The sequence below is a fragment of the Bacillus sp. I-2 genome, assembly GCF_001974945.1.
Lineage (GTDB): Bacteria > Bacillota > Bacilli > Bacillales > Bacillaceae > Bacillus > Bacillus safensis.
On record NZ_LZRW01000001.1, the window covers coordinates 1 to 115343 of the forward strand.

Annotated in this window: 112 protein-coding genes, 1 rRNA gene, 4 pseudogenes and 2 other annotated features; of the genes and pseudogenes, 39 read left to right on the forward strand and 78 right to left on the reverse strand. The window is 41.8% G+C overall.

Annotation, left to right across the window (positions count from 1 at the left end; genetic code table 11):
* A 16S ribosomal RNA gene (locus tag BAE31_RS00005) occupies nucleotides 1–77 on the reverse strand; the annotation flags it as partial.
* A 315-nt stretch (nucleotides 78–392) separates the two neighbouring features.
* A complete protein-coding gene (locus BAE31_RS00010) occupies nucleotides 393–1271 on the reverse strand; it encodes a nucleotidyltransferase-like protein (protein ID WP_041106793.1) in 879 nt (292 codons plus the stop codon).
* A gap of 189 nt (nucleotides 1272–1460) precedes the next feature.
* On the opposite strand from BAE31_RS00010, the gene BAE31_RS00015 reads away from it, so the two are divergent.
* Nucleotides 1461–1808 carry a YgzB family protein gene (locus BAE31_RS00015; protein WP_024425201.1) on the forward strand — a complete coding sequence of 116 codons (348 nt, stop codon included), beginning with the start codon at nucleotides 1461–1463 and terminating at the stop codon, nucleotides 1806–1808.
* A gap of 35 nt (nucleotides 1809–1843) precedes the next feature.
* On the opposite strand, the gene perR is transcribed toward BAE31_RS00015, so the two are convergent.
* Nucleotides 1844–2281 (reverse strand): peroxide-responsive transcriptional repressor PerR, encoded by a 438-nt coding sequence (gene perR / locus BAE31_RS00020; protein WP_012009347.1) that lies wholly within the window; start codon nucleotides 2279–2281, stop codon nucleotides 1844–1846.
* Nucleotides 2282–2438: 157 nt separating this feature from the next.
* Nucleotides 2439–2906, reverse strand: a complete 468-nt coding sequence (gene bcp / locus BAE31_RS00025) for a thioredoxin-dependent thiol peroxidase (protein WP_024425791.1) — start codon at nucleotides 2904–2906, stop codon at nucleotides 2439–2441.
* 129 nt (nucleotides 2907–3035) lie between these two features.
* Between bcp and BAE31_RS00030 the strand changes: the two genes are divergently transcribed.
* Both BAE31_RS00030 and BAE31_RS00035 read left to right on the forward strand, forming a co-directional pair.
* Nucleotides 3036–4331 carry a glutamate-1-semialdehyde 2,1-aminomutase gene (locus BAE31_RS00030; protein WP_075622604.1) on the forward strand — a complete coding sequence of 432 codons (1296 nt, stop codon included), beginning with the start codon at nucleotides 3036–3038 and terminating at the stop codon, nucleotides 4329–4331.
* 247 nt (nucleotides 4332–4578) lie between these two features.
* The gene (locus BAE31_RS00035; RefSeq protein WP_024425203.1) at nucleotides 4579–5652 is read left to right on the forward strand and encodes an FUSC family protein; all 1074 of its coding nucleotides are present in this window, start codon (nucleotides 4579–4581) and stop codon (nucleotides 5650–5652) included.
* A gap of 228 nt (nucleotides 5653–5880) precedes the next feature.
* On the opposite strand, the gene BAE31_RS00040 is transcribed toward BAE31_RS00035, so the two are convergent.
* The 10 genes and pseudogenes from BAE31_RS00040 to fabL all read right to left on the reverse strand — a co-directional run bounded on the left by BAE31_RS00040 (nucleotide 5881) and on the right by fabL (nucleotide 15430).
* Complete coding sequence (locus tag BAE31_RS00040) at nucleotides 5881–6777, reverse strand: ABC transporter permease (RefSeq protein WP_025093464.1); 897 nt, start codon at nucleotides 6775–6777, stop codon at nucleotides 5881–5883.
* 17 nt (nucleotides 6778–6794) lie between these two features.
* A complete protein-coding gene (locus BAE31_RS00045; RefSeq protein WP_024425205.1) occupies nucleotides 6795–7796 on the reverse strand; it encodes an ABC transporter permease in 1002 nt (333 codons plus the stop codon).
* 60 nt (nucleotides 7797–7856) lie between these two features.
* Complete coding sequence (locus tag BAE31_RS00050; protein ID WP_041106789.1) at nucleotides 7857–9443, reverse strand: ABC transporter substrate-binding protein; 1587 nt, start codon at nucleotides 9441–9443, stop codon at nucleotides 7857–7859.
* Complete coding sequence (locus BAE31_RS00055; protein WP_083703950.1) at nucleotides 9418–10395, reverse strand: ABC transporter ATP-binding protein; 978 nt, start codon at nucleotides 10393–10395, stop codon at nucleotides 9418–9420. Before BAE31_RS00055 ends, BAE31_RS00050 begins: the two co-directional genes overlap by 26 nt.
* On the reverse strand, nucleotides 10364–11386 hold the full coding sequence (locus tag BAE31_RS00060; RefSeq protein ID WP_076839059.1) for an ABC transporter ATP-binding protein: 1023 nt from the start codon (nucleotides 11384–11386) through the stop codon (nucleotides 10364–10366). The genes BAE31_RS00055 and BAE31_RS00060 overlap by 32 nt, the downstream gene beginning before the upstream one ends.
* Nucleotides 11387–11498: 112 nt before the next feature.
* A complete protein-coding gene (locus BAE31_RS00065) occupies nucleotides 11499–13241 on the reverse strand; it encodes an ABC transporter ATP-binding protein (RefSeq protein WP_076839061.1) in 1743 nt (580 codons plus the stop codon).
* Between the two features lie 97 nt (nucleotides 13242–13338).
* Nucleotides 13339–13869 (reverse strand): nucleoside tri-diphosphate phosphatase, encoded by a 531-nt coding sequence (gene ntdP / locus BAE31_RS00070; RefSeq protein WP_024425209.1) that lies wholly within the window; start codon nucleotides 13867–13869, stop codon nucleotides 13339–13341.
* Between the two features lie 147 nt (nucleotides 13870–14016).
* Entirely contained in the window at nucleotides 14017–14277 is a 261-nt protein-coding gene (locus tag BAE31_RS00075) for a YgaB family protein (protein ID WP_039177303.1), read from the reverse strand.
* 174 nt (nucleotides 14278–14451) lie between these two features.
* Nucleotides 14452–14601: pseudogene (locus BAE31_RS00080) on the reverse strand (gamma-type small acid-soluble spore protein); the annotation flags it as partial.
* Between the two features lie 76 nt (nucleotides 14602–14677).
* The gene (gene fabL / locus BAE31_RS00085; protein ID WP_024425211.1) at nucleotides 14678–15430 is read right to left on the reverse strand and encodes an enoyl-[acyl-carrier-protein] reductase FabL; all 753 of its coding nucleotides are present in this window, start codon (nucleotides 15428–15430) and stop codon (nucleotides 14678–14680) included.
* Between the two features lie 81 nt (nucleotides 15431–15511).
* On the opposite strand from fabL, the gene BAE31_RS00090 reads away from it, so the two are divergent.
* On the forward strand, nucleotides 15512–15736 hold the full coding sequence (locus BAE31_RS00090; protein WP_003217808.1) for a hypothetical protein: 225 nt from the start codon (nucleotides 15512–15514) through the stop codon (nucleotides 15734–15736).
* Here the strand turns inward: BAE31_RS00090 and mutY are convergent.
* Nucleotides 15723–16823: an A/G-specific adenine glycosylase gene (gene mutY / locus BAE31_RS00095; RefSeq protein ID WP_076839062.1), complete on the reverse strand. Its 1101-nt coding sequence runs from the start codon at nucleotides 16821–16823 to the stop codon at nucleotides 15723–15725. The genes BAE31_RS00090 and mutY overlap by 14 nt on opposite strands.
* A 191-nt stretch (nucleotides 16824–17014) precedes the next feature.
* Here mutY and BAE31_RS00100 point away from each other — a divergent pair, with 191 nt between their 5' ends.
* The gene (locus BAE31_RS00100; RefSeq protein WP_073204407.1) at nucleotides 17015–17995 is read left to right on the forward strand and encodes a metal-dependent hydrolase; all 981 of its coding nucleotides are present in this window, start codon (nucleotides 17015–17017) and stop codon (nucleotides 17993–17995) included.
* Between the two features lie 24 nt (nucleotides 17996–18019).
* On the opposite strand, the gene rsoA is transcribed toward BAE31_RS00100, so the two are convergent.
* Nucleotides 18020–18241, reverse strand: coding sequence for a sigma-O factor regulator RsoA (gene rsoA, locus BAE31_RS00105; protein WP_076839064.1), 222 nt, complete (start codon nucleotides 18239–18241; stop codon nucleotides 18020–18022).
* Nucleotides 18189–18791: a sigma-70 family RNA polymerase sigma factor gene (locus BAE31_RS00110; protein ID WP_076839065.1), complete on the reverse strand. Its 603-nt coding sequence runs from the start codon at nucleotides 18789–18791 to the stop codon at nucleotides 18189–18191. The genes rsoA and BAE31_RS00110 overlap by 53 nt, the downstream gene beginning before the upstream one ends.
* A gap of 166 nt (nucleotides 18792–18957) precedes the next feature.
* Here BAE31_RS00110 and BAE31_RS00115 point away from each other — a divergent pair, with 166 nt between their 5' ends.
* From BAE31_RS00115 to BAE31_RS00125, 3 genes are all read left to right on the forward strand, one after another.
* Complete coding sequence (locus BAE31_RS00115) at nucleotides 18958–19122, forward strand: YvrJ family protein (RefSeq protein ID WP_073204399.1); 165 nt, start codon at nucleotides 18958–18960, stop codon at nucleotides 19120–19122.
* A gap of 94 nt (nucleotides 19123–19216) precedes the next feature.
* On the forward strand, nucleotides 19217–20380 hold the full coding sequence (locus tag BAE31_RS00120; protein ID WP_041106363.1) for an oxalate decarboxylase family bicupin: 1164 nt from the start codon (nucleotides 19217–19219) through the stop codon (nucleotides 20378–20380).
* Between the two features lie 69 nt (nucleotides 20381–20449).
* Nucleotides 20450–20869 (forward strand): regulatory YrvL family protein, encoded by a 420-nt coding sequence (locus BAE31_RS00125; protein ID WP_041106361.1) that lies wholly within the window; start codon nucleotides 20450–20452, stop codon nucleotides 20867–20869.
* A 61-nt stretch (nucleotides 20870–20930) separates the two neighbouring features.
* Here BAE31_RS00125 and BAE31_RS00130 read toward each other — a convergent pair whose 3' ends face one another.
* From BAE31_RS00130 to BAE31_RS00140, 3 genes are all read right to left on the reverse strand, one after another.
* Complete coding sequence (locus BAE31_RS00130) at nucleotides 20931–23525, reverse strand: YfhO family protein (protein ID WP_076839067.1); 2595 nt, start codon at nucleotides 23523–23525, stop codon at nucleotides 20931–20933.
* A gap of 87 nt (nucleotides 23526–23612) precedes the next feature.
* Entirely contained in the window at nucleotides 23613–24596 is a 984-nt protein-coding gene (locus tag BAE31_RS00135) for a glycosyltransferase family 2 protein (protein WP_024425218.1), read from the reverse strand.
* Between the two features lie 300 nt (nucleotides 24597–24896).
* A complete protein-coding gene (locus BAE31_RS00140; protein ID WP_024425219.1) occupies nucleotides 24897–25169 on the reverse strand; it encodes a YfhJ family protein in 273 nt (90 codons plus the stop codon).
* Between the two features lie 116 nt (nucleotides 25170–25285).
* Between BAE31_RS00140 and BAE31_RS00145 the strand changes: the two genes are divergently transcribed.
* Together BAE31_RS00145 and BAE31_RS00150 are read left to right on the forward strand one after the other, a co-directional pair.
* Nucleotides 25286–25435, forward strand: coding sequence for a small, acid-soluble spore protein K (locus BAE31_RS00145; protein WP_003217849.1), 150 nt, complete (start codon nucleotides 25286–25288; stop codon nucleotides 25433–25435).
* Nucleotides 25436–25460: 25 nt separating this feature from the next.
* On the forward strand, nucleotides 25461–25634 hold the full coding sequence (locus BAE31_RS00150) for a YpzG family protein (protein ID WP_008360604.1): 174 nt from the start codon (nucleotides 25461–25463) through the stop codon (nucleotides 25632–25634).
* 227 nt (nucleotides 25635–25861) lie between these two features.
* Here BAE31_RS00150 and BAE31_RS00155 read toward each other — a convergent pair whose 3' ends face one another.
* Nucleotides 25862–26176, reverse strand: coding sequence for a YfhH family protein (locus BAE31_RS00155; RefSeq protein ID WP_041106359.1), 315 nt, complete (start codon nucleotides 26174–26176; stop codon nucleotides 25862–25864).
* A 3-nt stretch (nucleotides 26177–26179) separates the two neighbouring features.
* Nucleotides 26180–26971, reverse strand: a complete 792-nt coding sequence (recX, locus tag BAE31_RS00160) for a recombination regulator RecX (RefSeq protein ID WP_024425808.1) — start codon at nucleotides 26969–26971, stop codon at nucleotides 26180–26182.
* 94 nt (nucleotides 26972–27065) lie between these two features.
* Here recX and BAE31_RS00165 point away from each other — a divergent pair, with 94 nt between their 5' ends.
* The 3 genes from BAE31_RS00165 to BAE31_RS00175 all read left to right on the forward strand — a co-directional run bounded on the left by BAE31_RS00165 (nucleotide 27066) and on the right by BAE31_RS00175 (nucleotide 28342).
* A complete protein-coding gene (locus BAE31_RS00165; protein ID WP_041106357.1) occupies nucleotides 27066–27962 on the forward strand; it encodes a TIGR01777 family oxidoreductase in 897 nt (298 codons plus the stop codon).
* A 52-nt stretch (nucleotides 27963–28014) separates the two neighbouring features.
* Complete coding sequence (locus BAE31_RS00170; protein ID WP_017358836.1) at nucleotides 28015–28125, forward strand: YfhE family protein; 111 nt, start codon at nucleotides 28015–28017, stop codon at nucleotides 28123–28125.
* Between the two features lie 61 nt (nucleotides 28126–28186).
* Nucleotides 28187–28342: a YfhD family protein gene (locus BAE31_RS00175; RefSeq protein ID WP_041087330.1), complete on the forward strand. Its 156-nt coding sequence runs from the start codon at nucleotides 28187–28189 to the stop codon at nucleotides 28340–28342.
* A gap of 38 nt (nucleotides 28343–28380) precedes the next feature.
* Here the strand turns inward: BAE31_RS00175 and BAE31_RS00180 are convergent, their stop codons facing one another.
* A complete protein-coding gene (locus BAE31_RS00180; RefSeq protein ID WP_024425224.1) occupies nucleotides 28381–28968 on the reverse strand; it encodes a nitroreductase family protein in 588 nt (195 codons plus the stop codon).
* Nucleotides 28969–29244: 276 nt separating this feature from the next.
* Between BAE31_RS00180 and BAE31_RS00185 the strand changes: the two genes are divergently transcribed.
* Complete coding sequence (locus tag BAE31_RS00185) at nucleotides 29245–30501, forward strand: transcriptional regulator (protein ID WP_041106355.1); 1257 nt, start codon at nucleotides 29245–29247, stop codon at nucleotides 30499–30501.
* Between the two features lie 37 nt (nucleotides 30502–30538).
* Here the strand turns inward: BAE31_RS00185 and BAE31_RS00190 are convergent, their stop codons facing one another.
* The 3 genes from BAE31_RS00190 to mprF form a co-directional block, all read right to left on the reverse strand.
* A complete protein-coding gene (locus BAE31_RS00190; RefSeq protein WP_041106353.1) occupies nucleotides 30539–31006 on the reverse strand; it encodes a thiol-disulfide oxidoreductase DCC family protein in 468 nt (155 codons plus the stop codon).
* Nucleotides 31007–31339: 333 nt separating this feature from the next.
* The gene (locus BAE31_RS00195; protein WP_076839069.1) at nucleotides 31340–31888 is read right to left on the reverse strand and encodes a thioredoxin family protein; all 549 of its coding nucleotides are present in this window, start codon (nucleotides 31886–31888) and stop codon (nucleotides 31340–31342) included.
* 92 nt (nucleotides 31889–31980) lie between these two features.
* Nucleotides 31981–34551, reverse strand: coding sequence for a bifunctional lysylphosphatidylglycerol flippase/synthetase MprF (gene mprF, locus BAE31_RS00200; protein WP_076839070.1), 2571 nt, complete (start codon nucleotides 34549–34551; stop codon nucleotides 31981–31983).
* 168 nt (nucleotides 34552–34719) lie between these two features.
* Here mprF and BAE31_RS00205 point away from each other — a divergent pair, with 168 nt between their 5' ends.
* Nucleotides 34720–35199: a MarR family transcriptional regulator gene (locus tag BAE31_RS00205; RefSeq protein WP_076839072.1), complete on the forward strand. Its 480-nt coding sequence runs from the start codon at nucleotides 34720–34722 to the stop codon at nucleotides 35197–35199.
* A 21-nt stretch (nucleotides 35200–35220) separates the two neighbouring features.
* Here the strand turns inward: BAE31_RS00205 and BAE31_RS00210 are convergent, their stop codons facing one another.
* The 5 genes from BAE31_RS00210 to BAE31_RS00230 all read right to left on the reverse strand — a co-directional run bounded on the left by BAE31_RS00210 (nucleotide 35221) and on the right by BAE31_RS00230 (nucleotide 38144).
* On the reverse strand, nucleotides 35221–35502 hold the full coding sequence (locus tag BAE31_RS00210) for a hypothetical protein (RefSeq protein ID WP_041106350.1): 282 nt from the start codon (nucleotides 35500–35502) through the stop codon (nucleotides 35221–35223).
* A 12-nt stretch (nucleotides 35503–35514) separates the two neighbouring features.
* Nucleotides 35515–36042 carry a YfiT family bacillithiol transferase gene (locus tag BAE31_RS00215; RefSeq protein WP_075622587.1) on the reverse strand — a complete coding sequence of 176 codons (528 nt, stop codon included), beginning with the start codon at nucleotides 36040–36042 and terminating at the stop codon, nucleotides 35515–35517.
* A complete protein-coding gene (locus BAE31_RS00220) occupies nucleotides 36039–37064 on the reverse strand; it encodes a zinc-binding alcohol dehydrogenase family protein (RefSeq protein WP_076839073.1) in 1026 nt (341 codons plus the stop codon). Before BAE31_RS00220 ends, BAE31_RS00215 begins: the two co-directional genes overlap by 4 nt.
* A gap of 90 nt (nucleotides 37065–37154) precedes the next feature.
* Complete coding sequence (locus BAE31_RS00225; protein WP_076839075.1) at nucleotides 37155–37658, reverse strand: hypothetical protein; 504 nt, start codon at nucleotides 37656–37658, stop codon at nucleotides 37155–37157.
* 99 nt (nucleotides 37659–37757) lie between these two features.
* Nucleotides 37758–38144 carry an anti-sigma factor gene (locus BAE31_RS00230; protein WP_052462929.1) on the reverse strand — a complete coding sequence of 129 codons (387 nt, stop codon included), beginning with the start codon at nucleotides 38142–38144 and terminating at the stop codon, nucleotides 37758–37760.
* 92 nt (nucleotides 38145–38236) lie between these two features.
* Here BAE31_RS00230 and BAE31_RS00235 point away from each other — a divergent pair, with 92 nt between their 5' ends.
* Complete coding sequence (locus tag BAE31_RS00235; protein ID WP_024425817.1) at nucleotides 38237–38563, forward strand: YnfA family protein; 327 nt, start codon at nucleotides 38237–38239, stop codon at nucleotides 38561–38563.
* Between the two features lie 61 nt (nucleotides 38564–38624).
* Here BAE31_RS00235 and BAE31_RS00240 read toward each other — a convergent pair whose 3' ends face one another.
* From BAE31_RS00240 to BAE31_RS00255, 4 genes are all read right to left on the reverse strand, one after another.
* On the reverse strand, nucleotides 38625–39665 hold the full coding sequence (locus BAE31_RS00240; protein WP_076839077.1) for an NAD(P)/FAD-dependent oxidoreductase: 1041 nt from the start codon (nucleotides 39663–39665) through the stop codon (nucleotides 38625–38627).
* 153 nt (nucleotides 39666–39818) lie between these two features.
* A complete protein-coding gene (locus tag BAE31_RS00245; protein WP_024425819.1) occupies nucleotides 39819–40448 on the reverse strand; it encodes a rhamnogalacturonan acetylesterase in 630 nt (209 codons plus the stop codon).
* A gap of 150 nt (nucleotides 40449–40598) precedes the next feature.
* The gene (locus BAE31_RS00250) at nucleotides 40599–41063 is read right to left on the reverse strand and encodes a DUF6884 domain-containing protein (protein ID WP_075622583.1); all 465 of its coding nucleotides are present in this window, start codon (nucleotides 41061–41063) and stop codon (nucleotides 40599–40601) included.
* The gene (locus tag BAE31_RS00255; protein WP_076839078.1) at nucleotides 41064–41609 is read right to left on the reverse strand and encodes a VanZ family protein; all 546 of its coding nucleotides are present in this window, start codon (nucleotides 41607–41609) and stop codon (nucleotides 41064–41066) included. It lies immediately after the preceding gene.
* Between the two features lie 176 nt (nucleotides 41610–41785).
* Between BAE31_RS00255 and BAE31_RS00260 the strand changes: the two genes are divergently transcribed.
* The 3 genes from BAE31_RS00260 to BAE31_RS00270 all read left to right on the forward strand — a co-directional run bounded on the left by BAE31_RS00260 (nucleotide 41786) and on the right by BAE31_RS00270 (nucleotide 43104).
* Nucleotides 41786–42364: a TetR/AcrR family transcriptional regulator gene (locus BAE31_RS00260; protein ID WP_025093485.1), complete on the forward strand. Its 579-nt coding sequence runs from the start codon at nucleotides 41786–41788 to the stop codon at nucleotides 42362–42364.
* 80 nt (nucleotides 42365–42444) lie between these two features.
* A complete protein-coding gene (locus tag BAE31_RS00265; RefSeq protein ID WP_076839080.1) occupies nucleotides 42445–42789 on the forward strand; it encodes a DMT family transporter in 345 nt (114 codons plus the stop codon).
* Nucleotides 42790–43104, forward strand: a complete 315-nt coding sequence (locus BAE31_RS00270) for a DMT family transporter (RefSeq protein ID WP_003217878.1) — start codon at nucleotides 42790–42792, stop codon at nucleotides 43102–43104.
* Nucleotides 43105–43196: 92 nt separating this feature from the next.
* Here BAE31_RS00270 and BAE31_RS19855 read toward each other — a convergent pair.
* From BAE31_RS19855 to BAE31_RS00290, 4 genes and pseudogenes are all read right to left on the reverse strand, one after another.
* Nucleotides 43197–43424: pseudogene (locus BAE31_RS19855) on the reverse strand (leucine-rich repeat domain-containing protein); the annotation flags it as partial.
* Nucleotides 43425–43772: 348 nt separating this feature from the next.
* Nucleotides 43773–44099, reverse strand: a complete 327-nt coding sequence (locus BAE31_RS00280; protein ID WP_076839081.1) for a hypothetical protein — start codon at nucleotides 44097–44099, stop codon at nucleotides 43773–43775.
* Nucleotides 44092–44694, reverse strand: coding sequence for a class D sortase (locus tag BAE31_RS00285; RefSeq protein ID WP_076839136.1), 603 nt, complete (start codon nucleotides 44692–44694; stop codon nucleotides 44092–44094). The genes BAE31_RS00280 and BAE31_RS00285 overlap by 8 nt, the downstream gene beginning before the upstream one ends.
* Nucleotides 44695–44715: 21 nt before the next feature.
* The gene (locus BAE31_RS00290; protein WP_076839083.1) at nucleotides 44716–50853 is read right to left on the reverse strand and encodes a SpaA isopeptide-forming pilin-related protein; all 6138 of its coding nucleotides are present in this window, start codon (nucleotides 50851–50853) and stop codon (nucleotides 44716–44718) included.
* Between the two features lie 691 nt (nucleotides 50854–51544).
* On the opposite strand from BAE31_RS00290, the gene BAE31_RS00295 reads away from it, so the two are divergent.
* A complete protein-coding gene (locus BAE31_RS00295; RefSeq protein WP_076839084.1) occupies nucleotides 51545–53053 on the forward strand; it encodes an AcpB/EbpR/MafR family transcriptional regulator in 1509 nt (502 codons plus the stop codon).
* 52 nt (nucleotides 53054–53105) lie between these two features.
* Here the strand turns inward: BAE31_RS00295 and BAE31_RS00300 are convergent, their stop codons facing one another.
* The 11 genes and pseudogenes from BAE31_RS00300 to BAE31_RS00340 form a co-directional block, all read right to left on the reverse strand.
* A complete protein-coding gene (locus tag BAE31_RS00300; protein WP_003217864.1) occupies nucleotides 53106–53387 on the reverse strand; it encodes a hypothetical protein in 282 nt (93 codons plus the stop codon).
* A gap of 341 nt (nucleotides 53388–53728) precedes the next feature.
* Nucleotides 53729–55012: a hypothetical protein gene (locus BAE31_RS00305; RefSeq protein ID WP_076839086.1), complete on the reverse strand. Its 1284-nt coding sequence runs from the start codon at nucleotides 55010–55012 to the stop codon at nucleotides 53729–53731.
* Nucleotides 55013–55035: 23 nt separating this feature from the next.
* Nucleotides 55036–55602 carry a hypothetical protein gene (locus tag BAE31_RS00310; RefSeq protein ID WP_076839087.1) on the reverse strand — a complete coding sequence of 189 codons (567 nt, stop codon included), beginning with the start codon at nucleotides 55600–55602 and terminating at the stop codon, nucleotides 55036–55038.
* Between the two features lie 158 nt (nucleotides 55603–55760).
* Nucleotides 55761–57689: a threonine--tRNA ligase gene (gene thrS, locus BAE31_RS00315; RefSeq protein WP_083703952.1), complete on the reverse strand. Its 1929-nt coding sequence runs from the start codon at nucleotides 57687–57689 to the stop codon at nucleotides 55761–55763.
* Between the two features lie 52 nt (nucleotides 57690–57741).
* Nucleotides 57742–57966 (reverse strand) — a binding site (T-box leader).
* 37 nt (nucleotides 57967–58003) lie between these two features.
* Nucleotides 58004–58227 (reverse strand) — a binding site (T-box leader).
* 74 nt (nucleotides 58228–58301) lie between these two features.
* Nucleotides 58302–59486, reverse strand: coding sequence for a DUF1835 domain-containing protein (locus BAE31_RS00320; RefSeq protein WP_076839089.1), 1185 nt, complete (start codon nucleotides 59484–59486; stop codon nucleotides 58302–58304).
* A 379-nt stretch (nucleotides 59487–59865) separates the two neighbouring features.
* Nucleotides 59866–59943 (reverse strand): annotated as a pseudogene (locus BAE31_RS19415) (MerR family DNA-binding transcriptional regulator); the annotation flags it as partial.
* A 239-nt stretch (nucleotides 59944–60182) separates the two neighbouring features.
* A complete protein-coding gene (locus BAE31_RS19985) occupies nucleotides 60183–60308 on the reverse strand; it encodes a hypothetical protein (protein WP_255222342.1) in 126 nt (41 codons plus the stop codon).
* Nucleotides 60309–60347: 39 nt separating this feature from the next.
* Nucleotides 60348–60758 carry a DUF6508 domain-containing protein gene (locus BAE31_RS00325; protein ID WP_076839091.1) on the reverse strand — a complete coding sequence of 137 codons (411 nt, stop codon included), beginning with the start codon at nucleotides 60756–60758 and terminating at the stop codon, nucleotides 60348–60350.
* 166 nt (nucleotides 60759–60924) lie between these two features.
* Nucleotides 60925–61686: a methyltransferase domain-containing protein gene (locus tag BAE31_RS00330; protein WP_369810490.1), complete on the reverse strand. Its 762-nt coding sequence runs from the start codon at nucleotides 61684–61686 to the stop codon at nucleotides 60925–60927.
* Nucleotides 61687–62071: 385 nt separating this feature from the next.
* Nucleotides 62072–63457 (reverse strand): 23S rRNA (uracil(1939)-C(5))-methyltransferase RlmD, encoded by a 1386-nt coding sequence (gene rlmD / locus BAE31_RS00335; RefSeq protein WP_076839094.1) that lies wholly within the window; start codon nucleotides 63455–63457, stop codon nucleotides 62072–62074.
* A 102-nt stretch (nucleotides 63458–63559) separates the two neighbouring features.
* Complete coding sequence (locus tag BAE31_RS00340; protein ID WP_076839096.1) at nucleotides 63560–64429, reverse strand: DNA-3-methyladenine glycosylase family protein; 870 nt, start codon at nucleotides 64427–64429, stop codon at nucleotides 63560–63562.
* Between the two features lie 434 nt (nucleotides 64430–64863).
* Here BAE31_RS00340 and BAE31_RS00345 point away from each other — a divergent pair, with 434 nt between their 5' ends.
* Both BAE31_RS00345 and corA read left to right on the forward strand, forming a co-directional pair.
* Nucleotides 64864–65373 (forward strand): hypothetical protein, encoded by a 510-nt coding sequence (locus tag BAE31_RS00345; protein ID WP_024425256.1) that lies wholly within the window; start codon nucleotides 64864–64866, stop codon nucleotides 65371–65373.
* A 133-nt stretch (nucleotides 65374–65506) separates the two neighbouring features.
* Nucleotides 65507–66466, forward strand: coding sequence for a magnesium/cobalt transporter CorA (corA, locus tag BAE31_RS00350; protein ID WP_076839097.1), 960 nt, complete (start codon nucleotides 65507–65509; stop codon nucleotides 66464–66466).
* Between the two features lie 262 nt (nucleotides 66467–66728).
* Here the strand turns inward: corA and pdaA are convergent, their stop codons facing one another.
* Complete coding sequence (gene pdaA / locus BAE31_RS00360) at nucleotides 66729–67520, reverse strand: delta-lactam-biosynthetic de-N-acetylase (RefSeq protein WP_025093504.1); 792 nt, start codon at nucleotides 67518–67520, stop codon at nucleotides 66729–66731.
* Between the two features lie 101 nt (nucleotides 67521–67621).
* The gene (locus BAE31_RS00365; RefSeq protein ID WP_012009274.1) at nucleotides 67622–67813 is read right to left on the reverse strand and encodes an SE1561 family protein; all 192 of its coding nucleotides are present in this window, start codon (nucleotides 67811–67813) and stop codon (nucleotides 67622–67624) included.
* Nucleotides 67814–67960: 147 nt separating this feature from the next.
* Here BAE31_RS00365 and yfkAB point away from each other — a divergent pair, with 147 nt between their 5' ends.
* The 4 genes from yfkAB to BAE31_RS00385 all read left to right on the forward strand — a co-directional run bounded on the left by yfkAB (nucleotide 67961) and on the right by BAE31_RS00385 (nucleotide 71279).
* The gene (gene yfkAB, locus BAE31_RS00370; protein WP_076839100.1) at nucleotides 67961–69082 is read left to right on the forward strand and encodes a radical SAM/CxCxxxxC motif protein YfkAB; all 1122 of its coding nucleotides are present in this window, start codon (nucleotides 67961–67963) and stop codon (nucleotides 69080–69082) included.
* 7 nt (nucleotides 69083–69089) lie between these two features.
* Nucleotides 69090–69926, forward strand: a complete 837-nt coding sequence (locus BAE31_RS00375) for a mechanosensitive ion channel family protein (RefSeq protein WP_048240110.1) — start codon at nucleotides 69090–69092, stop codon at nucleotides 69924–69926.
* A gap of 100 nt (nucleotides 69927–70026) precedes the next feature.
* Nucleotides 70027–70428 (forward strand): nuclear transport factor 2 family protein, encoded by a 402-nt coding sequence (locus tag BAE31_RS00380; RefSeq protein ID WP_076839102.1) that lies wholly within the window; start codon nucleotides 70027–70029, stop codon nucleotides 70426–70428.
* A gap of 131 nt (nucleotides 70429–70559) precedes the next feature.
* Complete coding sequence (locus BAE31_RS00385; RefSeq protein ID WP_075622562.1) at nucleotides 70560–71279, forward strand: YebC/PmpR family DNA-binding transcriptional regulator; 720 nt, start codon at nucleotides 70560–70562, stop codon at nucleotides 71277–71279.
* A 112-nt stretch (nucleotides 71280–71391) separates the two neighbouring features.
* Here the strand turns inward: BAE31_RS00385 and BAE31_RS00390 are convergent, their stop codons facing one another.
* The 3 genes from BAE31_RS00390 to BAE31_RS00400 form a co-directional block, all read right to left on the reverse strand.
* On the reverse strand, nucleotides 71392–72174 hold the full coding sequence (locus BAE31_RS00390) for a YfkD famly protein (protein WP_076839104.1): 783 nt from the start codon (nucleotides 72172–72174) through the stop codon (nucleotides 71392–71394).
* 67 nt (nucleotides 72175–72241) lie between these two features.
* Nucleotides 72242–73309, reverse strand: coding sequence for a calcium/proton exchanger (gene cax / locus BAE31_RS00395; protein ID WP_041106315.1), 1068 nt, complete (start codon nucleotides 73307–73309; stop codon nucleotides 72242–72244).
* Between the two features lie 65 nt (nucleotides 73310–73374).
* Entirely contained in the window at nucleotides 73375–73752 is a 378-nt protein-coding gene (locus BAE31_RS00400; protein WP_041106313.1) for an OsmC family protein, read from the reverse strand.
* Nucleotides 73753–73827: 75 nt separating this feature from the next.
* Here BAE31_RS00400 and BAE31_RS00405 point away from each other — a divergent pair, with 75 nt between their 5' ends.
* Both BAE31_RS00405 and BAE31_RS00410 read left to right on the forward strand, forming a co-directional pair.
* Nucleotides 73828–74991, forward strand: a complete 1164-nt coding sequence (locus BAE31_RS00405; RefSeq protein WP_076839106.1) for an MFS transporter — start codon at nucleotides 73828–73830, stop codon at nucleotides 74989–74991.
* 16 nt (nucleotides 74992–75007) lie between these two features.
* A complete protein-coding gene (locus BAE31_RS00410) occupies nucleotides 75008–75514 on the forward strand; it encodes a GNAT family N-acetyltransferase (RefSeq protein ID WP_076839139.1) in 507 nt (168 codons plus the stop codon).
* Between the two features lie 207 nt (nucleotides 75515–75721).
* On the opposite strand, the gene BAE31_RS00415 is transcribed toward BAE31_RS00410, so the two are convergent.
* From BAE31_RS00415 to BAE31_RS00425, 3 genes are read right to left on the reverse strand one after another with little or no spacing between them, the layout of a single operon-like run.
* A complete protein-coding gene (locus BAE31_RS00415) occupies nucleotides 75722–76540 on the reverse strand; it encodes a YihY/virulence factor BrkB family protein (RefSeq protein WP_056767701.1) in 819 nt (272 codons plus the stop codon).
* 27 nt (nucleotides 76541–76567) lie between these two features.
* Complete coding sequence (locus BAE31_RS00420; RefSeq protein ID WP_041106306.1) at nucleotides 76568–76891, reverse strand: YtxH domain-containing protein; 324 nt, start codon at nucleotides 76889–76891, stop codon at nucleotides 76568–76570.
* Between the two features lie 20 nt (nucleotides 76892–76911).
* Nucleotides 76912–77382, reverse strand: a complete 471-nt coding sequence (locus BAE31_RS00425) for a low molecular weight protein-tyrosine-phosphatase (protein ID WP_076839107.1) — start codon at nucleotides 77380–77382, stop codon at nucleotides 76912–76914.
* A 174-nt stretch (nucleotides 77383–77556) separates the two neighbouring features.
* On the opposite strand from BAE31_RS00425, the gene BAE31_RS00435 reads away from it, so the two are divergent.
* Nucleotides 77557–78912, forward strand: coding sequence for an alanine/glycine:cation symporter family protein (locus BAE31_RS00435; RefSeq protein WP_076839109.1), 1356 nt, complete (start codon nucleotides 77557–77559; stop codon nucleotides 78910–78912).
* 77 nt (nucleotides 78913–78989) lie between these two features.
* Entirely contained in the window at nucleotides 78990–79205 is a 216-nt protein-coding gene (locus tag BAE31_RS00440; protein WP_003214000.1) for a DUF1128 domain-containing protein, read from the forward strand.
* Nucleotides 79206–79312: 107 nt separating this feature from the next.
* Here the strand turns inward: BAE31_RS00440 and BAE31_RS00445 are convergent, their stop codons facing one another.
* The gene (locus BAE31_RS00445; RefSeq protein ID WP_034283692.1) at nucleotides 79313–79831 is read right to left on the reverse strand and encodes a type 1 glutamine amidotransferase domain-containing protein; all 519 of its coding nucleotides are present in this window, start codon (nucleotides 79829–79831) and stop codon (nucleotides 79313–79315) included.
* A gap of 254 nt (nucleotides 79832–80085) precedes the next feature.
* Here BAE31_RS00445 and BAE31_RS00450 point away from each other — a divergent pair, with 254 nt between their 5' ends.
* Nucleotides 80086–84372, forward strand: coding sequence for a multifunctional 2',3'-cyclic-nucleotide 2'-phosphodiesterase/3'-nucleotidase/5'-nucleotidase (locus BAE31_RS00450; RefSeq protein WP_076839111.1), 4287 nt, complete (start codon nucleotides 80086–80088; stop codon nucleotides 84370–84372).
* A 36-nt stretch (nucleotides 84373–84408) separates the two neighbouring features.
* On the opposite strand, the gene BAE31_RS00455 is transcribed toward BAE31_RS00450, so the two are convergent.
* The 7 genes and pseudogenes from BAE31_RS00455 to BAE31_RS00485 all read right to left on the reverse strand — a co-directional run bounded on the left by BAE31_RS00455 (nucleotide 84409) and on the right by BAE31_RS00485 (nucleotide 92962).
* Nucleotides 84409–84843 carry a hypothetical protein gene (locus tag BAE31_RS00455; protein ID WP_024425853.1) on the reverse strand — a complete coding sequence of 145 codons (435 nt, stop codon included), beginning with the start codon at nucleotides 84841–84843 and terminating at the stop codon, nucleotides 84409–84411.
* 70 nt (nucleotides 84844–84913) lie between these two features.
* Nucleotides 84914–85642 (reverse strand): trehalose operon repressor, encoded by a 729-nt coding sequence (gene treR, locus BAE31_RS00460; RefSeq protein WP_024425854.1) that lies wholly within the window; start codon nucleotides 85640–85642, stop codon nucleotides 84914–84916.
* A 19-nt stretch (nucleotides 85643–85661) separates the two neighbouring features.
* The gene (treC, locus tag BAE31_RS00465; protein WP_076839113.1) at nucleotides 85662–87362 is read right to left on the reverse strand and encodes an alpha,alpha-phosphotrehalase; all 1701 of its coding nucleotides are present in this window, start codon (nucleotides 87360–87362) and stop codon (nucleotides 85662–85664) included.
* A gap of 15 nt (nucleotides 87363–87377) precedes the next feature.
* A complete protein-coding gene (treP, locus tag BAE31_RS00470; RefSeq protein WP_024425856.1) occupies nucleotides 87378–88814 on the reverse strand; it encodes a PTS system trehalose-specific EIIBC component in 1437 nt (478 codons plus the stop codon).
* 169 nt (nucleotides 88815–88983) lie between these two features.
* A pseudogene (locus tag BAE31_RS00475) lies at nucleotides 88984–89369 on the reverse strand (DnaJ family domain-containing protein).
* A 178-nt stretch (nucleotides 89370–89547) separates the two neighbouring features.
* Nucleotides 89548–91272, reverse strand: coding sequence for a methyl-accepting chemotaxis protein (locus BAE31_RS00480; RefSeq protein ID WP_076839114.1), 1725 nt, complete (start codon nucleotides 91270–91272; stop codon nucleotides 89548–89550).
* 31 nt (nucleotides 91273–91303) lie between these two features.
* Nucleotides 91304–92962, reverse strand: a complete 1659-nt coding sequence (locus BAE31_RS00485; protein ID WP_076839116.1) for a pyridoxal phosphate-dependent decarboxylase family protein — start codon at nucleotides 92960–92962, stop codon at nucleotides 91304–91306.
* A 579-nt stretch (nucleotides 92963–93541) separates the two neighbouring features.
* Here BAE31_RS00485 and ltaS point away from each other — a divergent pair.
* Nucleotides 93542–95524 carry a lipoteichoic acid synthase gene (gene ltaS, locus BAE31_RS00490; protein ID WP_056767679.1) on the forward strand — a complete coding sequence of 661 codons (1983 nt, stop codon included), beginning with the start codon at nucleotides 93542–93544 and terminating at the stop codon, nucleotides 95522–95524.
* Nucleotides 95525–95622: 98 nt separating this feature from the next.
* Nucleotides 95623–96201, forward strand: a complete 579-nt coding sequence (locus tag BAE31_RS00495; protein WP_056767677.1) for a YjgB family protein — start codon at nucleotides 95623–95625, stop codon at nucleotides 96199–96201.
* Nucleotides 96202–96245: 44 nt separating this feature from the next.
* Here the strand turns inward: BAE31_RS00495 and BAE31_RS00500 are convergent, their stop codons facing one another.
* Nucleotides 96246–96749, reverse strand: a complete 504-nt coding sequence (locus BAE31_RS00500) for a DoxX family protein (RefSeq protein ID WP_034283676.1) — start codon at nucleotides 96747–96749, stop codon at nucleotides 96246–96248.
* A gap of 195 nt (nucleotides 96750–96944) precedes the next feature.
* Here BAE31_RS00500 and BAE31_RS00505 point away from each other — a divergent pair, with 195 nt between their 5' ends.
* Nucleotides 96945–97703 (forward strand): DUF817 domain-containing protein, encoded by a 759-nt coding sequence (locus tag BAE31_RS00505; RefSeq protein ID WP_041106285.1) that lies wholly within the window; start codon nucleotides 96945–96947, stop codon nucleotides 97701–97703.
* An 18-nt stretch (nucleotides 97704–97721) separates the two neighbouring features.
* On the opposite strand, the gene nagE is transcribed toward BAE31_RS00505, so the two are convergent.
* Nucleotides 97722–99089 carry an N-acetylglucosamine-specific PTS transporter subunit IIBC gene (gene nagE / locus BAE31_RS00510; RefSeq protein ID WP_076839118.1) on the reverse strand — a complete coding sequence of 456 codons (1368 nt, stop codon included), beginning with the start codon at nucleotides 99087–99089 and terminating at the stop codon, nucleotides 97722–97724.
* A 188-nt stretch (nucleotides 99090–99277) separates the two neighbouring features.
* On the opposite strand from nagE, the gene map reads away from it, so the two are divergent.
* From map to BAE31_RS00520, 3 genes are all read left to right on the forward strand, one after another.
* A complete protein-coding gene (gene map, locus BAE31_RS00515) occupies nucleotides 99278–100027 on the forward strand; it encodes a type I methionyl aminopeptidase (protein ID WP_024424611.1) in 750 nt (249 codons plus the stop codon).
* Nucleotides 100028–100149: 122 nt separating this feature from the next.
* Nucleotides 100150–100311 (forward strand): hypothetical protein, encoded by a 162-nt coding sequence (locus tag BAE31_RS19530; RefSeq protein WP_087976421.1) that lies wholly within the window; start codon nucleotides 100150–100152, stop codon nucleotides 100309–100311.
* A gap of 134 nt (nucleotides 100312–100445) precedes the next feature.
* Nucleotides 100446–100583 carry a YflJ family protein gene (locus tag BAE31_RS00520; RefSeq protein WP_064497716.1) on the forward strand — a complete coding sequence of 46 codons (138 nt, stop codon included), beginning with the start codon at nucleotides 100446–100448 and terminating at the stop codon, nucleotides 100581–100583.
* Nucleotides 100584–100625: 42 nt separating this feature from the next.
* On the opposite strand, the gene BAE31_RS00525 is transcribed toward BAE31_RS00520, so the two are convergent.
* Entirely contained in the window at nucleotides 100626–101276 is a 651-nt protein-coding gene (locus tag BAE31_RS00525) for an MOSC domain-containing protein (RefSeq protein WP_041106279.1), read from the reverse strand.
* A gap of 122 nt (nucleotides 101277–101398) precedes the next feature.
* On the opposite strand from BAE31_RS00525, the gene BAE31_RS00530 reads away from it, so the two are divergent.
* On the forward strand, nucleotides 101399–101671 hold the full coding sequence (locus tag BAE31_RS00530) for an acylphosphatase (RefSeq protein ID WP_024426625.1): 273 nt from the start codon (nucleotides 101399–101401) through the stop codon (nucleotides 101669–101671).
* Nucleotides 101672–101687: 16 nt separating this feature from the next.
* Here BAE31_RS00530 and BAE31_RS00535 read toward each other — a convergent pair whose 3' ends face one another.
* Together BAE31_RS00535 and BAE31_RS00540 are read right to left on the reverse strand one after the other, a co-directional pair.
* Nucleotides 101688–102794, reverse strand: coding sequence for a nitric oxide synthase oxygenase (locus tag BAE31_RS00535; protein ID WP_076839120.1), 1107 nt, complete (start codon nucleotides 102792–102794; stop codon nucleotides 101688–101690).
* Between the two features lie 104 nt (nucleotides 102795–102898).
* Entirely contained in the window at nucleotides 102899–103456 is a 558-nt protein-coding gene (locus BAE31_RS00540; protein ID WP_076839121.1) for a PadR family transcriptional regulator, read from the reverse strand.
* Nucleotides 103457–103568: 112 nt separating this feature from the next.
* On the opposite strand from BAE31_RS00540, the gene BAE31_RS00545 reads away from it, so the two are divergent.
* Entirely contained in the window at nucleotides 103569–104054 is a 486-nt protein-coding gene (locus tag BAE31_RS00545) for a phenolic acid decarboxylase (protein WP_008341777.1), read from the forward strand.
* A gap of 72 nt (nucleotides 104055–104126) precedes the next feature.
* On the opposite strand, the gene BAE31_RS00550 is transcribed toward BAE31_RS00545, so the two are convergent.
* The 7 genes from BAE31_RS00550 to ribD form a co-directional block, all read right to left on the reverse strand.
* Nucleotides 104127–105758, reverse strand: a complete 1632-nt coding sequence (locus tag BAE31_RS00550; protein WP_076839123.1) for a M14 family metallopeptidase — start codon at nucleotides 105756–105758, stop codon at nucleotides 104127–104129.
* Nucleotides 105759–105935: 177 nt separating this feature from the next.
* On the reverse strand, nucleotides 105936–107234 hold the full coding sequence (gene citM, locus BAE31_RS00555) for an Mg(2+)/citrate complex secondary transporter CitM (protein WP_076839125.1): 1299 nt from the start codon (nucleotides 107232–107234) through the stop codon (nucleotides 105936–105938).
* Between the two features lie 347 nt (nucleotides 107235–107581).
* Nucleotides 107582–108559 carry a tripartite tricarboxylate transporter substrate-binding protein gene (locus BAE31_RS00565; RefSeq protein ID WP_076839127.1) on the reverse strand — a complete coding sequence of 326 codons (978 nt, stop codon included), beginning with the start codon at nucleotides 108557–108559 and terminating at the stop codon, nucleotides 107582–107584.
* 3 nt (nucleotides 108560–108562) lie between these two features.
* Nucleotides 108563–109258: a response regulator gene (locus tag BAE31_RS00570; protein ID WP_025092679.1), complete on the reverse strand. Its 696-nt coding sequence runs from the start codon at nucleotides 109256–109258 to the stop codon at nucleotides 108563–108565.
* Between the two features lie 3 nt (nucleotides 109259–109261).
* Nucleotides 109262–110857 carry a sensor histidine kinase gene (locus BAE31_RS00575; protein WP_041106267.1) on the reverse strand — a complete coding sequence of 532 codons (1596 nt, stop codon included), beginning with the start codon at nucleotides 110855–110857 and terminating at the stop codon, nucleotides 109262–109264.
* A 142-nt stretch (nucleotides 110858–110999) separates the two neighbouring features.
* Complete coding sequence (locus BAE31_RS00580; protein ID WP_139336358.1) at nucleotides 111000–113891, reverse strand: exosporium glycoprotein BclB-related protein; 2892 nt, start codon at nucleotides 113889–113891, stop codon at nucleotides 111000–111002.
* A gap of 112 nt (nucleotides 113892–114003) precedes the next feature.
* Entirely contained in the window at nucleotides 114004–115086 is a 1083-nt protein-coding gene (gene ribD / locus BAE31_RS00585) for a bifunctional diaminohydroxyphosphoribosylaminopyrimidine deaminase/5-amino-6-(5-phosphoribosylamino)uracil reductase RibD (protein ID WP_076839129.1), read from the reverse strand.
* Nucleotides 115087–115343: the final 257 nt, after the last annotated feature.

The window sequence follows — 115343 nt, forward strand, 5'->3', positions numbered from 1 at the left end:
CCTTCTGTTCGCTCGACTTGCATGTATTAGGCACGCCGCCAGCGTTCGTCCTGAGCCAGGATCAAACTCTCCGAGGTATGCAGGATGCATATCACACATGCGTTGCTACACGATGTAGCGAACTTAGCATGTGATCATTTCCTGCCTCGCCAGTTTGACTGACTACCTATGAAGTATCATAGGATTTTTTATAAAAACTCGAATTAACAGGTACGTTTTGTCTTGTTTAGTTTTCAAAGATCATGTTCATTATCGCTCAGAGGCGACTTTCTTAATATAACATTTGAGCAACGTGTGCGTCAAGCGTTTTTTAGAATTTCTTTTTGTCAGCTTTTCTTTCAAAGCAACTCAGTTGCTCGTTAGCGACGTTTAATAATATACCATCATAATATTCATGCGTCAATATCTTTTTTCACAAAATATCCTCGATGAAAGATTTTTTGTCCCTTTGTCTCAATCGGCTCCACTTGAACAATTCCTTTTTCCACAAAGAAATCAATCATGACGCTAAGGTCAGGCGTGAAATATTTAAGATCAGGATGTGCAAGAAGCTCACCAAAAAGCCATATATCCTTCTGTTCCATGACATGACGCAAATGAGCGGCACCAATTTCTGCTTTTGAATGGATCAAAAAATCATTTGCTAAAAATAAAAGTTCCAAACGTTTATGCAGACTTTCATGGCTTTCAATCAGTTCTGAATAAAGTTTGTATACTTCCGGCTCCATATGACGCACTTGGTTCCAAACGGTCACTTCTGGATGGAAGCCTTTATCAATTACTTCAATACGTGCTAAGTGATGCAGGGCATGCACAATGGAATTATATGCATCAAGGAATTGATTTGACTCAAAAAATGCTTTTCCTTCTATATATCTGCGAATGAGCTTGCCATATTCTAAACCGATTTTGAGCTTGCGGTTTGAAAACGGGAATGTACTTAGTTCATCAATTAAGTTGAAGATATATTCATTTCGATCAAACAGGACTTTGCCATTCAAAATCCAATCGATGATTCGGCGGTTAGTGCCGAGGGTAATCCATTCCTTCAGTTGATCATCTGTGACAACATTTAAAGAAGCTGTTTGGTGATCGGATTCATAGTGCTTGATAAATAACGGCTCTTCCGCTTCTTTTACGATGACTAAAAGTGCTGCATCAAAGTTATCCGTCTCAGAAGATACTTTATGTCTTCTTTCTACTATAATCACAGCTAATGTGTCTGGATGGCTTGCTCTCTCTTGGTAAATAGGACGGAGAAGATTTTCCATAGTGATTCCTCCAATACTCGGGTGTAAAGTTCTTCTCTAATGCTATGTATTTCTCCTCATAGAATCAAAATTCCTTCAATACATGAAAAAAGATCATTGAATCATTATAAGCAATTTATTCACAAAACTCTATAACTAATTCAAATGGAAAGGTAAAATGTGCTATATTGGAGATAAGGGGGACTAGGGATGGCGAAATACTCCAGTAAGATTAATAAAATCAGAACATTTGCACTTAGTTTGGTTTTTGTTGGCTTTCTGATCATGTATATCGGGGTGTTCTTCAAGGAATCGATCTGGCTGTCGACTTTCTTTATGCTGCTTGGCGTCTTATCGATTGGATTAAGTACAGCCGTTTACTTTTGGATCGGTATGCTTTCTACAAAGGCTGTACGTGTCGTTTGTCCAGGCTGTGAGAAGGAAACAAAAGTGCTTGGGCGGGTGGACATGTGCATGCATTGCAGAGAGCCGCTTACACTTGATCCAGCATTAGAAGGTAAAGAGTTTGATGAATCCTACAATCGAAAAAAGTCATAAAAATAAGCTGACCATTTAAACGGTCAGCTTTTTCATTAATGATTTTCTTTTTTCGCACATTCTTGACAAGTTCCATAGATCTCCAAGCGATGATGACTGACTTTAAAGCCTGTCACATGGGATGCAAGCTGTTCAACTTCATCAAGGCCAGGATAGTGAAAGTCCACGATTTTTCCGCAGTTTTCACAAATCGCATGGTAGTGGTCAGATGTCGCAAAATCAAATCGGCTTGAGGAATCACCATACGTTAATTCCTTTACTAATCCAGATTCCCGGAAGACTCGTAAATTGTTGTAAACCGTTGCGACACTCATGTTTGGAAATTTTCCTTCAAGTGCTTTATATATATCGTCCGCGGTTGGGTGTGTCATAGAATTTACGAGAAACTCCAAGATGGCATGGCGCTGCGGAGTAATTCGAACACCGGTTTCTTTTAGAGCATCTAAAGCGTCTTTTAGTTCGTGAGCAGCCATTTCATCATGCACCTCTCTTCAAAAATATTCTTATATTATAATCTTTATAAATAGTGTACCCCCAGAGCCGAAACTTTGTCAATTACAATCCTCTTTTTTACCTATTCTTCTTTACAAAAAAGACCGGCATGTCTGCCGATCTCATCATATGAGGATATTAAGCGTGAGCTTTCAATTCCTCAAGCGCTTCCTCTACGTGGTCTTTTACCTTTACTTTCCGCCATTCTTTCACAAGCGTGCCTTCTTTATTAATAAGAAACGTTGAACGCTCGATTCCCATATATTCTTTGCCAAAGTTCTTTTTCAGCTTCCATACCCCAAAGGCTTCAGACAATTTCTGTTCATCGTCTACAAGAAGAAGAAACGGCAAATCATGTTTTTCTTTAAACTTTTGGTGCTTGTCCTGACTGTCTGGGCTTACGCCGATAATGACAGCATCTAATTCTGCAAAGCTTTGATGGCGGTCGCGGAAATCACATGCTTCTGTTGTACAGCCTGGTGTCATATCTTTTGGATAGAAATAAAGGACAATATGTTTTCCTTTAAAATCAGAAAGCTTTACTTTCTCCCCATTGTCACCGGTTAATTCAATGTCAGGTACTTGCTGCCCTACTTCGATTGTCATGACACAATCCCTCCAACCTATTTTTTCATTAGCCTATCCAATTTTGAGAGGATATTCAACTAAGGACGCTTGCATCGGCATGTTAAAATAATGATAGACGACGTGATACGTTGAGATAGGAGGCTATTTATGAAATTCACAGAATCAGAAAAATTACATCAAGAGGCGCTGGAGCACATTGTTGGGGGTGTCAACAGCCCGTCTCGTTCATATAAGGCAGTAGGCGGCGGTTCACCCGTTGCGATGGAAAGAGGAGAAGGCGCTTATTTTTGGGATGTTGACGGAAACCGCTATATCGATTATCTGGCAGCATACGGTCCAATTATTACAGGACATGCCCACCCGCATATTACAAAAGCCATCACGAAAGCGGCTGAAACAGGTGTCCTTTACGGAACACCAACGAAGCATGAAGTCACTTTTGCTAAAATGCTGAAGGAAGCCATGCCTGCTTTGGACAAAGTTCGTTTTGTCAATTCAGGTACAGAAGCGGTGATGACAACGATTCGAGTGGCTCGCGCATATACAGGCAGAACAAAGATCATTAAGTTTGCCGGATGCTATCACGGCCACTCTGATCTTGTGCTAGTGGCAGCCGGCTCTGGTCCTTCCACTTTAGGAACACCTGATTCAGCGGGCGTACCAAAGAGTATCGCTAATGAAGTCATTACCGTTCCATTTAATGATATTGACAGCTATAAAGAAGCATTAGATCGCTGGGGTGATGAAGTAGCAGCTGTCCTTGTCGAGCCAATTGTCGGGAACTTTGGCATCGTAGAGCCTAAGGACGGTTTCCTGCAGCAGGTCAATGACCTCACACATGAAAAAGGCGCACTGGTGATTTATGATGAAGTCATTACCGCTTTCCGCTTTATGTATGGCGGTGCACAGGACTTGCTTCAAGTAAAACCTGACCTCACTGCATTAGGAAAAATTATTGGCGGCGGACTTCCTATCGGCGCTTACGGCGGTAAAAAAGAAATTATGGAACAAGTTGCCCCGCTTGGACCAGCCTATCAAGCTGGCACAATGGCAGGAAACCCTGCATCCATTCTTTCAGGTATTGCCTGCTTGGAATTGTTAAAAGAAGACGGCGTTTACGAGCGTCTTGATCAGCTTGGCGCTATGTTAGAAGAAGGCATTTTAGCCCATGCCAAAAAGCATCAAGTAGATATTACAGTGAATCGCTTAAAAGGAGCGCTCACAATTTATTTCACAACAGAAACGATTGTGAACTACGAGCAGGCTGAAAATACGGATGGCGAAATGTTTGCCCGTTTCTTCAAATTAATGCTCGCGCAAGGCATTAACCTCGCTCCTTCTAAATATGAAGCTTGGTTCTTAACGATCGCTCATACTGAAAAAGATATTTCTGAGACGCTGCAAGCAGTAGATCATGCATTTGCACAGCTGAAACAATCATAATGAAGTCCAAAACAGGCGTAAAAACAGGCGCCTGTTTTTTTATTTACCAGCTCTTGTTTGTCAAAAGCGTGCGAATCTGTTACATTTCTTCTCAATACCTTCTTTTGATGTTTTCATGAACTTTCAAAAATCACTTGAATATTTCGGAAGACCGCTGTATATTACTTAGTTGTTTCATCAAAATATGAATGATAAATGACGAGTGATCATCTATTATCGAAAAGAAAGGAATGCAGGGACAAAACCAATGAAACTTGGAGCCCGTATTTTAAAAACTGGTATTGCCATTGTACTCGCGCTTTACCTGGCAACATGGCTTGGGTTGCCAACGCCCGTCTTCGCGGGAATTGCAGCTGTATTTGCTATCCAGCCATCAATTTATCGATCTTTTTTAACCATTGTAGATCAAGTGCAAGCCAATATTATTGGAGCAGCGCTTGCCATTACGTTCGGTCTGCTTTTTGGCACAGGACCAGTCATTATCGGTTTAACCGCCGTCATGGTCATCGCCATTAATTTAAAGCTGAAGATTGAACACACCATTCCGATTGCACTTGTAACCGTCATTGCGATTTTAGAAAGTGCAGGGGATCATTTCCTTTCCTTTGCCTTAATCCGAACAGCTACTGTGGTGTTAGGGGTTCTCTCTTCATTTTTAGTGAATTTAATCTTCCTGCCGCCAAAGTATGAAACAAAACTTGTTCATCACATTATGGAAAATACGGAGGAGATTTTAAAATGGATTCGTCTGACCTCCAGACAGTCTACTGATCATTCCACATTAAAGGATGACATCGATCAAATAAAAGAACGCATGATCAAATTAGATCACATTTACTTGTTATACAAAGAAGAACGAAGCTATTTAAAGAAAACCACGTATGTCAAATCAAGAAAGCTTGTTTTGTTCAGGCAGGCCATTATGACATCAAATCGCGCTCTGTATTTGCTGAAAAAGCTTCATAAATTAGAAAATGAAATTCATTTGATGCCAGAGCATTTCAGGGAAAGCTTAACGGATGAGATTGATTATTTATTGTATTGGCATGAGCGCACCTTGATGAAATTCGTCGGAAAAATGAAGCCGCAGGACGATGAATTTCAAAATGAATGCTCTCTTCGCCTTGAGACGTTAACGAAATCATTTATTCAGCATCAGCAAAACCAAGAAAACGACTTGCTCGATTACAATATGCTGAATGTCATGTCCAGCATCATCGAATACCGTGATGAATTAGAGCATTTAGATACATTGATTACAAGCTTCCAGACGTATCACCCAAAAGATAGTGAAATCGAGACAGAAGAAAAAGAAGCATAAATAGAAAAGACCGATTCCTAGAATCGGTCTTAAATTGTTGACAAAGAGCTAAAATGATCTTGATTTTTGCTCTTTGTCTTCTTTTCAGCGTGACCTGAAAACCTTTGCAGTCTAGGAAGAACGAGTACCGGAGCGGAGCGAATTGAGTATTCGTGAGCACCGGCACGCAGGACTGACACTTAATGCGAGGGTTTGCCCGCGCGCTGAGACCGATTCTGAGAATCGGTCTTATTTTATTTTCTTCATTTTAGGATCCAGTGTGTCTCTTAATCCATCTCCCATCAGGTTAAAGCCGAGAACAGTCAGCATGATCGCTATCCCTGGAAAGAATAATGTCCAAGGGGCTTGAACGAGATAAGGTCTCGCGTCGGCGAGCATTTTCCCCCATTCTGGGCTTGGCGCCTGTGCACCTAACCCTAAAAAGCCTAAAGCGGCTGCCTCAATAATTGCGGTTCCGATCGCTAGCGTCGCCTGGACGATGACTGGCACCATACTATTTGGCAGAATGTGACGCAGTACGATGCGGCGGTGTGACATCCCAACCGCCTTTGCTGCCAGCACGTATTCTTCTTGTTTAATACTCAGCACTTTTGAACGAACGAGCCGTCCAAAGGTTGGGACATTAATAATCGCAATGGCAATAAGGGCATTTTGTAAGGAGGGGCCTAGAATGGAGACAATAGCAATCGCTAATAGAATGCTAGGAAAAGCAAGTAAAATATCAAACAATCTGGAGATCACAGCATCTAACACTCTTCCGCCATAGCCTGCTATCAATCCAAGCAGTGTGCCTAAAATGACAGACCCGAGAACCGAGAAGAAGCCGACCCATAAGGAAATCCGTGCTCCATGCACAACTCTCGAAAATATATCTCTGCCGAAATCATCCGTACCAAACCAGTGTGCAGCTGAAGGGGCACTAAATCGCTCCCCGAGTGATTGTTCATTGATTCCATAAGGAGCAATGAGCGGTGCAAAGATCGCTAGGATCAGAAATAAAAAGACAATCACACTGCCAATGACCGCCAGCTTATGCTGAAAGAACTGCTTCATTGATTCAAGAATCAATGATTGAGAGCGTTCATCTTTTGGCTGAGGTGGTTCAAGCTCTTTTTGTGCTTCCATATTGTCACTCTCCCTCCCTAATATTTAATCCTTGGATCAATGACCGCATACAAGATGTCCACAATGAAATTGATCAGGACAAATATAAGCGCAACGACAAGAATACCTGTTTGAATGACTGGGTAATCACGATAACTGATGGCGTCATATATATACCGCCCGATTCCCGGCCAAGCAAAAATGGTTTCTGTTAAAATCGCTCCACCAAGCAAGAGGCCCGTCTGAAGACCAATAATCGTCAAGATCGGAATGAGCGCATTTTTCAGGCCATGCTGATAAATGATAAAAAATGAACGTACTCCTTTTGCTTTTGCTGTTCGAATAAAGTCGGAATGAAGCACTTCCAGCATACTTGCCCTTGTAATTCTCGCAATAATCGCAGCAGGAATTGTGGCGAGTGCTGTACTTGGTAAGATCAAATGCTTGATGCTGTCAGCGAATTGATCAAACCGGCCCTGCAAAAGCGTGTCCAGTGTATGGATATACGTGATTGATTCGACTGGATTCCTTACGTCTTCTCGGCCCGTTGTCGGCAAAATACCTAATTCGATCGAGAACAGCCACTGCCCCATTAAGCCTAACCAGAAAATTGGCATGGACACTCCGATGAGTGCAATAAACATCGCGGCATAATCAAAGAAAGAATGCTTAAACCAAGCACTAATGATTCCAGCATTCACTCCCACGACAATCGCCAGCACCATGGCAAAAAAGGTCAATTCTAACGTCGCAAATAAGTAGGGCTTCATTTCCTGGGCAATAGCCGCTCCTGTTCGAATGGAAGTCCCTAAATCCCCTTTTAAAAGGCCAAGCATATAATGACCGTATTGAACGTACCATGGCTGATCTAAACCGAGCTGGATCGTTAATTGTTCTACAGCCTCTTTCGTTGCCCGCTGTCCTAAGATGACCTGCGCTGGATTTCCAGGTATAAAACGAATAATTGAAAACACGACCAATGTCATTCCGATCAGTACTGGGATGAGCATTCCTGCCCGCTTCATACAATAAGCAAACAAACAGCTTTCACCGCCTTTATCTTTGTTTGATAAGGGAGATACATGATCTCCCTTATTTGCTTATTCGAAATACACGTCAGTTAAAGCTTCTGAACCAGTTGGGTGCGGCTGATATTCTTTTAAATCATTAGATGCGGCAAGCATTGGAATTGAATGCACCAATGGAATCCAAGGCGCTTCGTCATGAATGATTTCCTGCGCTTTTTTATACAGCTCATTTCGTTTCTTTTGATCTGTGTCTGTTTGCGCTTCAATAAGAATGTCATGCATTTTATCGTTTTCGAAGAATGTATAGTTGTTACCACCAATGCTGTCTTTGTCCAGCAGTGTGTAAATGAAATTATCAGGATCGCCATTGTCCCCTGTCCAGCCTAATAAGAACACATCTGCTTCCCCTTTACTTGCTTTATCTAAATAGGTGGCCCAGTCATATGTCACAATTTCTGCTTTGACGCCGACCTTTTCAAAATTTGACTGAATGACTTCTGCTACCTTCATCCCATCTGGCATATATGGACGCGGTACAGGCATTGCCCAAAGCTTGATGCGAAAGCCGTCAGGGAAGCCCGCTTCTTTTAATAGTTCTTTCGCTTTTTCTGGATCATACGGATATGGTTCAATGTCGTCATTGTAACCTTCTAAAGCTGGCGGCAATGGATTTTTTGCTGGCTCAGCAAGTCCGCCATAAAATGACTCAATAATCGATTCTTTATCGACCGCATAATTGAGTGCCTGACGAACCAGCTTGTTATCAAGCGGCTTTCTTGTGACGGTCAGTCCGATATAGCCTACGTTCATCGATGGTCTTTCAATGAGCTGGAGTGCTTTGTCGGTTTTAATGCCATCTAAATCTGACGGATTCACGCCATCCATTAAGTCGATCTCGCCTGTTTTAAGGGCATTTAAACGAGCAGAGTTTTCTGGAATGGAGCGGAAGATGATTTGATTCAGCTTTGGTTTATCCTTCTGCCAATACTCCTCGTTCTTTTCTAACACGATGCGGTCGTTTTGCTTCCACTCTTTAAACTTGAATGGTCCTGTCCCCACTGGATTTTCTCTAAATGAATCACCGCTTTTTTCAACAGCCGCTGGACTGGCAATGCCAAATGGTGACATAGCAATGTTTTTGAGAAATGTCGCCTGCGGGCGCTTTAGCTGAAATTCAATTTCATGCTCGCCTTTGACGATGATGTCTTTAATGACATGCCCTTTATCTTTTTTATAGCCGCCAAACATCCCATAGTAAGGAAACTTTTCTGCGTCTCCATTCATCCAGCGGTCAAAATTGAATTTCACTGCTTCTGCGTTAAAGTCTGTGCCATCGTGAAATTTCACACCTTTTCTTAAATAGAATGTGTACGATTTTCCGTCCTTTGCAACATCCCATTCTGTTGCGAGGCCAGGATGGATGGTCGTGTCTTTCTCACCGTAGTTCAAAAGCTTTTCAAATATATTCTCTGTGACCTTAAAGGTTTCGCCTTCTGTTGTTGTGATTGGATCTAGTGAAGTGGAATCTCCCCCTCTGCCAAATACGAGGGTATCTTTTGTTGCCTTTTCTTCTGATGTCGGTGAAGACGAGCATCCCCCTAAAAAGAGCGCCAGTGCCAGCACAAAAATGAAACTACTGAATAACCATGTCTTCTTCATTGTATTCCTCCTTTAGATATAAATAACACGCGGCCGCGTGCCCCGGTTCCTCCTCATACAAAGCAGGAACTGCTTTCAAGCATTTCTCCCATCTTTTTGGACACCTTTTGTAGAAAGGACAGCCGCCGCGTTCCGTCATTGTGGTCTCTTCTGCTGCCACGTCTTGCGCCTCTAGTACGTGATCCATATGTGGAATGGATTTCAGAAGCAGCGACGTATAGGGATGGAGCGGGCTGTGAAACACATCTTCGGCCGGCCCCATCTCCACAATGCGCCCAGCATACATGACGGCGATCCGGTCGCTCATATACCTGACAACCCCAAGGTCGTGAGAAATAAACAAATACGTCAGAGAAAGCGTCTTTTGCAATTCAAGCATCAAATTCAAAATTTGCGCTTGAACGGATACATCTAAAGCCGAAACTGGTTCATCGGCAATAACTAGACTCGGGTGCGTAATAAGCGCTCTAGCGATACCGATACGCTGCCTTTGTCCGCCGCTGAATTGATGCGCATAACGTTCCCCGTAAGAAGGATCAAATCCAACAATGTGCAGCATCTCTTTTACCCGTTTCCGTCTTTCTGCTTTCGTCCCATGATGATGAACAATCAGTGGTTCCTCTAAAATATCTTTGATTTTCATTCTTGGATTTAAAGAAGCATATGGATCTTGAAAGATCATTTGAATGTCTTTTCTTAAGGAACGCATGTCTCGTTCTTTTAGAAGGGTGATCTCCTGCCCTTTTAATTGAATAGAGCCTGATGTCGGTTCAGTCAATCTCATTAGGCTTTTGCCAAGTGTTGATTTACCGCAGCCTGATTCACCAACAATGCCAAGCGTTTCTCCTTCCTTCACATGAAAGGACACTTGATTTAAAGCCAAAGTCGATTGTTTATGTTTAGAAAAAAAAGCGGCTGTGTCATACCGTTTTGTCAGCTGATTCACTTGCAAGAGTGGTTGACTCAGTGTCTTCTCCTCCTTCCATTAGAAAACATGCCACGCGGTGATTCTGTTCAATGGATTGTAAGGCTGGATCTTTTTCAAGACATTGCGCCATTTGATATGGGCAGCGTGGTGCAAATTGACAGCCGGACCGGATGGCCCCTGGCTTAGGCACATGACCTGCAATAGAGATGAGTTTTTCTTTTTTCTCTTTAAACGATGGAACTGAGGCGAAAAGACCTTTCGTGTAGGGATGCAGAGGTTTTTGAAAAATACGGTCAACGGTTCCTTCTTCTACAATTCGACCGGCATACATAATCATGACTCGCTGGCATATTTGCCGCACGACGCCTAGATCGTGGGTAATAAATAAAATAGCGGTGTCCATCTCTTCGTTCAGCTTTTTTAGCAGACGAAGGATTTGCGCTTGGATGGTCACATCAAGTGCAGTTGTCGGTTCGTCAGCGATCATGAGCTTTGGATGACAAAGCATTGCCATCGCAATCATGACACGCTGGCGCATGCCGCCTGATAATTCGTGTGGATATTTTTTTAGTAACGATTCGGCTTGCTTCAAACCAACAGTTTGAAGCAGATCAATCGCCTTCGCTTTTGCTTCTTTTTGACCGATTGATTGATGTGTAAAAAGGGCTTCCGTCATTTGTTTGCCGATGGTCATTAATGGGTTCAGAGAGGTCATAGGCTCTTGGAAAATCATCGAAATGTCATTTCCTCTTATCTCTCGCCACTGTTTCTCTGAAAGTGACAGCAGATTTTGCCCTTCGAAATGAACCTCGCCCGTTGTATCGGTTTGCTGATTCAATCCCATTAATGACATGCTTGTGATACTTTTCCCGCAGCCAGATTCGCCCACAATCCCTAACGTTTCCCCTTTTTGAATCGAGAACGATATGTGATGGACGATGGGCACTTTTTGCTTTTTCTGCTGAAACGCAATGGACAGCTGTTTGACATCTAGCAGCACGTCTTGTTCTTTCACATATTCACCACCCCGTCATACTTTTTAAAATTGTATTGAGACAAGCTGGGAAATATGTCATGTTTTTGACAAGCATAAAAAAGCCTATCCGCTAGAATCGGATAGGCTTCTACTAATTTAATGTTTGAATGGTAAATAAATGACGATAGTGGCTGTCTCGGTCCATTAATTCTTCGTGTGTTCCTTTTTCCACTATTTCGCCTTGTTCCATGACCACAATTTGGTCAGCGTGTGTAATGGTTGATAATCTGTGTGCGACAATAAAGGTTGTGCGATCCTTCGCCAGCTTTTGCATCGCTTCTTGAATGTAATGCTCACTTTCTAAATCAAGTGCAGACGTCGCTTCGTCTAAAATCAACAGCGGTGGATTTTTAAGAAATACCCTTGCAATGGAAATCCGCTGTTTTTGCCCGCCTGACAACTTTACGCCCCGTTCTCCTACTTTCGTGTCATATCCTTCAGGAAGAGACATAATAAAATCATGCGCATTTGCCGCTTTTGCAGCCGACACGATTTTTTCAAAAGGTGCTTCAGGGTCACCAACCGCAATATTTTCTTTAATCGTGTCACTGAATAGGAATGTATCCTGCAGCACCATTCCGACTTGATTTCGAAGACTTCTTGCTTTGTACTCTTTTATATCAATCCCGTCAATTTCAAGTGACCCGTTTGTGACATCATAAAACCTTGGAATTAAGCTGACGAGTGTCGACTTCCCTCCACCGCTCATTCCTACAAGCGCAACCGTTTGTCCTTTGTCTACTTTCAAGGAGATATTGTGCAGAATCTCTTCCTGCGTGTGTTCATAACGAAACGACACATGTTTAAACTCTACCTCTCCTTTTAAATGATTGGCTTCTTTTGCATTCGGCCGGTCTGTGACCTCATATGGCTCATCAATAAACTCAAAGATCCGATCCATTGATGCAACGGACTGGGTTAAAGTTGTGGATGAGTTAATGAGACGGCGAATTGGATTGTACATCCGGTCAATATAACCGACAAAGGCGATCATGGTCCCGATCGAAAGCGAACCGTTAATCACGGTGTAGCCAGCAAATGCAATGATTAACAGCGGTGCAATGTCAGTGATCGTATTGACGACAGCAAATGTTTTGGCGTTCCAATTCGTATGGTTGATTGCTTTGTTTAAGAAATTTTTGTTTTCATCATGAAAATTCTCTTGTTCATATTCTTCAATCGCAAAGCTGCGAATGACCGGCATTCCTTGTACCCGCTCATGCAGGTGCCCTTGCACTTCTGCCAGCGCCTGTGACCGCTCTTTTGTCAGCTTGCGAAGCCGTCCGTAAAAATACTTTACTGCAAACGCATATAGCGGAAAAATAATGACAGACACGATGGTGAGCTTAAGATCCAGTGTACACATAATGGCGATCACGATCAGTACAGTCATCATATCCAGCCAAATGTTCATGAGACCTGTGATGACAAATTCCTTTGTCTGCTCCACATCGTTGATCACTCTTGAAATAATTTCTCCTGTTCTCGTGTTGGCATAATAACGAAGACTTAGCTTTTGAATATGTGAGAACAGTTTTTCCCGAATATCAAATAATACCTTACTGCCTGTCCACTGAGCGTAGTATTGTCTATAGTATTCAACAGGCGGCCTCAACACTAAAAATAATACGAGCATGATTCCCATTATGATCAGTAGAGTTGATGTCTTTTCTTCAGCTGACCCCGAGCCTTGAATGACATCATCAATGACATACTTTAAAAGCAGAGGCAAGGTTAAGGGAATCGAGAACTTAATCATTCCAATGACCATTGTCAATGCAATCTGTTTTTTATACGGTGTTACAAAAGCCATGTAGCGTTTAATGACCCCCATGTAAATCTCCTTCCCAATCTATCAGTGCCTCTTATCCGTACGCAGTCAAAAACCTGTTAGCCTAAAAAAAGCCAAACAGGTTTTTTGATGCTCTTGCTTATTTTGTATAATGTAAAAAACGTTCATACCACATATCCACAAATTCAGGAGCAAACGGACCTTTCCGCTGGTGAATCCAATGCAGTAATGTATTCAGATGCTCTCTTAAGATACTATCGATTTCTTTTGGATAATTCATCTGCCTCTTATGATCTGCATATTCATCCTCATCCAAAATATTGTACGTCATGTCTGGAAAGACTTTGACGTCTAAATCGTAATCAATATACTTAATCGCCTCATCATCTGTCGCAAAAGGAGAGCTGATGTTGCAGTAATAATATACCCCATCATCTCTAAGCATCCCAATTACATTAAACCATTGTTTTGCATGGAAATAGCAAATAGCCGGTTCTCTCGTCATCCAAGTACGGCCGTCGGATTCAGTCACCATTGTACGGTCGTTTGCACCAATGATACACAATTCCGTTGCTTTCAGAATGGTGGTTTCATTCCAAATCCTGTGGATCAAGCCATTATGTTTATAGCTTTGAATTTGGATGGTTTCTCCTTCCTTGGGATAGCCCATATTTTCTCCCCTACTTTCTATAACAAACAAACCTAACAGTCCAAAGACCTAATTTCCCAACTAAACATGTCTCTATTATATTATACCGTTACATCATTAAAAAATGAAATGAAAAAGCCATTCAACCCAATTGAACGGCACACTGACTTACATCACGCTAGAACTCTTTTCCATCTGTTTATATGAATTGATGACCTCTTCTGTTTGTTTTGTAAATAAGGTTTGCACTTTTTGCAGTTCCTCACGTTTCTGTTTGATCTGATCACAAAGCCTATGCCACTCTTCTTTTTTTTCATCCTGCAGCAATTGTTTTTCTGTTTCTAAGCATAGATCGAGTTCTCCCTGCACATCGAGCAGTTGATCCATGAGCTGCATTTGTTCTTTTACAAGCTGATCGAAATCAGACATCTAACTCCTCCCTTTTCATCGGATCCACTTTTTGTCTGTATACCATTTCTTGAAAGAAGGAAGAAATCCTTTGACTGTTTATGTAGAGGTTTTACAGGTTTTGTCGGATGGTGATGAGAGGCAAAAAGAAAAGCACTTCATTCGTATATGAAGTGCTTTCCTTTGTTTCAGTGATTAGCTGTTTTGTTGTTTGTTTTGCTCAGCTTTTTGGTTGTATTTTTTTACTTGCTGTGCGTCAGTCTCACTAGCAAATTCAGTACCAAATTGACCGCCTTGTGCAGAAGCTTGGTTTTGTTTCTTCACTTGTTGCGCGTTTGTTTTGTTTTGTTGTTGATCCATCATTATCACCTCCACGCACATTAATTTGTGCAGAAGGTGTACATCCTATTCATGATTTTTTTTAAACAAGCAAAGAACGTCCGCCATCCACAATAATCGTCTGGCCTCTAATCATGTCTGCTTTGCCTGATACAAGGAATTCCACACTGTCGACCATGTCTTTAATTTCCACCATTCGGCCGGCAGGTGTATTTTTCTTCGCATCTTCTAAAAGCTCTTCTCGGTTCGGGAAGTGCTTGAGAGCATCGGTATCGATCGCGCCGCCTGATACAGCGTTGACGACGATATTTTTTTGTGAAAGCTCCACTGAAAGGTAACGTGTCAAAGCTTCTAGTGCTGCTTTTGATACGCCGACTACTGTGTAATTTTCAAGGTAACGGATGGAGCCAAGAGAGCTAATGCTGACGATATGTCCGCCGCCGTTTTTCTCCATTAGTTTTGCCGCTTCTTGTCCGCAGAATAACAAGGCTTTCGCATTGATATTCATCGTCCAGTCCCAATGATTTTCTTCAAGGTCCATAATTGGACGCTGAACACCTGATGCCGCATTGTTTACAAATACATCTAAACGGCCAAAGGTTTCGTCGATTTGCTGAAACATGTCTTTGATTTTCTCAGGCTGGCCTACATTCGCTTTGACAACCAATGTTTTAACACCCATCGCTTCAATTTCTTCCGCTGTTTCAAGTGCGGCTTTTTTGCTTCTCGCATAGTTAATGACAATGTCATATCCTTTTTCAGCAAGGCGGAGGGCAACTTCTTTCCCGACTCCTCTGCTGCTTCCTGTAATTAATGCACATTTACGTTGACTCATTATGGTTCATCTCCTGATTTGAATAGTTTTCGTTCATTCGCTTCACACTAATAGGAAAGTTCCTATTAGGAGGTTACATTCATGTATGTCGGACGCGATTTAAGCCAGCTTGGCATGATGTCCAAGGATCAATGGAAAGATACTGAGCTTGCTTACTTTCATCATGCTTTCCAACAAATTTTACCTTATTTGAATGAAGAAGGGCAATCTAAGTATCGAGAAATCATTTCTGAAATCGAAGACCGCGGGGGTTTGCATCGAAATGAAGCTGATTATACCCACGGTACAACGGTTAAATATGACTAGGCTGCTCAAGTGCCAGCTTCCAAATTTTTTGGTGTGAGACTGGCAAAGCATACGCCTCAAATTCTTCTGTTGTGACTTTCTTCAGCATCGTGTCATCAGATATAGAGGTAACTCGTCCAAAGAAAACAGAAATATTCCAGATGAGGTGGGTAAATACATGCTGAATGGTGCCTTCTAAATCACCAAGCTCCGCTTGTACACCCGCCTCCTCTTTTAAGAAATCAATCAGCTGCTCTTTTTCCGTTTTTCTTCCCTTCATGGTTTCCATGTTAGGAAATTCCCATAAATTCGCAAGGAGGCCTGTACTTGGCCGCTTATGAATATATAGGTTGCCTGCGTCATCAAATAACACCGCGGCTGCCATTGATTTTGCAGTCGGCTTTTTCTTTTTGCTTTTCACTGGGAGCTCATGCTGAACGCCTTCCTCGAATGCCGAGCAATGCATGTTCACAGGGCAAATGAGGCAGGCAGGGGATGTTGGGGTACAAATGAGCGCACCAAGCTCCATCAGCCCTTGATTGAATTCTGACGGCTTTTCCCGGGAAATGAGCTGATCGACCGCAAACTCGAAAATATTTCTCGTTTTTGGTTTTGCAATATCATCCCATACGGACAAAATACGAGAAATGACCCTCATCACGTTGCCGTCTACCGCAGGATACGGCTTGTTATAGGCGATACTCAGCACTGCGCCGCTCGTATATGGGCCTACACCTTTGAGCTTTGAGAATTGCTCTTTCGTATCAGGGACAATGCCACCGTAGGATTCATATACTTCTTTCACAGCTGCCTGTAAATTACGTACTCTTGAGTAGTAGCCAAGACCTTCCCATGCTTTCATGACCTTTTCTTCATCAGCTAAAGCGAGATCCTTCACCGTCGGGAATTGCTCCATAAACCGGTTGAAATACGGAATGACCGTATCTACTCTCGTTTGCTGGAGCATGACTTCTGATACCCAGACGCGGTATGGATCTTGATTTTCACGCCATGGCAATGTTCGTTGTTCTTTTTCATACCAATCAATTAAATCATGCTGAAAGCCCGCAATATCTTTGCGGTCCAGCTTTTCTTGAATGTCTTTCATATCTATACTCCTTCTCATTGGACCGAGGGCTAACGTTCTGAATAGAACCTTATTTGTTGTATACTGTTTGTAGATACGTTAACATGTTACATTAAATCGGGATAAAGCAAAAGTGATTTTGCACATAGTCTTGATTGCAGACGTATACTTTGTATGATTGTTCCTAAGCATGACAACTAGGAGGTAATCAATTGGACACTGGTACTCATGTAGTAATGGGCATTTCTCTTGGGGGACTTGCACTTTTAGATCCAGCCGTCAGCGCAGATCCACACATGGCACACGCCGTGATGATCGCGACCATCGCCGGCTCCCAAGCACCAGACATTGATACTGTGCTAAAACTAAAAAATAATGCGGTTTATATAAGAAATCACCGAGGATTTACACATTCCATTCCGGCTGTACTGTTCTGGTCATTGCTGATTCCGGCTGTGATTTTCCCATTTGTGCCTGGGGCGGATTTACTTCACCTTTGGTTATGGACACTATTAGCCGTTGTGCTTCATGTGTTTGTCGATATATTCAATGCATACGGCACGCAGGCCATTCGTCCATTTTCGAAGAAATGGGTAGCGCTTGGAATCATTAATACGTTTGATCCGTTTATCTTTTTTACACACCTTGTCGCCATAGTCGTTTGGGCGATTGGCGGACATCCCGGCTATACGTTCATTACGCTGTACGCCGTGATTTTCTGTTATTATATCGTCAGGGTCATCATGCAGCTTCAGATTAAACGTCAGTTGCGTGCACGATTCGATGAAATTGAAGAGATTATTATTTCACCTACAATGAAGTTCAGACAATGGCGCATCGCCGTGAAATGTAAATCCTCTTTCCATGTTGGGCGCAGCATGAATGGAGAAGTCGTCATTTTAGACACCTTTAACCGTGTGCCGGTCCCTGACACCGAAATTATGAAAATTGCCAAACAAGATGAAAACATTTCAGCCTTTCTCTCCTTCTCCCCTGTCTACCGGTGGGAAGTGGATAAATTTAAGGATCATTATGAGGTGCGGTTCATTGATTTGCGCTACCGCAGCAAAGGTCATTATCCTTTTGTCGCGATCTGCCATATCGACATGGACCACCAAATCAAAAATTCCTATACCGGCTGGATTTTCAGTGAAGAAAAACTGCAAAAAAAATTAAGACTCGGCTCTGTGTGAGCGAGTCTTTTTTGTGCTTCACTCTTACAACTTCGTCATATATTCCACAATAAACTCCCAAAAGCCAGGTCCTTCTTGGTAAATCAGCCGGTCTATTTTTTCGATGAGTTTGATATAGAGTTCTTGCTCGAGGTCTTCTCTTTCTTGATATGCCGTGTTTTGTAGTTTCTTTTTGATCATGGGTGAGAAGGTTTCAATGAGTTCTTCCATTTCTCCATTGGTCATTTTGTCTTCGGGCACGGACATCTCCCCCTGTTTTTTCTTTTAGTTTATTGAGTGCTTTTTTGTGAATGTTTGAGATGTTTTGTCTTGTTTCGCCTAACTGATCGGCTATTTCTTTCATCGTTAGGCCTTCGACATAGATTTGGGTTAGGACCATTTTTTGTTTGTCTGTGAGCTGCTGGTAGGCCTTGTACAATGTTTGATCTTGCAGATGTTCTCCTAGGTCTTGCTGATTGAAGAGCACGGCTTCATACGTATCTGTTTGAACAGGGTCTTTCACTTCTTGCGTATCAGGATGGTCGAGTATGAGCGGAAAACGCTGCTGTTTCTTTTTTACTCGTTTGTCAAAGTCGACTGAAAAGATGCGTATCATTGTGGAGATATACTTGATGATGCGGATTTTCTGATAGAACTGTTTGAACTCGGAATCTAGTTTTTTGGCATTTTCCTCGTTTGGCTCTTCCATGACTTGCCGGAGCAGCTGCTCGTTTTTCGGGTTGCTTAAAAACTGCTGAATGAGCGGGTGATCAATGATTTCTTTCCATTTTGCCTTCAATAACAGCCGATAATCCATGTGCATCCTCCCCTTTGTTCTCTCTACTAGCATTAAGTGGACAAAAGTTAAAAAAAGTAAACTTCGTGAAACGGGTCTAATGGTTCATTTTATCCCCCTCTGCTTTCCTTTTTCTTCTTTCATACCACTTATATAGAAGACGAGTATCCGCTGGGAGGTGAGACAAATGGAGACCTTTTTTTCAGAGGAATGGCTGAAGCAGCTCGGCCAGGCTGGCTTCCCTGCCATTTTGACGGTTTACTTGCTGACACGCTTTGAACGAAAGTTTGATGAATTAAGCAAGCTCATCCAACGATTAGTCGCTGCTCAAAAAAATGATGAATCAGATTGACATCTGCTTGATTCGTTTCACCTTATGAAAACGAGGGCGAAATGAAAGGCCTTTTGTCACCTCACACAATACGATGTTGAAAGGGGATTTTATCATGAGTGAAAAGCAAAATGGAATACCACAGCCGATTCGAGGAGAAAAAGGAGCAACGGTCAAAATTCCACGTAATCTCGAGCGGGACAGACAAAATCCAGATATGCTCACGCCGCCAGAAACCGATCATGGAACGGTCTCAAACATGAAATATTCATTCTCTGATACACACAATCGTTTAGAAAAAGGCGGCTACGCCCGCGAGGTAACGGTCCGTGAACTGCCGATCTCAAAAAGTCTTGCATCTGTCAATATGCGGCTAAAGCCTGGTGCGATTCGTGAGCTGCACTGGCATAAGGAAGCGGAATGGGCGTACATGATTTATGGGGAAGCCCGGATTACATCGGTTGATGCAGAGGGGCGCAATTTTACAGAGGATGTGACTGAGGGTGATTTGTGGTACTTCCCTTCTGGCCTACCGCACTCTATCCAAGCACTTGAACCGGGAGCTGAATTCTTGCTTGTGTTTGATGATGGGTCATTCTCAGAAAATAGTACGTTCCAAGTAACCGATTGGCTTGCCCACACGCCAGAGGAAGTCGTGCTCAAAAACTTCGGTATGACAAAGGAGCAGTTTGACAAGCTGCCAGAGAAAGAAAAGTATATTTTCCAAAAAGGAATTCCTGGTTCTCTTGAATGTGACAAGGTGAAAACAGAGCAAGGAGAAGTCCCGAATTCCTTTAAATATGAGCTGTTAAAACAGGAGCCGATTACGTCAAGCGGCGGACAGGTGTGGATTGCGGACTCTACCAATTTCAAAGCGTCTAAAACGATTGCATCTGCTCTTGTGAAAGTTGATCCAGGTGCCATTCGCGAGCTGCACTGGCATCCAAATACGGATGAATGGCAATATTTTATTTCTGGTAAAGCACGAATGACGGTATTTGCCTCTGATGGTCATGCGAGAACCTTCAACTATCAGGCGGGAGACGTTGGATATGTACCATTTGCGATGGGACATTATGTAGAAAATACAGGCGACGAACCGCTTTATTTCTTAGAAATCTTTAAGAGCGATCATTATGCAGACATTTCACTGAATCAATGGCTTGCGGTCACACCGAAACAGCTTGTTCTTGATCATTTAGATCAAGGCGAAGACTTCTTAAAACTGCTTGATACTGAAAAACATCCTGTGATCGCTGCGCCTAAAAAAGAGGATTAACATATAACTTCCTGCAAAAAGGCTGTCCTTTTTGCAGGTATCTTCATGTAAAGGAGTGTTGGTTCACCTATGCAGCAATCTGTTCACGCTTTATGGCAAGGGCTGAAATGGCTCATGGCGGCGTCGGCTGTCTGTTACATATTTTTGTTGTTTTGTGTACTGTTCTTTCATTTAACGGGTGCTTTTTATCAATCAATTTTATCGATGCTTTTATTTATGGGCATCTATGTGATTCTTGGAATATCCTTTGAGCATGTGGAGCATGTGCTCATGAGAGTTGTGAGAAAGTGCCGTTCCAAAAAACGCTCCATCGTTTTCTATGCCATTTCAATTCATCTCTTGTTTATTTGGGGTGCTGTCTATTTATCAGATGAATTGGTAGGCGGCATTTTACTGTCTACCTCTGAGGAAATCCTCTTTGCCCTAAGCCTTTGGTTGTTTCATTTTTTGTTTGATTATGCGACCTTTTCGTTTGAGAAAGAAGTTTAGTGAATGCTTCATATGATGGATATCATGCTCAATCAGCCCTCGGAAGATAAAAAAACACCACTTATGATGAAAAGTGGTGTTTCTTGTGTTTTCTTCGTGCATATAGGATCGCACCAATCAAACTGACGAGTGAAATCAATGCAAGAATTCTGATATAAGGCGGATAGTAGGTTAGCACAATCTCGTTTTTGCCTTTTTCTATTGGAAAACCGATAAAGGCGTAATTGGCTTGTTCAATATCGGTCTGCTGTCCGTTTACTGTGAGCTCCCAGCCTTTTTCATATGGTACTGGCAGAACCATATAATCATCGCCGCGTTTGTTATCATATGAAATCGTAAAGCGGTTGTTTTCGAGCTTTACCTGCTGTCTGCCATCATCCTGCTTTTCTTTTTCATATGCCTTCTCTAGGACGCGGTAAGGCTCTTGATACAACTTCAATTGATCGAGTTCATACGTCCCTTTTGGTACTCGAATGGAAAGGATTTTTTCCGCAGGGACTCGAATCGTCACTTCATTGACGCCTGTTTTGTAGATGGATGTATTGCTTTTTCGTGAGGTGACGTAGTTGTCAACGGATAACTGAAATCCTTCGTTACGGTCTGTCCGCTTCACATAAAAGCTCACATACACATCCCCAGCGCGGGCCATATCATCTGGCAGCGTGATATTCAGACCGCCTGTTTCTCCGTATACATCAAGCACGCCATGTTCGTATATGGCTTGTATCGTATGAATATTTGTATCCTTGACTCGATCTGGCGCGTGCTCAATTTCAGCGTTTCCTTTTTTGTCTAAAACCACACCTTGCAGCATTGCATGCTCCCTATCAAGTGCTGAGGCATCCTTTAAGGATTCTTCTGAATAAACGGTGCTTGTTGTTCTTGCAAATGGCAGCGGCCGTGTATTTTCATACACTTTATAATGCTCGCTTTCCAATATAGGCTTAAAATAAGCTGGCGGTGAGTAAGGCATCGCGCTCGTTCTCATATAATACTTTCCGTAGGTCAGGCTGTATAAATTCGCTCTGTCCCCCATTGTTGCATAACGGCTGACACTTTCCCGTCCCATATCGATTTGCAGGTCATTCCAGTAGAAATTGAGTAAATGCTGATTCAATATACTTGAATACGCACTCATGCCTTGAAAGCCTTCAAATAACGGGGTATTGTTGCGCACGCCGTTCATCCAGTCAATCCGGGCAAGCGGATCTTTTGAAGAGCGGCTTTGAATCTGCTGAATGAGCTTCATTTGCTCATGTCCAGCATAAGCCTCACTATTCAGATACATATCTGATACGCTCTTAATATTGCTTCTTTCAGATAAATAGCCCTGCTGGTACACGCCTGCTGTCAGTAAGCTGAAAGCGATGAGCACAGCTGAAAAGAGACGAAGATGCTGGCGTTTTTCTGCATGAATCACAAGGAAAAACAAGCTGATCACAAGCAGTCCTATGCCTGTAAATACAACAACATCCATATTTCCCTTTGCTCGTTCTGATAAGATGACTGCGAGAAGAAACACGATCCAAGCGCCTAAGACCGCACGCTTTTTCCACTTCCACTCGATTTGCGAGAAATGCTTGATGGTGATGGCTACGACCGCTCCAACTGTAAAGGCAAGAATGTACTCAAACCTGTACTGCGGTGCCGAAAAACCATTAAACACGCTCGCCATCTTTGGACTGTAGTGAAAAACAATGAGCAGAACGCTGATCGATGTAAACATGAAAAACCACCTGTTCCGATAGAGCGGAACGAGGAACATACAAATGAGAAAGATCACAGGTAATAAATACACCCTGCTTGTAAACAGCAGATGATCATGCAGATCAAACCAAGGTATGGATTGATCATACGGCGGCCTTATATTATTAAGAAAGCCATAGACAGACGGGACAAAAAAGGCAGCACTGATCCCAAAGGATAACAGCGTAGAGACCGCCAGCGTCCAGAACACTTTCCACCCCTGCTCCTCACTTCGAAGCTTGATGATATATCTGAAGACAAGATAGATCGCTAAAAAGATAAAATGAATATAAGCAAAGTAAAAGTTGTTGATGAGCATCAGGCTGCACGCCGCAATAAACCAAGCCGGCTTACCCGTTTTGAAAATCCGTTCAACCCCAAGCACAAGCAGCGGGAGCCACATCATACTGTCGGTGAAAAACTCCCAAAACGTTTGATGCCGAAAATACACAATAGACAATCCGTAAATTGCGGCTCCTGTTAATGCGCTCAGCCTATGCTGAACCATTGAAAGAAGCACACGGTAAGCGATGAAAAGAATAAGCGTCAGCTTGATCACACTCAGCCAAATGACGGCATTTGCCCAGAAATGAATGTCCGTTGACTGGATGACATGAAGCGCATTCATCAGCCAGACGACAGCGACTGTGACCATAAAGACAGTCGACGTTGTGAAATAATAACCTAATTGCGTATATGTACCGCCGCCTAGACCGAATTGATAGGAATAAAAGAAGTTCCCTTTGACGTATTCATCGTAAAGCAGCTTTTTAAATGGGAGCATTTGTGAGATTCCGTCTCCATCTCCTGTCATATACCGGCCTTGCGTATATTCATATAAGAAAAAGGAGTGTCCTAATAAAGCGAGAATGAGGCACATTCCTATCATTATCCATCTACGTTTCATCATCTAAATCCTTTCCACAAAAGATCCACTTTTCTTTGAAACAAAACAACCCAGCAAGCGATTCGTGCTTGCCGGTTATTTGACTCCACGTTATTTAAATAACTGTGTTAACACTCGGTCTTGTTCCTTTGAGCTTGTCTCTTGTTCCATCACATTTGATTCCTGAATTAAATAATGCGGCCTCTTTTTCGTTTCATAATAAATACGGCCAATATATTCTCCAATCACACCTAGACTCAAAAGCTGGACACCTCCGAGGAACAGCACAGCCGATATCAAAGTAAAATAACCCGGCACCATAATGCCCGTTCTGACGATTTGAATAAAGGTGGCCACGATGTAAATCAATGAGAGAAATAAGATCAGTATGCCAGTATAAAAACAAATTCGCAGCGGGCGGTTGTTAAAGGAAATAACGCCATCTATGCCATAGTTAAATAATTTCTTCAGTGACCATTTTGTATCACCATGCTGTCTTTCTACATTTTCATAATAGATGACCTTTTCTTCAAACCCAATCCAGCAAAAAAGCCCTTTCGAAAAACGATTTCCCTCTTTCAGCTGAAGCAGCGCATCGATGGCTTGGCGTGAAATTAAACGGAAATCCCCGACGCCATCACGCAAGTCCACTTCTACTACCTTGTTCATCACCTTATAGTACATGGATGACAGGTAAGAGCGCAGCTTGCTGTCACCTTTACGATTCCGTTTGGCAATGACTTGATGATAGCCTTCTTCATACCCTCTGACAAAGTCCTGAATTAAATACGTCGGGTGCTGCAGATCGGCGTCCATAATAATCGCAGCTGCTCCTTTTGCATGTTCAAGACCTGCCAAAATAGCGGCTTCCTTTCCAAAGTTACGCGAAAAGGAAATATATTTAACTTTTGCACTTTTTCGAGAGAGCTCTCTCATGTATTGAAGCGTGTTGTCTTTGCTTCCATCATTCACAAAGATGATTTCAAAGTCATAATGAAAATCGCGAAACTCTTCCTCGAGTGCCTCAAAGATTCGTCTGATGTTTTCACCTTCATTATAAGAAGGAATTATAACAGAGAGCAGTTCCCGTTCCATATCGCACCTTCTCTTCACTTTTTTCACATAGTCTGATATGTTCATTATTCCTTTTTTGTCAGAAAACGAAACCCTTTTTTATTATCCATAAATTACATGTCTCTTTAATCGTTTCATTATATCAGAGTTTTATTTCCATTGATTTTCAGCAGGATGAATTTAATGTAATTTTAAGTTTAATCATTGTAAAAAGCCTGTAATTTTGATCACAGACTGGGTATTGTTTCATAAAATTGTTTGTTCATTTATATATTTTCCTATTTATTGAAAAAGATGAATGGAAGTGAAAGGGCAGCCTTTTTAGTGAAGCAGCCCTCGATTGTTTTGTTGCAGATGCTCGTTTGCCTTTGATTGTTTATTTTGAAATAAATGCAGCTGCGCTCCGTAGCTCTCGATCCACTCTTGGACAATTCGTTCTGTTGTTTCCTGTCCTTTATACTTACGGCCAGCCTTTGCATAAGTCGTTTCAAAATCACTCCAAAGCAGCTCTACCCATGTACGTGCTTCGTCATATGTCAGCATATTGTTTTTTTCCATAAGTTGTTCTGTTAATCGCTCAAAGTATTGTTCCATGCCTGTTCCTCCTTCATCTAGCAGAATGTGCCTTTTTAAAAAAACTTCTTTTTTCATATACTACCCTTACGTCTTCAAAAGACGCAAATGATTTGTATTGTTTGGAGGGAATCGATATGCGTAATAAAGCAAAAGGCTTTCCAAATCAGGTAAATCACAAGTTTGAAGGCGAACCAGGCGCTACAGATGCTTATGCGTCTAAACGGCCGAATGGTGAAACGAATACACGTCCACAGGAACGTATGAGGGCATCAGGGAAACGCTAATTTTTCCAAAGGGAGTGCTTGAGATATGAGTTCAAATGGGAAATCGTATATGGCAGACTTTGTTCAATTAAGGACAACCGCTTACCCTCAACCATGGGCAAATGCAAAGCATTCTGCCTCTCAGGTCAACGGAGAAACGCAGCAAACGCAGCACGACATCGTACTTCAGAACAACGTCCGTAAACAGCGTTCGAAGTAAAGAAAAGGACTGATCTCTTGGGATCAGTCCTTCAGATTGTTGACAAAGGGCTAAAATGATGTTTATTTTAGCCCTTTGTCTTCTTTTCAGCGTGATAGAAAACCTTTGCAGTCTAGGAAGGATGAGCACCGGAACGGAGCGAATTTGACATTCGTGAGTACCGGAGCGCAGGACTGACACCGAATGCGAGGGTTTGTCTACACGCTGAAAGGACTGATCTTTTAGGATCAGTCCTTTTGCGTCAGCATTGAAATCGGCAGGGCATCTTCCTTATTTGGAGCCGATACTCTGTATCCCCACGCAAAAACGCCATTTAAATATTCTACATAAAACTCTTCTTCTGTGTCTTTAATTTGATAAGTCGTTTTCGTTTGAATTGAGGCTGGATCTAATAAATAGGCTTTCGCCATATCGATTTTCCGTTCTAAAACTGCGTATTCATTCACAATGCCAAGCTGCTCAGCCTTTCGTGCTTTTTCAGAAAGGGCGGCAATCTCCTGCTTCAATTCGTATTCTGTCAACTCACTATAGCGTTTTTCCATCTGTCATTCCCCTTTGTCTAAAACGTGATCAATTGTATCAAGATCAAAGCCTTTTCTAAATAAAAATTGCTTCACTTTCATCTTTTTTTCAAATGATCCGTCATATCCTACCTTGCGTTTTGCCTTCTCCAGCATATAAAGGAGGGCTTCTTCTTCCTTTTCCTCTTCTTGTCCATCATAGGCTTCTTGAAGGGCTTTATCAATGATCTCAAACGAAAATCCCTTTCGCTGCAGCTGCAGCTTGATGCGCTGCTCGATCTCTTTTGCAGAACGATTTTTTTCTTTTTTGACAAGCTTGAGAACCTGCTTTACAGCTTCCTCCAGCTGTAAGTCATCAGGGTATTGCGATAGCGCCTGTTCAATCGTGTCATCGTCTATCCCCTTGAGCTTCAATTCTTTTTTTAGGACGGACGGTCCTTTACTGTTCGTTTTCCGGTGGGTGCTGACATAGGCTTCTGCAAATTCAAGATCATTTACATACTTATAATGCTTTAATTTGTGTATAATTTCACTAATAGCAGGTGCAGGGATTTCTTTTTTCGTTAAATAATCGGTGACTTCTTTCACTGATCTCATGCGGTAGGATAAATAATCAACTGCCTGCTGAAATCCTTTTTTCACTGAATCACCGAATTGAATCTCAATGATATCTGCTTCGTCCAGCTCTTTTCCTTTTTTCAAATCGTGCTGGACGAGCACATCTAAATCAACGCTAAAGGCGTACTTTTCATCAAGAAAGATGTTGACCCGCTCGGTATTGTTTTTCTGAGCAGAAATTTTTGTAATATAGGGCATCCTGTGATCACTCCTTTTCCAAAACAGTCAGGATGTTTCTTCTGATTCAAAATCGTGAAAGATATAGGTATGTATATGAGAGGAGAGATGTCAATTGAATATCGCCATTACCGGAGGAACCGGTTTTATCGGCCAGCATGTCACAAAAGTGCTCGCTGCTGAGGGACATCATCTATATATTTTAACAAGAAATCCAAAGGAATCCGAACAAAATCATTTACATTATGTGCAGTGGCTGACTGAAGGTGCTGCGCCTGAGCATGAATTGCCTGCCATCGATGTATGGATTAACCTTGCTGGAAAATCCATTTTCACGCGCTGGACAGACAAGGCAAAAGAAGGCATCCTCTCCAGCCGTCTCAAATCAACACAAGAGGTAAGACGCATTATAGAAGCGCAGGAATCAAAGCCATCTGTACTGATTCAAGCAAGTGCTGTCGGGATTTATGGCACTTCTCAAACAGAAGATTTTACGGAGGAATCACCTCCTGCGGATTCTGATTTCTTAAGTCATACATCAAGGCTTTGGGAGGCTGAAGGGCAAAAGATTGAAGCCCTCGGCATTCGTACGGTCTACACACGCTTTGGTGTCGTGTTAGGAGAAAAAGGCACACTGCCGCTGATGACACTTCCTTACAAGCTGTTTGCCGGCGGGACAATTGGCTCTGGATCGCAATGGGTTTCTTGGGTTCATGTGGAGGATGTGGCACATCTCATTGCTTATGCAATTCATCATGACGAACTGTCAGGTCCGCTCAATGCGACATCACCGAATCCTGTTCAAATGAAACAGCTTGGACAAACCATTGCTTCTGCCCTTCGCCGCCCCCATTGGCTGAAGGTGCCATCTTTTGTGATCAAAACGGCGCTTGGCGAAATGTCATTACTTGTTTTAGAAGGCCAGCGTGCTCTGCCAAAAAAAGCGCTGCTCTCTTCTTATGACTTTTTGCACCCTGAACTAAAAGAAGCGATTTTGCATTCTGGGGAATAAATGTTGTCAAAAACACCCATCCTATTAGAAATGAGATGAGGGGGCGATTTTGATGAAGAAAAAAGAACACCAGCCAACTTCAAAGCTGAAGAAAACTCAGGAAGTCCTGTATCAGCAGGAATTCAAAAAAGCGGAAAGAGCAGCAGAAAAAAGAAACAAATAAGACGGATATTCCCCTCCAACAAGCACATAACTAAAGTGATCTTGTAAAGGAGGGAAAGGCTTTGAAAAAAGACCAACACAAAAAATCCAACCACGAGCTCGCAGCACAAGAGACGGATGGCGAATATGTTGAATTTTCCAAAGAACTTGCAGATCCGAATGACTTAAAAGCAATGGCACGTATGAAAGCAGCCGATCAGCGCGCCAAAAAACAATAAGTAAAAAAGCAGACCTTATTCAGCGGTCTGCTTTTCTTTTATTTGATTTCAGTAAGAAGACTTGATGCTTTCTGGCGTGATTTTTCCTCAGGCACCTCTTCTGGATAACCTATATGAAGGATCGCAGCAAACCGTTCGTTTTCCTTTAATCCCATGTCTTGTTGAAAGCCTTTGTCGTATAAAATACGTCCGCTCTTCCATACCATACCGATTCCTTGATCCCACGCAAGCAGCTGAAGATTTTGAATGAGCGCGCTCACGGCGGCAAAATCATCATTTCTCACTACAGGGTTCTCGTCTTCTTTTAGCACGACAAGTAAAAGCGCTGGAACCTTAGAAAAGTATTCTCTGTATTGATTGATTTTTTCTTCTTTTGCATCTGGGTTGTTGCGCTGAAAGAAAGCAATGAAGCGCTCTACAAATGTGGCTTTGGCTTCATCCGTCACCGCATATAAAAAGCGCCACGGCTCCGTGATTTTATGGTTCGGTGCATAGACTGCATCCTCTAATAACGGCTGAAGCTGCTCAATCGTCACCGGTGTGTCTTTGAATTTTCGAATCGATCGTCTATATCTGACAGCGTCTCGAACCGTTAACGCTTCTGTTTGTTGTTTCGTTTCTGGCATATGATATGTCATCCTTTCAATCAACTTAATTGAAATTGATTCTCATTCACATTATAAACGTCATCGCATGCAGTTGCAAATCAAGTATCCCTCCTCCCCGTCTGCTAAATAGTTGTTTGACTTTTTCAAGTAATGTTACAATCATATTACGTTTTAAACAAATTTTGAGAAAAAAGCCAAGATGATGAAATGATTTTCAAGTATTCCCATTTTGTCTGATCTGTTTTTTTGTCAAAAGGCTTTCAACCATGATTGGAAGGGAGGCTTCTGGATGGAATGAAAATCAATATTGGACAAATCATTAAACTCTATCGTTATAAACAAAATATGACCCAATCTGAATTGGCAGAAGGAATTTGTTCTGTCTCTCATTTAAGTAAAATTGAAAATGGCTCAAAGGAGGCCAATCAAGATACGATCAATCTGCTGCTTGAACGGCTTGGCATCAGCCAAGAAAAGCTGTCACAAAAGGCGCGTCATCTGCTGTCACTTTTGGATGAGTTTCAAATGAATATGTATTTCTATGCTCTCGATCAGGCCGAACAAAATGCAGAAATGATTATTCAGCACGAGGAGCAGTTCTTTTCGCTCGATTTAGGCATTCAGTATCATTTGTCCTTATTTCAATTTTATTTACTAACTGATAAACAGCCGCTTGCCTTAAAAACACACCGCGTGCTCAAAAAATTCGAAAAAACCTTTATTGAAACGGAAAAAGAAATTTTTGAATATCTTGACGGCATTCATCAAATTAAAATTGGTCAGCTTGAAGATGGGCTGAAAAAGCTTGAAAGCTGCTTTTCCTACGCTTCAGTCGAACAAAGTGATTTGTATTATCACTATGCAAAAGCACTTGGAAACATGGGACAGCTGGGTGATGCGCTTGAAGCGACACATCAAGCGATGGATCTATATAGACAAAAGAACAATTTCAAGCGGATTATTCACTGTACACTTATTCATGGCGTGATCTCACTTGAACTAAAAGCCTATCAAACTGCGAAGAAATATATAAAGGAAGTGATTTTGCACACGTCCCTTCATCCTGATGCCTATATTAAAATGTCCGCTTATTTTTATTATGGAGTGCTCTTAAAACGTGAAGGCGATTTCTCTTCAGCTGTGCCTTATTTACTAGATTCACTCAATTACTTTAATCAAGAACAGATAGAAGATCGTTACTGTGAAACGCTATATGAAATTGCGACACTTTATGCTGAATATGACCGCAAAAAAGCACTTCCCTACATACACGAGCTGTTAAAACAGCCTCGTATTCAGCCAAACTGTTTATATATGATCAAAATCTATAAATTGATGATTGAGGAAAACCCTCTTGATTTGAAAACCTATTTGGTCGAAGCAGCCCTTCCTTACTTTGAACACAATGAGCTGCACAATGAATATTTATTTGCTCTTAGAACCTTGCTTACCTATGCAGCTGCTGAGCTTGATGAGCAGGCCTATAAGTCCTATACAAAGAAACTGCTCGATCATTTAACAGTATATCTTCCCTATTACAAAAAAGCATGACCTTCTGCCGATCGAAGGTCATGCTTTTTCTATTTTATTAAATGGTCTCTTGTTGATCTGTATCATGATGGTTCACCCGTTTGACAGAATGAATATACCGTCTTTTTGCAAAGAAATCGTACGCATGCTGTCCAAAGCCTAGCCAAATACTGAGCACGATGAATGGGACCGTTCCCCATAAAGCCGGGATATGGCAAGCCATACGCAGCCAAGTATAAATCCCTGAATTCTTTTGGTTTTTGGCTAGGGAAATAGACACAATTCGTTTTTCCGCCTTCTCTTCACTTATTTTATTCAGCCTGAGCAGCTGTGAGTGTCTAAAGGATTCAAAGTGAATCCGATTTTTCCAATCGAGTGATCTTAACACATCAATCATTTTTGCACATGCAGGACTTTGTCCGTCATAAAACACAAGCAGCCTCAGTGATTTAATGGAACGCTGTTCTCTTTTTTTCGATTCAGCGAGCTTCTTTTTTTCTTGATCGAGATAAATGATTTTTTTCATAAATTGATCGCCTGTCCTTTTCCGTCATTTTTTTAGTTCGTTCAAAGGAGATTACAACTAGATTACTATAGTTGCTGGGCCTCTTGTATTGGGAAAAAGCCAACCGTTGTGCGTTATATGAGCCTTTGGATAAGGGCAAAATCATTGATTTCATGGCATATATGAGGTTTTTCAACTAAAAGTGGTTGGGAAAATCGTGGTGCTTTGCGGTTTTCTGCGGTATTTGATAGAATTCTGCGGTTTTCTACATCTTTATGCGGTGGTTTTGTAGGTAAAACGCAAAAACAAGATAAAAAAAGACTACTTCCCATTGCGGCGAAGTAGTCTTTTGGTTTATATTTTTGCCAAAACTTCTACTATTTCTTTCTCAATATCTTTCCATAAGTAGCGGTCTGTCGTATAGTGATGTGCGGCTTCTTTCGCAAATACTTGAAAAGCTTCTTCATAATCAGGTGCATCCTTGTCCGGTTTTTTCTCGTCGACAAAGCGCTGCGCTTCTGCTGAGCGAGGTCCCCATTTGCCCACTTCATTCCCATCCTGATCAATGATGACGATAATCGGAATCGATCTTGCGGTCCCGTTCGTTAAATACTGATCCATCAGGTCTAGATGCTCATCCCGAATGAAATAGCGCGCATCAATGAGTGCTTCATTTGCAATACGCATGAAAATTGGGACATTGACCATCGCATCTCCGCACCAATCCGCTGTGATGACAAGCGCTCTGAGCTTTTTCTTTTGCAGCTTTTGAAGCAGCTCTTTTTCTTTTTGATGAATTGCATACTGGTTGTACACCGTGAGCAGATTTTCCTGGTTTTTCTCCATGTTGTGTACATATGTACGTTCAGCTAATCCCTTTGTAAACCATTCATTTAATGTCATATGAACATCCCCCTTACCCTTCAACTTTACCACTTTTGCTATTCTTTTGTCTAAAAAAACCTTCACCTAGTGAAAGGTAAAGGTCTTTTGGTTTATGGACGCCGCTTTCGATTTGGGTCCATCCCGATCAGCTTGGTGACAAGTACCATTGTGACAGGCAGTGACGTATTCTTTTTATACGCTAAATATTTCCCGCGCCATTCAGGCTTATATTTCTGTTTAAATGACCGTAAACCGCTGAAGCTGTACATGTATCTGACATTGTTGAAAATAACACTCGCCAAACGCTCCGTGAGAAAGGACTGATGGAACGTCCCCACATTCGATAAAGGTGCCATTCCCATGTTAAACGATTTGTAGCCTCTTTCTTTCGCCCATTGAAACAGGTGGATAAACAGCGCATCCATCATCCCGTTCGGTGCATCATGCATATGACGCATTAAATCGATGGAAATCTCCCCTTCTTGATACATCGGCATCAATGATACAAAGGAAATGATCTGCCCTTCTTCATCCTTTAGAATCGCAATCGGTGCTTTTTGAAGATAGTCTTCTTGAAAATAACCGAGCGAAAATCCTTTTTCTTTTTTCTTTCCGAGCCAGCTGTCAGAAATCTGTTTTAAGGTTGAGATCAACTCATTTGAAAAGGGAGGTTCCAGCATTTCAAAGGTGTAGCCTTCTCGTTCAAATTTATTCGCCACAGCTCGTAAATTTGATTTTTTCTTACCTGACAGAGTAAACGTTTCTAAATCGACCATGGCTTCTTCCCCAAGCTTAAAGAAGTGAAAGCCTAAGTCATGATAGAGAGCCATCCCTTCTCGTTCTACTTGATAAAAAGCAACGCGGTAGCCGGCTTTTTCTGTCTCCTGTAAAAACTCTTCAAGTACAAGCGGATAAGACGCCTCACGTCCAGATGGATCTCCGAGCACAATGACGCAGCGCCCAATTCGCCCAAACTGAAGCATCGCTTCTCCATCACTTGAGAAAAATAGTTTTTTGTCGCCTAAAAAGCCAAGATGACTGAGGGCATTTCCGCCCTTTTCTTCTAAAAACGTTTTTAATTTTTCCTCATCTGCTTTTTCTCCAATCGGAAATGCTTTCTTATTAAAAATCAATTTACTAATGAAGAAGAAAAGCGGTACACCGATGAGAGCGATCATGCTTGTCATCGTGATATGCCGTTCATTATGCACCAAGTAATCCTTACTCAAGAAATGCCCGATTTTTGTCCAAATAAAGTTGCCAATGACATTATAGTTAAACAGCACGAGTAAATAACCAGCGGCAGCCGTCACAAACTGATACAAGGAATAAGGAGCCTGCTGCTTTACAAATTGATTTCGAAGAGAGAAAAACACAGCCATGATGACTGGCAAAATAAAAATCAGACTGAGGTTAAACCCCTTTAACAAAGTAAACACAAAACCGCCTGCTAAAGAGATCATTGTCAGCACGTACGATCTTTTCGTTCTTTTATACACTTCAATGGACAAAATCATCAGAATGATTCCGAACATTAAAGAAAGACCATTAAATCCTGATAACAGAAAGTGCGGAATGCTGGTAATCACACCTAATCGATCGACTGGAAGTACAACAGATGCCATGATAAGCAAGCCGCTTCCAAAGGTTAAAATCGATAAAGATCCGTACAATAAACGGATTAATAAAGCACGGTGCAAAACAATTAAAACGTTCGTTGTTTCAATGGCAGGTGCCATTTTCGGATTGCCTTCAAGACGTCTAAGCGTCGTTCCCGTTAAATCGTAAGCAGCTAGACAAAGCCCTAAGATAAACGGGAAAATCGAGTACACAAAGCGGTACAAGACGAGCGCCGTCAGCACCATCTCTTTATCAAAACCAATGTACTGCATGCTCAGTAAAAAGATAAGGTCAAACGAACCAAATCCGCCCGGAACCATACTGATTAAACCGCCGATTGACGCAATCGCAAATACACCTAAGACAATTCGGACATCGACATTCATCCCCATAGAGACGACAGCCATGTACATGACAAGTCCAGCTGCCAGCCATTCTAAAAACGATGCACCGATATAAGCGTAAATTGGATGCTTCAGTCCATTTTCACCGCTCTCGATCGAGCTTTTTCGAATGGATGCCATGACGATATATATCGGTACAATACAGGCAAAGATAATGACAAATGCCCATAGCCACGGCTCCTGGCTGATAATACTTTCAACAGGAAGCACCCTGACCAAGATCAAATCACTGAAAATAGATAAGCCCAAAAGGACAGAGGAAGTCAAAAGGGCAATGCCTTTCAGCAATTTTTTCGTATCTGTTATGTACTCCTTATAGAGAAGCGTTCTAAGCCCTGCTCCTGATAGACCGCCAAATCCAAGAACACTGTTAAAGGAGTTCGCAATCCAGGAAATGCGTATCGTTTTCCAGCCGCTGATCGGCATATCAAGGCTTTTTCGTAAAATAAAATCATATAAGGACATCGATAAAACCGCGACAAGTCCAAGAAAGACAAGAATAAACAAGTCCATTCGGTTCAAGCTGTCAATAATATAAAACGTCTTTTTAATGGAAAGTCCGCTCAGCTCCTGCTTCGCGACAAAAATTAAGACAAGGATAATGACGATCGGAAAAAGCATTTTTAAGATCGTCATACCCGTTTTTTTGTTCCACATGTTTTTCCCAACTTTCTAGGTTGCTTCATTATTTCAACTGAACATTATTATACAACAAATACCACTTGATTCATGCAGTTTAACATTTAAAAGCTTGACGATCCTTTCAATTAGAAGTAAAAATCAGTAATATAAAGAAAAAGAGCCGCTTAAAGGAAGTGAACAAGCGTGGAATATAATATTCATGACACCACCGTATTAAAAGAAGAGATTCTATCTCCAGAAGAAAAAAAGACATGGGTTCTTTATATGAAAGTACTCACAGCTGCAGGTCTCGGAGATGTTTCTGAATGGATGAAGCTTGATATGAGTATGCCTCAAATGAAGGTGCTCATGCTGCTCAATAACCATGGCTCTCTTAAAGTATCCGAAATCGCTGAAAAAATGGGCGCTTCTTTGTCCAATATGACAGGCCTACTTGACCGGTTAGAACAGTCTAACTTTGTCGTGCGAAAGCACTCTGAGCGTGACCGGAGAATCATTGTCGTAGAACTGACTGAGGAAGCGAAAAATATTTTCAGAAGTATTTATCAAAAAGGACACGAAAAAATCAAAAATTCCCTGCAGCGGCTCAATGACGAGGAAAAAGAAAAAGTCAATGAAGGCCTTGCTATCTTAGAAAAAGCACTGCGTCCTGAACGCCGCTAAACTGAAAAGGAAAAAAGACGGTCACTTGAGGTCCGTCTTTTTTATCTCTTCTACTTGTTTATCTGAGAGGACGAAATTTTTTTGAAAAACTTCCCTGTCATCCCATAAAAGATAGGCTAAGCCAATGATGAGAAAAAAGATGCTGATCCACGTACCGCCAGGAATCAGCTGTTCAAGTTCCTCAATCGTTCTTTCTGAGCCTAAGCTGTTACTATAGCGTATCTCAAAAAGAACATATTTCGCTATATAAAACAATGCCGCCATACAGATAAACATGGCGCCGACAATTCTTCTTCCAGACATGCGTTTACTCCTTTAATTCCACTGATTTCTTTTGATTAATTCCGTGATATGGGCAAGGTGATGCTTTGAATGCCAGACGTACATTCCCGTTGCATCATATAAGGACACCGTTTGTTGATCGGCAGGGTGATAATAAGAAGCGTTGAAGTCTTCCTCTGACATTCCCCGCAGTAAAATGACCCACCTGCGATGCAGACTGCTGATCAAAGGCAGGGATAAACTGATGGGCGCCTTGCTGTCAGGAAGTGAGGCAAATCCCTCCTGATCATATGGACGTATGTCCGGTGTATCTTCTGTGAGAGCAAGCTTGAATCGTAAGTATGCATTCAGATGGCTGTCTGCTACGTGGTGAATGAGCTGACGAACAGTCCATCCTCCCGGCCGATAAGGGGTATCAAGCTGAGCATCTGTCAACGGTGCAGTCACTGCTTCATACTCTTCGGGGATTGCAGCCAGCTGATCAATCCATGCTTCAAGCTGTGCTTTCGTTTTTGTTTCAACCGGTTCATATAAGCCAATCGGATACTGTAATGACGTCATACGCTCTCTCCTTTCTCAAATCCTTCAAGCACAAATTTGCCAATCATCTTTCCTTGCTCAAGTGTTTGATGTGCCTGCTTCAAGTTAGCAGCATTGATTGGACTGAGAACCTTTGTTAAGGTATGCGTTATTTTTCCCTGCTCAAATAACTCACTCGCCTCTGTCAAAAGCTCATGCTGTTTGATCATGTCCGCTGTTTCATACATAGGACGTGTGAACATGAATTCCCATACAAATGCCGCACTTTTATTTTTGAGTAATTGAATGTCTAGGTTGTGCTTGTTCTCGACAATGGTACAGATCGTGCCTTGCGGTTTGATGGCTTCTGCCATGCCTTTGAAATGTCCATCTGTATCATTTAAGCATAAAATAAAATCCACTTCGCCGATTCCTTTTTCCTCGAGCTGCGCGAGAAGCGGCTGATGATGATCAATGATATGATCGGCACCTAATGACAGACACCACTCTTTTGTTTCTGGTCTTGATGCGGTAGCGATCACAGTTGCCTTCGCTAATTTAGCTAGTTGAATGGCGATAGACCCAACACCGCCTGCACCACCAATGATCAGCAAGGTTGAGCCTTCAGCATTCCGTTTCATATGCATCCGGTCAAATAAAGCCTCATAAGCCGTAATTGTTGTAAGGGGCATTGCGGCTGCTTCTGCAAAGGATAGATTGGCAGGCTTTTTCGCCACAATACGTTCATCCACAAGCTGGTATTCACTATTCGAGCCTTGACGCGTAATATCTCCTGCATAGTATACGTGATCACCTGGCTGAAACAATGTACACGCTTCGCCCACTTCAACAACCGTACCGCTTGCATCATAGCCTAGAATTTTCAGTTTTTCTTCCTTCTGATCCTTCGGTGATCTCACCTTTGTATCCACTGGATTCACGGACACAGCCTCTATCTTCACGAGTACATCTCTGCCAGACGCCTTAGGCTTTTCAACCTCCTGATCCATCAGGCTTTGTTCATGCTCAATCGGCAAATACTCCAATAGTCCAACTGCTTTCACTCGCTCGCACTCCCTTTCTCCATTCTTTCTTTCCACATTTTATCATAATTTTCTGATGTGGATGGCTGGATCAAACGAATGACGGCACATTTATGACCTTTTCAGAGCCTTTCGCTCCCTCGCCATGTATGAAGGACGTGCTTTTTGCAAAGAAGGAACATAAGTGAACCAGTTGTTTGATTTAAAAAATAGCTGAACGTAGTAAAACTGGACGTGCTGTAGAAAAACGATGACCAATAGAAAAAGAGTGAATGAGAGTGTAGATAGATCCGCCCTTCCTTGTATCCATTCATTGATCAACAGAATCACAAAACCGAGGATGATGAGCTGTTCAACTCTTTGCACGAACTGGCTAAGGAGCTGCCCGCGTTTTGATAAATCACCAGACTGGTGCTTTCTAATCTTTCTCGATTTGTAGAACCAAATGATACTTTCTGCTAAGTTATGAGTTATAAATAGTGCAATAAGCGCTATCGATAAAGGAGATGGGTGATAAAAAATTGGGACTGCAAATGGGATCACAAGAAAATAAATGGCAATCAATGCGTGTCTGACTGATAAGACAAATAGGTCTTTTTCTATGGATGTTTTCATGTGTTTCACCTCCATATGTACTACGTTTCAATTGCCAAAATGTTCCCCTTCGCTATCAAAAAAGGATACCCAAGAAGGCATCCTTTTCATGAATCAAACTTAAAAAGCAGCGCTTAGTACGACAGGGCCTTGCGGGAGCTTGTTATCCTTTTTCGGTTCAAGTGTAACAGCCACGGTATCCCATGATTCGCCTGCTTCTTTTTCAGATAAAGCATAAGTGACGGTTCCTTCCCCTTTGTTATCTGTTTTAAAGGCACCTGCTGGAACCGGCTGATCTCCTTTAATAAGCCACACTTGATAAACAGCAGATGAATCAAGCGGACCCTTTAAGCCGTCTGCACTCACTACAAGTTCTTTTTCTGAAAAGGAAGTGTGCTCCTCATGAGAATGTAAACACTTTACGACATACAGACCGTTTGGATCACCCATCGTACAAAAGTCAAGAATCCATGTTGTGACCACTCTCTGATCAGCTGATTTTAGCAAACTCTCTCTCCCTCTCAATTCAGTTGAGGTAGAACGCATTCTTTCCTCATGTCATAATAGGGTGTAAATTGGAGAAATTGGAGTGTCCGTATATGATGGTGACGATTGTTCTTTTTTTATTAGCAGGCTTAGCAGAAATTGGCGGCGGCTATTTGGTGTGGCTTTGGTTGCGTGAAGCAAAACCTGTCAGCTTCGGAATCGCCGGCAGCCTCATCTTGGTTGCATATGGCGTCATTCCAACCTTCCAGCAGTTCCCGACTTTCGGACGTGTTTATGCTGCCTATGGCGGTGTTTTTGTCATTCTTGCTGTGTTTTGGGGCTGGTGGGTCGATCGAAAAACACCTGATCTCTATGACTGGATGGGGGCTTTGATCTGTTTAGCTGGAGTCAGTGTGATGTTATTTGCCCCTCGCAGTTAATGGACCCATATAAAAAGTGCTGCCACATACGGGCAGCACTTTGCTATGTTATTTAAATGCTTCAACGAGCTCCAGCCGTTTGTAATTCTTTGTTTTTCTCTTTAAAGCGTTCGTTATGAGAGGAAACGTACGCCACTTTCTCAGCTTCTGGTTCGATGTACAGCTTTGCGCTATTCAGTGCATTGACTCCATCAACAAACGTGCCGGCAATTAAGCGGACCTTGCTTTTATGTGTACACAAGTCGCCTACCGCATAGACGCCCGGTAAATTGGTTTCCATTTTTTCATTAACCTCGATCAGTCCCCATTCACCTTGCTTAAGACCCCATTCCGATAGAACGCTTAAATCGCCTTTCATCCCATGATTGACGATCACAGCATCTGTTTCGATTCGTTCTTTTTCACCTGTCTCTATATTTTGAATGGTGACAGCATCAATTTTGTCGCCTTGACCATGCAGCTCTGTTAGTTCATGCGGGGTTAAAATTCGTTTGCAAGTTGCCTTCATATTGGCGACATTTTTCTCATGTCCGCCAAACATGTCACGGCGATGCACGACGGTGACACTTTCAGCAATCGGTGCAAGGGCATTGGCCCAGTCAACCGCTGAGTCGCCGCCTCCAGAAATCACAACCCGCTTCCCTGCAAATGTCTTGAGCTCCTGGACAGTGTAATAAAGGTTTGTCACTTCATAGCGGTCTGCTTGCTCGATTTCAAGTTTCCGCTGAACTGGAATGCCGTGACCCATCGCTAATATGAGGGTCTTTGTCAAATGACGATCACCATTTTCAGCCGTCAGCAGGATATGATTATGTTCATCTCGCTCAAATGACGTGATTTTTTGATTCAGTGCAATCTCTGGTTCAAATGTTTTCGCCTGTGTTTCAAGCTGCTGTATCAGCTGTTCTCCTCTTGTTGGCGGCAAACCGCCGACATCCCAAATGACCTTTTCAGGATACAGAAGGATTTTCCCGCCAAGGCTTTCGTTGTACTCAAGTACCTTCGTCTTTAAGTCCCGCATACCACTATAAAAGGCGGTGTACATGCCTGCTGGGCCGCCGCCAATAATGGTGACGTCAAACAATTCAAGCTGATCTGTCATTTGAGTCCCTCCAGTTTTCCATCGAATGATCTATTTTCCAGTGATATTGATTCTCATTATCATATGTACCTATTGTAGTCTACTCTAGTGAAGGGAATCAATAGCTTTCTGCAAAAAAAGAACAGGACGAGCGCTCACTCGTCCTGTTATCCATCACACAATGGTTAAACCAAGGTCTTTTAATTCAAGAGAAACAAGTCTTGCAATCGCATCTGCGCCTTCTTTTGTAAAGTGTGTGCGATCCTCAATTCCTGTTGACAGCATAAAGTAAGAGGTCGTTTTCTCTATACCGGAAATTTGATAAAACTGAAGGCTTGCCGTATTTAAATCAACGAGAAGGACTTCTTCTTCATCAGCTAGTTCTTTCATAGCGGCACAATAATCAGGAAAATCATTGATAAATTCTCCGTCTTTTTCATGAAAACGGCCGACTGGCGTGAGTAAAAGTGGTGTTGCCCCCTTTGCTCTTGCTCCATGAATATATTGAGACAGGTAGCTTTTATACGTCGTGAAAGGATCTGTATGCCGCTCAGGCTTTTCCTTGGAAGCATCATTGTGCCCCATTTGTGTGAAAAGCCAGTCTCCCGGCTGAATGTCAGCCAATATGTCATCAAGGCGTCCTTCTTCAATGAATGTTTTTGAGCTTCTTCCACCAATGGCACGGTTCTCGACGTTCACCCCGTGCGCTGTATAGCGGTGTAAAAACTCTCCCCATCCTCCTTGAACAGGACGATCTGGATAAGATGAAACGGTCGAATCACCAGCTAAATAGATGGTTGTCATGTTCATACGCCTCCCTTTTTCATTGAGCCACTTCACCTGAGCGATACAGATCCTAGTGGCTGCTGAAAAGATATGAAACAATCAGCATCGCTATTTCAATTATTCTCTTTTTAAAGATCAAAACCCTGCTTACCGGTAGATGTGAATGTGTTAAATATGCGGCGGAAGTTCTATTTTTGATTCCACTGCTTGATGTAATGCCTGAAGCATGTAGCCAATTCCTTTATATGGAGCCAGCGGATAATTTGCTTTTTGATGAGGTTGTAATAAAGGGTCGATCACTTTTCGATATTTCTTTCCACCCAGTACCACCAATTCATCATATGCGAAAAGATTTTTTTGATGAAATTGCTGGCTCAGTTCTTCTCGTGTGATCTGCTTAGCATGCGGTGTACCAAAAGCCACATCATAATTTTCATGTATGATATCATCTGCCTTTAAGAATCCGTGCTTCGCTGATACGATCATCCAGTCTGAAAAGAACGTTTGAGCATAGCTTTTCGTACGCTGATGCAGGGGACTTAAATAGACATGATTCGCTGGCTGGCTCCCTGCTTCTGGATCGACATCCCAAATTTTCTTCGCGCCACATGGAATGATACAAACTCGCTTCACTCAGGTTTTCTCCTTCCTTTTTCGATAGATCTGATACATGATACAGCCTAGCGCTGTGCCAATTGTATTTAAAAGAATATCATCAATATCACTGCTTCTTGTAATGATACCAGATTGCGAGAACATCCATTGGAGCAATTCGATCATGATTGACAGGAGAAAGCCCCCAAGAACTGCCTTTTGCCAGCGCATGGTTCGAAAGGCTTGATATAGAAAAAAACCGAGTGGTACAAATAACAATATGTTGCCTGCTAAATTTAAAAAGACAAGATTTGGATAGCCGTGATGGTAGGCGTGAAGATTTTGATAAATGGACTGCAAAGGCATGAGGTTGACACTCACCTGATCTCTTGGGGCGGAAAAACGATTTGGAAAGACCGTCAAATATAGTAAAACATTCGTATAAATAAACAGACTGGCAAGGACCAATTCTGTTCGCAAATAGATAAAACGATTGTGCTTTTTTGCCTGTCTGTATCTCATATGTAAATAGAGCGGGACGAGCAGGAGAAAATAAGTAATGGAAAACATAGCACTGGATGTCATACAGAGAGCTGCCCCTTTCTCACATGATGATGCTTGACCATATTTACAGCTTATTCAGGCTTGCCCGCATCTATTCATCACTTATTCTCACATTCAATGAAGAGAAGACCATATTGACAAATCGTCATTTTCTCGCTAAAATGAATGACATTCAGTCAGTTAAGGCCGGTGATGATATGTCGAAACGAGAAAAGATTATGCTTGCTGCGATTGATGCGTTTAAAGAAAAAGGAATCGAAAAGACGACCATTTCGGATATTGTGAAAGCAGCAGGAGTAGCGCAAGGAACGTTTTATTTATATTTTCCTTCAAAGCTTTCCGTCATGCCTGCTATCGCTGAACATTTGATCGCACAGATGGTGCCTGCGATCGAAAAGGAATTCACTCAGCATGCAGATGTCCTCGATCAAGCAGATGCGCTTGTTGAATTCATTTTCGCTTTTACAAGGCAATACCGTGATGTCCTTGCCCTGACCTACTCAGGCTTAGCCGCCACCGAGCATTTAAAGGAATGGGAAGATATTTATGAGCCAATTTACAAATGGGTCGCTGCTTTTTTAGAAAAAGCAAAGCAGGACAAAAGGGTCCGTGCGAATTTGAACTGTCAATATGCAGCCAAATTCATTATCGGTTTACTTGAATCTTCTGCTGAGCAAATGTACTTATTTACGGAAACAGATACAGAAGAGGTTCTGATTCAAAAGCGAGAGGTGAAGCAATTTCTTCTTTACGCACTTGGCATAGAGACGCCTTAACTTAGTACAGCACTTGCTGTACGCTCTTTTTTGGTTTCAAAATGACGAATCGTCAGTTTTGAGTTTTAGGAGGAAATACGATGAAAAAAAGCTGGATGTATGTTGCACTCACTTGTTTATTCGAATTACTTTGGGTGTTTGGTTTAAATAGAGCTGATGCTGTGTGGGAATGGGCGGTCATTATCTGTCTGATCCCAGTTGATTTTTATTTTTTAATGAAGGCCTGCGAAAAGCTGCCGACAGGGACCGTGTACGCCGTGTTTGCCGGAGTTGGAACGATTGGGACATCTTTGATGGATTATACGCTGTTTGGCGGTTCGTTTTCATTAGAAAAGCTCTTATTTATGGGCATTTTAATTCTCGGAATTATCGGACTGAAAGTGTCTGATGGAGATGTACATGAGCAGAAAGGAGAAGCGGTATAAATGGGCTGGTTTTTTGTACTGTTAGCCTCTGCCTGCGAAATCGGCGGAACCATTGGCCTCAATATGTTTAGTAAGAAAAAGCAAATCACGACAGGCATTTTATTTGTCGGCGGGTTTGCGTTATCCTTTTTGTTTTTATACGCCTCGTTCTCGTCCGTTCAAGTATCCGTCGCTTATACGGTCTGGATCGGGCTTGGAACGGCGGGCTCTGTCTTGTTTAATATGATTCTATTTAAAGAGCCGAAAAACATGATTCGTATACTGAGCTTGCTGCTGATTGTAATTGGTGTGGTTGGGCTGAAGCTGTTTGCGTAATTGAATCACAAGAAAGAAAAAATTTATGATGGTATTAGCTATTACATTAGCAATAGAAAAAGCAATGGAATGATGTTCCATTGCTTTTTAAGTTACTTTATATACTTTTCTTGATACACTTTAAATTGTTCTTCGTATTTTTGCAACTTTGCCCCATCAACTTTTGAATTTAATTTCGGTTTTCGCTTTCCAATCACCATCACATCTTTATCTACAATAGGACTTGTTAAAAAGATGTATGGCGCAAAACGATCACACTTCGTATTTGGGAGGGTTACGGATAACCTGGCATATTCTTCTGTCGGGAATTGGTTCGAAATCTTAAAGATGTTGAGGTATTGGCACTTGAATGGAATACAAAGGCACAAAGTTTATGGGATTTATCAAAAAAGGATAAAAACTAGATGATCTTCTTTGGTCGCCAACCGTGATTATGACCTCTGTTTTCAATCCATTTTATAAAATCTTTATCATCTAAAATATGAAGCAGTCATTGGAGACTATCTGCTAGGCAGCGGACTTTTTAGTAGATAATAAAGTGAGTAAAACGACTATATATAAACAAATAAAAGAACTCTAATTCATATACGAATTAGAGTCCTCATGATATGACTGATTTTATTTTTCCACCTTAAAATCAAACCCGCTAATCCTTTTTTATTTCTCGTTTAATGGGTATCTTGCTGCTCGAGCAAGAGATCCATTGCGTAAATCGATTCGCCTTTCTCATCCAATAAAAAGTACACAATCAAAGGCTCTCCAAAAGATTCTGTCTGCTGCGTGAACAAAACACAGGTGAATTTTTCAATACCAACTGGCAGCTTTCTTCTTAATAAAGGGTGAAGAATAGGCGAAGTCCGAATTGTATCTACATCAACATTCCAACGTTCATTTTTTAAAGTTGGATAATGCTCTGATAACAATTGGCGTAACATGTCGGTCGTGAGCGCTGCTTTTCCTTCGCATCCATCATTTATTATGTTGGTGTTATACATCCGATGGCTGCTCACCCTTTGAAGCATTGATTCGTATTCCTTTTAAGACAAAGCGTTTCTGACCATCAAGTGTACAAGTGATCAATGTCAGTTCATTTTTCCCGCGATCCTTTAGTACATCCACATCCGTCGGTTCTATCGTAGCTGAGCTGACAATTTTATATTCGTATGTTTCTGCTTGATGATGTAAGACGACTTTTTCTCCTTTAGGTACCTCTGGCAGCTGACGGAAAAGACGATCGCCTCTATACCCTCTATGCCCTGCAATCGTGAAATTCCCTTCACCTGGCATTTGATGAGATTTAATTTGAGTCAGTGCTATACCTAAATTTTCTTTTGTTGTAACAGGAAGCACTTTTTCGTTTAAATCAATTGACGGGATCTCTAGCTCCATCACATCTCGTAGGTCTTCTTCTGACACAGTTAAATGTGGAATAGAAGAAAGGGCATCACTTTCATTTTCTTCAATCATTTTTAATGCCTGTTCCATTGCTGCTGTCTCTTGAGAAGTTCGCCACTCATATAGAAAAGGAACGGAGATGAGCATCAGCCCCGTGACCACCAAAAAGCTGCCTAATAAGTTTCTTTTTTTCATCAATACACTCGTTCCTTCCTTTTACTGAATGGTTCTTCTTCTGATAACAAGAAGAACAGTTCCAGACACTACTAGTAAAATCCCTGCATACATCAAGTAACGCAGCCATTCTTCTCCAGTCTTTGGCAGCTCACCGTTTGAGTCATGAGGCGGATGCTGATCCCCTTTATCTGAGGCTGGAGGATTCGTGTGTTCCTCTTCATTCTTCACTGGTGCATTTTTTACAATCATTGTCTTGATCTCCACTTCGCCCATTTGAATTGTAAAAGCGAGCGGCTTCTTTAAAGCTACATAACCATCTGGTGCTTTCGTCTCTGTGAGTATATACTCTCCAGGTTTAAGCCCTTTGACAATCGCTTCTCCGTCTTTTCCTGTGGTCACAGATTTTATGGTTTTCCCGGCTTTTGTACGAATGTCAAAGGCTGCCCCTTTTAAGGTTTTATCTGTCTGCTGGTCTACCTTTATAATACGCAGACTTCCTAAGATCAAGTGATTCTTCGCTGTTAATTGAAGCGGCTTCTGCTGATTTTTCTCAATTGTGAACAGGATCGGCTGATGATCCAATTGATAGCCATGAGGTGCTTTCGTTTCAACGAATTGATATTGTCCCGGTTTTAGATCGTTGATGTGAAGCTTTCCTTTTTGGTCCGTTACAAGTGATTTCTTCAACGTTTTTCCTTCTTTACTCAGAAGAGCAAACTCTGCATTTTCCAGCGTATGTCCCTCATCGTCCACTTTGGTCAGTTCCACTGCTCCCGGCGTCAGCTTGTTAATCATTTCTACTTTTGCTGGTTTGTCTTGACCTAATCGAATCGTAAAGGTGACAGGTGTCTGATCCAATTCATAGCCGGCAATGCTTGCTGTTTCGACAAATCGATAGGTGCCTGGCTTCAGTTGATCGACTGTCAGTTGACCGTTTTTATCTGTCTTTAAGTCTTTCTTTATACGCTGATCGTGCTCATCAAGCAGATCGAAGGTCACTCCATTGAGCAACTGACCATCTTCTCCTTTTTTCTGAAGCTGCACAGCACTTGTCGTCCGAATATTTTCTTTTGTCACTTTCACCAGTTGATTTGGGTTGAATTCAATCTTAAAGTCTACTGGTTCTGCATCAAGTTTATGTCCAAAAGGAGCCTTCGTTTCAACCAATTGGTAAGCGCCTGGTTTCAAATCGTTGACAGTGATGATGCCTTTCTCGTTTGTTGTTAAACCCGACATCAATTCTTTGCCATCGTCATTGAAAAGGGTAAATTCTGCGCCTTTCAATCTTTCTTTTTCTTCCCCTATTTTTGTGAGTTCTACAGAACCTTTCTTAAGCTGATTGATGGCCTCCACTTGAATCAACTCTTTTTGACCTAATTTAACTTCAAAGACAAGTGGTTTCGTACTCAATTCATAGCCTTCAAGACTCTTTCTTTCAACAAATTGATAGGTTCCAGGTTTTAGCCCTGTGAAGGTGATCTTTCCATCCTGATTGGTTGTAACCCCTTCTCCTCCTGCCACTATCTTTCCTTTATCATCAGATAGATCAAAGACAACCCCTTCTAATGATTTCCCATCTTCGCCTTTTTTGTGCAGTAGCACTCCGCCTGTAGTGCGGCTATTTTCTTTTGTCACACTGACCAGCTTCTCAGGGTTAAATGGAATAGCAAAAGTGACAGGTGTTTCGTCAAGCTCATGACCGAATGGGGCCTTCGTTTCAACAAACTGATAGGTTCCAGGTTTCAGATCGTTGACGATGATCTTCCCGTTCTGATCAGTGACAAGACCTGTTTTCATCTCTTTTCCATTTGCATCTACAAGCTTAAATTCTGCTCCTTTAAGCACATCATCCTTTTCACCGCGCTTCGTGAGCTCGACAGCTCCAGTTTTAAGATCATTGATCACTTTGATCTCTGCTGGTGTTTTTTGTGCGACTTCGATGGTAAATGGATAAGGCTTATTTTTCTTTTCGTAACCATCAATACTCTCTGTCTCTACGAGCTGATATTTGCCCGGTTTGAGGTTGTCGACCAAAAGCTTCCCATCTTCATCTGTTGTCAAATTTTTACGCACAACTTCGTCATTTTGATCCCTGACTTCAAATCGAACACCTTGAAGTTTCTTGCCATCTTCCCCTTCTTTCATCACTTCTAATGCACTTGTTTCATATAGGTTCTTTTGTGAAATGACGACTGGTTCCTTTGGATCAAGTGGTACTTCAAATTTGATTGGCGTTTCATCTAATACATAACCATCGGGTGCTTTTGTTTCAATGAGGTGATACGTACCCGGCCTTAGTTCGTTTATCGTGATCTTGCCATTTTCTCCTGTGACAAGCGAACCTTTTAGCTCATGCCCATCTTGATCTAAAAGCTTGAACTGTGCACCTTCTAGTCGCTCTCCGCCTTCACCTATTTTGCTCAATTCTGCAGAGCCTTTGATGATGTCATTTACTGCAGTTACAATTGTTGTTTCTGTTTGATTTTCTTTAATGGTGAACGGCCATTTTTGCTGATTTAACTGATAGCCTTTCGGTGCGTTTGTCTCCACAAAATAATAGGAACCTGGCTCAAGATGTTTGAAAAGAATTTCTCCTTTTTCGTCCGTTTTCAAATCGGTTTGGACGGTATCTCCAGATTCATTTTTTAATTCAAATTCTGCATTCTCTAATGCTGCACCCGTCTCTTTGTCTTTTTTCGTTAACTTGACATGCTGGCGGATTTCTTGGTTTTGCACCGTCATGCTATTTCCTGTTTTCGCTTGATCTCCTGATTCGTAAGGCTGATCAATCGTTACATGGATCGGTTCCTTCGTTTTAATATAACCATCAGGTGCTTTCTCTTCTGTCACGATATAGTCACCATACAGAAGACGATCAAATCGAAGAGCTCCTTCTTCATCTGTTGTCTTTGTACCTATGACAATACCGCTCGCAGCATCTGTCAGAGAGAAGCTTGCTCCTTTTAGCGCTTTTCCACTACTCGCATCTACCTTTTTAACGGTTAAAGCACCAATCGATCCTGTGCCATCTCCCATGCCAGCGGTGCGTTTGACCACAATTGAGGCTTCGGATTCCTTTTTGATTTCTTTTACATTTTCACCTCTAAACGTCACTTCGTTTTGAAGTGTACTTCCCACTTTATCTAAAATGAGAGATTGGTATTCCAAAATATATGGTCTCGTGATTTCTTCTTTAAATTTAATTTGAAAAGAATCTGGATCGAATTCAAGATCTAGCTCATAATCCTTCCCTTTTTCCAGCTCTTCTCCTTTTGTCACTTGCCCCTTTTCATCTATTGTCGTCGAATAGAGATGAAATGAGTTTTCTATTATGGCTTGGTTACTGCTTGGATGATCTATAATCGTCGCATCTTGGACTGTTGATTGACCAAAGTTGATATTTAGTTTCCAATCAATGACTTTTCCTTGTTGATTTCCTGATTTGCTCGTGTATTTCCCCCCATTTGGAATGGACACCACAGCATTCACATCTGATTCTTTTGTCTGTCCATCATAAAGGGTCGCTTTATTATCGTAGGTTTTCTGTACTAAATCCATTCCTTCAACACTTGTTTGATACGTGATTTTGTATGGAGAATCAATGGCTTTTTTGAAAATGACTTCGAAGCCTGTTTCTCCCTTTTCATTTTCAAGGAATTTGATGTCGTAATTTTCTTTCGCTAATACCTCTTTTTCTTCCGTACCATTTTCCCCGCCATGTAAATCAAGCGAATAGACGGTGATTGAATCTTTAAGCAAACGCTGGTTTCCTTGAATGAAATCTTCAATTCTCGCCTCTTCTAGATGTTTCAAGTTATAGTTCACACCGATATTCCATGTGATCTCTTTTTTCTTTGCATTATAAGTTCCGTTTTTGAAGCCATTTGACTGCGTGTATGTGTCAGGCGTGAAGACAGATTGATTTTCCTTCGTCAAATCCTTGCCATCTTCATTTACCCATTCGAGCTTTACATGATTACGCAAGTTTTTTTGATCTTTATCTGCTCTTTTTTCATAATCAAAAGACGTTGTATATGTGACGGTATGTTCTGTGTTTATTTCTTTCGTAAATTGAATATCAAATCCATTTGCATGTTCAACTACTTGATAATCTGTGCCTTCTTCAAGCACTGTATTACCTGTCGTCACTTTTAAACTATCTTTTTGCAGCGTCAATCCTTCGTTTGTAAACGTATCTTTTAATATCACATTGTTCATCGTTTGTTGATCTTTGTTGAAGGTGATACGCCATGGAATGGTTTTGTTCTTGTAATTCGGTGTTCCATGACTTTTCGTTAGGATTTGCTGGTCAATTCTTTGCTTCCCTTGTTTGCTCTCTTTGCCAGCTGTTACAGTATTGATAATCTCTTCAGCTTCGAAAATCCGCTCGGTTGCTTTCGTTTGATAGGTGATGAGATAAGCCGATTGAATATCTTGATTGAATTGCAAGGTAAACCCGTTTTGTTCATCCTTTTTTTGAGGTTGAACCACATAATTTTCAAACGCTTTTGTTCCTGCTTCGTTGCCATTTTGATCAATTGTGACTTCTTTGACTTGAATGGAATCAGATATCAGCGCCTGTGTGCCGTTAAAGAAGTCTTCTAATAAAGCGTCTTTTTCAACAATCTTTTTTTCGTTATAGTTATATCGAATTTCCCATGTAATTGTTTGTGTGACTGGGTCGTATTGGGCGGCTTTTTTATTTAAAGGACTGCCTCTTGTCACATTCACTGTTCCTTCTGCTGAACTGATCACTTTATCACCAGAGACAAGGGACGCTTTATTACGAAACGCAGACTGGTCTTGATTCGTAATGTCCGTTTCATACATTAAACGGTAAGCTAGATGAACGTCATCTTTAAATTCAATCGTGAAATCTTGACCATCTGCTGTTTGGCCAATTGTGTAGTGGTTTTCGTCAAGCAGCTGACCAATCGATGTTTCACCATTTAGCTTTGTATCAATACGATAAAGCTTAATTGAATCTTTTTTTAACGCCTGACCTTCTTGAATCGGATCTAACAGTTTCGCTTGTTTCTCATCTTCTAAATCCATATTAAAATCTACTGTCCATTGAATAGTTTCAGCATTGTAAGATCGATTTGGTTCTCCCTTTTTAGAGACGTTTGGGCCATTTGGAATGTATTGAATCGGGATTGATATTTTATCCTTGCCTTCAATCGGGGTAATGATGACTTCTTTTTCTTCAGTGATGACTGTTTTTTGATCCAATTGTGTCCACACTTGAAGTGTTCCATGGATATTTGAATATTGTTTGATAAAATCGGTGAACTCGATGGAGGCATTCCCGCTCTCATCTACAGAAAAATAACCAATGGTTGCCTGATTAAATTTCATCTCGAGACGGTCGATTTTTTCGTAAATGACTAATTCCTCTGGAACCTTGAATTGGAATTCATCCCCGCCATTATAGCTATGCCCGTTCGGGATGGCCCACTCATAGTTAATGGAAATAAGCGAGTTGATGTCAGGCTTTTCAACTGAATTTCCTTCCTGATCTTCAAATATTAATTTCGCATCAGTGAGGAGATTTTCTTGTATCAGCATTTGTTTTGAAACACTTTGCAGCCCTGCACGCTTAGATACATTCACTTTGTTTTTTAGTAATTCATCTTCATCGCTTTGTTTCGTTTGAGCGGCTTCTTGATTCTTAGCATCTTTTTCAGATAAGGTTGACTCCTCTTTTGGAAGGCTTTCTTCACTCTCGTTTTGCTTTGTTTTCTCTTTTTGCTCAGCTATACTGGTGACATCGATGTCTATTGATCTTTCTAAATTTGGATCAAGCTCAACATCTTCTTTAAATATGACCGTCACTTCATTTTGTTTTGAAACGGTATACTCACCAACAATTATGTCACCCACAGTAATGGGTTCCTTCTGCTCCTTTTCTACCTGGATGGCAGAAGGGAGAGAGAGTACATACGGATATTGCCTTTTTAGATCAATTCCTTTTATAGACCAATGCACAGTGGCCTTTCTTACTTGCTGATCTTCCATGCTTGATAACTTATTGCCTTCGCTATCAGCAAACTCAATATCCCCATAAATGTTTTCTTGAATTTCTTTTGCTTGTGCCCCTGCTAAAGGCAAGACTCCTAATATACTAGACTGTATGACTAACACGGTAATGAGTGCCAGCGCCAATATTCTTTTCAATACATCCACCCTTTTCTAAATTTAATGTTCACCAATGATAAAAAAATCATTTGTATACTGTCTGATCAATCACTCCGCTTCTGATCTAATATTTTTTTAAAAATTTGCACCTTAAGACCCTATGAATAAAATGAGTTGATCAATCATGAGTAGTGGATTCTATAAATGGATTGGGGTCCATAGAAATGGGGAATAGTGAGAGGGATCATGAAGAATGTTTCTATTTATACTGGAATAAACAATAAATTATAAATACATGCATATATAAGCATGTACTCACATATGGTTCGTTCATATGAAACAAGCATGTATCTTATGGTATGTATGGTTAGACAGTTCAGCATCATATAGACCGCATTCCTTTCTACTCCCTTTCATATGGTAATCAAAAAGCTGCTGTGTTTTATTCTTACATTTACCGTTTCAACAGCAAAAAAATAAACTTAAATATCTAAAATGATCCATTTTTATAGGATTCATGGCTTACTTATCACCTTTTAAAAGAAATATATGAAGAATCAGGGCATAACATTTGTTTTCGTCTAATTTTTTTCTCTTTTATCATGAAAAGTGAAGACAAAACGATTTAGCCTAAACATTAAAATCATTTTATGCCTATTTAGAAAATCAAATGTTCTTTAAGTGAACTTCATCATATAGAGGCAAGCCAAGGGAAGGAGTTAGTTGTTTAATGGAGCTCATTGATAATAAATCAAAGAGATGGATAAAAATTTTAAAACTGCTTGTATCAAAAGATAAGTGGTGGAGCCTTCAAGAGATATCGAATGAACAAATAGGTTCGGTTCGTGCCATTCAAAGCGATTTAGAACAAATGAAGTCGTTCCAAACAGAGAACGGAGAGCCGTTAATCCACATAAAGCCAAGACAAGGCATATCCATTTGTTATACACAGACGATACGAGTCGACTACTATATCAAAGAAATTCTAAAAGATACGATTGAAATTCGATTGATTGACGGCGTTTTCTTTGAACAAAACAGGTCTTTCTATGAATGGATGGACACGCTGAATATCAGTAGATCCACATTGTATAACACCATTCATAAAATCAATTCGCTTCTTATCTCGTATGACCTTGAGTTACGACCAGATAGTATGCAGTTCCATGGAAATGAGAAGGAGATTCGTCAATTTTTTGTGGAATTTTTGTTTGAAGTCTATGGAAGCAGGCTTTGGCCATTCGATGATATTCAAAAGCAAGATGCAGTTGATTTTTTACAAAAGCTATTTCAGGTGCTCGAAGTCACTCTACCTGATGTGGCTATAGATAAATTTTGCCTATGGCTCGCCGTTTCCATACACCGAGTGAGGAAAAATTTTACCATACGACGCAATTATACGTACTCAATGGATAAGGAAAAACAAACATCTACAGCTAAAGGTATCTATAAACAAATCAAAAACTTGGAAGAACACGTTTGCCAAATGACAAAGGACACTTTTGGTGTTACGTTGGATCGTCACGAATTTGTCTTTTTACTATTGATTGAACCAGCTATTGGCCATTATAAATCAATTGAAACTGTCGAAGAAAAATTGACGTTCTTTCAATCGCATACACCACACCTCTTCGAAGCCATTCATTCCTTTATCAATCAATTGGAGTTGATTTTTCATCAAGAGGTGGCTAATCGCAAGGTGATGACGCTGATTCTTCTCCAATATTATGTGTATTCTAGGGAAATTACCGTAAGAGATGGATTCCTTTTCAAAAAGAAATCGAGGTATTTATCAGAGGTAAAAAAACAGCTTCCTTACTTCTATTCGAGGATTACTCATATCATCCAAGAGTTAAAAACAGACGATATACTTGCTTCTTTTGTGAAAAATGAACGAGAATTGATTCGTATCATTACTTCTAACTGGAGGGGGCTTGTTCATTTGGAAATGGATCGGAGAAACGTGTTGAACATTTTTGTCATTTCAACATTAGGTTATAATCATAGTTTGTTGATTGCGGATTTAATTAAATTAAGATTGCCTCCTCTCATTCATATTTTCACAAGTCCAGAAAATACATTAAATGAACTGACAATGGATCGACTTGGGATTGATATGATTGTGACTGATACTGAGCTTCCTAATCAATTAGGACGGTCTACGCTGCTGATCAGCTCTTTTCCAACAAAGAAAGAATTGGACAACTTGCACTCAAGATTGGTTGGTATGACAAACTAATATTCACAAGAAAAGCTGCTGAGGAGCTCTCAAGCAGCTTTTTTCTTCTGTATTAATGAAGCACTATTTGTTCATTCATCAAATCAATGGCGTAAAGCGATTGCTCATATTCATCTAATAAAAGGTAGACTTTGAGCGGTGCAGCGGTTTGATCTGTCTGCTGCGTGAATAGGACACAAGTGAATTTTTCGATTCCTTCTGGCAGCTTGCTTTTCAGAAAAGGATGAAGAATAGGAGAGATTCGAAGGGTATCAACATCTTTTAGCCAAAGCTCATCTTGTAACGCAGGATAATGGTCAACCAAAAACTGACGAAACACTTCCAATGTACTCAAGGTAGATATCCTCACTTTCTTCTATTTATGGCTTTAAGCTTACCTAAAAACAAACATGTTCAACTCATCCTATGATCTCAGTCCGCCTATTTTCGCATACTACTAGAGACACGATTTCATTTTTCTTCTAAAAGAATTGTAGATCAACTTTACTGTCATGGGTTTTCATTATGTATGACGTTTACTATATGAAATACGAATTCCAACCGATGGACCTATGATCATATTCTTATCTGTTTCTTTCGTGATGAAACGACAACTTCCTTCTACAAAATTCCATTTTTATTCTAAAAAGAGGAAAATGGACAAAAAAGAACAGTTGCTCACTGTTCTTTTAGAAGTTATGAAAGGTCTGTCAAAGAGAACACTTCACCGCTCACTGCATCAACGCCTTCATGACAGTCGAGCTTTCCGCATAAAACATATTGTTTTTGCACATCGTCATAGACGTAGATGGGTGTAAGTTCGAGGCTTTCCTTCAATTTTTCAAAGGCTTCTTTCGGAGATATGGTGATTTCACTAGCTGTTTGAGATGGATTGAGTATCCCGCATACTTGAAACATCTCTTTTTTATCTATGTAATTAACGGCTTCAAAAGTGCTGGCATCAATGAAGACCTTGATCTTATCCATAAATCCAAAGCCTTCTTGCTCATTCGTTTTTAATATCGCTTGGATGTAGCCATGATCACGGTGGAGTGTTTTTAGCACCCACTTCCCTGTATCCTTTGAATATTTTTGCGCCAAAAAGGTTCGAACCGCTTTGATACACGCAGCTTGATCTTCTTTTGAGATCGGGAATGTATCTGGCGAAGGCTCCAGTGAGAAGGCTTGTTCAGCAGTAATGTCTTCGTTTATATTGATTTCCTTTTTTTCAAAAGCTTTGTTTAACGGTTCATTCCACTCCATGACCTGATGCATATGTATACAATGCGTTTCTTCACGCCCAATTTCAAACGGAAGCGTGCCTGTTCCATCGTTCTTCACATAAATTTCTTCTAACGCATATATAGGGCGGATTCGATTCTGCTCGAAGGATGGCCAATCAAACCGCTGCACTTGCTGCTTAGCTAAATCCTCGATCCTATTAATGGAAAGCACATATTCTTCAGCTCTTAATAGTTTTTTTGCCATAAATGGCCCTCGATGTGTAAAGTGAATGAGCTGCCCCTGTTCATCCCATTTCACTTCGATTCTGCCTGAAGGCGTCACTTTCACACCATCTATTGCTTCTTCGAAAAAAAGTTCCCCTTTCTCCTTTTGATGCATGTGAAAGTGCTCGCCATAGATCAACCCTGTTTCTTGTTCAATCCATTGAATGACATGAGCTGGATAAGGCCTCTTAAATGTGACACCATTCTTCGCGAAGGTTTTGTCCATGACAAAAATGACCGTTTCAATCTGGCCTGTATTTAAGTTCACGTCAATCACAGCTGTGCCGTCCGGGTTTAAATCATCGTCCTCGGATTCAGCTTCATGAGAGGGAAACCATTCCATATTCAATGTATAAACCGTTTCATTGAACATATTGACGTAACGATGAAAACTGTGTCTTTTTAAATAGTAAAGATCTAAACCAAATTTCGCCTTTGTCTGATCGATCAGTTGTTGAATGTTTGCATTCATTTGTTTCACCTCAAAATTCAGTTTTATGGAAGAATAAAGATGACGATAAAGATGAAGATGATGATTACAGTTAAGAACCCTAAAGCTATTGCCATTATATTTGACTCTTTTGTATAGCCTGTTAATTCGCCTTCAGTCGACCGGTCGATTTTTCTAAAGCGAAAAAGCATGCTTATATTAATAAGAGCTAGAGCCGTAATCAATAAGAAAAGTAGAAACATTGGTTGGATATCAAAGAATGGGTTCGATACATTTTGGAAACTAAATGACTGAAAAAACATAAGCCCGCTCATTATCAGTTTCCAAACATTATCCATCCTCTGTTCCTTCTCCCACTCTTCCCCTAATTTTTCTCTTTCATAAATAGCTATCTGCTCGTAAATTGGAATGAAGGACTTTGTTGATCCTTTTTTAATAAAACCATAAATACTTTGAAGGAGCATTAAAATTCCTAAACAAAGAAAGAAGTGTGTAAATCTAATTTCAACAATTTGAATCATCATATAAAAAGCGATGATTAAGATAACGGCTATTAAATTAGAGACAGCTATTTGTTTTGTCCTCATCTTTTTCAGTGCAGCTTGTTCCATGCAATACTCCTCTCCGTTTCAAAGCTTTCTGTTGAACGCTCTATCTCTATTACGATTTTAACGAAAAAATGTTTCAATATTTTCCCTTTCCATTGCAGAAATGGAAAGGGAAAGACGCCCATCATTCAATGGACGTCTCATACTTCGTAATGAAATCCTCACATCATTTCTTGAGCAGCTGTTCTGTCTTTTATTTGCTGAGATGCCATGTGTTTAAAGTCCTCAACAGACAGCTGCTTTGACGTCTTTTCTCCGTGCTGTCTGATATTTAGTGTGTTGTCTTGCATTTCTGTATCGCCAATGACCCCGATATAAGGAATTTTTTGCATTTGTGCTTCTCTCATTTTGTAGCCAAGTTTTTCATCCCGCTCATCGATTGTGGCTCTTATTCCGATACTACTTAATTGCTGCTGCACCTCTAAGCAGTGATCAAGGTGAACAGTTGAGACAGGGATGATTTGTACTTGTACTGGTGCTAGCCATAATGGGAAAGCGCCCGCAAAATGCTCGATGAGAATGCCTAGGAAACGATCTAGAGAACCAAAAATGGCACTGTGAATCACAACTGGCCGTACCTTTTCATTTTTTTCGTTAATATATGTTAAATCAAATTTCTCCGGCATTTGGAAATCCAGCTGAATTGTGGCGCACTGATGGCTCCGCTGCAAGGCATCTTTGATATGAAAATCGATTTTCGGACCATAAAATGCCCCATCTCCTTCATTTAGCTGGTAGTCGACCTTTAGACGATCAAGCACATTTTTTAGTGCTGTTTCGGATATTTCCCAAATAGCATCATCCCCTAAGGCTTTTTCTGGACGAGTGGATAGCTCGACTGAATACTCAAACCCAAATGTCCGATACACATGATCAACTAATTGGAAAATCCGTTTGATTTCAGCTTCGATTTGATCTTCTCTTAAAAAAATGTGGGCATCATCTTGGCAAAATGTTCTGACCCTGAACAATCCATTTAACGCTCCGCTAAATTCATGACGATGCACCTGACCAAACTCAGCCATTCTGATCGGAAGGTCTCTGTATGAATATAAGCTGTTTTTGAACATGAGCATATGCCCTGGACAGTTCATCGGTTTTAAAGCAAAGCTTGTATGGTCTACTTCTGAGAAATACATATTTTCATGATAATGATCCCAGTGCCCTGACTTTTCCCAAAGCTCTTGGTTCATCATAAACGGTGTACTCACTTCTTCGTATTGCGCTTTTCCTCGCACTTCTCTTGAAAAGGCCATTAATTCATTTCTGACAATTTGACCTCTTGGTAAATAGAACGGCATACCTGGCGCTTCTTCTGAAAACATAAAGAGGGATAACTGTTTCCCTAATTTCCGGTGATCACGTTTATTTGCTTCTTCCATGAAATGAAGATAATCAGCTAGATGATTTGGATGCTGAAACGCTACACCATACACTCGCTGTAAGACATCCTGATTGCTATCTCCCCGCCAATAAGCCCCTGCAACACGTGTTAGTTTAAATGACTTTAAGTATCCTGTAGAAGGTACATGCGGCCCCCGGCATAAATCTACAAATTCTCCTTGCTGATAAACTGTGATGGCTTCTTGAGAGGGTAAATCTTTTAAAATATCTAGCTTATATGGATCATGTGCAAACAACGATTCAGCTTCTTTGTAAGAGACCTCCTTTCTTTGGATGGGATGATTCTCATTTATGATGTTTTTCATCTCTTTTTCAATTTCCGCCAAATCCTCTACGCTTAATGTTTGATTGAGCTTCATATCATAGTAAAATCCATTTTCAATAACAGGTCCGATCCCCAGTGTGACATTGTCATATAACCTTTTCACAGCCTGGGCTAATACGTGTGCAGATGTATGGCGCATCACTTCAAGCCCTTCTTTTGAATCAAGTGTGACAATAGACAGCCGAGCATCGCTGTATAGCTGTTCACTTAAATCAACCATTTGATCATTGATCCTACCTGCCACTGCTTTTTTTCTTAAGCTCAGACTAATATGGGAGGCAACATCTGCGACAGTCGTACCTGCGGGAAACTCCTTTATCTTTTCATCCGGAAATTGAATCTTCACCATGTTTTCTCTCATACCTGACACACCTTTCATATTTTTTGAAATAAAAAAACACACCCATCCCGCGTAAAGGGACGAATGTGTAATCCGTGGTTCCACCCAAATTCCCATAATGCGTATTCGCTTTATGGCTCTGGTGCCGTAACGTGGCATTGACGGTACTGGATACTGCGATTTTCCCCAATACAGCTCAAAGGTGGTAAGACAACTTTTCTGCGTTAGGAAGATTTCAGCGTGACTTCCCTCTCTGGTAACCGATAAAAGCTGCTCATGTCCTTTTCAAAGCAATGATCCTATATGAGTGTACAAAAAAACACACCCATCCCTCATAAAGGGACGAATGTGTAATCCGTGGTTCCACCCAAATTCCCATAACGCGTATTCGCTTTATGGCTCTGGTGCCGTAACGTGGCGTAGACGATATTGGATACTGTGATTTCCCCAATACAGCTCAAAGGTGGTAAGACAATTTTTCTGTGTTAGGAAGATTTCAGCGTGACTTCCCTCTCTGGTAACCAGTAAAAATGGCTCATGTCCTTTTCTTCGCTTTTAATTTCTCCATATCTTACATGAAGATGATGGATTGTGTAAAGGATTATTTTGTGCAGTGATAACGAAATTCATTCTTTAAATGTAATATTGCGCGTATTCACTTGGGCTGTATTCAATTTGATACGCAGGAGATAATTCACGTTTCACTTCTTTCGTGATTCGCTCTCCTTCTTGATTAAACTTCCTTTCCATGTCTACGCCATTTGGCAGTAAATCATCGGTCTCTTCGTCAAACCAGCGGCCATACTGTATGACCCAATTCCAAATCTTTGAGAAAAGGGTATCGCTTACTGGTACATCATCTCTTTCTAAATGACATTGACAATGCCCGCAATGAAAAGGTTCACCACCGTAATCTCCTTCAATTTTCACAAAGGGATGATCTACAAACTCTCGACAGCACACCCATTTTTTGAAGTGCTGACCGAACTCTGTCAGTTTAAACGAGTAATAACGCATGGAAGTTCGTTTTCCTTTCATGTCAAAAATCCCTTGATCAATTAATGTCTTCAGTCGATATTCAATAAAATCATCGCCGATATACTGATCTAAATGACCAATGACTTCTCCTATTAGACGTGGAGTGACGATGTACTCCTCTTCTGGCGCGGACTGATGAAGCCGCTTAGCCATTTTCACTAAATAAGCATCAAATTCATCTTCTGGTACGCTGATCATTTGTCCTTTTTGCCATATCCGCAGCGTATGATTTTCTTTAGCAAGTGAAAGCCATTCATTTTGTAATCTTTCTCTCTCTTCTTTTGTCACTGGGTGAATATGCTCTTTACTCTCATACAAAATTTTAAATTTTTCAGATGTGATTTCTCCGGAATGTCGAAGGATCATTCTTCTTGTATTCGTATTGAACAGCTGATCAAATGCTGTCGTTGTATTGATTACAGACAATTCAACCCTTTTTTCTTTTAATAAATAGACGGCATATCGCAAGCCAATTTGCTCATGGGCATTACTGCCTGTCCAGATGAGTATACGACTGCCAGCTTTTATTTCTTTTATTTGCTGCAGCATTCTGTGCTGATCGTTAACCATGTCGTCAAAATAGCCAAATTCATTTGACATCACGTTACGCAGCCACTCTATACGGTTCGCTTGTCCTTCATGTTCGTGTAAATGTAGAAGTGGTCCAATCGAATAAATATCATCAAAAGCGATAATATTATCTATTTGATCTTGCTTCATTTCACGTATTGCTTGTTTTAAACTACCGGCAGCTGCCGCCCCAAATATGATATGTATCATTATTCGACTCCCTTTATCTTACAGTTTATTTCATCTTCACCTATTCATGGTGCTTGCGTCAATTCTATTAAGTCAATTTCATTCAAAAGTATGACAAAGAGATGATCAGATCTTTACAGAAGTGATCATGGCAGAACCGTGGAAGCTAGACTTTTACGAAAAACGAAAAGCCCCATAAAATGGGGCCATTTGCGTACAACCCGCTCTGAGACTTTCTTTCTGATTGATTGATTTATTGATAGAATTCTCCTAAAAAAAGGGATTTTCATATCTTTATTCACAAATTCCCCTTCACAATCGTTCTCTTTGCTTTTTTGATCATTTGCTAGTCACTTTTGTATTAAAATCCTTTGACCACTGTTCGCACAGGTTTCGCATCCAATTCAATTTGATCATAATACCTTAAGGTTTTGACAGGCACTTTACTTAACATAGAAAAATCACCGATTTTGAACATCCTGCATCTCCTCCGTTTTGTTGATCTGATCAAAGTATAAACCTTTCAGTAAAGGGGAAAGTCAACAGAAGAATTTCATTTGCATAATCATTTGATGAAGTTGAATAAATTTTCCAAAAGCGCAAAAAAGCCTAGATTTCTCTAAAATCTAGGCTTTGCCCATTATCCTAAAATTTTTTCTAACAATCCCATCTGCTCAACAATCTTCATATCATTCATAAACCCGTTCCAAACTTACTTTATTCTCTTACACGTTCATCTTCTTTTTCAATTTTTATTGCATCAAGATCATATAATAATATTTGATCAATTTCTTCTATTTTCATAGAAGGAATAGTATCGGCTACATTTGTTTTATTTTTCATATGATCACTCCAATAATTGAAATAAACCGCTCATCGCTCCTACTCCAAACAATCCAATCTTTCAAGACACTTCAACATGGTTCCACTTTTAAAAGAATTGAATATGGAACCCTCGCAAAACCGCTCAGCTCTCACAACCCCCATGATGAGAGCAAGTACACACTGCACATTTAAATTTGAAATGTCCACATTCTCGATATCGTTCAATCCACCTTCAATGCCATTTTCTTTGAGGATTTCTCTGTAGCGGGTAAGCTCCATCTCTTGATGTTGTTCTGCAAAGGTATAGACATCTTCGATAAAGCGTTGGACCGTTTCAGAATAATGCACAAAAGGCATCTGGATTGGGCGTTCAGCTGTTCCATCATTTTCTTGATCGATCACCCATTCTCCGATATGGTCCTCGCGGAGCATCGGTATGTATTTTGTTAGACTATCAAATTGGCTCATCGTTATCCTCCTCTATTTTTAGAATGCTTTCAAGCCCGACAATAATAAAAGGAACCATATGATCAACTGAATCGTACGTTTTATTATTTTTCATCTTTTGTTTCGTGGTGGCATCTATTCAAAATTAGGCTGGAGCCTTCAAATATATCAAAGGCTCCATTTCCAACTAAACTGCTTTAGCTAAAATAATAAATCTGTGTTGTTTTGCGTCAAAATAACCCTTTTGTTCAATGATTTTATGAATGGTGTATAATTCATCCTTGAAATTACTTATTTCAAAACCTGGCACTTGCCAAGAAATTGCTTTCAGATAATACACCAATGCTCCAATATCATAAAATCTTTGAACAGGAAACTCTTCTGCACTTTTCAACACCTCAAAATGATTCTCCTGTATTTCGTTTAAAGCTTTCTTTAAGTTCCAATCAATAAAATCTTTATTTATTGGTACCCTTAGATTCTCATTAATCTCTATGCAATCGAGTCCACCGACTTGTTGAGTTAGAAAAATACCTTCTTTCGAGATAATTCTTCTCACCTCTTTAGATGAAAATGACTCATGTTGATTGATGATAAGATCAAATTTTCCAGTCTCAAACGGAAGATTTCCATCATTAGAAATTTGAACTACCTTCACTCCTAAAGGTGTTAATCGTTCTTTTGCGATAGGTACATTAGGCAAGTAACCTTCTGTAGCATAAACTGACGTTGGAAAAGGTCTTAATTTCGATAAAAACTCTCCACCACCTGTTCCCATGTCCAGCATTGATTTTGCATTTTGAACAAGAGAAGTAGCTATACTACCATATGACCATGAAAGCAGCTCACTTTTCATTCTTCCAGTTTCAGATATGAATGAGAAATCCCACCCAACAAAAGGTTCATCTGCTTGTTTTATAAATGAAGAAAACTGTTTGTCATTCATCATAATCCCTCCAATTATCATTTTGAGTTTAATGATTAAATATTTGGCGGGCCTCTTACGAATGTATAAAGTTGTTATATTTCATGTTCTTTCAGTCTCATATTGAATCACTCCCATTAAAATACTTAAAATTATATTTAAAGAGCACCTTGCCGAAGACCTTGATTTTATATTCATCCAGCTGATAATTGAGTGAGACATGAGTTGTTTTGAGAATCGAGAGTACATGATGGGTGTCTCATTATAGAGGACTCAGTACAATAAGAATCCTAATAGGAAAAATAGATTGTTAGTTAAAGTAAAACCCCTCCTGTTGGAAGGGTTTTTATCATTTAGATACTGCCTTTTCTATTGCTGGTTTCGGTCCATCATAGCTGTCATTTCCTTTTTACTTAAGAGATAAAGACACCACACACTCCACATGCGCGGTATGCGGAAACATATCAACTGGCTGCATGTATTCGATTTTGTAGTCTTTTGACATGTATTCAAGGTCTTTTGCTAGTGTGGATGGGTTGCAAGAGACGTAGACAAAGCGTTTTGGTTTGACTTGTTTGACGGTGTCTAAGAAGGTGCGCTCGCAGCCGGTTCTTGGCGGGTCGACGACGATGACGTCAGGACGGAAGCCTTCTTTGACCCATTTTGGCAGCCAATGTTCAGCTGTTCCTGTCACATAGGTCGCGTTTTTCATGCCGTGTTTTTTGGCATTTTTCTTGGCATCATCAATTGATTCTTTGATGACATCCATTCCTCGTACCTCTTTGGCGCCATCTGAAAGCCACATTCCAATGGTTCCAACGCCGCAATACGCATCGACAACCTTTTCTTTTCCTGTCAGTTTGGCCGCTTTTTTCGCTTCATCGTAAAGCTTTAGCGTCTGCTTCGGATTCAATTGGAAGAAAGCACGTGCACTTAGTTCAAAAGAGACGTCTCCTAAAAATTCTTGGATGACCATATTTCCAGCTAGGTGAGATGTATTATGGCCGAAGATGACCGACGTTTTTTCACCATTAATATTGTGCATGATAGACGTCACTTCTGGCAGACGTTTTTGAATGGCTTCGGCGATTTCTTTTTTCTTTGGAAATTCAGGTTTTGATGTGACAAGAACGACTTGTACTTCACCTGTTTCAAAGCCCACACGCACGACAATCGAGCGTACGTCACCTTTTCTTGTCCGTTCATTGTAGACCGATACGCCGAATTTCTCTAAAATTTTGCGGACAACGCCTGTTGTTTTGTTCGTTTTTGGATGCTGCACGATACATTCCTTGATCGGTACAAGCTTATGGGAATTTAGTCCATAAAGTCCTGCAATGATGTCTCCGCTGTGAGAACGTCCTACTTGGAACTGACTTTTGTTTCGATAATGCCACGGATCTTCCATGCCGATCGTTGGCCGAATATCAAGCTTTTCAACCGATAGCTTTGTATGTCGCTCCATTGATTGAATGACAATATCACGCTTTTCATTTAGCTGCTGCTCATACGCCAAATGCTGCAGCTGACAGCCGCCGCACTCTTCGTATACTGGGCATGGCGGTTTGACTCGATGCTCGGAGCGCTTTCGCACCTTCCTCACTGTACCTTCAGCATATTTTGCTTGGACATTCGTTGCCTCAACCACCACTTCCTCACCTGGAAGTGCACCTGGGACAAAGACCACTTGCTTTTTAAAATAACCGACCCCTTCACCATTAATGCCAAGGCGTTTAATGGTAAGCGGGAACTGCTGTCCCTTTTGCAAAAGGGCACCTTGCTGTTTTTCTTTCACTTTATTCTCTCCGTTCTATTTGAACCCTTGATAGGTTGTCTTCATTTTATTCCATCTCATTAGTATATCACGTCTTAGACAAAGAGAGAAAATTCCTTTCCGTTATTTATCTGTCTCAATGCTTCTCCATAAATATAAAGAAGCGTAGCTTAAATATGGAGTCCATTCCTTGCTTAGCGCTGCCATCTCTTCTTTTGTCGGTTTTTCAGGCAGGTCGAAGTGTCGTTTGATTGCGTTTTGAATGCCGATATCTGCCATCGGGAAAAGATTTGGTCTTCCAAGCCCATTCATGAGCACATTTTGAACCGTCCACGGGCCGATCCCTCTAATCGGAAGCAATCGCTCTTCCACCTCCAGATCGGATAAATCGTGTAATTCCTCTAAACAAAGTGAGCCGCTCACAATTCGTTTCGATACATCGATGACATATTCTGCTTTTCGCTGACTAAATTGAAGCTTTCTCAAATCATCTGTTTCAAGAGAGGCAATGGTTTCTGGTAAAGGATCAAACCATACACCTTCTATTTGCTCGCCGTACGTATGGACAAATCGTTTCGTGAGCTCGTAAGCAAACGAAAGATTAAGCTGCTGATGAATGATGCATTTCATTAAACAATGATATAAATGGAAATCAAGCATGAGCGGCGTTCCGATATGCTGCTCAAAAATGGGCGCTAGATTGGTTTGAGAAAAATGGTCTTGAATCATGTGTAATTGATGCTCCATGCCAAATATCCGTTTCACCTCAGAAAGAAGGGGTTCCTCTGGGCCGTTTGATTGCACCCGGAACATAGGCGCATCTTTTGTTCCAGTAGCTTGAACGATGACCACGTACGGTTTTTGCTCTAATCTGATCGGCACTTTGATTTCTCTTTGACTCAAATCGACTGCTTTTAATGGATCACTTGATAAGCGTCTAAGCACTTGATCGAAATGATACGGCGGCTCTACCGCCAGCTGTTTTTCCCACATACATGTCCTCTTCCTTTCTGCAAACATACGCAGATGTGATTGTTTCATTTTGCATGAATGATTCTCTAGATTGAATACTTTTAAACATAAAGAGTACAAGAATTTATCAGTTATATCTTCCTTATTTGTGGTCATTCTCCTTTTGGATAGATGAAAGTTTTTAGTCGAATTCAGCTAAAATTCGACAGCATCCTGCAACATTTTAGGCTCATTTTCCTTAAATTAGAAATAGAACCTCTGGGTGATATCTTCCATTCTAAAAATATTTGTATAATTATGACATATCAAGGAGGTGAACAAAGAAATTAGCGGATTAGGCAATCATTTGTTTTATCTTGCAGGAACATATTTACCTCATTGATGACCGGCTTCACTTAGTTTCACATTTTACAAAAAAGAAGACCCAAAATTTTAAAACAAAGGAGATCCGACCAATGAAAAAAACAATTCTTTCTGTTGCCCTTGCCACTGCTGTTTCTTCGACACTGCCAGTATTCGCTGACGCTGCTGAGCCAAAAACTTCAGCACCTGTTTCTACTACATTACAGCAAACCGTTTTAAACAAAGCTGCTGAAGGTAAAGCATCTACAACTGCAGGAAACGTTAATATTAACTTTGACGTACTTGGTATTGCGAATGCATTAATCAATGCTGCAAATGCTAACACAAACCGTGAAGGCTTTGTGAAAGGATTAATGGAGTCTGCTTTCTATGCTGCTGGCGCAAAATACAATGTCATGGTATTTAACTTAAGCCAAGGTTATGAGACTCGTTTCAACGGCGTCAAAACGTTTGCTACTGTGAAATACGGAAGTATTACGTACGGAGTCTGGGTATTCGAAAATGGATCTTTCACAAACAAAGGTGACGGCGGCTACATCAACTGGGCATTTAGAGGCTGGTTCGACCGTAATGGTGGTTTCGTCAACTTCCGTCGTCCTTAATTCTCGGTTTTATCCATCAATCATACACGCACATTGAACCGATCTCAAAAATGAGATCGGCTTTTTTTATGAAGAAAACGTATAAGTTCACCGGTGCTGCTTCATGATATAATGCAAGTCTGGAGGGGTGCACATGCTGAGAAAACTTGCAGTGACAAAAAACGGCGACTTGATTGAACATGCAACATTGCAGCAGATTTCAAGCCCCGATATCGCCTGGTATTGGATTGATTTTCATGCGCCAACGGAAAAGGAAGCAGCGCTTTTAAAGGAATATTTTCATTTCCATCCGCTTGCGATTGAAGATTGTTTTCATTATTTACAGCGTCCCAAGCTTGATTTTTATGAAGGATATTTGTTTTTCGTGCTGCATGCCCTTAATCAAAAAACGCTTCGTTCTGAGGAAGTCGATCTGTTTGTTGGTGAAAACTATATCGTGACCTTTCATTTGAAAGAAGCGCCGTACGTTGAACGTGTGATTCGAAAGCTCAAAGGGTCTGATAAAGCGAGAAACAGCGGACCTGAGCATATTGCCTACATGCTGATTGATCAGCTTGTTGATGATTATTTCCCTATTATTTATCAAATTGAAGACAGGCTGAATGAAATTGAGGATGAAGAAGGGCATAAAACGTATGGCACGTTGATGAACGAAGTATTTGGGATTCGCTCAGATTTACTCAAACTGCGAAGAACGATTATCCCGATGAGGGACCTTTTATATCGTATTGTGAACACAAATATGATGAAAAGCGATACAAACCGCCAAGCGTATTTTAATGACATTTATGATCATCTATTAAAACTAACCGAAATTGTTGAGTCAAACCGTGATATGACAGCCGATTTACGAGACAGCTATCAGACGCTGAATTCCAACCGGATGAATGCGATCATGATGACATTGACCATTGTGTCGACCATTTTTATTCCACTGACCTTTATTGTTGGGGTGTACGGAATGAACTTTGACAACATGCCTGAATTACACTGGAAATACGGCTATTTTGGCGTGCTGATTTTCATGGGTCTCCTCGTCTCAGGGATGCTTTTGTGGTTTAAACATAAAGGGTGGTTCAGGATTTTTAAATAGTACCCTCTTTTGTTTCATCGTAAAATAATCAAAAAGCCTGCAGGTCTTCTGCAGGCTTCAGATTGTTGACAAAGGGCTAAAATGATCTTGATTTTAGCCCTTTGTCTTCTTTTCAGCGTGATAGAAAACCTTTGAAGTCTAGGAAGGACGAGCATCGGAGCGGAGCGAATTTGACATTCGTGAGCACCGAAGCGCAGAACTGACAAAGAATGCGAGGGTTTGTCTACACGCTGAAGCCTGCAGATCTTCTGCAGGCTTCTTTCTATAGCTGAGGCAGATCCCATACCTTTTCAAGCATGAGATCGTCTAGACTTTTAAAGGAATATCCTTGTTTTTTCAGAGCGGTGATAGCATCATCCAGCGCTTCGGCATTGTCTCTTGAGACGGTATGAAGTAAGTAAATGGCACCTGGGTGCGCCTGCTTCATCATTTGATCATAAGCATACTGTTTTCCTTTTTGATGATGGATATGCCAGTCGACAAACGCTACTGACCAGAAAACCGTTTGGTAACCGAGCTGTTTTGTTTCTTTTAGTACCCTTTCACTGAACACACCGCGCGGCGGACGAAGATAGAGGTTATCCTGTTTTCCTGTGATTTTGTACACAGCTTCATTGACACGATCCAGCTCTTCTTTGATTTCCTTTGTACTCTTTGTTGTTAAATCTGGATGATGATAGGAATGGTTGCCAATGATATGACCTTCTTCTGCCATACGTTTGACAAGCCCCGGCTGGTCCTTTACAAAGTGACCTGTCACAAAAAAGGTGCCTGGTACTTGATGTTTTTTCAGCACGTCTAAGATCTTGGGCGTGTACCCATTTTCATAGCCATTGTCGAAGGTAAAATAAATCTCTTTCTTTTTCGTGTTGCCTAAATAGAACGCATCATACTTTTTTAAGAGTGCCGTCAATTCTTTGCCCGCATCCGGCGGCCTGTGCTCTTTACTTTTCGCAAATCCCCAGTGGATGGGCTTATTAGACACGGCTCCTGCTTCTGAGAGAGGCATGGAAACAAAAAGCGCACATAAACAGATCAGCATGAATTTTTTCATTTACGTCACTTCCCGGTTTTTCTTCTATTGTGCAGAATAAGACCGAGACTCATACACCGATTCACCTGCCAATTTAAAGAAAAAAGCCCGCACTGCGCGAGCTATTCTTCCTTCCAATCATTTTTAAACCGTTCATATTTCGCTTCCAGGTCGTCAATCATCTGAATCAGTCTGTCTATATCCTCAACGTCTGTTGATTCAGGATCTAATGAATCAATCACATTCATAAACATATCTAATCGGTTCTTTAAATAATCAACCTGCTGCTCTTTGCTGTCTGCTGCCTTACCCATCGATACACTCCCTTTAGCATTTGTTTATAGCTTATCTTTTTTTCCCTTGTAAATCAATTGTGTCCCCCCTTGCGTATAACCGTGATGAGGCTTAAAATTAACTGTTGGCGGGTCTACGTTTGCCCGAATGAAAAGGAGATAGATACCATGAACCAAAAAACAGCACTTCGTCCGATCACACCTGCATACGACCCTTGGGAAGCCTATCTCGATGTGCAGGATTACGGAGAAATGAAGCTGACAAATATTGAATTTACGACAACAACATTGTGTAACATGAGATGCGAGCATTGTGCGGTCGGTTATACCTTACAGCCTAAAGACCCGAATGCACTGCCGATTGATTTACTGCTTCGCCGTTTAGATGAAGTTCCGCTCCTGCGTTCACTTAGTATTACAGGCGGAGAGCCCATGCTTTCTCTTAAATCTGTACGGGAATATGTCGTCCCTTTATTAAAGTATGCCCATGAACGCGGCGTGCGTACACAAATCAATTCAAACTTAACCCTTGATTTAGCGCGATATGAAGAAATTATTCCATACTTAGATGTCCTTCACATTTCACATAACTGGGGCACTGTCGAAGAGTTTGCAACGGTCGGTTTTGCCATGATGGATCGAAAACCAACCTTTGAACAGCGCGAGAAATTATTTAACCGCATGATTGAAAATAGTCAGGCACTTGTCAAAGCGGGCGTCACCGTATCCGCTGAAACCATGCTGAATAAGCGCACGCTTCCATATATCGAACACATCCACCGGCAAATCGTCGAGGAAATGAAATGCCAGCGCCACGAAGTTCACCCGATGTATCCAAGTGATTTCGCCAGCGCTCTTGAATCATTGACGCTTCCGCAAATGCGGGATGCGATTCATCAGCTGCTTGATATTCGTGATCAAAACACCTGGATGCTGTTTGGCACCCTGCCATTTTATTCATGCAGCACAGATGAAGAAGACCAGCGACTCCTCAACCGATTGCGCCAGGAGAAAAATGTCACGGTACGAAATGACCCTGATGGACGCTCACGGTTGAATGTGAATATTTTTGATGGGAATATTATTGTGACAGACTTTGGCGATACACCACCGCTTGGAAACATTGCAACTAATACATTGCAATCAGCCTATACACGCTGGATGGACACGAAATTAGCAAAAGAACTAAATTGTCATTGCCCAAGCGTGCAGTGCCTCGGTCCGAATGTTTTAGTGAAAAACAGTTATTATCAAGATGTTGATTTTACTTCTCGTACAGCCAGGGGGTAACCGATAGATGGACGATACATTTCTGACAGTGGTCAAAAATAAATATATTGAAATTCTCCTTGTTGGACTCGTTCTTTGGCTTGCCGTCTTTATGATTAACAAAGCCCTTCAAATTTTCTTTAAACGAACTGAGTTTATAGAGGACAAAAAGAAGAAAACGATCGAGAGCTTGGTCAAATCGGTCACGCAATACACCGCTTCGATTTGCTTTGTGCTCTATGTCATTTCTCTTTTCTTTCATGACTTTGGGAAAATTCTTGCGGGTGCTGGTGTCGCTGGGATCGTCATCGGTTTTGGCGCTCAGACGCTGATTCGTGATATTTTAGCAGGCGTTTTTCTCATCTATGAACGCCAGATTCATAAAGGGGATTATGTGACGGTGAATAACCTCTTTAATGGAACCATTGAAGAGATTGGTCTCCGCTCTCTGCAAATTAGAGAATGGAGCGGCAAGCTGTTAACCATTTCTAACGGAGATATCCGGCAAATCCAAAACTATAACATGCACTACATGCGGATTACGGAATCTGTGTTAATTAGTGCGAATCAAAACCCTGATATCGCCTTTCAAGCACTTGAATCAGCATGTGACAATTTAAATCAAATGCATCATGATTTTCTTAAAAAAGATGAATTCCAAAACGCCATTGAACCCTTTCAGGTTCATGGAATTATGGGTCTGAATAAGCTGAATCGCGGGATTGAAATCACAGTAAAGGGAATGGTCGAAGACGAAAAATACTTCGACGCCGCCCTCGCTGTGCGAAAAGAAATGATCAAACAACTTCATCAGCATGATGTCAAATTGCTTGAGGATCTCGCTTATCCCCAGCCTGCAAAATAACCTCATTTATGATGGGGTTATTTTTTTATTTGTTTTTTGTTAACCAGTTAATTATAATGTTATTTAGTTAATCAGTTAACAAAAAGAGAGGATGTATGGAATGACAAAAACAGAAGCAATTTCTTTCATCAAGGAGATGTATCAAGAGGTGTTAACCAAGTTCGATGTAAAAAAGGTGGAGACTTATTTTTCACCTGACTATCAGCAAGTGACCGATGGGAAGGTTTCCACGCTTGATGAATTTAAAAAGCATCTATCCACATTAAAAGAAATGACAACACAGCTTGTGATCCCCGCCTTTCATGATGTGTTATTTGATGAAGAAACGCAGCAAGCGTGTTTTCGTTACACGGTTCATGTTGACCTCGCAAGCGGAGACGGGGGTTTAATAGATGTCACAGCTCTTTTCACCTTATTAGATGGCAGGATCATTCGATGTGACGAGCTGACTCGGGCTCACGAAAAACATGAAATGCTTGAAACGCTTGGGCACATTTGCTAACAATTCTCTCCACTTCAGCCCTCTGACTTCTATCCTCTTGACTGATTCATGTATAATAGATAGCAGAATGATTTCATGCAGCATGGGGACCCTCATACTGTGTATTTTCTAAGTGAAAGAGAGTGAATAAGATGGGTCGTAAGTGGAACAACATTAAAGAAAAGAAAGCATCAAAGGATGCCAGTACAAGTCGTATTTACGCAAAATTCGGGCGTGAAATCTATGTGGCTGCCAAACAAGGTGAGCCAAACCCAGAATCAAACCAAGCACTTCGTTTTGTTCTAGAACGTGCAAAAACATATAGTGTCCCAAAACATATTGTGGACCGTGCCATTGAAAAAGCCAAAGGCGGTGCGGAAGAGAACTTCGATGAGCTGCGCTACGAAGGATTTGGTCCAAACGGATCAATGGTGATCGTTGACGCCCTCACCAATAACGTAAACCGGACAGCTTCAGATGTTCGAGCAGCATTTGGGAAAAACGGTGGAAACATGGGCGTAAGCGGCTCTGTTGCCTACATGTTTGACGAAACAGCTGTCATCGGTGTCGAAGGAAAAAGTGAAGAAGAAACGCTTGAGCTTTTAATGGAAGCAGACGTTGATGTACGTGACATCATGGAAGAAGATGAAACGGTGATTGTGTACGCTGAACCAGATCAATTCCATCAAGTACAAGAAGCATTCAAACAAGCCGGCACTCAAGAATTCACTGTCGCTGAAATCACAATGCTCCCGCAAAACGAAGTGACATTAGATGATGAATCAAAAGCACAATTTGAAAAGCTGATCGATGTTTTAGAAGAGCTTGAAGACGTGCAGCAGGTTTATCATAATGTGGATTTAGGGGAATAAAAAATTTAAGCCACAGTAGTCGTTGAGTTCATTCAACTTCTACTATGGCTTTTTTTATTTTCTTTAAAAATCATGGATAAAGCGTTAATGTCTCCCTATTGATAAAAGGAGATTAATTCATCCCTTGAAACCCAAACGTCAAGTGATCCTGAACAGGAATCCAAGCGCCGATTCCTTGTGAGGTTACGTTTTTCACGACGAGTTTTCGTTTATTTCCTTTTAGCACAAGGTACACTTCTCCGTATGTGACCTTACCTTTTTCGTTAATCGCTGGTGCATAGGCATGAAGCGATGCTGCTTTTTTCGGAGAGACGTGGTATGACTGATCTCGTTTTGTTCCTGCACCAATCACGGTGTCAAAAGCGAGGGGCAGCTTTGTTTTTTGAATCGCTTTTTGCATCATCAATGTTTTCACATCTTCTGGGTTCGGCACTTTTGCTGTGAGCCCGCCGCTTACTTTCACTTGCTGCTTTTGAACGTATTTTCCAATGGCTGTTTTGTTGCCGCCTCTGTTATCAATGTGGTTCGTATTCACTTTTTTGTATTCCCAGTTGGCGACCGTTTCGTTTGAATCGTAGCTCAGCGCCCATCTCCCAAGGAAAATGGTTGCACGGTATCCAACCGCTAATGGCGTCCCTGAAATGCTGGATTCATTCAGCATTTTAATCAAATGAGTATTCTCAATCGGTACACTTGTTGTTTTGAACAATTCAGCCGTCAGCTCGCTCGGCTGGAGCAGCGGCTGATCCTGTGACGCGTTTGGATACGTATTCTCCTTGGAGATACTGGCGACAGAGGATGGCACTTTAAATGGCTTTGCCGCCTTCGCTGGAAAGCTGTATAGAAAACTTAAGGATAAGAGAACAACAAACATGATGCGGAGCATCTTTTTCATATCATCACTCTTTCTCATTCATTTTTCCATAGTATTTTCCGCAAAGACGTCCCTTATCCACAAAAGATTATAAAAGGAAAAATCCAATCGCTATAATAAAATAGGCAGCGAGTAATGTGGCGCCTTCAAACCAGTTTGTATCACCATCATTTGATAAAATGACCGTGAGCAGCACAGAGGATGCCATCGCAATGAGTTCTGGCAAGGAGAAAATGAGCGGCATCTGCTTATCGAAAAATAGCGAGCTGATGACAAGGATTGGCGCGACCATCATGGCAACCTGAAGCGTGGAGCCAAAGGCAATTTCCACTGCGACATCCATTTTGTTTTTATACGCCATGATGACAGCCGAGGCATGTTCTGCTGCGTTGCCGACGATGGCTACAATAATGACCCCGATAAACAGCTCGCTCCAGCCAAACTGTTCTCCCACCGTATCAAATGTATGAACAAGGCGCTCTGAAATGTATGCAACTGCGATCGTCGAAAGCAGCAAAATCACGGTGGCAAACTTCCCAGACCATTCAGGTGTTTCTTCTTCCGTCTCCGCTTCACCTTCCATGCCCTCCTGCTTGGCAACATAGACACCGCGGTGGCTGACCAGTTTGAAATAGAGCGCCGCGACATAAAGCAAAATCATCACAATGCTGATCCCAATGCTTAAAACAAACTGTTTATTCTCTGCCATCTCCATCGAAAACACTTCTGGAATGACAAACGCTACAATAATGGCAAACATGAGCAAGCCTGAATTGTGCCTTGCATCATGGACATTGAACACTTGACGCTTATATTTTAATCCGCCAACGAAAAAAGACAGCCCCGCCACAAGCAGTAAATTCCCGATGACCGATCCTGTTAATGAAGCAAGTACGATGGCCGTCAGTCCTTGCTTTAAGGCAAAAAACGAAATGATTAATTCCACTGCATTTCCAAATGTGGCGTTTAAAAGTCCGCCAATTCTTGGTCCAGCAATGATGGCAAGACTTTCTGTAGCTCTTCCCATAAAACTAGCAAGACCAATAATGGCGATACAATAAACGGCAAACATGATGACCTGCGGGAAATGAAGAAAACTGCCAATTACCGATAGCGGAACACCGATTGCGACAATCACAAGAAATAAACGATTCATACAGCCATTCTCCTTTACATATGTCTGACTGTTATTCTTTCGTGAGTGCCGGCATCATATACATTTTAGATTCGCGCGTGTGAGAAGGTGATATCAATACTCCCTTTCACGGACTGCACCATAGAGCAATGCTTCAATGCAAGGGTGATCATTTTATCGATTTGTTCATCAGATGTCTTGATGTCTTCAAATAAGATATGTAAATGAATGCAGGAAATTTTGTTTACAGCTCCTGCCCTTGTCGTTTCAGGTGTGATCGTCAGCCCTTTATAGGATATTCGCTTTTTATGGCATACATGAGTGAGCATTTCTCCAAAGCAGCCTGCAATGGCTGAGGTGAACAACTGTGATGGGCGGTATCCCGTTTCTTCTTTTCCTGAAATATGCAGCTGCCCGTCTTCAATATGTGCGATCCAATGATCCTTTTCGTATGTCAGCTTCATTCCTTTTCCACCTTTCTATTGAAACCCCTATGGTTACATTGTACGATGAAAGCATGAACTTGTAAGGAGCATCTTATGTCGAGAATTCACTTTATGATTTTAATTTTACTTGTATCCGTATCTGGTTTTTCACAGGGTGCATTACTCCCTGTTATTTCCATTATCTTTGAACATGCCGGTACTTCTCCTACGTTAAACGGCCTGCATGCCACAGGCTTATATCTCGGTGTGCTGCTTGCGTCTCCTTTTATGGAAGCACCGCTTCGCCGGTTTGGATTTAAGCCGTTAATCGTCATTGGAGGCGCCGCTGTCTTTTTAAGCTTGTTTAGCTTTGTGTTTTTTGAATCTTATGTCGTCTGGTTCTTCCTCCGGCTCATGATCGGGATTGGTGACCATATGCTGCATTTCTCTACACAGACATGGGTGACCTATGCGTCATCATCAAGAAATCGCGGACGAAATATTTCATTGTATGGATTATCGTTTGGACTCGGTTTTGCCGCCGGCCCTTTTTTAACGCCGCTCATTGAGATCAATCCATCTTTGCCTTTTATTGTTTCTGGTGCCGTTAGTTTATGTGTTTGGCTGCTTGTGTTTGTTTTAAAAAATACATATCCAGATACGGGCGAAGTGCAAACGTCAGAGCAGACAAACAGTTTGAAGCGCTTTAAAAAGGCCTTTCAATTTGGCTGGGTCGCCTTTATGATGCCATTTTGCTATGGCTTTTTAGAAACGACGCTTAATAGCAACTTCCCTGTGTATGCACTCAGAAGCGGTGTGACAGTAGATGCGGTTGCGTTTATTTTACCTGCGTTTGCCATAGGGAGCATTGTCTTTCAGCTTCCTCTTGGGATGCTCAGTGACCGGTTTGGCAGGCGCCGCATCATTTTATGTGTGACACTCGCTGGATCATTCTTTTTCCTTTTGGCAGGGATTTTCATTCAATCCGTTTTGGCTGTTGCCATCTGTTTCTTTATTGCCGGAATGGCTGTAGGCTCTACCTTCTCACTTGGCATCAGTTATATGACCGACTTATTGCCAAAGCATCTGCTTCCCGCCGGGAATTTGATGTGCGGGATGGCGTTTAGTGCAGGCAGTATTCTCGGACCGGTACTAGGAGGATTCTTTGTGCAAACGTTTGAAGGAATGAATTTACTTTACCTTGTCAGCATCGTGATATTATTTGTGTTTTGCTGCGTTCGATTTGGGAGAACGACGGCAGTGCTGGAGAGTCACTAAAATGGAGGGTCAATCGTTGTTTACATATCACATCACAAATGAATTGACTTTGGCATCTCTACATTTAGATGATGCGGACACACTATTCAGTCTTATTCAAAAGAATAAGGTCCATTTAGGGGAGTGGCTGCCTTGGGTTCATCACTGCAAAAGCATAGAAGCTGTCAAAACGTTTATTCAATCAACTCAAACCACCTACAATGAACAAAAAGGGTTGGAAGCTGGCATTCAGCTGAACGAGCAATTAATCGGTGTGTTCCGTCTGACATTTAATCAACAATTAGGCAATATCGGTTATTGGATTGATGAAGACGCGCAAGGACAGGGCATTGTGACAACCATCGTCAAATCTATGACAGATATCTTTGCTCCTAAAGTCGATGGATTTGAAATTTTTTGTCCTGCTGGCCATGTCAGGAGTGAACGTGTAGCGATAAACGCAGGATTTCAGCATGATCCTCACTACCAGTCAAAACCTGATACAGCTTTTATCCTTAAGCGATATATACGATTGTCGAAATAAAAACTCCCCTGCACCTATGCAGAGGAGTTTTTTCATTTAATGATAACCATTTTGCCCGTTTGCACTGCCGCTTGTTTTGTGCTTTGGCTGATGGCCTTTGTTTTGTTTCGTGTTGCTTCCGCCTTTTTTCGATTGTTTGGACATATGTGATTCCCCCATCCATCAAGATTGAACATGTTCGTTCTTCTTTAGGATGCCCGAATTTCTTCACACCTTGCCTGGTACGATTTTACGCTTATGTAAAAGCGCATTGAGCTCGCCGCCCAGGATAATCATGATGCCGGTTAAATAAAACCAGATCATCAAAATAATGATTCCCCCAATACTTCCGTACATCGCGCTGTAATTAGCAAACTCGCCTACGTAAAATGAGAACAGCATGCTCACTAAGATCCATCCAATTGACGCAAAAATGGCGCCTGGCAGAACAAATTTCAATTTCAGCCTGATGTTTGGGGCGAAATAGTACAAGGATGTAAACACAATCAATAAAATCAGCGGGCTAATGATCCACCTCATGGCCGTCCAAACGGTGAGAAAGGCATCTGACTGCCCGACTAATTCAGCGAGAAATAAGCCAAGTTCTTTTCCAAAGACAGGCAGCATTAAGGCAAAAATAATCGTGAGAACCATTGCTATGGTTAAGATGATTGATGTTAAACGTACGAGAATGAAGGAACGATTTTCCTCAACTTCGTAAGCATGGTTAAATGCTCTGACGACGGCATTAATCCCGTTAGATGCAGACCAAAGGGCGGCAATAATCCCGAATGACAGCAATCCGCCGTTACGGCTGTTCAGTGTCTCTTCGGCAATGGATTCAATCATGGAAAGCGCTCCTTCTGGCGCATAACCAGAAATGACGCTTAGGACATCCTTCGACGTCAGCGGCAAATATCCAACGAGCGTCAGCACGAAGATGAGAAACGGAAATAATGAAAGCAGAAAGAAATAAGCAAGCTCAGCAGATTTTGCCGGTCCTTCATGCAGCAAAAAGCGTTCAATTAACGCTTTAATAAAACCCATACGCCTCATCTCCAATGATCAATCTTTCTATTTCGATCGAAAGTGATCCTTTGTTTCTTCAATAATCTCTAATACTTTTGGGGTTGTTTCCTTTAACTGATTGACTTGTTCATTTAAAAATGACAAATCATCTGAGACTGTTCGCATCAGCTGCTTCGTTTCTTCCATTTTTTCTTTCATACAAGCAGAAATTCTGGCTGGCTCCTGACGGTATTCAGCCAGCTTTTCCTGACAGTCATCCCATTTGTCTTTGAGCGCGATTCTCGTTGGCCGATGAAATAATGTCAGCAGTGCGCCGCAAGCTGCTCCTATCACAGCTCCTCGAAGCATGATTTGATTTTTTTCTTCCATCTCGTCTGATCTCCTTTCAGTTAAAGGTGTTTCTCTTTTTTTACATACGTCAAAAAACGATCAATTCCTTTTTCAATTAAATCATGTACTTCCTCAAAGTTTCCAGTGTAATAAGGGTCTGGCACATCATCTCGATCATCGTCTTCAACAAAGTCAAGAAGACGGCCAATAAAGTGATGTTTCCCATAGCCGGCTATACTGCAAAGTGCCCCTACATTTTCAGCATCCATCGCAATGATATAGTCGTATGCTGTGATGTCCTCATCTATGATCTGTCTTGCGGACATCCCTTCATAGCTGATTCCTTTTTCATCAAGCAGCTTTCGTGTTCCTTCATGCGGAGGACTGCCTTGATGCCAGCCGCCAATGCCTGCTGAATCAATGACAAAGTGCTCGCTTAGCCCCTCATCTTCTACTCGTTTTCTAAACATGGCCTCTGCCATCGGTGATCTGCAAATATTGCCAAGACATACGAATAATACATGAATCATCCTTCATTCTCCTCCTATCTTTTCCCTAAGACTCCCTTTTGAAAACCTTGACTTTATCATATCAAGTCCTTTTTCTTTTGGAAACTTTGCAAGAAAAGCTCTCATCGCCATTGACAAAATACACAAAAACAGGAGAAACTTTAGGAGAATTACACAAACAAAGGGGGATATTAGATGGGAATAATTGAGCAGTTTGTCACGACGATGAACAATTTTTTGTGGGGGCCTCCCCTGTTGATTTTAATTGTTGGTACTGGAATATACCTCACCTTTCGCGTTCTCTTCATTCAAATTAGATTACTTCCTTATTCTTTAAAGCTCGCTTTTTCAAAACAAGACAAAATATCAGAAGGAGATATTTCTCATTTCCAAGCGTTAATGACGGCTCTTGCTGCAACTGTCGGTACAGGGAATATCGTCGGTGTGGCCTCCGCTGTTATAGCCGGTGGTCCTGGTGCAGTTTTCTGGATGTGGTTTGCTGCATTTTTCGGGATGGCCACCAAGTTTGCAGAAGCTGTTCTTGCTGTAAAATACAGGGTCAAAAACGAAAAAGGCGAAATGTCTGGTGGACCTATGTATTATTTAGAGCATGGATTAAAACAGAAATGGCTAGGTGTGCTATTTGCTATTTTCGGCGCCAGTGCTGCCTTTGGGATCGGCAACCTGGTCCAGTCTAATTCCATCTCAGGCGTCATGAATTCTACTTTTCAAATTCCAACATGGGTAACAGGTATCATCATTACGGCTTTTACAGCACTTGTGATTTTAGGCGGAATCAAAAGCATTGGCCGGGTCACATCTATCTTTGTACCCGTCATGGCTTTATTTTACGTCATTTGCGGTCTGATCATTCTTGTTATGAATGCTGATCTTGTTCCAGGCGCAGTCAGTCTTATTTTCTCAGATGCCTTTACTGGTCAAGCCGTAGCAGGGGGTGCAATTGGGACTGTCATTCGCTGGGGTGTCGCACGAGGAGTTTTTTCCAATGAAGCAGGTCTTGGGTCAGCACCAATTGCTGCTGCAGCTGCGAAAACGGATATGCCTGCCCGCCAGGCTCTCGTCTCTATGACTCAAGTGTTTATTGATACCATCATTGTTTGTTCTATCACTGGCATTACCATTGTCATGGCAGATATGTATTTAACAGTGAAAAGCGATGCGCTGACTTCGTTATCCTTTGCTCACTTCCTCGGTCCAGCTGGCTCAACCATTGTGGCAATCGGACTGCTCTTGTTTGCCTATTCAACCATCATTGGCTGGTCCTATTATGGAGAGAAATGCTTTACATATTTGGCGAAGGATTCGTACGTCATGTATTATCGCATCGTCTTTGTGATGGCTGTCTTTTTTGGTGCCGTGTTTAAGAATGACTTCGTATGGGGCGTAGCAGATATGCTGAATGGTCTGATGGCCATTCCAAACTTAATTGGCCTTATTGGTTTATCGGGCGTTGTCGTATTTGAATCAAAACGAATCATTGAAAAAATTAAACAGGAGAAAAAAGAGAAAAACATCTCGGTGTCGTCTTAATAGCCCTTTTATTCTTTTGCATTTCTGTTAAAATAGACATATTATTCAACACATATGCAGGAAAGGACGTGCCGCCCTTGTCAGAGCAAAAAGCGGCTGAAGTCAATCAGCTGATTGAAGACATTTCGCAAAAGTTAAATATGCTGAACATTGGAGTCATCAAAGCCGAGGACTTCAGTCCAGACAAGTACGAAGATATTGAATTTCTACACCAAATGGTGATGAAAAAATCTTCATTCAGCCCAAGTGAAATGCAAGCCATCGCAAGCGAGCTAAAAAACTTAAGAAAATAATCGTGCAAAGGAAACTGGATTGCGGTTTACGCCGCTTTCTTCCATCCATACACAGAAAAAGCCAGCACCCCGCAAGGTGCTGGCTTTGTTTATCCTGTCAAAACTGCTTATTTTGCGAGCAGTTTTAATGATTCACGGTTAAATGCTGGAATGTCATCAGGTGTTCGGCTTGTCACAAGCTGATCCTGACAAACGACAACTTCTTCATCTTTGAATTTTGCGCCTGCGTTTTCCATATCTACTTGAATGGATGTATATCCAGTCGCGCCTCTGCCTTCCAGCGTCTTTGCTGTAATGAGCAATTGCGGCCCGTGACAGATCGCAAATACTGGTTTTTTCTCGTCCATAAATGCTCTTGTGAACTGGACATAGCGGTCATCTGCACGCAGAATGTCTGGTGAGAACCCGCCAGGAATTAGCAGTGCATCGAAGTCTTCAGGCTTCACGTTATCAATGGACGCATCCACTCTCACTTCTGCTTCTCCTTGCTTCCCTTTCACTGTTTTTCCTTTTTCGTTTTCAATCACTGTGACCTCATGGCCTGCATCTTTAAAGGCTTTTGCAGGCTCGGTGAATTCAACATCCTCAAAGTAATCTGTTAATACAACTGCAATTTTCTTACCCATGTAGAAACCCTCCTGCTTGATTATCGTTTACACTACACACTATACCCGGGTACATTGAAATCAAACATCCTATCCCGATCAGAAAACCCCTTATGATAAAAATAAGCATTTAGACTTATTTATATTTCCTCAACAAGGTAATTCGTATGATTTATGTTATCTTTACAATAATCTGCAAAAAATAACTACAAAAGTTAACGAAACATTTCTACAATAGGTATTGTGGTCAAAAAAATTAGAAAGGCGGAGATCAGGTGAAGAAGCAAGCACATAGGTCTAAACGAAGGAAAAACCTGTCTATTCTGCTCACTTCCATTATGATGATTAGTCTCATTCTCCCAGCAGTACCTACTCATGCAGCAATAGAAAACGGCGATGCCGTAAAAGTCAGCATCTTAGCCACAACGGATGTTCATGCGAACATGATGAATTACGATTATTACAGCGACAAAGAAACAAATGAATTTGGTTTGGCAAAAACATCCGAGCTGATTGAAAAGCACCGTTCACAAAATCCAAATACACTCCTTGTTGATAACGGAGACCTGATTCAAGGAACCCCTCTTGGAGAATACGTTTACAAAAATGAAAAAGACAGTATTATCAATCAAACAAAGGTTCACCCCATTATTCATACACTCAACAAACTAAAGTACGATGCAGGAACACTTGGCAATCATGAATTTAACTACGGATTATCATTTCTTGATGGTACCATTGCCGGCGCTAACTTCCCGATTGTCAATGCGAACGTCAAAAAGCTAAATGGAGAACACCGTTTTACGCCTTATGTGATCCAAGATAAAACCTTTAAAGATGCAAACGGAGCTTCACAAACTGTAAAAGTCGGTTACATAGGATTCGTTCCACCACAAATTATGACGTGGGATAAGAAACATTTAGATGGACAAGTTCAAGTGCAGGATATCGTCGAATCTGCCAATGAAACCATTCCTGAAATGAAGGAAAAAGGGGCAGATATCATCGTCGCTCTTGCCCATACAGGAATTGAAAAAACCGCTTCGCCTAAAGGGTCAGAAAATATGATCTTTGATCTTGCCACGAAAACAAAAGGCATCGATGCGATCGTGTCCGGCCACCAGCACGGCACATTCCCAAGCGCTGAATATAGCGGCGTCGACAAATTCGATGTCTCAAAAGGAACCATTAACGGCATTCCAGTCGTCATGTCAAAAAACTGGGGAAGCTACCTCGGAGTCATTGATTTAACATTAGAGCCTGACGGCAGCAAATGGAAGGTCACAGATGGAACAGGAAAGATTGAATCTGTTGCAGGAGTCACCTCTCAAAACAGCACTGTGAAAGATGCCATTCAAACAACGCATCAAAACACACTTGATTATGTGAGAAAACCTGTCGGTAAAACAGAAGCAGACATTAACAGCTTTTTTGCTCAAGTGATGGATGACCCTTCTATTCAAATTGTGACAGATGCACAAAAATGGTATGCACAAGAAAAAATGAAGGACACGTCATACAAAAACTTACCGATTTTATCTGCAGGCGCCCCGTTTAAAGCCGGCGGCCGAAACGGTGTAAATTATTATACAAATATCGCAAAAGGCGATTTAGCAATTAAAAACATCGGCGATCTCTACCTTTACGATAACACCGTGCAGATTGTCAAACTGAAAGGCAATGAAGTGAAAGACTGGCTTGAGATGTCTGCCGGACAGTTTAATCAGATCAAACCAAACAATTCAAATGAACAGCCTATTTTAAACGAAGAATACCGCTCGTATAACTTTGATGTGATCGATGGTGTCACCTATCAAGTCGATGTGACGCAGCCTGCTAAGTACAGCACAACAGGCACTCTTGTTAATGCGAATGCAAACCGCATCAAAAACCTGTCCTACAATGGGAAACCAGTCTCTGACAATCAAGAATTTTTAGTCGTAACGAACAACTATCGAGCTTCTGGCGGCGGGGGCTTCCCGCATCTGACGCAAGATAAAGTGGTGCTTGCCTCAGCTGATGAGAACCGCCAAGTGCTGATGGATTATATTATCGAACAAAAAACCATCAATCCAAGTGCGGATCAAAACTGGTCGATTGCACCAGTCAAGGGCGCAACAGTCACATTCGAATCTTCTCTTTTGGCTAAGCCGTTTGCTGAAAAATCAAGCAGCGTAGACTTTGTTCGTAACGCCAGCACAGATGGTCTTGGCGTGTACAAGCTAGCCTTTAAAGAGGATGGCACAACAGAACCGCCTGCATCAGACAACTGGAACTTAACGGTGATGCATACAAACGATACACACGCACACCTTGATGATGCGGCAAGACGTGCAACAAAGATTAAAGAAGTTCGATCCGAAAGCAAGAACAACATTTTATTAGATGCTGGAGATGTCTTCTCTGGTGACCTATATTTCACAAAATGGCAAGGACTTGCCGACCTAAAACTCATGAACTTAATGAAATATGATGCCATGACGTTTGGTAATCATGAATTTGACAAAGGTCCTTCTGTTCTTCGTCAATTCCTGACAGGTGATGCATCAGATGTAGATGCGAAAAACCGTCATCAATTTGAAAAGCCTGCATTCCCGATTGTGTCATCAAACGTTGATGTCTCTAAGGAAAAACAATTGAGCGGCTTAGTGAAAAAGCCAGCGACATTTAAAGCTGGTGAGAAAAAAGAAGCTGGGATTTACCCATACATCCTGCTTGATGTAAACGGTGAAAAAGTGGCTGTATTCGGCTTAACCACTGAAGACACGGCCATTACATCCAGCAGCGGTCCTAACATTCAATTCAAGGATGCATACAAGAAAGCAAAAGAAACAGTCAACACGATTCAAACAAAAGAAAAAATCAACAAAATCATTGCTTTAACACACATTGGCTATAACCGTGACCTTGAGCTTGCTCAAAAAGTAGACGGTATTGATTTAATCATTGGCGGTCACACGCACACCCTTGTTGAAAAATTAAAGGTCGTCAATAAGAAAGAACCAACGATTGTCGCACAGGTAAAAGACTACGGACAATTCTTAGGAAAAGTAGACGTGGCCTTTAATCAAAAAGGAGTCGTACAGCCAAAGGAATCTTCTTTTGACCTCATCACCATCGATGACTCTGTCAAAGAAGATGCCGATGCAAAAGCGATCCTCGATCAGTACAAGGCAGACATTCAAGATTTAAAAACGGAAAAAGTCGGGTCTACCGATGTCCTCTTAGATGGACAACGCGAGCATGTCCGTGCGAAGGAAACGAACCTTGGGAACTTTATTGCTGACGGCATGCTGAAAAAAGCACAAGAATCTGCTGGTGCTGATCTTGCCATCACAAACGGCGGTGGTATTCGAGGCAGCATTGAAAAAGGAGATATCACTTTAGGTGATATTTTAACGGTCATGCCATTCGGAAACACACTCTATGTCGCAGATCTAAAAGGCAGCCAAATTAAGAAAGCACTCGAACAAGGGCTTTCAGGCATTGAGGAAGGCGGCGGCGCATTCCCTCATGTAGCCGGCATTGAATATACGTTTACACTGAGTAAACCAGCTGGCAGCAGACTCATTGATGTCAAACTGAAAGACGAAAACGGCAAACTAACAGACATTGATGATAAGAAAACATACCGCGTGGCGACAAACGCATTTGTCGGCACAGGCGGAGATGGCTACAGCGTCTTTACAGAAGCCTCTCACGGCGAAGACTTAGGCTATGTTGACTATGAAATCTTCAAAGAGCAAATTGAACAGGCAGACGGCGGGCATATTTCTCCTGTCATCGATCACAGAGTGAAAGAAGTGTTCCTTCCGCGTGCGAAAGGAAAAGGCGCCTATGACATTCAAGATGATGAGAAATTCCAAACGTATGTGCAGCATACAAACAAAGCATTGCTCTATTTAGACAAAGCGAGCGAAGCGAAAAACGTTCAATTGTCTCTATCAAAAGCGCAGGTAGCCGAGCTGAAGAAAAGAGAGCAAGATCCAAACGTCACCATCTATCATGACAAAGTGGGACTCGCATTACCGCTCTCCAACTTATCCGAGAAAAGCGCAGATATATGGATGAAAAAGACGAATAAGGTGAAAAATGCATTAACGGATACGTATGATTTCCAAATCAAACAAGATCAGAAAAAGGTTTCTACCTTTAAAGATCCTGTCACACTATCCTTTACATTAGATGAGCCTCAAAAGGCGAAGAAACCTGGTGTATATTATGTAGACCGCAAGAAAAACCGTTATGCCAAAACAAGTAACGGAGCGTTCGAAAATGGGGTCGTATCAGGTCAAACTGAACACTTCAGCGAATATACCGTACTCAACCAAAGCGGGGCAGCTGGAACAACGCCAGATCAAACTGGCGGAGACGGCGGTACATCAGCGCCAGGCGGAGGTACAGATCCAAACCAAGATGGAACCAGACTCCCAGGCGGCACACTGCCAAATACAGCAACGATGATGTATACAGCTGTATTGATTGGCGTACTCATGCTTGCCTCAGGCGGTATCCTATATTACTACCAGCGCAAGCGTACAAGAAATAATGTATCATCCTAAAAAAAGGACAGAGCCTAGGCTCTGTCTTTTCTCATCTCAATCTTGGGATAAATAAATCCAATTGCGTTTATCAAATTGTTTCACATCATCTGATCCTATATGACGCAGCATTCTATTGAAGAATGTGATGTCATCTTCATCATCGACGGCATATAAATCCTCTTGAACATAATCTCTCGTAATAAAATTCGTTAAATTCGTATTATTTACAAATTCAGCAAAATACGATTGAACAAGAGTTAAATCCTCTTCACTTAACTTTTCATCATTAATAATTGAAATATGAAACACATTCAAAATCGCCTGTATATCTTCTTCATCCATATAACATAATGGATCTAGTTTTCGATCTTCTTCCGTAAACGGTTTTCGAGTATCTTCAATAATCACGTAACATAATATTCGATGATCTTTCATCACGCTAAAAATTTCTAAATCCCGTAATTTTAGTGGTCGATTCAGTCTAATCATTTTTCCTCCTATAAATCATGATCTTGTCGTTGTATATCCCCGCTTCTCCAAAACCTGAAAAGGACAGAGCCTATGCTCTGTCCGTTTTTTCTCTTCTAGCAAAATCGACGAATCTGAAGCGGTCTAATCGGTGACGGCTTTCTGTGTATTGAAATAGACTCGTATCCTCTAAGAACACATAATTCTTTACCACAACGACATGGTCAAATCCCTTCAAATCAAGGTACTTGGCATCCTCTTCTGTACATGGCTCTACCACAAATTCCTTTTGAGCATAGCTGATCGATACACCGAGTTCTCCCTCAATATACTCGTAGATTGATCCTTCGCATATGTCTTTAGACAATACTTCGACATGCTTTTGCAAGAAGTAGTCCTTGTCTAAAATCACTTCTTCTCCGCTAATATTACGAGATCGAATGACTTTCCAGACGTCTGTCTGTTCATCAATTTTCAGCTGAGACTGAATATACTGATCCGGTTTAATTAAGCCAAATTCATGAACCGTTGTGACTGTCTTTCGGCCAAGCGTTTGGGAAAGCTCTTTAAAGCTGACAAGACCTGATACAGGGAACTGCATTTTCTCCCGATTCAGTAATACAGAGCCTTTCCCGCGGATTTTTTGAATATAGCCATTTTGCACAAGAATATTTAATGCCTTTCTCACCGTCTCCCGGGACGTGTCGTACATGATAGAAAGTTCATGCTCTGATGGGAGGATGCCTTTATCCTGCCATTCACCTTGCTCAATTCGTCTTGCGAGCTGATCATAAATCACTCGAAACTTATTCTCTTTCATTTTCCCTCCGCCCCATTTTCTAGCGTTTGGTTAAATGATAAACGATTGACTCATATGGGCGCAACGTAAATCCCTTGATATGTGCCGGCACATCCTCATAATTGGATAACAGGACTTGCCCCTCCATCTCATCTACAGCCTGCACAAGCTCATCAGGAAGCGTGAAGTCCGCCTCCCCTGGATAAAAGTGATTGATCACGAGGAGCTTCTCATCCTTGCTTTCTCTAACATAAGCAAACACCTTTGGATCTTCTGCTAAAAGTAAGGAGAAGCTGCCATATGTGATCACATCAAGTTCTTTACGCAGTCTGCAAAGGGCTTGGTAATGATAGAAAATGGACGTCCGGTCTTTTAACGCAGCTTCGACCGAAATGTCGTTATGGGCTGGCTCAATCCAAGGTGTTCCTGTTGAGAAACCTGCATTCTTCTCTGAGGTCCACTGCATTGGTGTTCTCGCATTATCTCTTGACTTGACCTGTAAAATGGCGAGTGCTTCTTCCTTTGATTTTCCCTTTTCAAGCATGACTTCGTACATATTAAGTGATTCGATATCACGGTAAGACGAAATGTCCTCAAAGCGAGGATTCTTCATGCCAATTTCCTCACCTTGATAAATATAAGGAGTCCCCTGCATCAGATGAATCGTGGTCGCCAGCATCTTCGCTGATTGCTGATGATACGTGTCATCATCACCATACCTTGAAACGATCCGCGGCTGATCATGATTGCACCAGAACAGCGCATTCCAGCCGCCGCCCTCATGCATTTTCGTCTGCCATTCAGACAGAATCGACTTCAATTCTTGAAAATCAAATGGTGCGATCGCCCACTTTTCGCCGTTTGGATAATCCACCTTTAAATGATGGAAGTTAAACGTCATATCCAGCTCCTGCCGATCAGGTCTTGTATACCGAATACAGTCTGCGATATTCGTTGAAGACATTTCTCCAACTGTCATGCTATCGTATTTCGAAAAAACCTCCTGGTTCATTTCATGCAGAAATTCATGAATTCTCGGCCCGTCCGTATAGTACATGCGGCCGTCGCCTTGCACAGATTGTCCGGCGTCATCTAAGAAGCGCTGATCCTTTGAGATGTTGTTGATGACATCCAGCCTGAACCCATCAATTCCTTTTTCAAACCAAAAGTGCATGATGTCATATACTTTCCTGCGCACCTCATCCTTCTCCCAATTGAGATCTGCCTGAGTGACATCATATAAATGGAGATAATAATCTCCTGTTACTTCATCTAGCTCCCAGGCTGGACCGCCAAATTTCGACTGCCAATCATTCGGCGGAGATCCGTCCGCTTTTGGCTCCTTCCAAATATAATAATCTCGGTAAGGGTTATCCTTTGACTCACGCGAGGCTTGAAACCACTCATGGAAAATGGATGTATGGTTAACGGCTAGATCCATGATGACCCGTATTCCTCTCTCATGCGCTTCCTTCAGCATGTGTTCAAAATCTGTCATTGTGCCGTACATGTCATGGATTTTTGTATAATTACTAATATCATAGCCGTTGTCATGCTGCGGGGACTCATACATTGGCGTGAGCCAAATACAATCCGCCCCAAGCTCTTTAATGTAATCAAGCTTTTTCGTCACGCCATTGATATCACCTGTACCAGAGCCCGTTGTATCTAAAAAGCTCTTCGGATAAATTTGATAGACCACCGCTTTTTTCCACCATGGTTCATTTGATTGCTGATTCAATTTCCTTCACCACCACTAGTTAAGTTCTTCTGAAAAATCCTTCTTCTTTTTTAGTTTTGCATATAAAAGAGTACCGATGAATGGGAGGATGAGTACAATCACCATTCCAATTGCAAATGCCCCCCAATATTTCGGGATAATGGAGAAAATTCCTGGAATGCCTCCAACACCAACTGAGCTTGCCAGCACCCCTTGAGAGGCGATAAACATACCGGCTAATCCTGAGCTGATCAGTGCAAAAATAAATGGGAATCGATAACGCAGGTTGACCCCAAACATGGCCGGTTCGGTAATTCCTAAATAAGCAGAAATACTTGATGTCAGCGAAAGTCCTTTTTGCTTTTCATCTTTTAAGACAAACATCATTGCCAGTGCAGCTGATCCCTGTGCGATATTGGACAGTGCAAGCATTGGCCATAGGAACGTGCCATGCAGCTTTGAGTTAATCAATTGAATATCAACAGCGAGGAACGTATGGTGCATTCCTGTAATGACTAATGCTGCATACAGACCGCCGTATAATAGACCGCCAAGTGCTGCGAATTGCTGGAATACGGCTACAAGTCCAGATGTTAAAACATTACCGATTGCAAAGGTAACAGGTCCAATGACGATAAATGATAAAAATCCAATGACTAATAACGTAATCGGTGCAACAACTAACAGCTGAATACTTTCAGGTGTCCGTTTTGTGATAAATAATTCGAGCTTTGCAAGTAAATAAGAGGCAACGAGTATCGGAAGAACCTGTCCTTGATAGCCTACTTTCTGCACTTCAAGTCCAAATAAGTTCCAAACAGGAATGTCACCGGTCTTTTCAGCCGCACCATAGCCCCATGCGTTTAACAAGTCCGGGTGTACGAGCATCAGACCAAGGACCATCCCTAAAAGCGGATTCCCCCCAAACCGCTTCACAGCTGACCAGCCAATTAATGCTGGCAGAAATGTAAAGGCAGTGCCTGCAATTAAGTTGATCATATTCGCTAAGTCAGCCCATGCCGGATACACATCCACAATCGATTTTTGATCGAAGAAAATATCAGGAGCTGTTAAAATATTATTAATCCCCATTAATAAACCGGCTGTGACGATGGCAGGAAGAATCGGTATAAAGATATCCGCAAGCGTTTTCACAGCACGCTGCAATGGATTTAATTTTTGATCAGAGGCACGCTTGACGTCCTCTTTTGTGGCTTCCCCAATCCCCGTCCTTTTGACCATTTCGGCATATACTCGATTGACGGCCCCTTGGCCGATAACAACTTGGTATTGACCGTTCGCTGAGAAAGATCCCTTCACTTCATCAATTTGTTCAAGTGCTTTCTCATCTACCTTGCCTTCATCTTTCAGCACAAAGCGCAGTCTTGTTACACAATGTGTCGCTTGATCAATATTTTCTTTGCCGCCGATGGCTTTCACAATCTGATCTGCTGCTGCCTGATAATCAGCCATGCTATCCCCTCCGAGATCGTTTTTTTATATAAGAAAAAAGAACCAAAAAACTTGTATATACATGTTTGATTCTTATTTTATATTTGTATATACATGTAGTCAACAACAAAATGCAGCGCTTACATAAAAAAAAGCTCCCTCAATGTGCTCAGGGAGAGGCAGCGTGTCATCATCTTTTTTTATGCTCCGTTAATTTCTCGTAGACCTTATTTTTATAAAAGGAGGAAGCTGGACGGGCAAAAGTTTGGCGCTTAGATGTAAGTTCATCCAGACGTTTTTGTTTTTCTTCACATATGAGAGACAGCTTTTTTCTCTCCTCTCCGTCTATACTGGAGTGAAGCAGCTCTTTGACAGTCATGATTCTTTTTTCAGCGCTGTTTCTTCCCCAGCAAATCCGGCATTTTTCATGATGCGGTAGCCCATTCTAAGTTCTTCTGGTACATGAGCAGCATCATCTTTTGGCAGAGGTTTCCCAAAGCCAGATAATCCTTCAAAAGCCCCGTTATCCATCGCTTTTTTGATCCGTTCTTCTGATAATCTCTGCGCAAAATCCATAGCTTTTCTCCTTTCGCCGCAAGTATTTGATTAAGCATAGCAAAAAAGCTGGCTCTCTCACAAGAGCCAGCTTCAGCATCTAGACACCCCTCGCATTCGGTGTGAGTCCTGCGCTCAGGTGCTCGTCCCTTCTTCGCTGAAAAGAGAAAAAGGGCTAAAATATTTTAGCCCTTTCTCGTTATTTATTGTCGACTTTGAAGGTAGAGACCATTTGTGCTAAGTCATCCGACATGTCAGAGAGCTGTTCAATCGCACTTGAAATTTGCTGCATACCAGCACTTTGCTGTTCTGTTGCTGCCGCCACTTCTTGAGAGCTGGCTGCATGTTCTTCCGATACAACAGAAATTTGCTCAATCGATGTAGAAATCGTTTGATATGCTTGCTCAACTTGCTTAATAGAAGCAAGCAAATTGTTCGTTCTTCTTGAAAATTGAGATACACCGTCGTAAATCAAAGCGAAATTTTGTGACGTGCCTTCCATTTGCTCACGTCCTTCTTCCACTGCTTTACTGCTTTCCTCTACACTTTCAAGAACGCGCTGACTGTTTTCCTGTGTGCCGATGACAAGGTCTGAAACGGTTTTAGCCGCATCCGCTGATTGTTCAGCTAACTTGCGCACCTCATCTGCCACAACAGCAAACCCTTTTCCTTCTTCTCCAACACGTGCCGCTTCAATTGAAGCATTCAGTGCAAGCAGATTTGTTTGGGCTGAAATGTCCGTAATAATTGAGATGACACTTTCAATCTCCGTTGAATGAGATTGTAATTCTTCTGCTGCCTGCTTTGAGTTGGTCATCTTGTCATGTAGCATATTCAGATGATCAAGCACATGGTTCACTAATTTTTGACCAGATTCTGACTGCTCTTGTACGTTAGATGAAACAGATTTCATTTCATCAACTTCTTTTGTGACGCCTTCGATTTGCGTATCGATCTCAGCAACGGATGTCGTACAATCCGTGATATTTGCGACAGAATCATTGATTCCTTCACTCATATTCGTCATGGCTTCTGATACTTGCTGCGCACTTTGACTTGATTCGGTCGTCACCGTACGAAGCTGTGAAGACATTTTCGACACTTCACTAGATGAGTTTGAGATTTTCGAAATGAGCTCTTTAATCCGTCCCTGCATCTTTTGGAAGGATGCGGCAAGCTGGCCGATCTCATCTTTACTTTCAACCTCTACCATACCAGTTAAATCACCGTCAGCAATTCGGTTCGCTGATTCCATCAATGTACGTGCTGGTTTCGCGATTCTTCTTCCCATAAAGTATGAGAAGAGTAATCCACCGATGAGCACAATGGCAGATGCCACTGTGATATAGATCGTCAGCTTCTGCGTTGTTTGAGGCACGACAGACGCATCTAAATCAATGCCTAAAATCCCTGTCAGCTCACCGCCTGAATCCTTGATTGGCAAAAAGACTGATTTATGTGTACCAAATGAATCTTTGTAAATATCACTTTTGACCATTTTATCTTCAGAAAGAGCTTGTTTCATCTCATCTGAGAATGCATAATCCTGGTCAAAATCATTGTCTTCTCCAGTTAATACGATAATTCTTTCTTTACCGCCTTTATTAGATAACACGTATAAGTTCTCAAGCGTATGATCTTTTTGAAGCTCTGTGAATTTCGTTTTGATCTCGGCATAAATGGGATCATCCTTCCCGCTAATGCTGAGCACGTTTCCATCGATGTTATCGATTTCTTTTTTGGCGGTATCAATATCTGTTGTTAATCGATAATCAAATTGCTTTAATAACTGGGATGATAAATCTTGGCTGACTAGATAAAAGGTTAGAACGAATAATGCAACGGTTGCGAGTAATGTTACGGTAACGACTGACATGATTTTAGAGGATATCGTGTATCCTCCAAATTTCCTTTGTTTCGCCATTTTTTCCTACATCTCCACTCTCAGATTTGATTTAAGCATGTACATTTTCAAATTGTCCACAAACAGATGCAATCACATCTTTTAAATAAGATACGATATGAGGGATATGCTCTGGTAACGTATAAGGTGAGATGACAAAAAACTTACTAACACTTAGATAGAATTCTTGGCCTTCTTTTGAGTTGACAAGTAAAAACTTCGTTGTATCGCCAAAGAACATCTCGTCTCTTTTCTCTCCAAGTTTTTCAAACAGCATTTTGTTCAATTCATTGTTTCGCTCAATTTCCATTGAAGTCGCTTCGCCAGAAATCTCTTCTTGAAAACGCGGTGAGCCGTCTAGGTAAATTCTAAATAATGTAGCCATTCCGACGTTGTCATCATTCACGACTTCTGCTTGCGGAATTTCCCTACTAAGTGCTTCTCTAAAGGCAAGGTTCACTTCTAAAAATTGACCGAGCAAACGCTGATAGCCTTCAATCCCAAATGTTAAGAGCACACTCAGCATACTGATCGAGCTTCCCATTCTTGAGCATTCAAGTGTATAACCCGTATGGTATTCCCCGTAGCCTCTATGGCCAACATATGGTGTCTCCTGTTCTTCCAAGTCCAAACGCTTTAAGTCAGCAGCGTTTTTCACTAAGAATAAACTGGATGTGTAAGGTGTTTGGCCAAGCTTTTGAAAATCAAAGCACATCGAGTCTGCAAGAGACAGATGCTGGAATTTCGCCTTGATTTCTTTTAGCATACGAAGAACACCATCTGAGAATTGCAGCGGGTTTTCAGCTACATCATACTCATTAAAGAAAGCAAAGAATCCGCCGAGCGCTGAATCTGCATGAATATGCGGCACCTTCAGATCATACTTTTCAGCAATTGCTTCTGCTGTTTCACGTACCCCTTTTACATCATCAATTGCAATGGCATCTGTTGTTCCGGTTGTTGCGACAATATAAACGGGAATCCCGCCACCCTGTGCAACACGTTCCATTTGACAACGCAAATCTTCCATATCCATTGAATGATCTTTATTCGTCTTAATTCTGATCAAGTTGTCTGTGCCAAGTCCTGTTGCTTCCATTGACTTAAATAAGCTGTAATGTGCAGCATCAGAACAAAACGCATAAAGATTTTGTGGAACTCCTTTTCGCAGTGACTCCGGCGCAGCTTTTGAAACAGCTAAACGAAGCCCTGAGAAAATAGCCCCTTGACCTCCCCATGTTGTATAACCCCCGCTCATATTTGGATCATATCCGATGAGCTTAGACATCATTGAGACCACTCTGACCTCAGCTTCCGCACCTGCTGGTCCATAAACATCCCAAAGGTTATTTCCATTTACCAGCATAGCTGTCAGCATGCCTAAAATTCCTGGTGTACTTGCCATTGGCAAAATGTTCGTGAAGAAATACTTGGTGTGGTATGGATGGTTATGTAAAAGCTTCAGTAATTCTTCATTCACAAGTTCCGCTTGCTGGCCGTTCATCGGAATTTGACTTGTTTCAGTGAGCTTTTTGTAAAAGTCCTCCCCACGATTCTTTTCACCTTTAAGGTGTGCACGGTTGGGATCTTTCAGGTCATCGACCCCTGAAATGATCTGCTCCATCAATTTGATGAATTCTTTACGCTCTCCTGCATTTCCGTCCTCACTCGGAAACCAGTTCTGAACGAGGTTCTCTGCTCGTACAGTCATATACTATCAATCCTTTCAATGGAAGATTTCCTGTCACTGTCTATATCGACCCCAATTCAGAAGTTTATAGTCTCGATATGTTCACTTAAGTATATTTAGATAATTTGTTCACTTATTAAAATAAATGAAACCCTTAAAAAACACATGAAAACCATTATGTTCACGAAACACAAAAATATATTGATATATCTTATAGGAGGAATTTTTATCCATCGTCTTATTCCATTCCATGGCTCATTTTTTTTGTTTAATCTGCATAAACATTAATAAACAATGGAAACACTCTCTAAATGACCATTGTAGAAATCAAATTAATTCTTTAGACTTGTGTCTTTTTGCCTGTTTTATTGATATAGCAACTGGAAAATTGCTGAATTTTCTGTCAATAATAGGTCGTTTTTCATAAAAAGTTTTTCGACGGGCGAATATTTTCATTTTCTCTCCTTTTATTGCTCGGACAGGCTTGCAAAGGCTCTTCACCGGTTATGACTTTTCTATTTGTGCATTTCGTGGTATATTCTAATGGTTCGTTTTCTTTCGTTCCGCCTCTTCCGTTTAACGGAGAAAAGGAGTGTTTATATGAAAACATTTATTCAAAAAAGAGGTCTCGGCTTCTTTCTGATTGCAGCCATCTTACTATGGCTCAAAACGTATTCAGCGTATTTAATCGAATTTAAACTTGGTATATCAAATGTGCTTCAGCATATTTTGCTTTTCGTGAATCCTATTAGCTCCAGCTTGTTCTTTCTTGGCTTTGCTTTATTGTTCAAGAAAAAATGGCAGCCTGCCGCTATCATTGTGATTCACTTTTTCATGTCTTTTTTACTATACGCAAACATCGTGTACTATCGATTCTTCAATGACTTTATCACGCTGCCTACAGTGATGCAGGCAGGAACGAATGGCGGACAATTAGGTGATAGTGCATTTTCACTCATGCGTTGGACTGATGTGTTTTACTTTATTGATACAATCATTTTGATTGTACTTGCAGTCCGCATGAAAAGGCAGCAGCAAACAAGTACAGCCACTGTACCTGTTCAAAAGTCAAAATCGTTTAGACTCGTCCTTGTGTCCTCTGTTGTGATCTTTGTTTTAAACTTAGTGGCTGCAGAGATCGATCGTCCAGAGCTTTTATCAAGATCGTTCGACCGCAATTATTTAGTTAAATATTTAGGTGCTTATAACTTTACTGTGTTTGATGCCATTCAAAATGTGAAATCAAACAGCCAGCGTGCTCTGGCAAATTCAAATGACGTGACAGATGTAGAGAACTATTTAAAAGCGAACAGCGCTGATCCTAACCCTGCTTATTACGGGAAAGCGAAAGGCATGAACGTCATTACAATTTCTCTTGAATCTCTGCAAAACTTTGTCATTGATTATAAGGTGAATGGAAAAGAAGTAACGCCATTCCTTAATTCATTGGCACACGACAACAAAACGTTTTACTTTGATAATTTCTTCCATCAAACAGGACAGGGAAAAACGTCTGATGCTGAATTTATGATGGATACTGGGTTATTCCCATTATCACAGGGCTCTGTTTTTATTAACAAAGCGCAAAACACATATCAAGCACTTCCTGGTATTTTGAAGAAGGATCAATATACGTCAGCAGAATTCCATGGCAATACGAAAACCTTCTGGAACCGTAATGAAATGTTTAAATCCTTTGGATATGACAGATTTTACGATTCTGAGTACTACGATATGAACGAGCAGGATACGAAGAACTATGGACTGAAAGACAAACCGTTCTTCAAAGAGTCAATGCCAATCCTTAAAAACATGAAGCAGCCGTTTTATTCGAAATTCATTACATTATCGAACCATTTCCCATTTGGAATGGATGAAGGTGATACTGATTTCGAACCTGGTGATTTCGGTGACTCTGTCGTAGATAACTACTTCCAATCGGCTCATTATTTAGATGAAGCGATTGAACAGTTCTTCAACGATTTGAAAAAGTCAGGTCTCTATGACAACACAGTCGTCATTATGTACGGAGATCATTACGGTATTTCTGAAAATCATAATGAAGCGATGGAAAAAGTGACAGGGCAAAAAATCGGAGATTATGAAAATGCGCAGCTCATGCGTGTGCCGCTCTTTATCCATGTTCCTGGCGTAAAAGGCGGACAGATTCATAAATACTCTGGTGAAGTCGATGTCGCACCAACCCTTCTGCACCTGCTTGGCGATGATACGAAGAACTATTTAATGTCTGGTTCTGATATCTTATCGAAGAACTTTAAAGAGCTTGTGCCATTTAGAAACGGTGACTTCGTGTCTAAAGACTACACGAAAGTAGGCAATAACTATTACAGCAACAAAACAGGCGAGAAAATCGAGCCAACTGACAAGGCATCACAAGAAAATGAAACGGTGAAAAAGATGCTGGAGACATCTGATAAGATTGTCACCGAAGATTTACTCCGTTTCTACAAGCCTAAAGGCTTTACACCGATTGACCGCAACGACTATGACTATACAAAGAAAGTACAGGATGAAAAGGATTCCTCTTCCGCCAAAGATGAATCCAGCTCTTCTTCAAAATAACGTTCTCATGCTAAGAACCAGCCGATCCTTGATCAGCTGGTTCTTTTCACGTTTGATCATGATGGCACCGGGTATAGGAGAAGAAGGAGGGATTTATCATGAAGAAAACAGCAGCTTTTGTCGTGACTGCCTCACTTGCTTCGTCTGCCCTATTCGGTTTCAGCCCTGCTGTCTCAGCACACGCCATGGCCGCAGAGCAATCCGTTCCTCAAGGTCCAAAAGCCGCGCTTAACAGTATTTATAAGCTGGCACATAAAGGACAAATGCCCTACTATGCGAAGGGCCTGAAAATAGGCGTTCAAACAAAAAAAGACGTTCATCATAAGCTCGGTTATCCATATCCAGAAACAGGTCAAAGCAGCTTTGATTTGTATCATGCGGAAATGGGAAATCCCGGATTTGCTTTTCACTATGATGCAAAAGGCAAAATTGATGAAATCCGTTATTTCGGTACAAATGTAGAAAAAGAAACAAATATCGGCGGTATGACCCCTTCGTTACTAAAGAAACAGCTAGGACCAGCGGATTCAGTGAGCACCATTCCGCAGACAAAAGAGAAAAAATATGTGTATCAAACCGGTGATTATGAACTCGAATTTATCGTAGGCCATGATCCAGATATGAGCCAGCATGAACTCACCGTGCTGCATATCAACTTGATAAAAGCCAATTCTTAAATAAAAAAGCATCCTGAGCGTTTACTCAGGATGCTTTTCTTTTATTATGATGCCACTTCTAACTGCGGCTTTCTTTTCATTGTTCTTTTGAGGACTGGACCTGCGACATAATCAAGTCCAAATTTGCCTGCATTCCCTTTCGCTGCCATGATAATGATGGCTATGAGCAGAAGCAGCGGGTTCACAGAGACGGTTCCAGCTAGTAAGAAAGAGACATTCATCACGCTTCCAAAAAAGGCTGCCGTTGTTGTGAATAATCCAACAATTAATCCTAGGCCTACTAAGATTTCTCCCCACATGACCATGGCACTGAATAGTCCGGCATTTGGCAAAGCGACATTTTCTAAAAACCATACATAGAACGGATACACAAGATGACCATCTTTGACGACAGGTTCAGATATCGCAAATTGCAAATAGCCTGATGCATCAAATCCACCTGTTAGTTTTCCAATACCAGATGTCAGCCAAGTCCATCCGATATAAAGTCTTGCTGCCAAAAGGATAACGGCTGCCCATACATTCGTTTGTAAGAATTTTGTAAACATGATGATGCCTCCTTTTAAATTATGTGAAATATTTCACATTTTCTTTATGATCTTATTATACTATGCTATATCTAATTTGTGATCTTTTTCACATATATATTCACAAATTGTTCATGAATATCTAGTTGAGGTAAACTTTTCCCTTGCTAAAACCGTCTAAGTCATTTCAGACAGTAAAAAGGGGTTTAATTTTGTATGAAAACACTATTTCATTTTGCTTATTTACAGGCCATCTCATGTCTATTCCCCGTCATGATCTTTGCGGCGCTTGCCCTATCAAAGACGGTGTCTATTCCTTTTCTTCACCGGTATGATTTCATTCTACTGCTTTGCATCGCAGCTCAGATCCTGATGCTGACGCTGCGGTTGGAGACTTGGGCGGAGCTAAAGGTCATTTGTCTATTTCATCTCATAGGAATCTGTTTAGAAGTGTATAAAGTACATATGGGCTCTTGGTCCTATCCAGAAGAAGCTTATACAAAAATATTTGGGGTTCCACTTTATAGCGGCTTTATGTATGCAAGTGTGGCTAGTTATATTTATCAGGCATTTTCACGACTTCATGTAAAAGTGGCCGACTGGCCTCATCCATTTCTTTCAATTGGCATCAGTTTGTGCATTTATCTCAATTTCTTTACGCATCACTGGCTCTATGATGTCAGGTGGTGGCTGACATGTCTGCTTGTTGTTGTGTTTCGGAAAACGTCGGTTTCGTTTCAGGTTGGTCCATCTTCCTTTCGAATGCCGCTTGTTGTTTCATTTCTCCTGATTGGCTTTTTTATTTGGATTGCCGAAAATGTCACCACCTTTTTAGGCGCATGGCAATATCCAAATCAGCAGCATGCTTGGTCCATTGTTCATCTAGGGAAAATTAGCTCATGGTTCTTACTCGTTGTGATCAGTATTGTGCTAGTGATCGAACAGCGTAAACAAAAAAACGTTCAGCCCATTTGACCTGGCTGAACGCTTTTTTTAATCTCGATCGACTTCCTTACGGAGATCATCTGCGACAAATTCTACATTCGTTCCAATAATAATTTGTACGGATGTTTTTCCAGAAGTCAGCACCCCTTTGGCACCTGCTTTTTTCAATGTAGCTTCATTTAATAAATTAGTATCCTCTACTGTTAAGCGAAGACGTGTGGCACAATGATCAATCGTGGTGATATTGTCTTTGCCGCCAAGCCCCTCTACGAGCACACTCGCTCCTCCTGCCGTCACCGCATCATCCGCTGTGATATCTTCCATGTCATCATCTTCCCTGCCTGGTGTTTTCAGCTTTAATAGTTTAATGAGGAAATAGAAAACGACAAAGTACACGACGCCATAAATGATTCCTACTACAAGAAGCAAGATCGGTTTTTGCGCAATACCGAAGCTTAAGACGTAATCAATCGCACCTGCTGAAAAGGCAAATCCGCTATGAATCCCAAGAGTGTTCACAATAAAAAGCGAAAGCCCCGTCAAAATAGCATGGACACCATATAAAAGGGGTGATAAAAACATAAAAGAAAATTCAATTGGTTCAGTGATCCCTGTTATAAATGATGTAAGTGCCATCCCAATCATCAGACCAGCTGTTGCTTTTCGTTTCTCAGGTTTTGCAGTTACAACCATGGCTAGACATGCCGCTGGCAGACCAAACATCATCACTGGGAAGAATCCGGTCATAAAGACACCCGCGCTTGGATCTCCTTTAAAGAATCGCGCTAAATCCCCTGTTGCCCCGCTGAATTCACCGAATTGAAACCAAAATAAGTTATTCAAGACATGGTGAAGTCCTAATGGAATGAGCAATCGGTTAAAGAAACCAAACAGCCCTGCACCTGTTGCACCTAGACTTAAAATCCATTCTCCTAAATCATTGATTACACTTTGAATCGGCGGCCATACATAACCGAAAACGGCTGCTAATAGAATGGTGAAAAGTGCGGTCATTATAGGCACAAGCCGCCTTCCGCTAAAGAAACCTAAGTATTCCGGCAGTTTCGTATCCTTAAATTTATTGTAAACATAACCTGCCAAAAGCCCGCATAAAATACCGCCCAATACCCCCATATTGTTGGTTGAGTTAATCGACGTTGTACCGGCTGACAAAATAAAATAAGAGATCGCTCCTGATAATGCCGCTGCCCCGTTCCCATCCTTTGAAATACCAATCGCTACACCCATTGCAAAAATTAAAGCCAAGTTCGCAAAAATTGCATTCCCTGCCGCATGAATAAACGGGATATTGAATACATCCTCCCGCCCAATGGCCAAAATAATCCCTGCTGCTGGAAGTACAGCGATTGGAAGCATAAATGATTTTCCTAGCTTTTGAAAAAACTGAAACACCATCTGATTTCCCCCCCTTTGTCATCATCATGACCAAATCATTCATGATGTTCATAAAAAATATATCATATGCACGTCTAGTTATCTATACCAATTTGTCCACATTCATTTGAATTCCGCTCTTTACTCTTTTTGCGTAAATTGTGGTAAGCTATTGAATAGAATGAAGATATAGAAAGCGGGAATGAACAGTGATTGTCAAACATGATCATGAGTTAGAAGCCTTAAAAAAAGTCGGCCGAATTGTCGCTTTGGCAAGAGAAGAAATGAAAAGCCAAGCGAAACCAGGCATGTCTACAAAAGAATTAGATTTGATTGGGAAAAAAATATTAGAAGAACATGGGGCCAATTCAGCACCTGAAAAGGAATATGACTTCCCTGGTACCACTTGTATCAGCGTGAATGATGAAGTTGCACACGGTATCCCTAGTGAAAAAACCATTTTACAAGAGGGCGACCTTGTGAACATTGATATCTCAGCAGAACTGGACGGCTATTATTCCGATACAGGCATTTCATTTGTTTTAGGTACAGGTGATGCTCGTCTTGAAGCATTATGTAAGTGTGCGGAAGATGCGTTCCTTGAAGGATTAAAGCATGCAAAAGCCGGTAAAAGACAAAACCAAATTGGCCGTGCGGTCTACAATACAGCGAAAGAACAAGGATTTACCGTCATTAAAAACCTGACAGGACACGGCATTGGGAAGAATCTGCATGAAGCACCTAACCATATCTTGAACTACTATGATCCATTCGATAATGCTTTGTTTAAAAATGGCACAGTCATTGCCTTTGAACCTTTCATTTCAACAAATGCTGAATCGATTTATCAGGCTGATGATGGCTGGACATTTAAAACACCAGATAAAAGTCTAGTCGCACAGATTGAACATACGATTGTGATCACTAAAGACGAACCGATTATTTTAACAAAGCTGTAAGCAGCGGGTCCCCTCCTTCACTGGAGGGGATTTTTTCATGCCCGTTTCACGAATCTGTCACGACTAAACAAAAAAGCCTGTGGTAAAATAGGCAAAGATATGCGAAAGGGGTCTTATTTAATATGTGGTTCATCATCATAGGTGTTATCTTTTTCATCGAAAGTATTATCTTAACGGTTGTAGGGATTAAGAAAAAACAATCCATGATGACCTATCTTGGTGTTATCATCATGATTATGACGGTCGGCATGATCCTCGTTACCCTCAACCCGCCAAATTCATAAATCAATATTTCCAGCATATACATAGATCATAGGCAGATAGAATCAGTTTTCATTTCTTGACACCTGCACGCTTTTCACGTTCTTTTTTGAGATGTTACAATGCAGGCAGTTTCAATTGAAAGGAGTTTTCTATCATGCATTATGGTAGCAAAGGCTGGTATGTCGAAGAATTAAAGAAGCTTGGTGTGACCAAGCATGAAGGAAGAAAGCTTCAAAGCTTAAAAACATATTTCCTTGCAAATCTTCTTGAGCAAAAGAAACGCAGCTCATAAGCGCTGAAAAGCCGTACATCTTAAGCTGATGTACGGCTTTTTTTAAATGTGCTGAATTCGTTTTTCTAAAGACTTCCTGACCACATCTGCTAAGGCATCTACTTCAAGAACGGCTTTCAGTCTCTCTGGACTTGTTTGACGATATTTGACTTCATTGACTTCATGGACCGTAATCTGATGGGACGCTTTTTCTACTAGTACAAGCGCAGCATCAGGCGGCACCATGCCTTCTTTCAGTACACGTAAATAAAAGCCTGTATACCCTGTTTTCTGCACTTCCTTTACAAGCTTCATGTTGCCATGCTTAAGAGACAATTTCACACAAGGCTGTCTTGGCTGGCTCACCTCAACAAATGCATCTCCAAGCTGAAACACATCGCCAATATGCACATTCGTTTCGACTAGCTGGCGTACTGTTACATTCTCGCCAAAGGCAGCTTCCTGTAATGGAACCCCTAAAAATTGTTCAAAGTGAGCATAATGATCATACGGAAAGACGCAGACGGCTTTATCATAACCCCCATGATGAACCAAATCCCCCTGACCATCTCCTTCAAAATTGACCTGACTTAAATACACTGGCTCATGAATGCGCCTTTTGTTGATGGCTGTTTTAATTTCTTTTCCATTCGCATAGGTGATGATAGGTTGTCCCACTTGGATTCCTTCTATGTCGTATCTCTTTTGTTCCACGATGGACATCTCCTTTGGTTGTCTACTGGCCTTTATTTTACATCGTTTGACAAACAAATCATAGTCGAGGCGTGAAGATCAGATACAGGCTATGGTACGATGTGAAAAAAGGAGAGATGACCATGATTCATTATCACGCCATTGTAAAAGGACGTGTGCAAGGAGTCGGCTTTCGTTATTTTGTTCAGGGAGAAGCCGTCAATCGTGGAATGAAAGGCTGGGTACGCAACACAGATGAAGGTCATGTCGAGTTAAAAGTAGAGGGTGAACAGCAGAAAGTGATTGATTTCTTAGAGACTGTCCGGAAAGGAAGTCCTTTTTCAAAAGTCACCGACATGCAAATGGAGCCGCTCACCGAGCTTGCTCATTATCAAGATTTTCGAATACGGTCATAAAAAAACCTAGCTCTCGCTAGGCTTTTTCTGTCCCGTGATAGGGCTTGTCCTGATAAAAATAGTTTGGTTTCACAATGGTATTGTCGTAATGCTTGTGGAATATGTGGGTAGCAGCTGGTGATACTGGCGGAATCAGCCATGTCCAGTCCCCAGTCAGCTTGCGGTCAGCCTTTTCTTCCTGCTTTTCAAACTGCTTGAATTGATGTGCTGCTGTATGATGATCAACAATGGACACCCCTGCTTCACGATAAGAATGGAGAACCGCCACATTCAATTCGACAATGGCTTTATCCTTCCAAAGGGACGCATTCTTGGTTGTGTCCAGTCCTAAAAGAGAAGCGACTTTTTTCAGCATATTGTAGCGGTTTTCATCCGCTAGGTTGCGTGCGCCAATTTCTGTGCCCATATACCAGCCATTAAACGGTGCAGCATTGTAATGAATACCGCCAATCTCTAATTTCATATCAGCAATAATCGGAACCGCATACCATTTTAGTCCCAAATCACGGAATCCATCATATTCAGGATGGGTGATCTCTACCTCTTGGACGATTTCTTTCGGAAGCTCATACAGAACAGGCGGCTGACCTTTTAGCTGAAACATGAGAGGCAAAATATCAAAATGTGTGCCTTCTCCTTCCCAGCCATGGGCTTGACATAATTTTGTTAATTCAAGAGATGCCTCGTCGCCGATGATGCCATATTCCGACTCATAGCCTGCATAACGAACGAGCTGATGATTATAAATGACGACTTCCTTCTGTCTGTTTTTCTCTGGGGGAAAGATCGTAATGGACGGTTTGATTTTCCCGCCATTTGTCGCATACTCAATATGATGAAAGAGCGCCTCCTTCACCTCATCCTCTGTCTTTACATGCCGGCAGTCATGCACTTGCAGGGTCGACCAAAACAAACGGCCAATGCAGCGGTTACTGTTGCGCCATGCCATTTTCGCCCCGTGAGCTAATTCCTCTAGCGTATGCGTATAAATTCCTTCAGACTCAATTTCTTTTTTTATTTCATGCAGACGTGCTGCTTTCTCTTCATTTGACTTGTTTAATTCTTCATAGCATACAGAAATAAAAGCTTCTGCTTCATTCCACAACGCTTCTTGATTACTCAAACATACTCGCCTCACTTTAATACGAATATATCCATTGTAGCGGTTTCTATTGATAAATTCACTCGTTTCAAACCATTTTTTATCATATCATCCGACCATTGTCCTTAGACCATAGATGAATCAATACGTTTAAGGGTCTTTTGGAGCCAGCGGACATAGCCTTTTTCCCTTTCGATTGCCCTTGTCAGCACTAAGTAATGCCCAAATTGCGCTGAATGCAGTTGTTCAGCAGAAGGGTCTTCCTCTGTCAAAGCGTGCAGCTTTTGTTCCAGCACATCTACTTTCTTGGTGCGCTCTATTAGTTGATAGGCAAACAGGTCAGCCGCTTCTTTTTTGTCCATGGAGGAGATGAAAAATGTTTTGAGCATGAATTCATCCTTTGTTGTTTCCGGAATCGGATCTTTTGTTCTTAACCACTGACGCAATTCTTCTTTTCCTGCCGCTGTGATTTGATAGACCTTCTTCTCCAGCTTTTTTCCTTGTATGTGAATATCAAATTCAATAAACCCTTCCTCTGTTAGACGCTTCAGCTCAGGGTAAATTTGACTGTGCTTCGCACTCCAAAACTGTCCAAGGGAATCCTTAAAATGTTTCGTGATATCGTATCCCGTCAGCTCACGCTGATCCAGCAAGCCAAGAATGGCATATTTTAGTACTCTCATGATGTGCCTCCAACGCTTATTCTTTGACAATAGTATACCATAGACTTTAAAATAAACATGTAAATCACAACATGTTTGAAAAAACATCATTCTAATGAAAGAAGGAATAAACATGGATCAATTCGTTGGACTTCATATGATTTATACGTATGAAAATGGCTGGGAATATGAGATTTACATTAAAAACGATCACACCATTGATTACCGCATTCATAGCGGAATGGTTGGAGGACGCTGGGTCCGTGATCAAGAAGTAAATATTGTGAAGCTGACAAAAGGCGTATACAAAGTCTCTTGGACAGAACCAACTGGGACAGACGTCTCTCTGAACTTTATGCCTGAGGAAAAACGCATGCATGGCGTCATCTTCTTCCCTAAATGGGTGCATGAACGTCCAGATATCACAGTTTGCTATCAAAATGACTACATCGATCTCATGAAAGAATCTCGTGAAAAATACGAAACCTATCCGAAATATGTTGTCCCAGAATTTGCGGACATTACGTATATCCATCATGCAGGTGTGAATGACGAAACCATTATTGCAGAAGCACCATATGAAGGCATGACAGATGAAATAAGAGCTGGACGAAAATAAAAAAAGCGGCACGCCTAGTGCCGCTTTAGATTGTTGACAAAGGGCTAAAATGATCTTTATTTTAGCCCTTTTTTATTGAATACCTAACGTCTTTTGAGGAAGCACGAAACGATAGACTGGCAGTTCATCCCCTGTTTTTGAAGCAATAAACCCTGATGACATATAGCTGTCCTTTGATTCTGGTTCAAGGGCAAGTGAGAGCAAATTGGTTTGCGGCTGTGCCGTGACATATACCTTTGTTCCTTTTGGCAGCTGACGTTTCTTGTCAACGAGTTTTGTTTCAAGCTGAATATCTGTTTTGCTCTTTTCTTCTCGCTTTGTCACCTGATAGGCTTGTACCGGCACTTTCATGCCAGCCGGCAATGTGACACTTTTTAATCCTAATGTTCTGAGTTTCCTCTCTACTCCTTCATGCCCCGGAAGAATGAGATAAGCTGTCGGCCGTTCTCTTGTTAAGACGGGCACAGCATCGCTCGCACTGTGAAAGCGTACAGGAACTTGAGTCGTTTGTCCTTTCTCAATATCGACCATTTCCAGCGAGTCATTGACAGGTGCTTGGAAATCGTCTTGAATGACCACCTGATCATCATCATTTGGCTGCAGTCCTTTTTTGACCAGCTTCAGCCGCTCCGTCACCATTTGCTGCTTCACCTGTTTGGCATGTTTCACCGTGGTCTCAATGATTTTTTCATGGGTGGCTACTTGTGCAGCGACGCGGCGGGCAAAATCCTCTCTTCCAATCCCAATCCCTCTGCTTTCTACAAGAAATGACAGGGCTGGCGAAAGTGCAAGGGCATTACGGCCAATTCGCGCATCCGTTCCACCTTCATAGATGTCGATCTTTCCATCCTTTCCTCTTGTGTTTGTATAATACAAATCGTTATAAAATCCTTTATTCGTCAGCGTTTCACGAACTCCGTTTACATACAACTCATTTGATGTCAGCCGGATGCTTTCTGGAATATTTAGATTCTTCCCTGAAAGAATAAGCAAATCATGATATTTGAGAGCGCCTGATGAACCGATATCTTCAAACTGCTTTTGACCCACATCGTATTCATGGGCATCAATGACCACTTCTGGCGCATACCGATTAAATTCTTGATGCAGGGCTGTCAGTTCTGGAGATTCTAATGTCATATGATCACGGTTTCCGTCTAATCCGTTTGCCAGTCTGCGGTCAAACGCATAAGAACCATCAGGATTGATTCTTGGGACAATGATGATATTGACATGATTGAGTATACGCTCTCCTTCTTCACCTGCTAATCGTTTTGCAATGACGAGAGCAGATTCACCGGAGGCTGGTTCATTTCCATGTATTTGTGCTTGCAGCCAGATGGTTGGCTTTTTTGAAAGTGGCGTGATGGAGCGATCCTTTGTAAAGTACAGGGCCGGAATGGATCTACCTTCAATGGATGTTCCAATCTGTTTCTGCGTGGCGTAAGGACTTTTGCGGACAATGTCTCGTAAGAAAGCTTGAAGCTCTTCTTGTGTCGTAAATGCTTCTTCTTTTTTCTGAAAGGCAGGGGTATCAAACGTCTCGTCAGGCTTAGGGTATAGCTTTTTCACTGAAGCCGGTTGTTCATAACTCTTTCCATAATAAGGGGTTTCTGCATGAGCTGAAGCTGGGCTCACCATCGACAAACTGCCTGCCAAGAGGCATGCAGCAGCAAAAAGAATCGTGCCTTTTCGTTTGGACATGCTATCCTCTCCCTTCGTTGATTTGCATTATAAAGAAAAAAACAGAAAAAGTGTCAGTATTTTTCAAAAATAAATCTTTTGGAGGAACAGGCATGTCTTTGTCTAGGGCAAATGAATGGAGCCTGCCCGGCAATATGACCTAAAAAAAGTGCCTGCCCACAGCAGACACTTTTTTATTTACCAGATGGAAATGGCCCCAATGAGAACCGCCATGACGGTCATAGCGACGACTGCCAGCACAGCCCATTTCATCCCAAATTTCTGATGCTGATCCAGTGATACGCCAACAAGTCCAACAAGTAAATGAGTTGATGGAACAAGTGGACTTAACATATGAATCGGCTGACCAATAATAGAGGCTCTGGCAATCTCAATTTTATCGACACCGTATGCTGCCGCTGTTTCTGATAGGATCGGCAGTACGCCATAAAAGTATGCATCATTCGGCATAAAGAAAGTAAAGATCCCGCTTGTTAATGCGACAATGACTGGAATAAAGCCGCCAAGCTGCTCTGGAATTGCAGATACAATCGAAATCGCCATTTCATCGACCATTTTCGTTCCAGTTAGAATACCTGTAAAAACACCTGCCGCAAAAATCATCGAAGCAATGGCTAAAACGTTTGTTGAGTGAGCGGCAATTCGCTCACGCTGCTGCTCCAAGTTCGGATAGTTCACGATGATCGCCACACAGAAAGCAAGAACAAATAGAACAGTTAAGCTGACTTTACCTGATACAAGCAGCAGCACCAATAACAAAGTCAGCGCCAGGTTAAACCACCAAAGCTTCGGCCGTTTGATGTCATCTTGCAGTGCCGCTGCCATTTCATTTGCATGAATCGGCTGTTCAAGTTCAATCACACCAAGGCGTTTTCTTTCGGCTTTTCCAAGAAAATAAGCAACAATAATCATACTGAGAACCCCTGCACCAATGACTGGAATCATCGGTCCAAATAAAAGTGAAGGATCAACGCCAAGTGCACTCGCCGCTCTAGGTGTAGCTCCTCCCCATGGAATTGTATTCATAATTCCCATGCCAACCCCGGCAATACCCGCTAAAATAATTGGACGGATGCCAAGCAGCGTAAATAGTGGAAGCATCGCTGTTGTTGTAATCATATACGTTGTCGTTCCATCACCATCAAGTGCAACAAGCATCGTCAGGACAGCTGTTCCGACCACGATTTTTAATGGATCGCCTTTAACGATTTTTAAAATTTTCGCCACCATTGGGTCAAATAAACCCGCATCAATCATAATGCCAAAGTACAAAATCGCAAACATGATCATGACCGCTGTTGGTGCGACTTGCTGCACGCCTTTGACAATCATGTCTGAAATTTCAGTAAAATGAAAACCTGCAATAAGAGCAAATGCAATTGGTGTTAACACCAATGCCGTTAAAACAGACATACGTTTCGTCATAATCAAAACCATAAATACAATCATCATAAGAAATCCTAAGATTGCTAACATATTGTTCACCCCTTATGTTGTATACGCTTTCATTAATGTGTTGGTATCCCATTTCCAACCCTTTTTGTCATCATATCTGAGGTGAGAATTGAAGTAAATATTATGAATTTTAATTCTTTTTCGGTCGATAAATGCTTTTTGTTCATTTTGTTCAAACATTGGGCTTTTTCATTCCATGAAAAAAACAAAGGGTTTATTTTAGCCCTTTGTCTTCTTTTCAGCGTGATAGAAAACCTTCGAAGTCTAGGAAGGATGAGTACCGAAGCGGAGCGAATATGAGATTCGTGAGCACCGGCACGCAGGAATGACAACAAATGCAAGGGTTTGGCTACACGCTGGAAGCGGTCTCACTCGACCGCTTGTTCTCCTTGTATCAATTGCTCATATTGCCTTAATTGATCTTCCATAAAGATCTTTGCCTCTTTGCTGTTCATATAACGACTTGTCCAACCCTTTTGCTTTAATCGCTTTTTCCAAGACTTCGTTTCCGTCATTTTTTGAAGAAGCTGATCCCATTCACGAATGTCATGCTGACTCATTTGTTTAGGGCCCATCACACCGCGCCAATGGGAGAAGATGAGTGGAATACCCTGCTCTTTCCATGTCGGCACATCTTCAAATCCATCTAAACGCTGGCTGGTTGTCGTCGCTACGAGCTTCAGCCTCTTTTTTTCATAATCATGACGAACCTCTGTAATGGTAGTCGTTGCTGCATCCACTTCATGGTTGATGAGCGCCTGAAATAAATCATCTGCACTGTCAAATTTCAAAAATTGAATGCGATAGGGATCAATCCCTGCCATTTCTGCTGCCCGGGCGAATGAGATTTGATCATCATTTCCAAAGTCAGGGGCAAACCCAATTTTTAAGGAATCTGGTTTTTTCTTGAGGGCGTGTAACAGCTCCTTCCCATTTGCAAAAGGAGAATCCATCGGGACTGCGACGACCTGCCACTCTTCTGCAAGGATTGCCAGCGGTGTCACATCATTCATCGTCACGTTACTGCTGCCAAGTAAATTACGGCTTAACAATAAGCTTGAATTTAAACTAATATAGTTGGCTTCTCGCTCCATCATGTAGGTCCATCCTTTATCCACCGTTCCGCCTCTTTGATAAAGAATGTTCACAGGCCGGTTCACCAGTTTCTCTTGTTCAAGCACTGATTTCATCACCTGAGCCGTTTGGTCAAATCCTCCATCTGGTACACCCGACACCACAATATATAAGGAGCTTTGCTGCAGGAAAGAGTCTCCGGCTTTTTTTTCATTAAAGGTGAGTGTCATACAAAGGCAGAGCACGATCACAAAAAGTATTCCTTTTTTCATCTTTTAAGACTCCGCTTGTTTGGCAGGGTAATATTTACGTTCAGGTCTGCCAATGATTCCGTATGCAAGCTCTGCCCGGCATTCCCCTGTTGTCACGAGATACTCTACGTACCGTCTCGCAGTTGTACGTGATGCGCCCATCTTTTCCCCGAGTTCTTCTGCTGTAATTCCGCTATTCTCTGATGCCATCAATGTTTTCACTTTGTCCAAGGTCAGTGAATTGATGCCTGTGGGGAGATCTCTGTCATCCCTTTGTTTTGGCTCTTCCTGCATCTGTCCAAAAAACAGATCGATCATCGTTTGATTGACTTCATCCTTTGAATTGATGATGTCTTTCTTCTCTTTATATTCGGTTAAAACTTGTGCAAACTTTTGTGCCGTCACCGGTTTGATTAAATAATGAACCACTCCGTAATGAAGCGCATCTCTTAAAAGCGTCGTTTCCGTTGCAGCCGTGATAATGATCACATCTACTTCAGGACAGCGTTCTCTTAAAAGCGGCAGCAAGTTTGTGCCGAGTTCATCAGGCATATACACATCAAGCAAAATGAGGTCAACTTGTTCCCTTTGGAGCGCCTCCCACATATCCTTTGCACTCTTTGCCTTTCCAGCGACCTTAAATCCTTCTATCTTTTGTATATAAGATTCATGAATGGCAGCGATTCGAAAATCATCCTCCGCAATGAGTACCTTAATCACCATCTATTCCCCCTTTGTGCCTTTCGGTATGTATACAGTGAAGATGGCACCGCCTTCTTTTTGGTTCGCAACTTCAATCCAGCCCCCAAGCTCGTCCAATACTTCTTTCACATTCGCAAGCCCATAGCCTCGTCCTTCTCCCTTTGACGAATGGCCTCTTGTGAAAATCTGTGACAGTTCCTCTTCATTCACTCCATCACCTGAATCTGACACTTCTATGATAATATCAAACCCAATATCTGTGATGAATAGGTCTACCTCGCGCTTCTCCTTATTTAATACAGCTTCAAAAGCATTATCTACGAGATTGCCAATGATGGTGATAAAGTGAGATAGACTTAAATGAGCTGGAAGCGGCTCAAGTGAGCTATTTTCATCAATGTGGAAATGGACTTTCTTCTCTGATGCTTTCCCTAACTTGCCAAGTAAGATGGCTTGTATTTTAGGAGACCGAATCTGCTTCATGAGTAAATCGTGCTGACGGTTTTGCAGATGATATTCTTCTTTAATTAGGTCGATGGCTTCATCGACTTGATTCAGCTCAAGCAGGCCTAAGATAGCGTACAGCTTATTTGAGAATTCGTGCGTTTGTGCCCTTAGGTCTTCTGAATATTGGCTGACCTCTGTTAATGTATCCAGCAGCTTCGTCAGCTCTGTCTTCTCTCTGAAGCTCACAATCCCTCCGAATACTCGATGATCCTGCATTACTTTTTTCACATTTAAGACATAGGTTTTATCATTGACGACGGTTTCGATGTTAGGTTCAATCGTCTCTGCCTTTAAATAGAGAAGAAGTTTGGCATTTGGCAAGACTTGATCAATATGAAGTGGCAGCTTTGATGAGACGCGCAGCATGTGCTCAGCTGATGTATTCATCATCGTAATCGCGCCTTTCTGGTCAAACGCAATGATCCCTTCTTTTATAGCGAGCAGCATCGCTTCTCTTTCTCGATACAACGAAGCTATTTCATGCGGCTCAAGCCCTAATGTATCTTTGCGAATACTCTTCGTTAAAAAAATCGCACCGAATATGCCAGGCAAAAGCACGAGAAGTGCAATATAGCTAAGCTTGAATAGCTGATGAGCTGTCGCTTGATCAATTTCCTTTTTTAAAAATTCGACGGTGACTGTGCCGATAATTTCTTCATGCCCTTCTGTTTCTTTCATAATGGGTGCACTGCCTCTGACAACGGTTTCACCATTAGAATCATCAGTTGATATGGAAGTTCCTCCAAATAAGAGGGTACTTCTTCCTTCCGATACACTGATGGTTTTTCCTACGTCCTCATGATTCGTATGAACAAGGACCTTTCCTTTTCGATTGGTAATGAAGATGGCATGTGCTCTTACTTGCTCCTTCATTTGCTCAAGCACTGCCTGTTCTTCATTTTGGGACGCTGATAGAGCCACCGATGCTTTAATGGGCGGCATATATGATATCGTTCTAGCGGTCTGCACCGCCAGCTGTTCAGCTTGTCCCTGCCTTTCTGATGTCTGCAGAAAACCAAAACAAATGGTTAATAACGCAATGACAACAAGCAAAAGCCCGATAATTAACCCCAAAATTTTCGTTTGTAAAGTCACTTTCCTTTTGCCCATCCTCACCGCTACAACCCCTAATTCAGTAGATTCACCCGAATAGACTCTAAGAAAATGATATCATTTTTTCTGACTAAGTTAAGAGAAAATTATTTCAAACAAAAAAGGACGACTCAGGCATCGAGTCGTCCCTGTATGCCTATTACGTGATTGATAAACCCGCACTCGCATAGCCTGCTACGGTATTCACTAAGGAAAGACCTGTAGCTGATGCGGAGAATACAACAAGCAATCGTGTTTCCGGTGTGACTGGTACATTTAGACCAGTCGCAATACCATTTGCGATCGCACCCAGCGTTAAAACACCGGTTAAAGCTGGTGCTAAAGTGACACTCGCTACTTGAGTGAAACTGTTATTTGGTGTCGGTGAAGCAAACAAACTAGCTGTGACCGTAATACTTGTGCCAAGCAAAGAAAGAGCAGCTGTCGTACTGAAATAGCCAGCAAATGATGTGATTGTTCCGGCTCTAGGAACTGAGAACGCCATGTTGAGTAAAGTGCCTGCAGCGCCGGTTAAATCAATCACTCCGCCTAAAATACTGACACCTGTCGCTGAGTTACCAAATCCGATCAAGCTGGATGTTCCAACAAGACCGCCTGCAATTGTTGTCAGGACAGCAGGTGTACCTGAAGCAAACGGAATGATCGCACTCGATCCTGTCACACCTGTTGGACCTGTAGCGCCGGTGGCTCCCGTGGCGCCTGTCGCTCCAGTCACTCCTGTCACTCCCGTGGCTCCCGATAAACCTGTAATACCCGTTACACCTGTCACTCCGGTTGCTCCGGTCGCTCCTGTGACCCCTGTGGCTCCGGTTAATCCAGTTGCTCCGGTCGCTCCTGTTTCTCCCGTGGCTCCGGTTAATCCAGTTGCTCCGGTCGCTCCTGTTTCTCCCGTGGCTCCGGTTAATCCAGTTGCTCCGGTCACTCCTGTTTCTCCCGTGGCTCCGGTTAATCCAGTTGCTCCGGTCACTCCTGTGACTCCGGTGACTCCAGTTGCTCCGGTCACTCCTGTTTCTCCCGTGGCTCCAGTTAATCCAGTTGCTCCGGTGGCTCCGGTAACACCTGTTTCTCCCGTGGCTCCGGTTAATCCAGTTGCTCCGGTAACGCCTGTTTCCCCCGTTGCCCCTGTAACTCCTGTCGCTCCTGTACCGGTTGCACCCGTAACGCCTGTCGCGCCTGCGGCTGCTAATAACGTATAATCTGGTGACGTATCTGGTGTACCTGTTGGCGGTGCCGTGTTCACAATATAGGTTCCACCTTCATACGTGACCACTTGACCTACTGGATATGTCGGGGCTGCCGCTGGATCAAATGCTACGGCTCCGCCTAAACCGATCCCCGTGGCGCCGGTCACACCGGTAGCTCCTGTACCTCCGGTTGCCCCAGTTACCCCAGTTGCTCCCGTGACGCCTGTCGCGCCTGCGGCTGCTAATAACGTATAATCTGGTGATGTATCTGGTGTGCCTGTTGGTGGTGCTGTATTCACGATATAGGTTCCACCTTCATACGTGACCACTTGACCTACTGGATACGTTGGGGCTGCCGCTGGATCAAACGCCGTGACTCCGGCTAAGCCGACTCCCGTCGCTCCTGTGATCCCTGTTGCACCTGTGACACCGGTGGCTCCGGTTGGGCCAATTTCTCCCGTCGCTCCTGTGACGCCAGTAGCTCCGGTTGGACCAATTTCCCCCGTCGCTCCTGTGAGACCGATTGCTCCTGTTGCTCCCGTGACGCCGGTGGCTCCGGTTGGACCAATTTCTCCTGTTGCTCCTGTGACGCCAGTAACTCCAGTTGGACCAATTTCTCCCGTTGGTCCTGTAACGCCTGTTGCTCCCGTCGCTCCTGTACCGGTTGCACCTGTAACGCCTGTCGCGCCTGCGGCTGCTAATAACGTATAATCTGGTGATGTATCTGGTGTGCCTGTTGGTGGTGCTGTGTTCACGATATAGGTTCCACCTTCATACGTGACCACTTGACCTACTGGATACGTTGGGGCTGCCGCTGGATCAAACGCCGTGACTCCGGCTAAGCCGACTCCTGTCGCTCCTGTGATCCCTGTTGCACCTGTTGCACCCGTATCACCAGTTACCCCAGTTGCACCTGTGACACCGGTAGCTCCTGTTGCGCCGGTGGCTCCCGTTGCTCCTGTGCCAGTAGCTCCGGTTGGGCCAATTTCTCCCGTCGCTCCCGTAACACCAGTGGCTCCGGTTGGGCCAATTTCTCCCGTCGCTCCCGTGACGCCGGTTGCACCGGTTGGACCAATTTCTCCTGTTGCACCCATGACGCCGGTGGCTCCCGTTGCTCCTGTTGCACCCGTACCGGTAGCGCCTGTAACACCAGTCGCGCCTGCGGCTGCTAATAACGTATAATCTGGTGATGTATCTGGTGCACCTGTTGGTGATGCTGTATTCACAAGATACGTTCCACCTTCATATGTCACCACTTGCCCCAATGGGTATCCTGGCGCTGCTGCAGCATCATACGGTACGACTCCCGTTAAACCCACACCGGTGGCGCCTGTGGCTCCAGTTGGCCCTGGTTCTCCTGTGACACCTGTTGGCCCTGTACCTGTTTCCCCCGCTGCGGCTAATAATGTATAATCTGCCGACGTATCCGGCGTACCTAATGGCGGTGCTGAATTGACCACGTACGTACTGCCATCGTATGTCACCACTTGACCTACTGGGAAGGTAGGTGCTACTGCTGGATCAAATGCCAAGATACCTGTTAAACCTACGCCTGTTGGACCGATTGGACCTGCTGGGCCTGCCGGACCCGCTGGACCCACTGCACCCGCCGGACCTGCTGGGCCTCTTCTTCCTCTCCCGCCTGGCGGACCTTGAATCACACAAACACAAGGATCTTTTCCGCAGCAAGGATTTTTCACTGGTTTCCTTGGCTTTTCTGCTATCCCTTTCTTACAACTATCACATTCCCAGCCATCGTCCTTGTACGCATCATACCAGCTTCCTTTTTGGTAGTGGTCTGTTGAATGAGTTGGATATGTCTTACCACATTGCCTACATCTTTTCATGGAATCACCCCCATCCATCGTATTCATCATGACTGGGATAGGTGTATGTACACTTTTATTTTTTTAAAATAATCAAAAGACCTTGCACTTTATGCACAAGGTCCTTCTTTCATTAAAGTCTCATCGTCATTTTTAAATCTTTTCCTACCATACTATAATCCATATCTACCGGCCGGATGGCTTCTTTTAATGATTTCGTACCTTCTCCTTCAAAAAAAGTAGGTGCATCTTTCCCTCCAATTAATAATGGTGCCATATAAATAATGACTTCGTTCACAAGGGACGCTTCTAAAAAGGATGCGCTCACACTGCCTCCCGCCTCTACAAGCACCGACATCACAGAGCGTCTTTTCAGCATACGTAACACCGCATGAAGATCTGTCCGATTTTCTCCGCTTGTGACAAATACTTGATGTCCTTTTTGCACCAGTTGATGGTATTTTTTTTGATCATACTTGTTTGAGGTACAAATGATGGTTTCTGCCATATGATCATTTAAACATTTCGCATGAAGCGGAATCCTTAATGTGGAATCTAAAATAACACGAATAGGCTGTGTCACGATTGAATCTTTCACAATAAGGCCTGCATCATCTTGAATAATGGTTTCGACGCCTGTTATCACAGCATCTGCTTCTTGACGTAATTGCTGCACTTCATTCCTTGCTTCTGTCCCTGTAATCCATTTGCTTTCTTGATGAGCTGTTGCAATTTTCCCGTCTAATGAAATGGCTGTTTTTAATATGACATACGGAAGGTCTGATTGTATCGAATGAAAAAAAGGAAGATTTAAGCTGTCCGCTTCCCGCTTACATACCCCTTCTTCTACTTCTATCCCTGCTTGTTTCAACATCGTGACCCCTTTACCTGCTACAAGTGGATTTGGGTCCCCAGTGGCAATGACCACCCGTTTCACCCCGCTCTTTATAATGGCTTCTGAGCAAGGACCTGTTTTTCCTTGATGCGAACAAGGTTCGAGCGTCACATACATATGAGCCCCCTTCGCCTTATCCCCTGCCATTTGCAGCGCATGAATTTCAGCATGCGGCTCGCCCGCCTTCATGTGAGCACCAATTCCAACGATCTCACCTTTTTTGACTACCACTGCCCCGACAAGCGGATTTGGCGAGGTTTGTCCTTTCATGGCCTTTGCGTTGGCAATCGCTAGCTTCATATAAAAAACATCGTCTTTCATGTAAGTCTCCTTTCCTCTCTTTCAAGGGAAAGAACTCCTTCAGGGAATGAAGGAGTTCTATTCTCATGTGCTATATTTTTTCCATCCGTTTCTTTTCAGATCGATCATAGTAAGGCAAGGAATAAAAAAGTTTATAAGATGCTCGTTGTTTACAAAAACAGCATTTGCGACATTCATATTTATTAATGAGGAGCACATGCGGACAATTGAGTACAGACAGACCTTTTTTCATATGTTCCTTGCAAACACTTATCATG

Bases quoted from the DNA above. Each gene is read 5' to 3' on its own strand.
- BAE31_RS00010 (WP_041106793.1), bottom strand. From the start codon at position 1,271: ATGGAAAATCTTCTCCGTCCTATTTACCAAGAGAGAGCAAGCCATCCA.
- BAE31_RS00015 (WP_024425201.1), top strand. From the start codon at position 1,461: ATGGCGAAATACTCCAGTAAGATTAATAAAATCAGAACATTTGCACTT.
- perR (WP_012009347.1), bottom strand. From the start codon at position 2,281: ATGGCTGCTCACGAACTAAAAGACGCTTTAGATGCTCTAAAAGAAACC.
- bcp (WP_024425791.1), bottom strand. From the start codon at position 2,906: ATGACAATCGAAGTAGGGCAGCAAGTACCTGACATTGAATTAACCGGT.
- BAE31_RS00030 (WP_075622604.1), top strand. From the start codon at position 3,036: ATGAAATTCACAGAATCAGAAAAATTACATCAAGAGGCGCTGGAGCAC.
- BAE31_RS00035 (WP_024425203.1), top strand. From the start codon at position 4,579: ATGAAACTTGGAGCCCGTATTTTAAAAACTGGTATTGCCATTGTACTC.
- BAE31_RS00040 (WP_025093464.1), bottom strand. From the start codon at position 6,777: ATGGAAGCACAAAAAGAGCTTGAACCACCTCAGCCAAAAGATGAACGC.
- BAE31_RS00050 (WP_041106789.1), bottom strand. From the start codon at position 9,443: ATGAAGAAGACATGGTTATTCAGTAGTTTCATTTTTGTGCTGGCACTG.
- BAE31_RS00065 (WP_076839061.1), bottom strand. From the start codon at position 13,241: ATGGGGGTCATTAAACGCTACATGGCTTTTGTAACACCGTATAAAAAA.
- ntdP (WP_024425209.1), bottom strand. From the start codon at position 13,869: ATGGGCTATCCCAAGGAAGGAGAAACCATCCAAATTCAAAGCTATAAA.
- BAE31_RS00075 (WP_039177303.1), bottom strand. From the start codon at position 14,277: ATGTCTGATTTCGATCAGCTTGTAAAAGAACAAATGCAGCTCATGGAT.
- fabL (WP_024425211.1), bottom strand. From the start codon at position 15,430: ATGAGTCAACGTAAATGTGCATTAATTACAGGAAGCAGCAGAGGAGTC.
- BAE31_RS00090 (WP_003217808.1), top strand. From the start codon at position 15,512: ATGTATGTCGGACGCGATTTAAGCCAGCTTGGCATGATGTCCAAGGAT.
- mutY (WP_076839062.1), bottom strand. From the start codon at position 16,823: ATGAAAGACATTCAAGAAAAGCTGGACCGCAAAGATATTGCGGGCTTT.
- rsoA (WP_076839064.1), bottom strand. From the start codon at position 18,241: ATGTCCGTGCCCGAAGACAAAATGACCAATGGAGAAATGGAAGAACTC.
- BAE31_RS00110 (WP_076839065.1), bottom strand. From the start codon at position 18,791: ATGGATTATCGGCTGTTATTGAAGGCAAAATGGAAAGAAATCATTGAT.
- BAE31_RS00115 (WP_073204399.1), top strand. From the start codon at position 18,958: ATGGAGACCTTTTTTTCAGAGGAATGGCTGAAGCAGCTCGGCCAGGCT.
- BAE31_RS00120 (WP_041106363.1), top strand. From the start codon at position 19,217: ATGAGTGAAAAGCAAAATGGAATACCACAGCCGATTCGAGGAGAAAAA.
- BAE31_RS00125 (WP_041106361.1), top strand. From the start codon at position 20,450: ATGCAGCAATCTGTTCACGCTTTATGGCAAGGGCTGAAATGGCTCATG.
- BAE31_RS00130 (WP_076839067.1), bottom strand. From the start codon at position 23,525: ATGATGAAACGTAGATGGATAATGATAGGAATGTGCCTCATTCTCGCT.
- BAE31_RS00135 (WP_024425218.1), bottom strand. From the start codon at position 24,596: ATGGAACGGGAACTGCTCTCTGTTATAATTCCTTCTTATAATGAAGGT.
- BAE31_RS00140 (WP_024425219.1), bottom strand. From the start codon at position 25,169: ATGGAACAATACTTTGAGCGATTAACAGAACAACTTATGGAAAAAAAC.
- BAE31_RS00145 (WP_003217849.1), top strand. From the start codon at position 25,286: ATGCGTAATAAAGCAAAAGGCTTTCCAAATCAGGTAAATCACAAGTTT.
- BAE31_RS00150 (WP_008360604.1), top strand. From the start codon at position 25,461: ATGAGTTCAAATGGGAAATCGTATATGGCAGACTTTGTTCAATTAAGG.
- BAE31_RS00155 (WP_041106359.1), bottom strand. From the start codon at position 26,176: ATGGAAAAACGCTATAGTGAGTTGACAGAATACGAATTGAAGCAGGAG.
- recX (WP_024425808.1), bottom strand. From the start codon at position 26,971: ATGCCCTATATTACAAAAATTTCTGCTCAGAAAAACAATACCGAGCGG.
- BAE31_RS00170 (WP_017358836.1), top strand. From the start codon at position 28,015: ATGAAGAAAAAAGAACACCAGCCAACTTCAAAGCTGAAGAAAACTCAG.
- BAE31_RS00180 (WP_024425224.1), bottom strand. From the start codon at position 28,968: ATGCCAGAAACGAAACAACAAACAGAAGCGTTAACGGTTCGAGACGCT.
- BAE31_RS00185 (WP_041106355.1), top strand. From the start codon at position 29,245: ATGAAAATCAATATTGGACAAATCATTAAACTCTATCGTTATAAACAA.
- BAE31_RS00190 (WP_041106353.1), bottom strand. From the start codon at position 31,006: ATGAAAAAAATCATTTATCTCGATCAAGAAAAAAAGAAGCTCGCTGAA.
- BAE31_RS00195 (WP_076839069.1), bottom strand. From the start codon at position 31,888: ATGACATTAAATGAATGGTTTACAAAGGGATTAGCTGAACGTACATAT.
- mprF (WP_076839070.1), bottom strand. From the start codon at position 34,551: ATGTGGAACAAAAAAACGGGTATGACGATCTTAAAAATGCTTTTTCCG.
- BAE31_RS00210 (WP_041106350.1), bottom strand. From the start codon at position 35,502: ATGTCTGGAAGAAGAATTGTCGGCGCCATGTTTATCTGTATGGCGGCA.
- BAE31_RS00215 (WP_075622587.1), bottom strand. From the start codon at position 36,042: ATGACGTCATTACAGTATCCGATTGGCTTATATGAACCGGTTGAAACA.
- BAE31_RS00225 (WP_076839075.1), bottom strand. From the start codon at position 37,658: ATGAAAACATCCATAGAAAAAGACCTATTTGTCTTATCAGTCAGACAC.
- BAE31_RS00235 (WP_024425817.1), top strand. From the start codon at position 38,237: ATGATGGTGACGATTGTTCTTTTTTTATTAGCAGGCTTAGCAGAAATT.
- BAE31_RS00240 (WP_076839077.1), bottom strand. From the start codon at position 39,665: ATGACAGATCAGCTTGAATTGTTTGACGTCACCATTATTGGCGGCGGC.
- BAE31_RS00245 (WP_024425819.1), bottom strand. From the start codon at position 40,448: ATGACAACCATCTATTTAGCTGGTGATTCGACCGTTTCATCTTATCCA.
- BAE31_RS00255 (WP_076839078.1), bottom strand. From the start codon at position 41,609: ATGACATCCAGTGCTATGTTTTCCATTACTTATTTTCTCCTGCTCGTC.
- BAE31_RS00260 (WP_025093485.1), top strand. From the start codon at position 41,786: ATGTCGAAACGAGAAAAGATTATGCTTGCTGCGATTGATGCGTTTAAA.
- BAE31_RS00265 (WP_076839080.1), top strand. From the start codon at position 42,445: ATGAAAAAAAGCTGGATGTATGTTGCACTCACTTGTTTATTCGAATTA.
- BAE31_RS00270 (WP_003217878.1), top strand. From the start codon at position 42,790: ATGGGCTGGTTTTTTGTACTGTTAGCCTCTGCCTGCGAAATCGGCGGA.
- BAE31_RS00280 (WP_076839081.1), bottom strand. From the start codon at position 44,099: ATGTATAACACCAACATAATAAATGATGGATGCGAAGGAAAAGCAGCG.
- BAE31_RS00285 (WP_076839136.1), bottom strand. From the start codon at position 44,694: ATGAAAAAAAGAAACTTATTAGGCAGCTTTTTGGTGGTCACGGGGCTG.
- BAE31_RS00295 (WP_076839084.1), top strand. From the start codon at position 51,545: ATGGAGCTCATTGATAATAAATCAAAGAGATGGATAAAAATTTTAAAA.
- BAE31_RS00305 (WP_076839086.1), bottom strand. From the start codon at position 55,012: ATGAATGCAAACATTCAACAACTGATCGATCAGACAAAGGCGAAATTT.
- BAE31_RS00310 (WP_076839087.1), bottom strand. From the start codon at position 55,602: ATGGAACAAGCTGCACTGAAAAAGATGAGGACAAAACAAATAGCTGTC.
- thrS (WP_083703952.1), bottom strand. From the start codon at position 57,689: ATGAGAGAAAACATGGTGAAGATTCAATTTCCGGATGAAAAGATAAAG.
- BAE31_RS00320 (WP_076839089.1), bottom strand. From the start codon at position 59,486: ATGATACATATCATATTTGGGGCGGCAGCTGCCGGTAGTTTAAAACAA.
- BAE31_RS19985 (WP_255222342.1), bottom strand. From the start codon at position 60,308: ATGAAAAATAAAACAAATGTAGCCGATACTATTCCTTCTATGAAAATA.
- BAE31_RS00325 (WP_076839091.1), bottom strand. From the start codon at position 60,758: ATGAGCCAATTTGATAGTCTAACAAAATACATACCGATGCTCCGCGAG.
- BAE31_RS00330 (WP_369810490.1), bottom strand. From the start codon at position 61,686: ATGATGAATGACAAACAGTTTTCTTCATTTATAAAACAAGCAGATGAA.
- BAE31_RS00340 (WP_076839096.1), bottom strand. From the start codon at position 64,429: ATGTGGGAAAAACAGCTGGCGGTAGAGCCGCCGTATCATTTCGATCAA.
- BAE31_RS00345 (WP_024425256.1), top strand. From the start codon at position 64,864: ATGAAAAAAACAATTCTTTCTGTTGCCCTTGCCACTGCTGTTTCTTCG.
- corA (WP_076839097.1), top strand. From the start codon at position 65,507: ATGCTGAGAAAACTTGCAGTGACAAAAAACGGCGACTTGATTGAACAT.
- pdaA (WP_025093504.1), bottom strand. From the start codon at position 67,520: ATGAAAAAATTCATGCTGATCTGTTTATGTGCGCTTTTTGTTTCCATG.
- BAE31_RS00365 (WP_012009274.1), bottom strand. From the start codon at position 67,813: ATGGGTAAGGCAGCAGACAGCAAAGAGCAGCAGGTTGATTATTTAAAG.
- yfkAB (WP_076839100.1), top strand. From the start codon at position 67,961: ATGAACCAAAAAACAGCACTTCGTCCGATCACACCTGCATACGACCCT.
- BAE31_RS00375 (WP_048240110.1), top strand. From the start codon at position 69,090: ATGGACGATACATTTCTGACAGTGGTCAAAAATAAATATATTGAAATT.
- BAE31_RS00380 (WP_076839102.1), top strand. From the start codon at position 70,027: ATGACAAAAACAGAAGCAATTTCTTTCATCAAGGAGATGTATCAAGAG.
- BAE31_RS00385 (WP_075622562.1), top strand. From the start codon at position 70,560: ATGGGTCGTAAGTGGAACAACATTAAAGAAAAGAAAGCATCAAAGGAT.
- BAE31_RS00390 (WP_076839104.1), bottom strand. From the start codon at position 72,174: ATGAAAAAGATGCTCCGCATCATGTTTGTTGTTCTCTTATCCTTAAGT.
- cax (WP_041106315.1), bottom strand. From the start codon at position 73,309: ATGAATCGTTTATTTCTTGTGATTGTCGCAATCGGTGTTCCGCTATCG.
- BAE31_RS00400 (WP_041106313.1), bottom strand. From the start codon at position 73,752: ATGAAGCTGACATACGAAAAGGATCATTGGATCGCACATATTGAAGAC.
- BAE31_RS00405 (WP_076839106.1), top strand. From the start codon at position 73,828: ATGTCGAGAATTCACTTTATGATTTTAATTTTACTTGTATCCGTATCT.
- BAE31_RS00415 (WP_056767701.1), bottom strand. From the start codon at position 76,540: ATGGGTTTTATTAAAGCGTTAATTGAACGCTTTTTGCTGCATGAAGGA.
- BAE31_RS00420 (WP_041106306.1), bottom strand. From the start codon at position 76,891: ATGGAAGAAAAAAATCAAATCATGCTTCGAGGAGCTGTGATAGGAGCA.
- BAE31_RS00425 (WP_076839107.1), bottom strand. From the start codon at position 77,382: ATGATTCATGTATTATTCGTATGTCTTGGCAATATTTGCAGATCACCG.
- BAE31_RS00435 (WP_076839109.1), top strand. From the start codon at position 77,557: ATGGGAATAATTGAGCAGTTTGTCACGACGATGAACAATTTTTTGTGG.
- BAE31_RS00445 (WP_034283692.1), bottom strand. From the start codon at position 79,831: ATGGGTAAGAAAATTGCAGTTGTATTAACAGATTACTTTGAGGATGTT.
- BAE31_RS00455 (WP_024425853.1), bottom strand. From the start codon at position 84,843: ATGATTAGACTGAATCGACCACTAAAATTACGGGATTTAGAAATTTTT.
- treR (WP_024425854.1), bottom strand. From the start codon at position 85,642: ATGAAAGAGAATAAGTTTCGAGTGATTTATGATCAGCTCGCAAGACGA.
- treP (WP_024425856.1), bottom strand. From the start codon at position 88,814: ATGGCTGATTATCAGGCAGCAGCAGATCAGATTGTGAAAGCCATCGGC.
- BAE31_RS00480 (WP_076839114.1), bottom strand. From the start codon at position 91,272: ATGGCGAAACAAAGGAAATTTGGAGGATACACGATATCCTCTAAAATC.
- BAE31_RS00485 (WP_076839116.1), bottom strand. From the start codon at position 92,962: ATGACTGTACGAGCAGAGAACCTCGTTCAGAACTGGTTTCCGAGTGAG.
- ltaS (WP_056767679.1), top strand. From the start codon at position 93,542: ATGAAAACATTTATTCAAAAAAGAGGTCTCGGCTTCTTTCTGATTGCA.
- BAE31_RS00495 (WP_056767677.1), top strand. From the start codon at position 95,623: ATGAAGAAAACAGCAGCTTTTGTCGTGACTGCCTCACTTGCTTCGTCT.
- BAE31_RS00500 (WP_034283676.1), bottom strand. From the start codon at position 96,749: ATGTTTACAAAATTCTTACAAACGAATGTATGGGCAGCCGTTATCCTT.
- BAE31_RS00505 (WP_041106285.1), top strand. From the start codon at position 96,945: ATGAAAACACTATTTCATTTTGCTTATTTACAGGCCATCTCATGTCTA.
- nagE (WP_076839118.1), bottom strand. From the start codon at position 99,089: ATGGTGTTTCAGTTTTTTCAAAAGCTAGGAAAATCATTTATGCTTCCA.
- BAE31_RS19530 (WP_087976421.1), top strand. From the start codon at position 100,150: ATGTGGTTCATCATCATAGGTGTTATCTTTTTCATCGAAAGTATTATC.
- BAE31_RS00520 (WP_064497716.1), top strand. From the start codon at position 100,446: ATGCATTATGGTAGCAAAGGCTGGTATGTCGAAGAATTAAAGAAGCTT.
- BAE31_RS00530 (WP_024426625.1), top strand. From the start codon at position 101,399: ATGATTCATTATCACGCCATTGTAAAAGGACGTGTGCAAGGAGTCGGC.
- BAE31_RS00540 (WP_076839121.1), bottom strand. From the start codon at position 103,456: ATGAGAGTACTAAAATATGCCATTCTTGGCTTGCTGGATCAGCGTGAG.
- BAE31_RS00545 (WP_008341777.1), top strand. From the start codon at position 103,569: ATGGATCAATTCGTTGGACTTCATATGATTTATACGTATGAAAATGGC.
- BAE31_RS00550 (WP_076839123.1), bottom strand. From the start codon at position 105,758: ATGTCCAAACGAAAAGGCACGATTCTTTTTGCTGCTGCATGCCTCTTG.
- citM (WP_076839125.1), bottom strand. From the start codon at position 107,234: ATGTTAGCAATCTTAGGATTTCTTATGATGATTGTATTTATGGTTTTG.
- BAE31_RS00565 (WP_076839127.1), bottom strand. From the start codon at position 108,559: ATGAAAAAAGGAATACTTTTTGTGATCGTGCTCTGCCTTTGTATGACA.
- BAE31_RS00575 (WP_041106267.1), bottom strand. From the start codon at position 110,857: ATGGGCAAAAGGAAAGTGACTTTACAAACGAAAATTTTGGGGTTAATT.
- BAE31_RS00580 (WP_139336358.1), bottom strand. From the start codon at position 113,891: ATGAAAAGATGTAGGCAATGTGGTAAGACATATCCAACTCATTCAACA.
- ribD (WP_076839129.1), bottom strand. From the start codon at position 115,086: ATGAAAGACGATGTTTTTTATATGAAGCTAGCGATTGCCAACGCAAAG.